107 protein-coding genes (2 of these 107 running past the window's edge) are annotated in these 114543 nt (G+C 72.7%); 62 read left to right on the top strand and 45 right to left on the bottom strand.

Annotation, left to right across the window (positions count from 1 at the left end):
* Window positions 1–354, top strand: partial view of a TIGR03960 family B12-binding radical SAM protein gene (locus tag Asera_RS16070; protein WP_030448786.1) — the final stretch only. The gene continues 1611 nt to the left of window position 1, outside the view; 354 of the gene's 1965 nt are visible here — the last part of the coding sequence; its start codon lies beyond the left edge, outside the window; its stop codon occupies window positions 352–354.
* A gap of 15 nt (window positions 355–369) precedes the next feature.
* Here the strand turns inward: Asera_RS16070 and Asera_RS16075 are convergent, their stop codons facing one another.
* On the bottom strand, window positions 370–1812 hold the full coding sequence (locus tag Asera_RS16075) for a recombinase family protein (RefSeq protein ID WP_212804611.1): 1443 nt from the start codon (window positions 1810–1812) through the stop codon (window positions 370–372).
* A 153-nt stretch (window positions 1813–1965) separates the two neighbouring features.
* On the opposite strand from Asera_RS16075, the gene Asera_RS16080 reads away from it, so the two are divergent.
* From Asera_RS16080 to Asera_RS16110, 7 genes are all read left to right on the top strand, one after another.
* A complete protein-coding gene (locus Asera_RS16080) occupies window positions 1966–2736 on the top strand; it encodes an IS5/IS1182 family transposase (RefSeq protein ID WP_030450047.1) in 771 nt (256 codons plus the stop codon).
* A gap of 161 nt (window positions 2737–2897) precedes the next feature.
* Window positions 2898–3686: a TIGR03936 family radical SAM-associated protein gene (locus tag Asera_RS16085; protein WP_035298232.1), complete on the top strand. Its 789-nt coding sequence runs from the start codon at window positions 2898–2900 to the stop codon at window positions 3684–3686.
* A gap of 124 nt (window positions 3687–3810) precedes the next feature.
* Window positions 3811–6714 (top strand): Rne/Rng family ribonuclease, encoded by a 2904-nt coding sequence (locus tag Asera_RS16090; RefSeq protein WP_051802834.1) that lies wholly within the window; start codon window positions 3811–3813, stop codon window positions 6712–6714.
* Window positions 6715–7057: 343 nt separating this feature from the next.
* Entirely contained in the window at window positions 7058–7384 is a 327-nt protein-coding gene (gene rplU / locus Asera_RS16095) for a 50S ribosomal protein L21 (RefSeq protein ID WP_030448877.1), read from the top strand.
* Between the two features lie 9 nt (window positions 7385–7393).
* Window positions 7394–7651 carry a 50S ribosomal protein L27 gene (gene rpmA / locus Asera_RS16100; protein WP_030448878.1) on the top strand — a complete coding sequence of 86 codons (258 nt, stop codon included), beginning with the start codon at window positions 7394–7396 and terminating at the stop codon, window positions 7649–7651.
* 112 nt (window positions 7652–7763) lie between these two features.
* A complete protein-coding gene (gene obgE / locus Asera_RS16105; RefSeq protein WP_030448879.1) occupies window positions 7764–9200 on the top strand; it encodes a GTPase ObgE in 1437 nt (478 codons plus the stop codon).
* Window positions 9201–9381: 181 nt separating this feature from the next.
* Window positions 9382–10620 carry a DUF1444 domain-containing protein gene (locus Asera_RS16110; protein WP_051802835.1) on the top strand — a complete coding sequence of 413 codons (1239 nt, stop codon included), beginning with the start codon at window positions 9382–9384 and terminating at the stop codon, window positions 10618–10620.
* 96 nt (window positions 10621–10716) lie between these two features.
* On the opposite strand, the gene Asera_RS16115 is transcribed toward Asera_RS16110, so the two are convergent.
* The gene (locus tag Asera_RS16115) at window positions 10717–12342 is read right to left on the bottom strand and encodes a DHA2 family efflux MFS transporter permease subunit (protein ID WP_030448881.1); all 1626 of its coding nucleotides are present in this window, start codon (window positions 12340–12342) and stop codon (window positions 10717–10719) included.
* A gap of 326 nt (window positions 12343–12668) precedes the next feature.
* On the opposite strand from Asera_RS16115, the gene Asera_RS16120 reads away from it, so the two are divergent.
* The 8 genes from Asera_RS16120 to Asera_RS16155 all read left to right on the top strand — a co-directional run bounded on the left by Asera_RS16120 (window position 12669) and on the right by Asera_RS16155 (window position 21090).
* A complete protein-coding gene (locus Asera_RS16120) occupies window positions 12669–13502 on the top strand; it encodes an ABC transporter permease (RefSeq protein WP_244843906.1) in 834 nt (277 codons plus the stop codon).
* On the top strand, window positions 13495–14304 hold the full coding sequence (locus Asera_RS16125) for an ABC transporter permease (RefSeq protein ID WP_030448883.1): 810 nt from the start codon (window positions 13495–13497) through the stop codon (window positions 14302–14304). The genes Asera_RS16120 and Asera_RS16125 overlap by 8 nt, the downstream gene beginning before the upstream one ends.
* A 59-nt stretch (window positions 14305–14363) precedes the next feature.
* Window positions 14364–15329 carry an ABC transporter ATP-binding protein gene (locus Asera_RS16130; RefSeq protein WP_425305980.1) on the top strand — a complete coding sequence of 322 codons (966 nt, stop codon included), beginning with the start codon at window positions 14364–14366 and terminating at the stop codon, window positions 15327–15329.
* A 177-nt stretch (window positions 15330–15506) separates the two neighbouring features.
* A complete protein-coding gene (locus Asera_RS16135) occupies window positions 15507–17159 on the top strand; it encodes an ABC transporter substrate-binding protein (protein WP_030448885.1) in 1653 nt (550 codons plus the stop codon).
* Between the two features lie 7 nt (window positions 17160–17166).
* Window positions 17167–18144, top strand: a complete 978-nt coding sequence (locus Asera_RS16140; RefSeq protein ID WP_030448886.1) for an ABC transporter permease — start codon at window positions 17167–17169, stop codon at window positions 18142–18144.
* Entirely contained in the window at window positions 18144–19016 is an 873-nt protein-coding gene (locus tag Asera_RS16145) for an ABC transporter permease (RefSeq protein WP_051802838.1), read from the top strand. Before Asera_RS16140 ends, Asera_RS16145 begins: the two co-directional genes overlap by 1 nt.
* Window positions 19013–20092, top strand: a complete 1080-nt coding sequence (locus Asera_RS16150) for an ABC transporter ATP-binding protein (RefSeq protein ID WP_051802839.1) — start codon at window positions 19013–19015, stop codon at window positions 20090–20092. The genes Asera_RS16145 and Asera_RS16150 overlap by 4 nt, the downstream gene beginning before the upstream one ends.
* A complete protein-coding gene (locus tag Asera_RS16155) occupies window positions 20089–21090 on the top strand; it encodes an ABC transporter ATP-binding protein (protein WP_030448889.1) in 1002 nt (333 codons plus the stop codon). Before Asera_RS16150 ends, Asera_RS16155 begins: the two co-directional genes overlap by 4 nt.
* A 123-nt stretch (window positions 21091–21213) precedes the next feature.
* Here the strand turns inward: Asera_RS16155 and Asera_RS16160 are convergent, their stop codons facing one another.
* The 3 genes from Asera_RS16160 to murA form a co-directional block, all read right to left on the bottom strand.
* Window positions 21214–22395, bottom strand: a complete 1182-nt coding sequence (locus Asera_RS16160; protein WP_051802840.1) for a GNAT family N-acetyltransferase — start codon at window positions 22393–22395, stop codon at window positions 21214–21216.
* Window positions 22395–23027 (bottom strand): DUF3043 domain-containing protein, encoded by a 633-nt coding sequence (locus Asera_RS16165; protein ID WP_030448891.1) that lies wholly within the window; start codon window positions 23025–23027, stop codon window positions 22395–22397. The genes Asera_RS16160 and Asera_RS16165 overlap by 1 nt, the downstream gene beginning before the upstream one ends.
* Before the next feature lie 265 nt (window positions 23028–23292).
* Window positions 23293–24663 carry a UDP-N-acetylglucosamine 1-carboxyvinyltransferase gene (gene murA, locus Asera_RS16170; protein ID WP_051802841.1) on the bottom strand — a complete coding sequence of 457 codons (1371 nt, stop codon included), beginning with the start codon at window positions 24661–24663 and terminating at the stop codon, window positions 23293–23295.
* A gap of 549 nt (window positions 24664–25212) precedes the next feature.
* Between murA and Asera_RS16175 the strand changes: the two genes are divergently transcribed.
* The 5 genes from Asera_RS16175 (at window position 25213) to Asera_RS16195 (ending at window position 29789) form a co-directional block, all read left to right on the top strand.
* Window positions 25213–26328: a glycerate kinase family protein gene (locus Asera_RS16175; protein WP_030448893.1), complete on the top strand. Its 1116-nt coding sequence runs from the start codon at window positions 25213–25215 to the stop codon at window positions 26326–26328.
* Between the two features lie 186 nt (window positions 26329–26514).
* The gene (locus Asera_RS16180) at window positions 26515–26871 is read left to right on the top strand and encodes a HesB/IscA family protein (protein WP_030448894.1); all 357 of its coding nucleotides are present in this window, start codon (window positions 26515–26517) and stop codon (window positions 26869–26871) included.
* A gap of 268 nt (window positions 26872–27139) precedes the next feature.
* Complete coding sequence (locus tag Asera_RS16185; RefSeq protein WP_030448895.1) at window positions 27140–28117, top strand: carbohydrate kinase family protein; 978 nt, start codon at window positions 27140–27142, stop codon at window positions 28115–28117.
* A 306-nt stretch (window positions 28118–28423) separates the two neighbouring features.
* Window positions 28424–29347 (top strand): aa3-type cytochrome oxidase subunit II, encoded by a 924-nt coding sequence (gene ctaC, locus Asera_RS16190; protein WP_030448896.1) that lies wholly within the window; start codon window positions 28424–28426, stop codon window positions 29345–29347.
* A gap of 13 nt (window positions 29348–29360) precedes the next feature.
* A complete protein-coding gene (locus Asera_RS16195) occupies window positions 29361–29789 on the top strand; it encodes a cytochrome c oxidase subunit 4 (RefSeq protein ID WP_030448897.1) in 429 nt (142 codons plus the stop codon).
* 63 nt (window positions 29790–29852) lie between these two features.
* On the opposite strand, the gene Asera_RS16200 is transcribed toward Asera_RS16195, so the two are convergent.
* The 5 genes from Asera_RS16200 to Asera_RS16220 form a co-directional block, all read right to left on the bottom strand.
* Window positions 29853–30035: a hypothetical protein gene (locus Asera_RS16200; RefSeq protein ID WP_244843907.1), complete on the bottom strand. Its 183-nt coding sequence runs from the start codon at window positions 30033–30035 to the stop codon at window positions 29853–29855.
* A gap of 80 nt (window positions 30036–30115) precedes the next feature.
* Window positions 30116–30466, bottom strand: a complete 351-nt coding sequence (locus tag Asera_RS16205; RefSeq protein WP_030448898.1) for a GNAT family N-acetyltransferase — start codon at window positions 30464–30466, stop codon at window positions 30116–30118.
* A gap of 16 nt (window positions 30467–30482) precedes the next feature.
* A complete protein-coding gene (locus Asera_RS16210; protein WP_030448899.1) occupies window positions 30483–30800 on the bottom strand; it encodes a nucleoside triphosphate pyrophosphohydrolase in 318 nt (105 codons plus the stop codon).
* 255 nt (window positions 30801–31055) lie between these two features.
* Window positions 31056–32102, bottom strand: coding sequence for an anthranilate phosphoribosyltransferase (trpD, locus tag Asera_RS16215; protein WP_030448900.1), 1047 nt, complete (start codon window positions 32100–32102; stop codon window positions 31056–31058).
* A 29-nt stretch (window positions 32103–32131) separates the two neighbouring features.
* Window positions 32132–32554 (bottom strand): response regulator, encoded by a 423-nt coding sequence (locus Asera_RS16220; RefSeq protein ID WP_030448901.1) that lies wholly within the window; start codon window positions 32552–32554, stop codon window positions 32132–32134.
* A 274-nt stretch (window positions 32555–32828) separates the two neighbouring features.
* Here Asera_RS16220 and ctaE point away from each other — a divergent pair, with 274 nt between their 5' ends.
* The 5 genes from ctaE to Asera_RS16245 all read left to right on the top strand — a co-directional run bounded on the left by ctaE (window position 32829) and on the right by Asera_RS16245 (window position 37568).
* The gene (gene ctaE / locus Asera_RS16225) at window positions 32829–33428 is read left to right on the top strand and encodes an aa3-type cytochrome oxidase subunit III (protein ID WP_030448902.1); all 600 of its coding nucleotides are present in this window, start codon (window positions 32829–32831) and stop codon (window positions 33426–33428) included.
* Window positions 33429–33574: 146 nt separating this feature from the next.
* Window positions 33575–34369 carry a cytochrome bc1 complex diheme cytochrome c subunit gene (qcrC, locus tag Asera_RS16230; RefSeq protein WP_030448903.1) on the top strand — a complete coding sequence of 265 codons (795 nt, stop codon included), beginning with the start codon at window positions 33575–33577 and terminating at the stop codon, window positions 34367–34369.
* Window positions 34366–35421 carry a cytochrome bc1 complex Rieske iron-sulfur subunit gene (gene qcrA, locus Asera_RS16235; RefSeq protein ID WP_030448904.1) on the top strand — a complete coding sequence of 352 codons (1056 nt, stop codon included), beginning with the start codon at window positions 34366–34368 and terminating at the stop codon, window positions 35419–35421. Before qcrC ends, qcrA begins: the two co-directional genes overlap by 4 nt.
* Complete coding sequence (gene qcrB / locus Asera_RS16240; RefSeq protein ID WP_212804612.1) at window positions 35418–37025, top strand: cytochrome bc1 complex cytochrome b subunit; 1608 nt, start codon at window positions 35418–35420, stop codon at window positions 37023–37025. Before qcrA ends, qcrB begins: the two co-directional genes overlap by 4 nt.
* A 114-nt stretch (window positions 37026–37139) precedes the next feature.
* Entirely contained in the window at window positions 37140–37568 is a 429-nt protein-coding gene (locus tag Asera_RS16245) for an HIT family protein (protein ID WP_035298238.1), read from the top strand.
* Between the two features lie 59 nt (window positions 37569–37627).
* Here Asera_RS16245 and Asera_RS16250 read toward each other — a convergent pair whose 3' ends face one another.
* The 6 genes from Asera_RS16250 to Asera_RS16275 all read right to left on the bottom strand — a co-directional run bounded on the left by Asera_RS16250 (window position 37628) and on the right by Asera_RS16275 (window position 42112).
* Window positions 37628–38449 (bottom strand): alpha/beta fold hydrolase, encoded by an 822-nt coding sequence (locus tag Asera_RS16250; RefSeq protein WP_035298240.1) that lies wholly within the window; start codon window positions 38447–38449, stop codon window positions 37628–37630.
* 170 nt (window positions 38450–38619) lie between these two features.
* On the bottom strand, window positions 38620–39192 hold the full coding sequence (locus tag Asera_RS16255; protein ID WP_211255762.1) for a class I SAM-dependent methyltransferase: 573 nt from the start codon (window positions 39190–39192) through the stop codon (window positions 38620–38622).
* 73 nt (window positions 39193–39265) lie between these two features.
* Window positions 39266–39553: an Lrp/AsnC family transcriptional regulator gene (locus Asera_RS16260; RefSeq protein ID WP_030448909.1), complete on the bottom strand. Its 288-nt coding sequence runs from the start codon at window positions 39551–39553 to the stop codon at window positions 39266–39268.
* Window positions 39554–39740: 187 nt separating this feature from the next.
* Window positions 39741–40559: an NTP transferase domain-containing protein gene (locus tag Asera_RS16265; protein ID WP_030448910.1), complete on the bottom strand. Its 819-nt coding sequence runs from the start codon at window positions 40557–40559 to the stop codon at window positions 39741–39743.
* Complete coding sequence (locus Asera_RS16270; RefSeq protein ID WP_051802842.1) at window positions 40549–41133, bottom strand: NUDIX hydrolase; 585 nt, start codon at window positions 41131–41133, stop codon at window positions 40549–40551. Before Asera_RS16270 ends, Asera_RS16265 begins: the two co-directional genes overlap by 11 nt.
* A gap of 94 nt (window positions 41134–41227) precedes the next feature.
* The gene (locus Asera_RS16275; RefSeq protein WP_280529733.1) at window positions 41228–42112 is read right to left on the bottom strand and encodes a sigma-70 family RNA polymerase sigma factor; all 885 of its coding nucleotides are present in this window, start codon (window positions 42110–42112) and stop codon (window positions 41228–41230) included.
* Window positions 42113–42180: 68 nt separating this feature from the next.
* On the opposite strand from Asera_RS16275, the gene Asera_RS16280 reads away from it, so the two are divergent.
* Window positions 42181–42888 (top strand): FMN-dependent NADH-azoreductase, encoded by a 708-nt coding sequence (locus Asera_RS16280; protein WP_051802843.1) that lies wholly within the window; start codon window positions 42181–42183, stop codon window positions 42886–42888.
* On the opposite strand, the gene Asera_RS16285 is transcribed toward Asera_RS16280, so the two are convergent.
* Window positions 42869–43531, bottom strand: coding sequence for a TetR/AcrR family transcriptional regulator (locus Asera_RS16285; protein ID WP_030448914.1), 663 nt, complete (start codon window positions 43529–43531; stop codon window positions 42869–42871). The two genes, Asera_RS16280 and Asera_RS16285, sit on opposite strands and share 20 nt — an antisense overlap.
* A gap of 197 nt (window positions 43532–43728) precedes the next feature.
* Between Asera_RS16285 and Asera_RS16290 the strand changes: the two genes are divergently transcribed.
* Window positions 43729–44955, top strand: a complete 1227-nt coding sequence (locus Asera_RS16290) for a cytochrome P450 (RefSeq protein WP_051802844.1) — start codon at window positions 43729–43731, stop codon at window positions 44953–44955.
* An 8-nt stretch (window positions 44956–44963) separates the two neighbouring features.
* The gene (locus tag Asera_RS16295; protein ID WP_030448916.1) at window positions 44964–45158 is read left to right on the top strand and encodes a ferredoxin; all 195 of its coding nucleotides are present in this window, start codon (window positions 44964–44966) and stop codon (window positions 45156–45158) included.
* 14 nt (window positions 45159–45172) lie between these two features.
* Here the strand turns inward: Asera_RS16295 and Asera_RS16300 are convergent, their stop codons facing one another.
* Both Asera_RS16300 and Asera_RS16305 read right to left on the bottom strand, forming a co-directional pair.
* Window positions 45173–46981, bottom strand: coding sequence for a RelA/SpoT family protein (locus Asera_RS16300; protein WP_244843909.1), 1809 nt, complete (start codon window positions 46979–46981; stop codon window positions 45173–45175).
* A 165-nt stretch (window positions 46982–47146) separates the two neighbouring features.
* Complete coding sequence (locus Asera_RS16305) at window positions 47147–48886, bottom strand: DEDD exonuclease domain-containing protein (protein WP_244844183.1); 1740 nt, start codon at window positions 48884–48886, stop codon at window positions 47147–47149.
* Between the two features lie 239 nt (window positions 48887–49125).
* Between Asera_RS16305 and Asera_RS16310 the strand changes: the two genes are divergently transcribed.
* A complete protein-coding gene (locus Asera_RS16310; protein ID WP_084132557.1) occupies window positions 49126–50655 on the top strand; it encodes an NYN domain-containing protein in 1530 nt (509 codons plus the stop codon).
* Between the two features lie 247 nt (window positions 50656–50902).
* Entirely contained in the window at window positions 50903–51112 is a 210-nt protein-coding gene (locus Asera_RS16315; protein ID WP_051802846.1) for a hypothetical protein, read from the top strand.
* 135 nt (window positions 51113–51247) lie between these two features.
* On the opposite strand, the gene Asera_RS16320 is transcribed toward Asera_RS16315, so the two are convergent.
* Entirely contained in the window at window positions 51248–52114 is an 867-nt protein-coding gene (locus Asera_RS16320; RefSeq protein ID WP_030448921.1) for an LLM class flavin-dependent oxidoreductase, read from the bottom strand.
* Window positions 52115–52222: 108 nt separating this feature from the next.
* Between Asera_RS16320 and Asera_RS16325 the strand changes: the two genes are divergently transcribed.
* The 3 genes from Asera_RS16325 to Asera_RS16335 all read left to right on the top strand — a co-directional run bounded on the left by Asera_RS16325 (window position 52223) and on the right by Asera_RS16335 (window position 56041).
* Complete coding sequence (locus Asera_RS16325) at window positions 52223–53476, top strand: M48 family metalloprotease (protein ID WP_030448922.1); 1254 nt, start codon at window positions 52223–52225, stop codon at window positions 53474–53476.
* 62 nt (window positions 53477–53538) lie between these two features.
* Window positions 53539–54771, top strand: coding sequence for an acyltransferase family protein (locus Asera_RS16330; protein ID WP_030448923.1), 1233 nt, complete (start codon window positions 53539–53541; stop codon window positions 54769–54771).
* A 118-nt stretch (window positions 54772–54889) separates the two neighbouring features.
* On the top strand, window positions 54890–56041 hold the full coding sequence (locus Asera_RS16335) for a glycosyltransferase family 4 protein (protein ID WP_030448924.1): 1152 nt from the start codon (window positions 54890–54892) through the stop codon (window positions 56039–56041).
* Window positions 56042–56127: 86 nt separating this feature from the next.
* On the opposite strand, the gene Asera_RS16340 is transcribed toward Asera_RS16335, so the two are convergent.
* The 6 genes from Asera_RS16340 to Asera_RS16365 all read right to left on the bottom strand — a co-directional run bounded on the left by Asera_RS16340 (window position 56128) and on the right by Asera_RS16365 (window position 63192).
* Window positions 56128–56358: a hypothetical protein gene (locus Asera_RS16340; protein ID WP_030448925.1), complete on the bottom strand. Its 231-nt coding sequence runs from the start codon at window positions 56356–56358 to the stop codon at window positions 56128–56130.
* Between the two features lie 165 nt (window positions 56359–56523).
* Window positions 56524–58014: a glycoside hydrolase family 71 protein gene (locus Asera_RS16345; protein WP_051802847.1), complete on the bottom strand. Its 1491-nt coding sequence runs from the start codon at window positions 58012–58014 to the stop codon at window positions 56524–56526.
* A 130-nt stretch (window positions 58015–58144) separates the two neighbouring features.
* Window positions 58145–58771: an HhH-GDP family DNA glycosylase gene (locus Asera_RS16350; protein ID WP_030448927.1), complete on the bottom strand. Its 627-nt coding sequence runs from the start codon at window positions 58769–58771 to the stop codon at window positions 58145–58147.
* Window positions 58772–58859: 88 nt separating this feature from the next.
* Complete coding sequence (locus tag Asera_RS16355; protein WP_030448928.1) at window positions 58860–59522, bottom strand: response regulator transcription factor; 663 nt, start codon at window positions 59520–59522, stop codon at window positions 58860–58862.
* Between the two features lie 58 nt (window positions 59523–59580).
* Complete coding sequence (locus tag Asera_RS16360; protein ID WP_244844185.1) at window positions 59581–61170, bottom strand: sensor histidine kinase; 1590 nt, start codon at window positions 61168–61170, stop codon at window positions 59581–59583.
* A gap of 222 nt (window positions 61171–61392) precedes the next feature.
* Complete coding sequence (locus Asera_RS16365) at window positions 61393–63192, bottom strand: AMP-dependent synthetase/ligase (RefSeq protein WP_030448930.1); 1800 nt, start codon at window positions 63190–63192, stop codon at window positions 61393–61395.
* 233 nt (window positions 63193–63425) lie between these two features.
* Between Asera_RS16365 and Asera_RS16370 the strand changes: the two genes are divergently transcribed.
* The 5 genes from Asera_RS16370 (at window position 63426) to Asera_RS16390 (ending at window position 66583) form a co-directional block, all read left to right on the top strand.
* Window positions 63426–63830 (top strand): hypothetical protein, encoded by a 405-nt coding sequence (locus tag Asera_RS16370; RefSeq protein ID WP_051802848.1) that lies wholly within the window; start codon window positions 63426–63428, stop codon window positions 63828–63830.
* A gap of 11 nt (window positions 63831–63841) precedes the next feature.
* Window positions 63842–64288, top strand: coding sequence for an SRPBCC family protein (locus tag Asera_RS16375; RefSeq protein ID WP_030448932.1), 447 nt, complete (start codon window positions 63842–63844; stop codon window positions 64286–64288).
* A 161-nt stretch (window positions 64289–64449) separates the two neighbouring features.
* Window positions 64450–64869 (top strand): hypothetical protein, encoded by a 420-nt coding sequence (locus Asera_RS16380; protein ID WP_030448933.1) that lies wholly within the window; start codon window positions 64450–64452, stop codon window positions 64867–64869.
* Window positions 64860–65804 carry an ROK family glucokinase gene (locus Asera_RS16385; RefSeq protein ID WP_030448934.1) on the top strand — a complete coding sequence of 315 codons (945 nt, stop codon included), beginning with the start codon at window positions 64860–64862 and terminating at the stop codon, window positions 65802–65804. The genes Asera_RS16380 and Asera_RS16385 overlap by 10 nt, the downstream gene beginning before the upstream one ends.
* Before the next feature lie 98 nt (window positions 65805–65902).
* Window positions 65903–66583 (top strand): endonuclease/exonuclease/phosphatase family protein, encoded by a 681-nt coding sequence (locus tag Asera_RS16390; protein WP_030448935.1) that lies wholly within the window; start codon window positions 65903–65905, stop codon window positions 66581–66583.
* 50 nt (window positions 66584–66633) lie between these two features.
* On the opposite strand, the gene Asera_RS16395 is transcribed toward Asera_RS16390, so the two are convergent.
* The gene (locus Asera_RS16395) at window positions 66634–67320 is read right to left on the bottom strand and encodes an SDR family NAD(P)-dependent oxidoreductase (RefSeq protein WP_030448936.1); all 687 of its coding nucleotides are present in this window, start codon (window positions 67318–67320) and stop codon (window positions 66634–66636) included.
* A 97-nt stretch (window positions 67321–67417) separates the two neighbouring features.
* On the opposite strand from Asera_RS16395, the gene Asera_RS16400 reads away from it, so the two are divergent.
* From Asera_RS16400 to Asera_RS16415, 5 genes are all read left to right on the top strand, one after another.
* Entirely contained in the window at window positions 67418–68224 is an 807-nt protein-coding gene (locus Asera_RS16400) for a LysR family transcriptional regulator (protein ID WP_030448937.1), read from the top strand.
* 68 nt (window positions 68225–68292) lie between these two features.
* Window positions 68293–69246, top strand: a complete 954-nt coding sequence (locus Asera_RS16405) for an NAD(P)-dependent oxidoreductase (protein WP_157035113.1) — start codon at window positions 68293–68295, stop codon at window positions 69244–69246.
* A 3-nt stretch (window positions 69247–69249) separates the two neighbouring features.
* A complete protein-coding gene (locus Asera_RS16410; RefSeq protein WP_030448939.1) occupies window positions 69250–70095 on the top strand; it encodes an aminoglycoside phosphotransferase/kinase family protein in 846 nt (281 codons plus the stop codon).
* A 213-nt stretch (window positions 70096–70308) separates the two neighbouring features.
* On the top strand, window positions 70309–71298 hold the full coding sequence (locus Asera_RS33120; protein ID WP_030448940.1) for a WD40 repeat domain-containing protein: 990 nt from the start codon (window positions 70309–70311) through the stop codon (window positions 71296–71298).
* Between the two features lie 587 nt (window positions 71299–71885).
* The gene (locus Asera_RS16415) at window positions 71886–73421 is read left to right on the top strand and encodes a WD40 repeat domain-containing protein (RefSeq protein ID WP_342344446.1); all 1536 of its coding nucleotides are present in this window, start codon (window positions 71886–71888) and stop codon (window positions 73419–73421) included.
* Window positions 73422–73638: 217 nt separating this feature from the next.
* On the opposite strand, the gene Asera_RS16420 is transcribed toward Asera_RS16415, so the two are convergent.
* Window positions 73639–74538 carry a LysR family transcriptional regulator gene (locus Asera_RS16420; RefSeq protein ID WP_030448942.1) on the bottom strand — a complete coding sequence of 300 codons (900 nt, stop codon included), beginning with the start codon at window positions 74536–74538 and terminating at the stop codon, window positions 73639–73641.
* A 452-nt stretch (window positions 74539–74990) separates the two neighbouring features.
* On the opposite strand from Asera_RS16420, the gene Asera_RS16425 reads away from it, so the two are divergent.
* Entirely contained in the window at window positions 74991–76175 is a 1185-nt protein-coding gene (locus Asera_RS16425; protein WP_051802850.1) for an MFS transporter, read from the top strand.
* 240 nt (window positions 76176–76415) lie between these two features.
* Here Asera_RS16425 and Asera_RS16430 read toward each other — a convergent pair whose 3' ends face one another.
* Together Asera_RS16430 and tdh are read right to left on the bottom strand one after the other, a co-directional pair.
* Entirely contained in the window at window positions 76416–77600 is a 1185-nt protein-coding gene (locus Asera_RS16430) for a glycine C-acetyltransferase (protein WP_030448944.1), read from the bottom strand.
* A gap of 11 nt (window positions 77601–77611) precedes the next feature.
* Complete coding sequence (gene tdh / locus Asera_RS16435) at window positions 77612–78652, bottom strand: L-threonine 3-dehydrogenase (RefSeq protein ID WP_030448945.1); 1041 nt, start codon at window positions 78650–78652, stop codon at window positions 77612–77614.
* Window positions 78653–78800: 148 nt separating this feature from the next.
* On the opposite strand from tdh, the gene Asera_RS16440 reads away from it, so the two are divergent.
* Entirely contained in the window at window positions 78801–80543 is a 1743-nt protein-coding gene (locus Asera_RS16440; protein WP_030448946.1) for a pyruvate dehydrogenase, read from the top strand.
* A gap of 1 nt (window position 80544) precedes the next feature.
* On the opposite strand, the gene Asera_RS16445 is transcribed toward Asera_RS16440, so the two are convergent.
* The 4 genes from Asera_RS16445 to Asera_RS16460 all read right to left on the bottom strand — a co-directional run bounded on the left by Asera_RS16445 (window position 80545) and on the right by Asera_RS16460 (window position 83454).
* Entirely contained in the window at window positions 80545–81159 is a 615-nt protein-coding gene (locus Asera_RS16445) for a class F sortase (protein ID WP_084132564.1), read from the bottom strand.
* A gap of 37 nt (window positions 81160–81196) precedes the next feature.
* A complete protein-coding gene (locus Asera_RS16450) occupies window positions 81197–81541 on the bottom strand; it encodes an excalibur calcium-binding domain-containing protein (RefSeq protein WP_084132566.1) in 345 nt (114 codons plus the stop codon).
* Between the two features lie 444 nt (window positions 81542–81985).
* On the bottom strand, window positions 81986–82795 hold the full coding sequence (locus Asera_RS16455; protein WP_051802852.1) for a ribosomal L7/L12 family protein: 810 nt from the start codon (window positions 82793–82795) through the stop codon (window positions 81986–81988).
* 140 nt (window positions 82796–82935) lie between these two features.
* Window positions 82936–83454, bottom strand: a complete 519-nt coding sequence (locus Asera_RS16460) for a hypothetical protein (RefSeq protein WP_157035115.1) — start codon at window positions 83452–83454, stop codon at window positions 82936–82938.
* Window positions 83455–83600: 146 nt separating this feature from the next.
* On the opposite strand from Asera_RS16460, the gene Asera_RS16465 reads away from it, so the two are divergent.
* Window positions 83601–84722: a serine hydrolase domain-containing protein gene (locus Asera_RS16465; RefSeq protein WP_030448951.1), complete on the top strand. Its 1122-nt coding sequence runs from the start codon at window positions 83601–83603 to the stop codon at window positions 84720–84722.
* 124 nt (window positions 84723–84846) lie between these two features.
* Here the strand turns inward: Asera_RS16465 and Asera_RS16470 are convergent, their stop codons facing one another.
* On the bottom strand, window positions 84847–85152 hold the full coding sequence (locus Asera_RS16470; RefSeq protein WP_157035116.1) for a hypothetical protein: 306 nt from the start codon (window positions 85150–85152) through the stop codon (window positions 84847–84849).
* A gap of 169 nt (window positions 85153–85321) precedes the next feature.
* Entirely contained in the window at window positions 85322–86542 is a 1221-nt protein-coding gene (locus Asera_RS16475; protein ID WP_030448953.1) for an ornithine cyclodeaminase, nickel-pincer nucleotide-dependent, read from the bottom strand.
* Between the two features lie 179 nt (window positions 86543–86721).
* On the opposite strand from Asera_RS16475, the gene Asera_RS16480 reads away from it, so the two are divergent.
* Together Asera_RS16480 and Asera_RS16485 are read left to right on the top strand one after the other, a co-directional pair.
* Window positions 86722–88116, top strand: coding sequence for a flavin-containing monooxygenase (locus Asera_RS16480; protein WP_030448954.1), 1395 nt, complete (start codon window positions 86722–86724; stop codon window positions 88114–88116).
* Complete coding sequence (locus Asera_RS16485; protein WP_051802854.1) at window positions 88113–88826, top strand: hypothetical protein; 714 nt, start codon at window positions 88113–88115, stop codon at window positions 88824–88826. The genes Asera_RS16480 and Asera_RS16485 overlap by 4 nt, the downstream gene beginning before the upstream one ends.
* Window positions 88827–88966: 140 nt before the next feature.
* Here the strand turns inward: Asera_RS16485 and Asera_RS16490 are convergent, their stop codons facing one another.
* Entirely contained in the window at window positions 88967–89767 is an 801-nt protein-coding gene (locus tag Asera_RS16490) for a DUF4097 family beta strand repeat-containing protein (RefSeq protein WP_084132571.1), read from the bottom strand.
* Between the two features lie 127 nt (window positions 89768–89894).
* Complete coding sequence (locus Asera_RS16495) at window positions 89895–90812, bottom strand: hypothetical protein (protein ID WP_030448957.1); 918 nt, start codon at window positions 90810–90812, stop codon at window positions 89895–89897.
* A 226-nt stretch (window positions 90813–91038) separates the two neighbouring features.
* Here Asera_RS16495 and Asera_RS16500 point away from each other — a divergent pair, with 226 nt between their 5' ends.
* On the top strand, window positions 91039–91773 hold the full coding sequence (locus Asera_RS16500) for a lysophospholipid acyltransferase family protein (RefSeq protein WP_035298245.1): 735 nt from the start codon (window positions 91039–91041) through the stop codon (window positions 91771–91773).
* A gap of 112 nt (window positions 91774–91885) precedes the next feature.
* Here Asera_RS16500 and Asera_RS16505 read toward each other — a convergent pair whose 3' ends face one another.
* Window positions 91886–95464: an adenylate/guanylate cyclase domain-containing protein gene (locus Asera_RS16505; protein WP_157035117.1), complete on the bottom strand. Its 3579-nt coding sequence runs from the start codon at window positions 95462–95464 to the stop codon at window positions 91886–91888.
* 203 nt (window positions 95465–95667) lie between these two features.
* Between Asera_RS16505 and Asera_RS16510 the strand changes: the two genes are divergently transcribed.
* Window positions 95668–95931 carry a hypothetical protein gene (locus Asera_RS16510; protein WP_030448960.1) on the top strand — a complete coding sequence of 88 codons (264 nt, stop codon included), beginning with the start codon at window positions 95668–95670 and terminating at the stop codon, window positions 95929–95931.
* A 47-nt stretch (window positions 95932–95978) separates the two neighbouring features.
* On the opposite strand, the gene Asera_RS16515 is transcribed toward Asera_RS16510, so the two are convergent.
* The 3 genes from Asera_RS16515 to Asera_RS16525 form a co-directional block, all read right to left on the bottom strand.
* A complete protein-coding gene (locus Asera_RS16515) occupies window positions 95979–96620 on the bottom strand; it encodes a Crp/Fnr family transcriptional regulator (RefSeq protein WP_051802868.1) in 642 nt (213 codons plus the stop codon).
* A gap of 464 nt (window positions 96621–97084) precedes the next feature.
* Window positions 97085–98590, bottom strand: a complete 1506-nt coding sequence (gene glpK / locus Asera_RS16520) for a glycerol kinase GlpK (RefSeq protein ID WP_030448962.1) — start codon at window positions 98588–98590, stop codon at window positions 97085–97087.
* Between the two features lie 79 nt (window positions 98591–98669).
* Window positions 98670–99557, bottom strand: coding sequence for a DUF1028 domain-containing protein (locus tag Asera_RS16525; protein WP_030448963.1), 888 nt, complete (start codon window positions 99555–99557; stop codon window positions 98670–98672).
* A gap of 140 nt (window positions 99558–99697) precedes the next feature.
* On the opposite strand from Asera_RS16525, the gene Asera_RS16530 reads away from it, so the two are divergent.
* From Asera_RS16530 to Asera_RS16560, 7 genes are all read left to right on the top strand, one after another.
* Window positions 99698–100999, top strand: a complete 1302-nt coding sequence (locus Asera_RS16530) for a low temperature requirement protein A (protein ID WP_051802856.1) — start codon at window positions 99698–99700, stop codon at window positions 100997–100999.
* 10 nt (window positions 101000–101009) lie between these two features.
* Complete coding sequence (locus Asera_RS16535) at window positions 101010–101552, top strand: polyadenylate-specific 3'-exoribonuclease AS (RefSeq protein ID WP_035298247.1); 543 nt, start codon at window positions 101010–101012, stop codon at window positions 101550–101552.
* Window positions 101553–101892: 340 nt separating this feature from the next.
* The gene (locus Asera_RS16540; RefSeq protein ID WP_030448966.1) at window positions 101893–102918 is read left to right on the top strand and encodes a 6-phosphofructokinase; all 1026 of its coding nucleotides are present in this window, start codon (window positions 101893–101895) and stop codon (window positions 102916–102918) included.
* Between the two features lie 119 nt (window positions 102919–103037).
* Window positions 103038–103853: a pyrroline-5-carboxylate reductase gene (proC, locus tag Asera_RS16545; protein ID WP_030448967.1), complete on the top strand. Its 816-nt coding sequence runs from the start codon at window positions 103038–103040 to the stop codon at window positions 103851–103853.
* Between the two features lie 535 nt (window positions 103854–104388).
* Window positions 104389–105660: a quaternary amine ABC transporter ATP-binding protein gene (locus Asera_RS16550; protein ID WP_051802869.1), complete on the top strand. Its 1272-nt coding sequence runs from the start codon at window positions 104389–104391 to the stop codon at window positions 105658–105660.
* The gene (locus tag Asera_RS16555; RefSeq protein ID WP_084132586.1) at window positions 105647–106609 is read left to right on the top strand and encodes an ABC transporter permease; all 963 of its coding nucleotides are present in this window, start codon (window positions 105647–105649) and stop codon (window positions 106607–106609) included. The genes Asera_RS16550 and Asera_RS16555 overlap by 14 nt, the downstream gene beginning before the upstream one ends.
* Before the next feature lie 90 nt (window positions 106610–106699).
* Window positions 106700–107608 (top strand): glycine betaine ABC transporter substrate-binding protein, encoded by a 909-nt coding sequence (locus Asera_RS16560; RefSeq protein ID WP_051802857.1) that lies wholly within the window; start codon window positions 106700–106702, stop codon window positions 107606–107608.
* 82 nt (window positions 107609–107690) lie between these two features.
* Here Asera_RS16560 and Asera_RS16565 read toward each other — a convergent pair whose 3' ends face one another.
* The gene (locus tag Asera_RS16565; RefSeq protein WP_030448971.1) at window positions 107691–108290 is read right to left on the bottom strand and encodes an acyl-CoA-like ligand-binding transcription factor; all 600 of its coding nucleotides are present in this window, start codon (window positions 108288–108290) and stop codon (window positions 107691–107693) included.
* Complete coding sequence (locus Asera_RS16570; protein WP_051802858.1) at window positions 108280–109956, bottom strand: MFS transporter; 1677 nt, start codon at window positions 109954–109956, stop codon at window positions 108280–108282. Before Asera_RS16570 ends, Asera_RS16565 begins: the two co-directional genes overlap by 11 nt.
* A 207-nt stretch (window positions 109957–110163) precedes the next feature.
* Here Asera_RS16570 and Asera_RS16575 point away from each other — a divergent pair, with 207 nt between their 5' ends.
* A complete protein-coding gene (locus Asera_RS16575) occupies window positions 110164–111567 on the top strand; it encodes a class II 3-deoxy-7-phosphoheptulonate synthase (RefSeq protein WP_030448973.1) in 1404 nt (467 codons plus the stop codon).
* A gap of 258 nt (window positions 111568–111825) precedes the next feature.
* Complete coding sequence (locus Asera_RS16580; RefSeq protein ID WP_084132590.1) at window positions 111826–112863, top strand: alkaline phosphatase family protein; 1038 nt, start codon at window positions 111826–111828, stop codon at window positions 112861–112863.
* Here Asera_RS16580 and Asera_RS16585 read toward each other — a convergent pair.
* Window positions 112842–113210 carry a hypothetical protein gene (locus Asera_RS16585; RefSeq protein ID WP_030448975.1) on the bottom strand — a complete coding sequence of 123 codons (369 nt, stop codon included), beginning with the start codon at window positions 113208–113210 and terminating at the stop codon, window positions 112842–112844. The genes Asera_RS16580 and Asera_RS16585 overlap by 22 nt on opposite strands.
* A 101-nt stretch (window positions 113211–113311) precedes the next feature.
* On the opposite strand from Asera_RS16585, the gene Asera_RS16590 reads away from it, so the two are divergent.
* Together Asera_RS16590 and Asera_RS16595 are read left to right on the top strand one after the other, a co-directional pair.
* The gene (locus tag Asera_RS16590) at window positions 113312–114262 is read left to right on the top strand and encodes an alkaline phosphatase family protein (RefSeq protein WP_030448976.1); all 951 of its coding nucleotides are present in this window, start codon (window positions 113312–113314) and stop codon (window positions 114260–114262) included.
* 213 nt (window positions 114263–114475) lie between these two features.
* Window positions 114476–114543, top strand: partial view of a hypothetical protein gene (locus tag Asera_RS16595; protein ID WP_030448977.1) — the beginning only. The gene runs 151 nt beyond the window's last position; the window shows 68 of its 219 coding nt (coding positions 1–68); the start codon lies at window positions 114476–114478; its stop codon lies off the right edge, out of view.

Raw genomic sequence — 114543 nt, forward strand, 5'->3', positions numbered from 1 at the left:
CGCGACGGCGGCCGGTTCGACGGCTGGTCCGAGCACTTCTCGTACGACCGGTGGGTGGCGGCGTGCGACGCCGAGCTGCCGGCGCTCGGCGTGTCGCTCGCCTGGTACACCACCCGCGAGCGGCAGCAGGCCGAGGTGCTGCCCTGGGACCACCTCGACTCCGGCCTCGACCCCGACTGGCTGTGGGCCGACTGGCAGGACGCGCTCAGCGAGGTCGAGCAGGACGACTGCCGCTGGACCCCGTGCTTCGACTGCGGGGTGTGCCCGTCACTAGATACGGAAATACAAATCGGCCCAACTGGCCGCAAGCTGCTCCCGCTCACCGTCTTGTTCTCCTCGACCGGGGAGTCATAACGATAGAGGCAGGCATCAGCTGGCGAAGGCATCCGGTTTGATGGCCAGGCGATCACTAACACCGTCGGGGATCTTCAGCTCCAACTCAATTTTCGGGGCTCTCGTTCCTGGAATCTTGCTCCTCGTGATCTCGCATGTGACGCCGGCTCGGCGGAGATCGGCGGCCAAGGTATCTGCGCCCTCGGCTGCCCAGCGTTCTCCAAACGTCTTGCCATTGTGCACAAATGTCCATCTTCCCGAGCTGTCGGTCGGAGATACGTCATCCATCTCAGGTGTCGAGTCTCCTGGCTCGAAGAACGTGACGCCGTTGCGGAAGGCGGGTTTGTCGGCTCGCTCGGTGTAATAGGCGTACTCGCGCACGAAGACGGGGAGGTCGCCGAGGGCCGACACCGATTCTTCGACCAGCCGCGCATATACTTCTTCGGGGTTCGGGGCCCCGAGGCCACCGCTGCGGCAGTTGCGGCACCTGAGATATCGATAGAGCTTGCCGTTGTGGAAAGTATTCTGGACCGTCATGTTTGTTCCGCAAGCTGCGCAGAGCAGGATGCCGAGAAATTTGGTACAGCCGCCCGATTGGCGTGCTGGTTGATTCCGTGATCGCTTAGCCAGTGCATCCTGAAGGCTATCGAATTCGATCTCGGTGAAGATCGGCTCGGCAATCCTGATCGGCCTTCCCTCCATGTCGAGGACGAGCTTGGAGCGTCGGATGCCGCCTTGCTTGTCCTCCTCGACGCGAAATCCCATCAAACCAGGGTTCCGCAATCGGCGCAGCAGAGTGCTGACGGTCAAGCCCGGACCGCACAGACCAGATCGGACTAGCACCGTCGCAACTCGCCGAGCTGATGCGCCGGCAAGTATCCTCTCTCGGCTCCAGCGCAGAACTCGACCCGCAGTAATGTCCTGAACGAGAACTGTATGCCCATCCAAGTCGGTGGCTGTTGTGTAGCCATAGGTGGGCTTCCCGACGAGCCAATCAGTTTGGTGCTTGGCATAATCCCAAAGGCTTGTGAGGCGCGTCGAAACATTCGCTGCCTCGATTTCTGCAACACCCGCAATAAGTCGCGCCATTTCCTTTCCGGCCGGCGTAGTCAGATCCAACTGTTCGTTTCTGGATAGCAGGTTCTTTCCATTTTTCAGACACCACGTGACCATAGTGGCGAGATCATCGATCCGTCGCACCAGTCTGTCCAGGCTCCAGGTCATGAGAACGTCGAACTCGGGGACTCTGTTGTTAAGCCACTCTCCGAGCTCTTTTCGTCGCCATGGAGGGATCTTTGTCGCGCTCGTGTCCAAGTCACTGGCGACGCCAACGACCCGAAATCCGCGATCGATGGCGAGCCTTCGAAGATCCAACTCTTGTCGCACCGGGGACGTCGAGCGCCCGCTGAGAACTGATAGTCGTAGTGAAAGCAGGGCGCGCGGGGCATCGACGGGAACCTGAGTCTCGCTCTCCTTCAATGAGCCCTTTTCATCGTGGTGGGGATGTGTTGGGCCGCTGGGGATCGAGACGGGTTCGTGACCGAGAGGGGCGTGTCGCGGTCGGGGATGTAGCGAAGCCCTTGCTATGACGGCGATCGACCAAGATCTGCTGTCGTCAGCAAGGGCTTCTTCATGTTGTTTTACCGTGCCGCGCTGCCGTTGTCATCTCAGACCCTGACCTTCGTGTCTGGACTCATCCGCCGCCATCGTCGGCAACTCGGCTCGCGGTGGCGGGCGCTGGATGCGGGGCAACAGGCGCTGCTGGTGCTGGTGTATCTGCGCAAAGGTGAACCGTTCACGCAGGTCGGGGCGGGTTTCGAGGTGTCCACAGCCACCTGCTGGCGCTACGTCAACGAGACGGTGGAGCTGCTGGCCGACCGGGCACCGAAGCTGCAGGCGGCGCTGAAGACCGCGAGGCGGGCCGGCATGGCCTACGTGATCATCGACGGAACCCTGGTCCCGATCGATCGGGTGGCCGCCGACCGGCCGTTCTACTCCGGCAAGCACCGGATGCACGGGATGAACCTGCAGGTGATCTCGGCACCCGACGGGGCCATCCTGTGGGTGTCGGGTGCGTTGCCCGGCAGCGTGCACGACACCGCCGCCGCCCGCATCTGGAACATTCTCGCCGCGCTACGCCAGGCCGGGCTGATCGCCCTGGGCGACAAGGGCTATCACGGGATCGGCGAGCCGGTGATCACTCCGTACAAGGGCAAGGGTAAACCCGAGTCTCAGAAAGCTGCCAACCGGGCGCACGCGAGGCTGCGTGGCCCCGGCGAACGCGCCAACGCCCAGCTCAAAACCTGGCGCATCCTGCGCAAGCTACGCTCCAGCCCCCACCGCGCCGGCCGACTCGCCAAAGCCATCCACGTCCTTCAAGACCACGAACTCGCAGCAGGATGAAAAAGGCTCACTGTGTGGACACATAAACTCCAGTGCTGTGGAGTGTCCCGTCGTTGTCGAGGGGCGCCTCCGTAGACTCATGACGGTTAGCAGGGCTACTCGGTAGGAGCACGACGATCAGCAGGCAACGACCCAGGCCGGACACCCAGCAGGCGCCGACGGTGCAGAAGATCCGCATCCGGTACGCCAAGCGGGGCCGCCTCGCGTTCACCTCGCACCGCGACTTTGCCCGCGCACTGGAGCGGGCCATGCGTCGCGCGGCGGTACCGATCGCCTATTCGTCCGGGTTCAGCCCGCACCCGAAGATCTCGTACGCCTCCGCCGCGCCGACCGGCGTGGCGAGCGAGGCCGAGTACTTCGAGGTCGGCCTGCAGGCGCCGGTCGAGCCGGACTGGCTGCGCACCGCGCTGGACGCGGCGCTGCCGCCCGGCCTGGACATCCTGGAGGCGGTCGAGGCCCGCACGTCCGACTTCGCCGACCGGCTCACCGGTTCGCACTGGCAGATCCGACTGCCCGAGGTGACCGACTCGGCTGCCGAGGCGGCGGTGGCCGCGTTCCTCGCCGCGGACGAGGTCCTGGTCGAGCGGATGACCAAGTCCGGCCGCCGCACGATGGACGCGCGCTCGCCGGTGGTACGCATGGCGGTCACCGAGCGTGGCCCCGACGCGGGTGGTCAGCCTGGTGAGGTGGGCAACACCACGCCGGAGCCGGCCGCCGGGGGCGCGGCCGGTCCGTGTGCCATACTCGATCTAGTCGTACGGCACGTAACCCCGTCCGTACGGCCCGATGACGTCCTGGCCGGCCTGCGCGTGGTGGCCGAGTTGGCGCCGCCGGTCCCACCGAAGGTGATCAGGTTGGCGCAGGGCACGCTCACCGGGCACGGCGAGATCACCGATCCGCTCGTGGTCGTCGGTGCGGACAGGGCAGTCAGCGGAACCCCGTCGACCTGACGGCCGGGCCGCACGGCCCGGGTAGGCAGACTTCGGGTGGCTCGGCAGAGCCGCTCGACCTGTGGACCACCCCCGCGTGGCTGCGCTCTCGCGCCCGGGGGCGGTAGAACTGGAGAACGCCCGGATGCTCGACAACGAGCCGACAGGCAGCACGGACGCAGTGCAGGACGCCGCGTCCGACGCCGACCGGCCCACCGCAGACAGCCCCGCCGCGCCGGCCGCGAGCCGGACCCGCCGGCGGGCCACCCGATCCGCGGGGCCACCCAAGCCGCTGGAACCGGCGACGACCGGCGCGGCGGCCACCGAACCGCCCGCCCACGCCGACCCCGGCATCCCGTCCCGCGGCACCGACACCGCCGCCGGGCCCGCCGAGGCGGCGCCGGCGACGAAGCCGCGCGGTCGCCGCGCCACCCGGCCGGCGGCCGCCCCCGCGACCAGCGCGACCGACGAGGCCGTCGCGATCAGCGCGAGCGCCCGCGGCAGCGGTCCGGACGACGCGGGACGCGGCGACGACGCCGGCGAGCCGGCGCCGCGCCGGACCCGTACCCGGAAGAAGGCGGCGGCACCGGCTGCCGAGCCCGCACCGGCAGAGCCCGCACCGGCCGAGGCCGCAGCCGGCGCCGAGGAGGCGCCGGCGCCGCGCAAGCGGGCCAGCCGCCGCCGGGCGACCGCAGCCAGCGAGGCCGACACGTCGGCCGGGCCCGCGGCGACCGAAAAGCCGGCCGAGCCGGCCGGGGACTCGACGGCCGAACCGGCCGCGGAGCAGCCGGCCGAACCGGAGCGACCCACCACCCGCCGGCGCCGGCGGGTCGCGGCGCCGGTGCTGTTCGTGGCGCCCGACGCGGCGGTCCCGGCGACCACGCCGACGAACGCGCCGGAGGACCAGGCGGAGCCGGCGGCCGAGACCGCCGAACCGGCGCCGGAGCGGTCCCGCGGGCGCCGGAAGCAGCAGGCCGAGCCGGCCGAGCAGGCCGAGCCGGAGCAGGCCGAACCGGCCGCCGAGGCGGACGAGGACGGCCTGGACGACGGCGACGGGAAGCACCGTCGGCGTCGCGGCCGGCGCGGTCGCGGTCGCGGCAAGGGCGCGGCGGAGGAGGCCGAGGCCGCCGAGACCGAGTCCGGCGCGGCCGACGAAGCCGGCGAGTCCGCCGAGGCCGATGCCGGTGAGGAGTCGGCCGAGGGTGGCCGCCGCCGGCGTCGCCGGCGTCGCCGGGGCGCCGCGGGTGACACCGAGCCGTCCCCGGACGACCCGCCGAACACCGTGGTCAAGGTCCGCGAGCCGCGCAGGGCGGTGGACGAGGTACAGGGCGTGTCGGGCTCGACCCGGCTGGAGGCCAAGCGGCAGCGCCGGCGCGACGGCCGCGAGCAGCGCCGTACCCGGCCGCCGATCCTGTCCGAGTCGGAGTTCCTGGCCCGGCGCGAGGCGGTCGACCGCAGCATGGTGGTGCGCCAGCTCGGCGACCGCACCCAGATCGCCGTGCTGGAAGACGGCGTGCTGGTCGAGCACTACGTGTCCCAGTCGACCAGCAACACCATGATCGGCAACGTCTACCTCGGCAAGGTGCAGAACGTCCTGCCCAGCATGGAGGCGGCGTTCATCGACATCGGCCGGGGCCGCAACGCGGTGCTCTACGCCGGCGAGGTCAACTGGGACTCCGCCGGCCTGGAGGGCCGCACCCGCGCGATCGAGCGGGCGCTGAAGCCCGGCGACAGCGTGCTGGTGCAGGTCACCAAGGATCCGATCGGGCACAAGGGTGCCCGGCTGACCAGCCACGTCACCCTGTCCGGCCGCCACCTGGTGTACGTGCCGGGCGGGCACGCGTCCGGGATCAGCCGCAAGCTGCCGGACACCGAGCGCAAGCGGCTGCGGGACGCGCTGAAGCGGCTGGTGCCCGAGCACGCCGGCGTGATCGTCCGCACCGCCGCGGAGGGCGCCAGCGAGGACGAGCTGTCCCGCGACGTGACGCGGCTGCAGGCGCTGTGGGAGACGATCGAGAAGAAGTCGACGTCCGCCTCCGCACCGTCCCTGCTGTACGAGGAGCCGGACCTGGTGATCCGGGTCGTCCGCGACCTGTTCAACGAGGACTTCAAGGAGCTGGTGGTCGCCGGCTCGGACGCCTGGGAGATGGTGCACGAGTACGTCGAGCACGTCTCGCCGGACCTGGTCGAGCGGCTGAGCCAGCACACCGGCAGCAAGGACGTGTTCACCGAGCTGCGCATCGACGAGCAGCTGTTGAAGGCGCTCGACCGCAAGGTGTACCTGCCCAGCGGCGGATCGCTGGTCATCGACCGCACCGAGGCGATGACCGTGATCGATGTCAACACCGGCAAGTTCATCGGCTCCGGCGGCAACCTGGAAGAGACGGTCACCCGCAACAACCTGGAGGCGGCCGAGGAGATCGTTCGCCAGCTGCGGCTGCGGGACGTCGGCGGCATCATCGTCATCGACTTCATCGACATGGTGCTGGAGAGCAACCGGGAGCTGGTGTTGCGCCGGTTGACCGAGTGCCTCGGCCGGGACCGGACCAAGCACCAGGTCACCGAGATCACCTCGCTGGGGCTGGTGCAGATGACCCGCAAGCGGGTCGGCCAGCCGCTGATCGACGCGTTCAGCGAGACCTGCGAGCACTGCAAGGGCCGCGGCGTGATCATCCACCTGGAGCCGGCCAAGCACGCCGGCAAGGGTGGCGGGTCGGACTCGGCGAAGCAGCAGCCCGCCGACGAGGGCAAGCGGACCGGTGAGGGCAAGCGCCGCCGCAAGGACAAGTCCGACAAGGACAAGCTTGAGAGCGCCGACAAGAACAAGTCGGACACGGTGGCCGAGGAGTCCGTCGACCAGCAGGCCGGCGCGGACGCGACGGCGGAGCAGCCGGTCGCAGCCGACAGCGGCAGCGGGTCGGCCGCGGTCGAGGCGGCGGACGGGCCAGCCCCGGACGCCGGGCCGGCCGAGACCCCGAACCGGCGCAAGCGGGCAGGTACCCGGCGGCGCAAGGTGGCCGAGGCCGAACCGGTCACCGCGGACAGCTGAGCGATCGGCGGGATCGGGACCGCGTTCCGTCTCCCGCCGACTCGTACCGGCGCCAGAGGAGACGGTGGGTTCCGGGCGGGGTGGCCGGTGTGGGCGGCGGGCACCCGATGCCGTACCCTTACCGGCGGTGCCTCGTGCGCCAGGGTCTTGGCTGCCCCGAGCTCGCACCGAGGACGCTGGATCTCGCAGGTGGTGGCCGCGGTCGCGGCTCGCTTGTGGGCCGGACAGCGCGGCGCCGCCATGCGGCGCAGCACCACCACGCCACGCAGCAACACCACACTGCGGGAGCACCGAGCTTGCGGTGACACCGTGACACTGAACCACTGAAGGAGACCTGCGTCCGATGTACGCGATCGTCAAGACCGGCGGCAAGCAGTACAAGGTCGCCGAGGGCGACGTGATCGAGGTCGAGAAGCTCCAGGGTGAGCCCGGCGACACGGTGACGCTGCCCACGGTGCTGCTCGTCGACGGCGAGGGTGACGCCACCACGGTCACCACCGACCCGGCCACGCTGGCCGAGGTCGAGGTCACCGGCGAGCTGGTCGCCCACACCAAGGGCCCCAAGATCAAGATCCACAAGTTCAAGAACAAGACCGGCTACCACAAGCGCCAGGGTCACCGCCAGCCGCTGACCCAGGTGAAGGTGACCGGCATCGAGAGCGGGAAGTAGGGCGCCGAGATGGCACACAAGAAGGGTGCGTCGAGTTCGCGCAACGGCCGCGACTCCAACGCTCAGCGGCTCGGCGTGAAGCGCTTCGGTGGTCAGCTGGTGAACGCCGGCGAGATCATCATTCGCCAGCGTGGCACCAAGTTCCACCCGGGTGACCTGGTCGGCCGGGGCAAGGACGACACGCTGTTCGCGCTCAGCGCCGGCAACGTCGAGTTCGGCCGCAAGCGCGGTCGCCGGGTGATCAGCATCGTTCCGGTGCAGCAGTAGCATCGATCGAGACGTTCGCGGGCGGGCCGGACACCGGCCCGCCCGTTCTGTGTTTCGCGCCCTGGGTACGCCGTGACCGGCGCACGCCGGTGCGGGGTGAGGGAGGTCGGCGGTGACCACGTTCGTGGATCGGGCCGTACTGCACGTACAGGCCGGTAACGGTGGCCACGGCTGCATGTCGATCCACCGGGAGAAGTTCAAGCCGCTGGGCGGCCCGGACGGCGGCAACGGAGGCCGCGGCGGCGATGTGATCCTGGAGGTCGACGCGGGCGTACACACCCTGTTGGACTTCCACTACCGACCGCACCTGAAGGCTGCGAACGGCAAGCCCGGCCAGGGCTCGAACCGGGACGGCGCGCAGGGCGAGGACCTGCGGGTCCGGGTACCGGACGGCACCGTGGTGCTGACCGCCGACGGTGAGGTGATCGCCGACCTGGTCGGTACCGGTACCAGCATCGTGATCGCGCACGGCGGTCGCGGCGGGCGGGGCAACGCGGCGCTGGCGAACTCGCGGCGCAAGGCGCCCGGGTTCGCAGAGCTGGGCGAGCCGGGCGACGCCTCCGACGTGGTGGTGGAGCTCAAGAGCGTCGCCGACGTCGGCCTGGTCGGCTTCCCCAGCGCCGGCAAGTCGTCGCTGATCTCGGTGCTGTCCGCGGCCCGGCCGAAGATCGCCGACTACCCGTTCACCACGCTGCAGCCCAACCTCGGGGTGGTGCGCGCGGGCGAGGTCACGTTCACCATCGCCGACGTACCGGGGCTGATCCCGGGCGCCGCCACCGGCAAGGGCCTCGGCCTGGACTTCCTGCGCCACATCGAGCGGTGTGCGGTGCTGGTGCACGTGGTGGACCTGGCGACCGAGGAGCCGGGCCGGGACCCGGCCAGCGACATCGACGCGATCGAGGCCGAACTCGCCGCGTACGGCGGGCTCACCGACCGGCCGCGCATCGTGGTGCTGAACAAGCTGGACGTGCCGCACGGGCGGGAGCTGGCCGAGATCGTCGCCGCCGACCTGGCCGAGCGCGGCTGGCCGATCTTCGAGCTGTCCGCGGTGACCCGGGAGGGGCTGCGGCGGTTCACGTTCGCGCTGGCCGACGCCGTCCGGCGGTACCGCGCGGAGCACCCGCCGACCGAGCCGACCCGCATCGTGCTGCGCCCGGCGGCGGTGGACGAGAGCCACTTCGAGGTGGCCGTCGACCCCGATGGGGTGTACGTGGTGACCGGACCGCGGCCGGAGCGCTGGGTGCGGCAGACCGACTTCTCCAACAACGAGGCGATCGGCTACCTGGCCGACCGGCTGGCGCGGCTGGGGGTGGAGGAGGCGCTGGCGAAGGCCGGCGCGCAGCCCGGCGCACCGGTGCGGATCGGTGCGATCGAGTTCGACTGGCAGCCGACGCTGTTCTCGGACAAGGACTTCGTGCCGGGCCGGCTGGGTACCGACTACCGGCTGGACGCCGACGACCGGGTCGGGGCCGACGATCGGCTGGCGGCGCGCAAGGCCCGCCGGCAGCACGTCGAGGTCGAGGGCGAGTGGTCCGACGCGGACGCCTGAGCGGCACCCGCCCGCCGCATCGGGTGTACGAGCTGGTGGCGGCGTTGTGCGCGGCCGGATCGTCCGGGCGGTGGAGGACGGCGGTGGCGACCGCCGGGTACGGTGCGAGGGTCTGTACGGGTCGACGATCCGTGCCGGGGGCGCGGTGGTGACCCCGGGGGCGACGCACGGGAGGCGGTAGATGGGCGGCGGCCTGGCGCGGCGGGGCGGGTCGATGCAGGACCGGTTCGGTGCCGAGCTGCTGGACAGATTCCGCGCCTGCCGGGGCGTGGCCGACAGCTGGTACTCCGCGGAGCGGTTCGCGATCGGCTACCGGCGCAGTCGCGGCGGTTCGGTCAGCTGGGCGTTTCTCGGCACGCTGTACGGCGAGTGTGCCGGTCTTGCCGGTGACCGGCGAGACGAGCTGCTCGCCCGGTACGTGACCCGGATGACCGAGCCGGTGGCGGTGCCGACCCGCTGGGCGGAGGCGGCCCCGCTGCTGCGCCCGCTGCTCTACGGCACGGCGCAGGGCCGCTGGGTGCCCGGCGCGCCGCGGCGGCCGGAGGCCGAGTTGCTGCGCCGGCCGGCGTTGCCGCTGCTCGACGAGGTCGTGGTGGTCGACCTGCCGACCACGATCGGCTACGTCAGCACCGATCTGGTCGCCTCCTGGGGGGTGTCCAGCAGCGAGGTGTTCGCGACCGCGGCGGCCAACCTGGCGGCGGTGCCGGGCGATCAGGCCGCCGGGCAGCCGTCCGGCGCGCCGACGCTGCTGCGGTTCGTCGACGACGGCAGCACGTACTGGGTGTCCCGGCTGCTGCTGGACGGCTGGCTGGCCGGGTTCGAGGAGCGGCTGGGCGCCCGGCCGGTGGCGTTCGCGCCGGACCGGGACTGCCTGCTGGTGGTGGCCGACGGCCCCCGGCTGGCGGACGCGTTCGACCTGGTCGCGGCCGAGTTCCGGGGTGCGTCGCGGCCGGTGTCGCCGGCCGGGTACACGGTGGACGAGGCCGGCCGGGTGGTGCCGTACCGGCCGCCGCTGGGCCACCCGGCGCATCATGCGGCGATGCGGGCCGACCGGTGGCTGGCCGCCGAGGCGTACGACGTGCAGGCCGATCTGCTGCGGGCGCACTGGCCGGTGGCGCAGCAGGTGTCGGTGGCGAGCTACCTGCTGGCCGAGCCGGTCGACGGCGCCGCGCCGTCGGTGAGCACCTGGCGCCAGGACGTCCCGACGCTGCTGCCGGAGACCGACCAGGTCGCCCTGGTCGGTGCCGACCGGCGGCAGTCCTGGCTGGTCCGCTGGGCCGATCTGGTCCGGGCGGTGGCGCCGCTGCGGGTGCCGGGGTTGGCGCCGCCACGCTACCGGGTGCAGCAGTGGCCGCAGGGCGAGCAGTTGCGCGCGCTGCTGGCCGGCGCCGTGCACCAGACCGATGGCGCGCACGGCTGACCGCGCCCCGGCGCGTGGGCGGCCGCGCGCGTGTCCTCCCTGTCGGGTGACCGCGCGCACGGCTGGCTCATCGCGCCGGTGCGGTGGCGCCGGCCGTCACTCCGCGGGTTCGGCCGCGGCGGGGCTGCCGGCCGGTACGGCCGCATCGCGGGACCGCTTGCGGCGCTTGATGAACAGGCAGCTGAGCGCGGCCAGGACGAGGACCCCGATGGGCAGGATCAGGGTGGGCCGCATCGCGTTGACGTAGCCGACGTGGAACGTGTCGGCGGCGATCTGCTTGAGCTGCTCGACCGCCTGCTGCGGCATCCCGGGAGGCGGCTTCACCTCGGTCTGCGTTCGTCCCACGTCCAGCCCGCCGGAGGAGCGGGAGAACCCGGCCACGAACTGCTCCCGGAACTGCGGCGGGATCTTGTCCGCGTGCGCCTGTGCCGAGGCGGCGAGCTTGCCGGACAGCTGCGCCTGCAGCAGCGCGCCGACCGCGGCGCTGCCGACCACCGCGCCGAGTTGCCGGGTGGTGTTGAACACGCCGGAGGCGGCACCGGACAGCGCGGCCGGGATGTTGCGCATCGCCACCGTGGTCATCGGCGCGAAGATGCAGCCCATCCCGAGCCCGGAGATCAGCAGCCCGGGCAGGAACGTCCACCGCGAACTGTCCACTGTGGACTGGTCCAGGATCAGTGCCATCCCGGCGGCGAACAGCAGCAGCCCGACGAACAGGATGTACTTGCCGCCGATCTTGTCGGCGAGCCGGCCCGCGAACGGTGCGACCACCAGCGACACCAGCGACATCGGCGCGATCGTCAGGCCGGCGTCGAACGCCGAGAGCCCGAGCACCGACTGCAGGTAGATGGTGATCGGCAGGAACAGCCCCATCATCCCGAACGACATGGCCATCGCCACGAAGTTCATCAGCGAGTAGTTCCGGTCGCGCAGGATCGTGAACGGCACCAGTGGCTCGTTCTTCTCGAAGTACTGGGTGATCAGGAAGACGATCACCAGGGCGACGCCGAGCGCGATGATCAGCGGGATGGACACGAAGTGCCACACCTGGCCCCAGTGGTAGTTCTCGCCCTCGATCAGCCCGTACGTGACGAGGAACAGCGCCACGGTGATCAGTGCCGTACCCAGGATGTCGAGGCGGTGCTGCCGGTGCTCGGTGATGTTCGGGACCACGAGCAGCGCCAGCAGGAACCCGACGATGCCGATCGGCACGTTCAGGTAGAAGATCCACTCCCAGCTGGCGTACGTGATGAGCAGCCCGCCGAGCGTCGGCCCGGCGATGGCCGCGACCCCGGCGACCGCGCCCCAGACGCCGAAGGCGGCCCCGCGCCGCTCCGGCGGGAAGATCCGGTTGATGATGGCGAGCGTCTGCGGGGTCAGCAGCGCGCCGCCGACGCCCTGGACCAGCCGGGCCGCGATCAGCTGGTCGGGGTTGCGGGCCACGCCGCAGGCGGCCGAGGCGAGCACGAACACGACCAGGCCGATCAGGTAGATCCGCTTGCCGCCGACCATGTCGCCGAGCCGGCCGGCGGTGATCAGCAGTACCGCGTAGACCAGCACGTACCCGCTCTGGATCCACAGGATGTCGTCCAGCGAGGCGTGCAGGCCGTCGCTGATCGCCGGCACCGCGATCGTCACGATCGTGGTGTCCAGCAGGATCATGAAGAACCCGAGGCACAGCGCGAACAGCACGGCCCACGGGTTGCCGTTGAACCTCGACATGACGCGGTTCCCCCCGGTGGTTCCGACCAGCACCCCACCGTATATCGACGTTCGTCGGTTTCGTGGCCCGAATCGGCGCACCGCCACGCCCTGGCGACGGCCGGGTCCGGAAATATCGGCTGTACCGACGGGCCGGGACCCGGTAGGCTCCTCGGGCTTGCCCGGGGTGTGGCGGACCGAGGGAGCTGCTTCGCAGCGGTCGGCGCCACGAAACCAAGAGCGGGCTCCTCAATCCGCGATGCGATCCGCGACGAGTCCGCCTGGGTGTCCTCCTGCCGTCGGCATGCTCGTGCGTGGGCGCGTCGATTCCGATGACGGAGGGGCGAATGGGCATCGACGTGCCCTGGCCGCGGCCAGGGACGCTACGAACATCACTCGCGCTGGCCGGCGCGGGTTTCCGGCGGTGGGCGACCTACCGGCAGGCGATGCTGGCCGGCGCGTTCACGAACACGATCTTCGGCTTCCTGCGCTGCTCGGTGATGCTCGCGGTGGCCGGCGGGGCGGGCGGCGTCGCGGCCGGCTACCGGGGCCCGCAGCTCGTCACGTACGTGTGGGTCGGGCAGGGGCTGCTCGCCGTGGTGCAGCTGTGGGGCTGGACCGAGCTCGCCGACCGGGTCCGCACCGGCGACGTGCAGTGCGACCTGCTGCGGCCGATCCACCCGGTACTCACCTACCTGACGGCCGATCTGGGCCGGGCCGCGTTCGCGATGTGTACCCGCTTCGCGGCGCCGCTGGTGGTCGGCGCGCTGGCGTTCCAGCTGTACGTACCGCACCGGCTCACCACCTACCCGCTGGCGCTGGTGAGCGTGCTGGCCGCGACCGTGGTGTCGTTCGGGGTGCGCTACCTGGTCAACCTGAGCGCGTTCTGGCTGCTGGACATCCGCGGTGTGCTGGTCGCCTGGCTGCTCTGCGCGAACGTACTGACCGGGCTGTACTTCCCGCTCGCCTTCCTGCCCGGCTGGGTGCAGCCCATCCTGTGGTACGGCACGCCGTTCCCGTCGATCCTGCAGGCGCCGGTGGACGTGCTGGTCGAGCGCGGCTCCGAGGCGCACCAGCTGTCGATCCTGGCGGTACAGCTGGGCTGGGCCGCGGCGGTGCTGGCGCTGGCGGTGCTGGTGCAGCGGCGGGCCGAGCGGCGGCTGGTGGTGCAGGGTGGCTGAGCATCCACGGACGACCGCGTACCGCGCGCTGCTGGTGGCGCAGGTGCGGGCGCAGACCCAGTACCGGTTCTCGTTCTGGCTGGACGCGGTGTCCTCCTCGGTGGTGTCGCTGCTGGACATCGTCGCGGTGCTGGTGCTGTTCCGGGCCACGCCGGCGTTGGGCGGGTTCTCGGTGCGGCAGTGCCTGCTGATCGCGTCGCTGGGCAACGTGGCGTTCTCGTTGGCCGATGCGGTGGTGGGCAACATCGACACGATGCGCCAATACATCCGGACCGGCCGGCTGGACTCGATCCTGCTGCGTCCGATGGGGGTGCTGCCGCAGCTGGTGTTCGGCGACTTCGCGCCGCGGCGGCTGGGCCGGGTGCTGCAGAGCGGCCTCGTGCTTGCCGGCACCCTGATCTGGCTTGATCCACAGTGGACGGCTGGGCGAGTGGTGCTGGTGGTGGCGGCGCCGCTGGCCGGCGCGGTCATCTTCGGCTCGGTGTTCGTCGCCGGCTCGACCGTGGCGTTCTGGTTCGTCGAGTCGGGCGAGTTCGCGAACGCGTTCACCTACGGCGGGCGCGACTTCACGCTGTACCCGATCTCGATCTATCCGGGCTGGTTCCGCAAGATCTTCGCGTACGGGCTGGGTTTCGCGTTCGTCGCCTACTACCCGGCACTGGCGCTGCTCGGGGTGCCCGACCCGCTCGGCGCGCCGCCGGCGCTGGCCTGGTGCTCCCCGCTGATCGCGCTCCCGGCAGTGCTCGCCGCGGCGCTGGTCTGGCGGGTCGGGGTGCGCCACTACCGCTCCACCGGATCGTGACCGATCCGGTGCGGCACAACGAATCGGTACGCACGGGCGAGAGGAGATCGAGGGTGGCACTGATCGAGACGCACGGGCTGCGCAAGGACTTCGTGGTACGGCGCAAGGTGGGTCGGCTGCGACGGGAGCGGCACGTCACCGCCGCGGTGCACGACGTCGACCTGGCCATCGAGGCGGGGGAGATGGTCGGCTACATCGGCCCGAACGGCGCCGGCAAGTCGACCACGCTGAAGATGCTCACCGGAGTGCTGAGCCCGTCCGCCGGCGAGGTACGGGTCTGCGGCCTGCGGCCGGTCGCGCAGCGCACCAGGCTGGCGCTACGGATCGGTGTGGTCTTCGGGCAGCGCTCGCAGCTGTGGTGGGATCTGCCGCTGGCCGAGTCGTTCCAGCTGCTGCGGCACGTGTACCGGGTGCCGGCGGCCGACCACGCGGCCCGGCTGCGGCGCTGCCGGCGGCTGCTGGAGCTGGACGAGTTCCTGGACACCCCGGTCCGGCAGCTCTCGCTCGGGCAGCGGATGCGCGGCGAGATCACCGCGGCACTGCTGCACGCGCCGCGGATCCTGTTCCTGGACGAGCCGACGATCGGGTTGGACGTGGTCAGCAAGCAGTCGGTGCGGGCGTTCCTGGCCGAGCTGGGCGAGGCCGGCGACACGACGCTGATGCTGACCACGCACGACCTGGCCGACATCGAGCGGCTGTGCCGCCGGCTGGTGGTGATCGACCACGGCCGGGTGGTGCACGACGGGACGCTCGGTGAGCTGCACGCTCGTTACGAGTCCCGGCGGCGGGTGGTGGCCGAGCTCGACGTGCCGTGGGACGGTGCCGCGGCACCGTCCGGTACCAGCATCGAGGCGGTGGAGGCGGATGCACACCGGGTGACGTTCGCGCTGCGCGGTGCCACGGCGGGGGAGCTGATCGCGGGCCTCGCGGCGACCGGCGCGCTACGTGACGTGTCGGTACTGGAGCCCGACATCGAGGACGTGGTGGCGCGGCTCTACGCCGCCCCGGCGCCCAGCCACTCGTGACTCGTCTCGCCAGGTGGACCAACACACGCGGTAGGGTTCGTTAATCATTGACTAACTGCGGTTGATGTAAGAAACTTTCCGGCCAAGAGGTCGTGTGGGGTGGTGTGCCCGCACCGTACGGCCGCGGAAGTGTGTTGGTACATCGTTGCGGAGAAGGTTCCGCCGGAAGGAACGACGATGAGTGCAGACGCGACGATCCGCGACGCGGCGACGCAGCTGCGGCTGTCGCGCCGGACGCTGTTCGGTGCCGCGGCCGGGGTCGGACTGGCCGCCACGCTGGCCGGCTGCGGAGGCGACGACGAGGGTGGTACCGGCGCCGGCAAGCCGCTGGTCGTGCACATCAACGACACCGGATCCTGGCAGCGCAACTTCAACCCGTACGCGGTGACCCAGAACGTGGGCACTATCGGACTGTTCTACGAGCCGCTGCTGTTCTTCAACAAGCTCAAGCCGAACGACATCACGCCGTGGCTGGCCACCAAGTACTCGTGGAGCTCCGACGGCAAGACGCTGCGGATGACGATCCGCAAGAACGTCAAGTGGACCGACGGCAAGCCGCTGACCGTCGACGACGTGGTCTTCACCTACCAGGCGATGATCGACACGCCGGCGCTGAACCGCGGCGGCATCGAGCTGTCCGGGGTCAAGGCCGAGGGCGACGAGGTCGTCTTCACGTTCCCGTCCACCTCGTTCACCAAGCTGTGGAACCTGGCCGGCCAGATCGGCATCGTGCCCAAGCACCTGCTGGCCGGCAAGAAGCTCGACACCTTCACCAACCCGAACCCGGTGGGTACTGGGCCGTTCACGCTCAGTTCGTTCTCCTCGCAGGTCTACCAGGTCAAGGCGAACCCGAAGTACTGGAAGGGCAAGCCGGCGGTGCCGCAGGTCAAGTTCCCGGCGTACACCGCGAACGCGGTGCAGACCGGCCTGCAGACCGGCGAGATCGACTGGGCCAGCGCGTTCGTGCCGGACCTGAAGAAGATCTACGAGAAGAACGACCCGGAGCACAACAAGCACTACTTCCCGTCCGAGGGCCTGAACGCGCTGATGGTCAACACCGCCAAAGCGCCCTTCGTCTCGCTGGAGGTCCGCCAGGCGGTCAGCCTCGCGATCGACCGGGACCGGATCGTCAAGTCCGCCGAGCGCGGCTACGTCGAGCCGGCGCACCCGTCCGGGCTGCCGATGCCGGCCGACGCCGATTGGGTACCGGCCAAGTACAAGGACGCGAAGTTCACCGTCGACACCGCCAAGGCCAAGGAGCTGCTGAAGAAGGCCGGGTACGGCAGCAAGAAGCTGAAGTTCGAGCTGCTGGTGCCCTCGCCGTACACCGACTTCGTCAACTCGGCGCAGCTGATGAAGGAGGACCTGGCCAAGGTCGGCATCGACATGACCGTGCGCGGCGTGGCGATCCAGGACTGGGTGGCGAAGGTCGGCAAGGGCGACTTCGACGTGACGCTGCGCGGCGCCGTGTCCGGCCCGACCCCGTTCTACCTCTACCGGGTGATGCTGGCGAGCGTGCTGACCAAGCCGATCGGGCAGGTGGCCACCGGCAACTACGGCCGCTGGAAGGACAAGCACACCGACGAGCTGCTCGCCGCGTACGAGGGAACCAACGACGAGGCGAAGCAGCAGGCGGCGGTGCAGGGCCTGGCCACCGTGGTGATCGAGCAGCTGCCGGTGATCCCGCTGTTCGGCAGCCCGTCCTGGGCGCTGTACCGGACCACCAAGTACACCGGCTGGCCGACCGAGCAGAACCCGTACGCGATGCCGTCGCCGGCCACCTCACCCGACATGGCGCAGGTGCTGCTGCACCTCAAGCCCGTCAAGTGAGGCACGGTTGCGCTACCTGCTGCGGCGGCTCGGGTTCTACCTGATCACGGCCTGGGCCGCCATCACGATCAACTTCCTGATCCCCCGGCTGATGCCGGGGGACCCGGTCGACCTGATGGTTGCCCGGATGAACGGCCAGATCGACCCGGACGCGATCGAGTCGATGAAGAAGTCGTTCGGGCTGACCGGCGGCTCGATCTGGTCCCAGTACTGGGACTACCTGGGCAACCTGCTGCACGGTGAGCTGGGCCGGTCGATCACGTTCTACCCGACCCACGTGTCGTCGGTGATCGGCGGCGCGCTGCCGTGGACGATCGGGCTGGTCGGCATCGCCACCATCATCAGCTACCTGATCGGCACGTCGCTCGGCGTCGTCGCCGCCTGGCGTCGCGGTACCTGGCTCGACTCGATCCTGCCGACGACCACGTTCCTGCAGGCGGTGCCGTACTTCTGGGTGGCGCTGGCGCTGGTCATGGTGTTCGGCGTGTCGCTGTCCTGGCTGCCGGTCTCCGGTGCGTACTCGCTGGACGTCACGACCGGGTTCAACGGCCCGTTCGTCGCCAGCGTGCTGTACCACGCGATCCTGCCGGCGATCACCATCGTGGTGGCGTCGATCGCCGACCGGGTGATGGGCATGCGCAACGTCATGGTGACCACGCTCGGCGAGGACTACGTGACGATGGCCGAGGCCAAGGGTTTGACCAGCCGCCGGGTGATGTGGCGGTACGCGGCGCGCAACGCGGTCCTGCCGAACATCACCAGCTTCAGCCTCTCGCTCGGGTTCGTGGTCGGCGGCTCGGTGCTGACCGAGATCGTCTTCTCCTACCCGGGGATCGGTTCGGTGCTGCTCAAGGCCGTGGAGAACGAGGACTTCCCGTTGATGCAGGGCATCTTCCTGATCATCTCGCTGGCCGTACTGGCGGCGAACCTGCTCGCCGACATCGCCTACGTGGCGCTCGACCCGCGTACCCGGCAGGAGGCGTGATGAGGGGCATCCTGCGATCCCCGAAGATCGTCGCCGGGCTGCTGATCCTCGCGTTCTTCGTCGTGCTCGCGGTGCTCGGGCCGCTGCTGGTCGGCGCCGACCCGACGAAGACCAGTGGCGCCGGCCTGGCCGGCCCGTCCGCCGCGCACTGGCTCGGTACCACCCAGAGCGGCCAGGACGTGCTCGCCCAGGTGGTGTACGGCGCGCGCATCTCGATGGGTGTCGGCGTGCTGTCCGCGCTCATCGCCACCGCGCTGTCCATCGTGGTCGGCCTGGTCGGCGGGTACGTCGGCGGCGTGGTGGACGAGGTGCTGTCGCTGATCACCAACATCTTCCTGGTCCTGCCGGCGCTGCCGCTGGTGATCGTGCTCGCCGGCTACCTGCCCAGCCGCGGTGTCATGTCGGTGGCCGCGGTGATCGCGGTGACCGGCTGGGCCTGGGGCGCCCGGGTGCTGCGGGCGCAGACGCTGACGCTGCGCGGCCGGGACTACGTGCAGGCGGCCAAGGCCGGTGGCGAACGCGCCTGGCGGATCGTGTTCGCCGAGATCCTGCCGGTGGAGTTCCCGGTCATCGCGACGAGCTTCCTCGCCACCGTGCTGGCCGCGATCCTGGCCGAGGCCGGCCTGTCGTTCCTCGGCCTGGCGAACCTGTCCACGGTCAGCTGGGGCACCATGCTCTACTTCGCGCAGAACAACCAGGCGCTGCTGGTCGGTGCGTGGTGGTGGTTCATCCCGCCGGGCCTGTGCATCGCGCTGATCGGCGCCGGGCTGGGTCTGCTCAACTTCGGCATCGACGAGATCGCCAACCCGCGGCTGCGTACCGTCCTGCCCAAGCGCGCCCGGCGCGCCCGCCGCGCGGAGGTGACCTCATGACCGAACCGTCGGCGAGCGGTGCGAAGACCACGCTGGCACCGGCCGAGCCGGTGCTGTCGATGCGCGGGCTGTCGGTCGACTACCTGACCGGCACCACGCCGGTGCACGCGGTCGACGACGTCACACTGGAACTGCACCGGGGCGAGATCCTGGGCCTGGCCGGCGAGTCCGGCTCCGGCAAGTCGACGCTGGCCAACGCGGTGGCGCGGCTGCTCAAGCCGCCGGCGCTGGTGACCGCGGGCGAGGTGCTGTACCACCCGGCCGGCGGTGCCGAGCCGGTGGACGTGCTGCGGATGAACGCCAAGACGCTGCGCAAGTTCCGCTGGCGCGAGTTGTCCGTGGTGTTCCAGTCGGCGATGAACTCGCTGAACCCGGTGTCGACCGTCGGCGCGCAGATCGACGACACGCTGCGGGCGCACGACACGACGCTGACCGCCCCGCAGCGGCAGGAGCGCGCGGTGGAGCTGCTGCGCCGGGTCGGCATCTCCGCCGACCGGGTGAAGAGCTACCCGCACGAGCTGTCCGGCGGGATGCGGCAGCGCGCCGCGATCGCGATCGCGCTGGCGCTCAACCCCGAGATCATCATCATGGACGAGCCGACCACCGCGCTGGACGTGGTGGTGCAGCGCGACATCCTGCGGGAGATCTCGGCGCTGCGCCGCGAGTACGGGTTCGCCGTCGTGTTCATCACCCACGACCTGTCGCTGCTGCTGTCGATGGCCGACCGGATCGCCGTGATGTACGCGGGGCAGCTGGTCGAGGTGGGCGCCGCGCGCGACGTGCACGACGCGCCGAGTCACCCGTACACGCACGGGCTGCTGCACTCGTTCCCGAAGCTGCGCGGGCCGCGCGAGGAACTGCTCGGCATCCCCGGTACGCCACCGGATCTGCGCGACCTGCCGCCGGGCTGCCCGTTCCACCCGCGTTGCCGGTTCGCCGTCGACGCCTGCGCCGAGCTGACGCCGGCGCTGCTGGAAGCCCACAGTGGACAGTACGCGGCCTGCCTGGCGCACGATCCGGCGTCCTACGGCGCGCCGGTACCGACCGAGCTGAGCGGGGAGGGGAGCGGTCGATGAGCCAGAGCGTCCCGGGTGACGAGGTGTTGACCGCCGAGCACGTCACCAAGCACTTCACCGCCTCGCGCGGTGGCCGGCTCGGCCGGCGCCGGCCGCCGGTGCGGGCGGTGGAGGACGTCAGCCTGTCGCTGACCGCCGGCCGGATCACCGCGATGGTCGGCGAGTCCGGCTGCGGCAAGTCCACGGTGGCCCGGCTGCTGGCCCAGATCTACCCGCCCACCGCGGGCCGGATCCTGTTGCACGGCAAGCCGGTCGGCCGCAACCGCGACTACCGGCGCCAGGTGCAGATGGTGTTCCAGGACCCGTTCGCCTCGCTCAACCCGTTCCACAAGGTGCACTACCACCTCGCCCGGCCGCTGAAGCTGCACGGGCACGCGCGTACCGCCGCCGAGGTGGACGAGCAGGTCGCGGCGCTGCTGGAGCGGGTCAGCCTGACCCCGGTCGACCAGTTCATGCACAAGCTGCCGCACGAGCTGTCCGGCGGCCAGCGGCAGCGGGTGGCGATCGCGCGGGCCCTCGCGGTACGGCCGGTCGCGCTGATCGCCGACGAGCCGGTGTCGATGCTGGACGTGTCGATCCGGCTCGGCGTGCTGCGGTTGCTGGAACAGCTCGCCCGGGAGGAGAACCTGGCGCTGCTCTACATCACCCACGACATCGCCAGCGCGCGCTACTTCGCCGACGACATCCTGGTGATGTACGCCGGGCAGCTGATCGAGCAGGGGCCGGCGGAGCAGGTGACCGACGACCCGGCGCACCCCTACACCAGGCTGCTGCTGTCCGCGGCGCCCGACCCGGACCGGCTCGAGGAGCCGACCGACGAGACGACCGACCACGGCGAGCCGCCGAGCCTGATCAGCCCGCCGTCCGGCTGCCGGTTCCACCCGCGCTGCCCGGTGGCGATGCCGGAATGCTCGACGACCGTACCGACCCGGGCACAGGTCGCCGACGCGCACTGGACCAACTGCCACCTCTACGACCAGGCACCCATCGACGCCTGATCGCCACGCCGTCCCCGCAGGCCCGCCGCGTCGTTCGCCGGAAGCTGGCGACGCTCCCCGAGACAGCAGCGCTTTGTCCTGGCTGGTGCTATTACAGGCGCTATGACCTGCTTCGAGCGTATATCAGAAGTGGGCGACCAGGTGGCTGGTGGTGGGCGGGAAGAGCGAGCGCAGGCTGGCGGCGGCCGGCTCGTCGAGCGTGCCGAAGCCGCGCAGCGGCAGCTCGGCGGGATCCAGCGCGCCGTACACCAGCGCCGCCAGGCCGGGCCCGGTCAGCTCGGCACTCGGCGTACCGCCGGGGGTGACCGACAGCGTGCCGCCGCCGGACAGCGAGTAGACGCCGCCGATCAGCGGGTCGTCCACCCGTACCGTGATCTCGCCCGGACCCGCGTCGATGCCAGCGAGCCCGTCGACCGACAGGATCCGGGCCATCGGCGCCGCGTCGGTCATCGGCGCGACCTTCGCCTCGACCATCAGGTCGGCGTCCGCGGTCCAGGTCTCCGGGGTCTCGCCGGGCGGCAGCCGCAGCACCGCGCTGGCCACCTGGTCGGTGTGCCGCGCCACCCAGCCCAGCAGCAGCGACCTGGTGACCGGGTCGCGGTAGAGGAACCGGCGCGCGTCCAGATCCCCGCCGTGCTCGGTGATGGAGTACCGCAGGTAGCCGGTCATCCGGCCATCCACCCGGGCGATCGCCGCCCACGACGGCGTCTGGTTGGCGAGCAGCTCGCCGTCCGGATCGTCGTACACCGCCATGCCCGGCATCTGGGCGGCCAGCTCGGTCTCGAACCGCTGGATGTCGCCGGCCACCTCGACGTGCCGGTGCAGCGTCACCTCGCCCGGCAGGTCCAGGCGCAGCAGCGGCAGCAGGGCGGCCGGCGCGATCCGAACCCGGCGCTCCTGCGCCAGCCCGGCATAGCCGAACCGCTCGTAGAACGACGGCCGGAACGGGTACAGCGTGCTGACCACCTGGCCCTGCGCGCGCATGTCGGCCAGCACCGCGGTCAGCAGCTGCCGGGCCCGGCCGCCCCGCCGGGCCGCCGGATCGGTGGCCACGCCGCCGATCCCGCCCATCGGCAGCAGCCGGCCGCGCACGTGCTGGTGCATCCGCCACACCATTGCGGTGGCCCGCGGCGCATCGTCCTCGTACAGCACGTGGGTGCGGCTGAACCGCGCGTAGAGCTTGCCCTGGGCGAGGTTGCGCCCGGCGTCCAGCTCGGCCGGACTCGGCTGGAACGCGTACCTGGTCAGCCGCGACGAGTCGGTCGACCATTCGACAGGGTCGACCACCCGGACGGTGACCGGCATCAGAGCGGTTCGCCGATCTTGACCTGGGGGGAGGGCAGCCGCAGCTTGCGGAAGGTGATCGAGCGCATCACGACATACATGTACATGCTGCCCCAGCGCACCGCGGCCTTCGGCATCTTCGCCTTCATGGCCTTGCGCACCTTGCGGCACAGCAGCACCGAGTCGAGCACGAACAGGAACGCCAGCGCGAACCACAGCACCTGGGCGACGGTGCGCACCAGCGGCGGCATGCTCTGCGACGTGCCGATCAGGATCACCAGCGCCGCGATCAGGAAGTAGCTGCCGATGTTGCGGCGCGAGTCGACCACCTTGCGGGCCAGCGCCTTCTCCGGCCCGCGGTCCCGGGCCGGCAGGTAGCGATCGTCGCCGGCGGCCATCTTCTGCCGGGCCTCGGCGCGCTCCGCCCGCTGCCGGTCGCGCAGCCGGCGGGCCGCCTCCTTGCGATCGGCGGGCGGTGCCTCCTTCGCCCGCTTCTGCGCTTCGCTGCGCTTCGGGGTCGCCTTGCCCTTCTTCTCCGTGTACGCCCGGGGTCGGGTCGCCGCCTCGTCGGCCTCGGTGGCCTCGGCGGGCTCGGCGGGCTCGGTGTCGACGGTCTCGGCCGCGTCCGCGCGGCGCTTGAACAGGGAGGGCACGCACGAAGGGTAGCCGGAATCACCATGCGGGTTCCACCGGCCCGCCCCGCATCGCCCCTTCCCCCGCCGCTCCTGCCCCCCGCCGCGCCAGTTGATCAAGCCCCCGTTGAGTTGATCAAGGGAATCCGCACCATCGTTCATGCACGATGTGAACGCATCCCTTGATCAACGGCGCCGAGCCTTGATCAACGGCGCCGGTCCTTGATCGACGGCGCCGGGCCTTGATCGACGGCGCCGAGCCTTGATCGGCGGTGTGGGGCCTTGATCAGCGGGCGGCTTCGAGGGGGCCGCCGGCGAGCCGCAGGCCGGCCCGTTCGTACGCCGGGCCGTCCACGGTGGCACCGAGCGCGGCGAGCTTCGCGCCGAAGTCCTCGTACCCGCGGTCGATCAGGTGCACGCCGAACACGCGGGAACTGCCCTCGGCGGCCAGCGCGGCGATGAAGTGGCTGAAGCCGCCGCGCAGGTCCGGGATCACCAGGTCGTTGCCCTGCAGCTTGCTGGGACCGGAGATCACCGCCGAGTGCCGGTACCCACCGTGCCCGAACCGGCACGGCGTGGCGCCCAGGCAGGCCGAGTACACCTGGATCGTCGCGCCCATGGTGACCAGCGCGTCGGTGAACCCGAGCCGGTTCTCGTACACCGTCTCGTGCACGATCGACAGCCCGCGGGCCTGGGTCAGCGCCACCACCAGCGGCTGCTGCCAGTCGGTCATGAAGCCGGGGTGCACGTCGGTCTCCAGCGCCACCGCGCCCAGATCGCCGCCCGGGTGCCAGAACCGGATGCCGCCGTCCACGGGGTCGTCGTCCACCTCGAACTCGCCGCCGACCGCCCGGTACACGTTGAGGAACGTCATCAGGTCGGCCTGCCGGGCGCCGCGGACCAGCACATCGCCCCGGGTGGCCAGGGCCGCGCAGGCCCAGCTCGCCGCCTCCAGCCGGTCCGGCAGGGGCCGGTGCGAGTAGCCGCGCAGCGCCGGTACGCCCTCGATCCGCAGCAGCCGGTCGGTGTGCGCGGTGATCAGCGCACCCATCTTCTGCAGCAGCGCGATCAGGTCGGTGATCTCCGGCTCCACCGCGGCGTTGTGCAGTTCGGTGATGCCGTCGGCCAGTACCGCGGCCAGCAGTACCTGCTCGGTCGCGCCGACGCTGGGGTACGGCAGGGCCAGCGTGGTGCCGTGCAGCCCGTCCGGTGCGGTGAGCACCAGGCCGTCGGCCGTCTTGTCGACCACCGCGCCCATCTCGCGCAGCGCGTCGAGGTGGAAGTCGATCGGCCGGCCGCCGATCCGGCAGCCGCCGAGATCCGGAATGAACGCCCGCCCGAGCCGGTGCAGCAGCGGTCCGCAGAACAGGATCGGGATCCGGCTCGCGCCGGCGTGCACGTTCAGCTCCTCGACGTCCGCGGTCTCCACGTTCGCGGGATCCAGCACCAGCCGGCCGTCGCCGAGCGGCTCCACCCGCACCCCGTGCAGCCGGAGCAGCCCGGTCACCACCTCGACGTCGCGGATCGCCGGTACGTCGTACAACGTGCTCGGCGTGCTGCCGAGCAGGGCCGCCACCATCGCCTTGGACACCAGGTTCTTCGCCCCGCGTACCCGGATCTCGCCGCACAGCGGCGTGCCGCCGCGAACCACGAGCATGTCGCCCGGGTCCGGGTACGAAGAGTCGAAGCTGCGAGCCGACGGTTCTGCGCTCACGGCGTACCTCCCCCTGATTCCGCCGCGGACCACGGTCGCTGCGCGAACCGCCCCCCGACGGCCGACCGCGACACTATCCGCTCGGTTACCGAACGCATCCGGAATGTCGGTGCTGCGTGACCAATCCCCCAGTTCCTCCGAACCCTGGCGGCCTCTCGCCGCCCCTGCGTGCGTCCGCGCGGAAAGCGACGCCCACCAGCCGATGGGCGCCCGAGTCCGCCATGCCCGACACCGCGGTGGACCGGTTCTGGCCGGTCCATGATCAGCGGATAGGAGCAAACATCACTGTTTACTCTCCGCTGAACCACCGACCCCGGGCCGGCGGCTTGCCGCTCCGATCACCCGGCCGTGGTACCCAGCCGGTCCCGGTCCGTCGCCCGGCCGGTCGAGATCCGGCCGTACCGGCCCGTCGCGCCATCGCACCGCCTCGTCCCGGGGCCGAGCCGGGATCCGGCGGTACCGGCGACTCCGGGCATGCGGTTGACTGCCGCCATGCGCGTACTGATCTGCCCGGACAAGTTCGCCGGCACGCTGTCGGCCCCCGAGGCCGCCGCCGCGGTCGCGGCCGGCTGGCGCTCCGTCGGCCCGGACGACACGCTGCTGGTCCGGCCGCTCGCCGATGGCGGCCCCGGCTTCCTCGACGTGCTCGCCGCCGCGCTGCCCGGCCGGCGCGTCCCGGTCCGTACCACCGACCCGCTCGGGCGCCCGGCCGACGGCGAGGTGTTCGTCGTCGGCGACACCGCGTACCTGGAGTCCGCCCAGGCCTGCGGCCTGCACCTGCTCGCCGCCGAGGAGCGCGACCCGAACCGCACCACCTCGTACGGGCTGGGTCTGCTGCTCGCCGCCGCGGCCGAGACCGGTGCCCGCACGATCGTGGTCGGGCTCGGCGGCTCCGCCACCAACGACGGCGGCGCCGGCATGCTCGCCGCGCTCGGCGCCGCGCCGGTCGACGACACCGGCCGAGTCCTGCCGTACGGCGGGGCCGCGCTGCTCGCCGTCGCCGGCCTGTCCGGTACGCCGCGGCTGCGCGGGGCGGCGCTGGTGGCCGCCACCGACGTGGACAACCCGCTGACGGGGTTGTCCGGCGCGTCCGCGGTGTTCGGGCCGCAGAAGGGCGCCGACCGGGCCGACGTGCTGCGCCTCGACGACGCGCTGCAGCGGTATGCCGAGGTGCTGGTACGCGACGTGCCCGGGTGCCCGCCGGAGGTGGCCGCGCTGCCCGGCGCCGGGGCCGCCGGTGGGCTCGGCGCCGCGTTGTATGCGCTCGGCGCCACCCGTACCTCCGGGGCCGGCCTGGTCCGCTCGCTGGTCGACCTGGACGCCGCGCTGGACGACTGCGACCTGGTGATCACGGGGGAGGGGTCGTTCGACTTCCAGTCGCTGCGCGGCAAGCTGCCGGCGATGGTCGCGGCCGCCGCCGCCGAGCGCGGTGTGCCCTGCGTGGTGCTCGCCGGCCGGGTCGACGTCGGCCGGCGGGAGGCCGCGGCGGCCGGCATCGAGGCGGCGTACTCGGTGGCCGAGGAGGTGGGCAGCGTGGGGGCGGCGATGGCCGAACCCGCGGCCGGCCTGACCGCGCTGGCCGCCCGTACCGCCCGCCGGTGGCGCTGACCGACCGTCGCCTTCGTGTGGCAAATCAGGATGAACGGTACGATCCGCCGACGTGCGGGGCAGGTCACGGCCGGTCCGGTGGCGGGCGGCCGATCCTGTGCCAGTATGGGAATGCATGCCTAGGGCGCCGTTGTTCCACGCCATGAGGCAGACCAGAGATCACCAAACCGGCGCAGGGAGCACCACGTGACTGTTCAGCAGACCACCGAGTCGTCCACCGACGGGATCATCCTCACCGACGTCGCGGCGGAGAAGGTCAAGGCGCTGCTCGACCAGGAAGGCCGCGACGACCTGCGGCTGCGGGTCGCGGTTCAGCCCGGTGGCTGCTCCGGCCTGCGGTATCAGCTGTTCTTCGACGAGCGCTCGCTCGACGGCGACGTGGTGAAGGACTTCGGCGGCGTCGAGGTCGTCGTCGACCGGATGAGCGTGCCCTACCTCGGCGGCGCGACGATCGACTTCGCCGACCGCATCGACCGCCAGGGCTTCACCATCGACAACCCGAACGCGTCGGGCTCCTGCGCCTGCGGCGACAGCTTTCACTGACGCTGCGGCGGACTGATCCGCCCGCTGGACTGCGCCGATTCGAGGCTTGTGTGCGTTCGCACACGGCGCCTCGTCTCGGCTTGCCAGCGAACGAATCAGCCTCGCCTCGCTCCCGTCCCCTCGGGGAGACGTCCATAACCGAACAGAACGAGGGGCGCCCCGACGGGGCGCCCCTCGTTTGTTTGTGGGTGGTCGGTGAATTCCCGGTGACGCCGGTACGCTGGCGCGGCGCACTGTTGGCAGACACGTCCGTCCGGAAGGTTCCACCATGAAGATCGCCGTCACTGGATCGATCGCCACCGACCATCTGATGCACTTCCCGGGTCGGTTCGCCGAGCAGCTGCTGCCCGACCAGCTGCACCAGGTGTCGCTCTCCTTCCTGGTCGACGAGCTGGAGGTACGGCGGGGCGGGGTGGCCGCCAACATCGCGTTCGGCATGGCGCAGCTCGGGCTGAGCCCGATGCTCGTCGGTGCGGTCGGCACCGACTTCACCGACTACCGGGGGTGGCTGACCCGGCACGGCGTCGACTGCGACTCGGTGCACGTCTCCGAGACCGCGCACACCGCCCGGTTCGTCTGCACCACCGACGAGGACATGTGCCAGATCGCCTCGTTCTACGCGGGCGCGATGGCCGAGGCGCGCAACATCGAGCTGCAGCCGGTCGCCGACCGGGCCGGCGGCCTCGACCTGGTCCTGATCGGGGCGAACGACCCGGCGGGCATGCTGCGGCACTCCGACGAGTGCCGGCAGCGGGGCATTCCGTTCGCCGCCGACCCGTCACAGCAGTTGGCCCGGATGTCCGGCGACGACGCGCGCCGGCTGATCGAGGGCGCCGACTACCTGCTCACCAACGACTACGAGAAGAACCTGCTGGAGCAGAAGACCGGGCTGTCCGACGACGAGATCCTCGACCTGGTCAAGGTGCGCGTCACCACGCTGGGCAAGGACGGTGCCCGGATCGCCGGCCGCGGCCTCGAGCCGGTGCACGTTCCGGTGGCCAAGGAGATCGCCGCGCACGACCCGACCGGCGTCGGCGACGGCTTCCGGGCCGGCTTCTTCGCCGGCCTGTCCTGGGGGCTGACGCTGGAGCGGGCCGCCCAGATCGGCAGCATGGTCGCCACCCTCGTCCTGGAGACCATCGGCACCCAGGAGTACACCGTGGAGCCGGAGCGGTTCATCGCCCGGCTGACCGAGTCGTACGGCGAGGTCTGCGCCAAGGAGGTCCGGGCCAAGCTGATCGGCTGACCCGCCGCACCCGCCGCCGGGCCCGCACCGAACCGGTGCGGGCCCGTTTCGGCTACCGACGAAGTGCGTCGAACGGCCCACCCGGCGGCCGGAGTGTGAAAGGCTTCGCAACAGGCGGTCACGGCTCGGGTTGCCCTGTTACGACGCCAACCACCGAGGGCGGACCTAGCCACCCCATCGGCGTGCGGCCGGGGCAGGTCGAGTAATCTGCGACCGTCGGTGACAGCCGTCGCCGCACCCTGTTCCGCGGCAGTCGCCCCTCGCAGGCGACCGCGGATCGTCAACCGCACAGGAAGGCAGGAGCCGGTGGTCGCAGGTCCAACAGACACCGCTCGCGCCAGCCACGCGCCCCGTCCCACCGCGTCGCCGCGACGCAGGTCTGCCCGGCGGGTCGCCGCCGTCGCGTTCGGCGGGGCCGCGCTGCTCACGTCGCTCGCCGGCTGCTCGGCCAAGGACGCCTTCGCGTTCGGCTGGCCGCACGGTGGCATCACGCCGCAGGCGCACAAGATGTACAACATGTGGATCGGCTCCACGATCGCCGCGCTGTGCGTCGGCGTGCTGGTGTGGGGGCTGATCTTCTGGTGCGTGGTGCGCTACCGCAAGCGCGGCGAGCGGCTGCCTGTGCAGACCCGGTACAACCTGCCGATCGAGCTGGTCTACTCGATCGTGCCGTTCTTCGTCATCGCGGTGCTGTTCTACTACACGGCGGTCACCGAGTCGTACGTGAACAAGACCTCCAAGCACCCCGACGCCACCGTGCACGTGGTCGCGTTCAAGTGGAACTGGCAGTTCCAGTACCCGGACGCCAAGGGCAGCAACGGCCAGCCGGTGCAGACGACCGGGACCAGCAGCTACATCCCGGTGCTGGTGGTGCCGACGCACAAGAAGGTCCAGTTCATCGAGGACTCCGAGGACGTCATCCACTCGTTCTGGGTGCCGGAGCTGCTGTTCAAGCGGGACGTGTTCCCGGGCGGGACGACGAACAAGTTCGAGGTGACGATCGAGAAGGAAGGCGCCTACGTCGGCCGCTGCGCCGAGCTGTGCGGCACCTACCACTCGCAGATGAACTTCGAGATGCGTGCGGTCAGCTGGACCGACTACCAGAAGTTCCTGCAGGACAAGCAGAAGGGGATGTCGACGCCGGCCGCGCTGCGCGACATCGGCCAGGCGCCGTACGCGACGACCACGCACCCCTTCGACACCGACCGCACCTCTCGTACCGCGAGCTGAGGCGAACCTCCAGATGAAGACCGAATCCCGAATCTTCAACATCGTCGCGCTGTTCCTGGCGCTGGCGGCCGTGGTCTACGGCTTCTGGACCCGCGCGGCCGACGGGCACGTCGAGGTCATCGGCGTCGTCGCGTTGATCCTGTCGACGCTGCTGCTGCTGATGTGCGGGCTCTACTTCGCGTTCATCGCCCGCCGGATGGAGCCCCGCCCGGAGGACCGCGAGGACGCCGAGATCTCCGACGGCGCCGGTGAGGTCGGTTTCTTCAGCCCGGGCAGCTACTGGCCGTTCGGGATGGCGCTGGCCGCCGCGATCGCCGGCCTCGGCGTCGTGTTCTGGCAGGTCTGGCTGCTGGTCGCGGGCCTCATCGCGGTGATCGCCGCGGTGTGCGGCTTCGTCTTCGAGTACTACACCGGCACCCGCAAGGTCCACGGCCACGAGTAGGGACCAGATCGCTGCGGCGGCCTGGGCCGCCGTCGGGGCGGGCTTTGGCGTGTTCGGGTCCGCTCAGGCGGCCAGGTAACGGCGCCGACGCGGTGCGGTGGGGACCAGCGGGGGATCGACCAGGATCGCTTCGCCGCAGCGCACACAGCAGCGCTCCGGGCAGTCGGCGCCGTGCCCGTCGAGGCACTCGGGCCGTTCGAACATCCGCTGCGCGTCGCACGTCGAGCAGTATCGGTACTCGTCCACGCACCCGACCATGCCACGGGGGTACGACGCTGCCGCGGACGCGGCGCCGTCCGGCGTGTCGCAACGGGTCCGGTGGCCGGTCAGGACCGGGGGAGTGGCTTGCGGTACCCGTCGTCGGCGGGGCGGTAGCCGGCCACCTCGATCCCCGGCCGGTACTCCGGCAGCAGCACGGCGCTCGCTCCGAGCCGGGCGGCGAACCGTTCCGCGGCCGTCAGCAGGGCCCGCTCCGCGCCGACCGCACCGGGCAGCACGATCAGCGGGTCGATCCGCACCAGCGGTACGACGCCCGGCGGTGCACCGGTCAGCACGCAGCAACCGACGGGGGTTGCGTCCCGCTCGGCGAGCAGGCACAGCGCCCGCGGCGGCAGGTCCGTCGCACCCAGCGTGGCCAGCGCGGCGTCGTCGGCGGGGACCGGCCGTACCGAGATCACGCCGCCGCCCCGCTGCTCAGCTGTGTACGGCGAGCAGCACGATGCGCTCGGCGTAGCCGCCGCGTTCGGTGACCTTCTTCTTTCGCATCCGTTCGAGCTCGTCCGGCTCGGTCGACAGGTCGACCGCGAGGGCGCGCACGACCTCCAGGATGTCGGCCAGCTCGGCCGGGTTCTCGTCCTCCAGGAACTCGTACACCTCCTCGACCAGCTTGGCGCGCAGCAGGGCACGGAACTCGACGGGGTCGGCGACCCTGGTCTCCGGACGGGCACCGGAAGCCGACACGATCTCGGGGATCCGATCGCGTACCAGCTTGTCGTGGCGTTCGGTAGGCATCGCACCATTCTGCGAGAGCGCAGGTCGTCGCGCCACCGCGGGGCAGGTCCGATAACGCGGAGATTTCGGGTGCGGGGTGATTCGTCCCTCGTCCGGGTGACGGTTCACCACGGTTCGTCGTCACGTCACCACCGTCGCGCCACGAAACCGGCCCTGCGGGCCGCACCGATGTCGCCCGGCCGGGCAGCGAGGGATCGGCCGAACCGGGCCCTGACGACGCAGCCCGGACGGCCCGCGACGGGGCTGCCCGGCCGGTCAACCCCGGGCGACCCGGACCCAGCGGTCCAGCGTCGCGGCGGCCGCGCCGGTGTCGATCGCCGCGGCGGCCTCCTGCAGCCCGTCGCGCAGCGCACCGATCACGTCGTCGGCCAGCCCCCGGTACGCGGCGATCGCCGCCGCGGCGTTGATCAGCACCGCCTCGCGGGCCGGGCCGGCCGCGCCGGCGAGCACGTCGCGCGCCACCCGCGCGTTGTACGTGGCGTCCGCGCCGCGCAGATCCGCCGGCGTCGCCGGGGACAGTCCCAGCTCGCGCGCGTCGACCGTGCCCTCGCGTACCGCGTGGTCGTGCACCACCCACAGCCTCGTGGGGGCGGTGGTGGTGAACTCGTCCAACCCGTCCTCGCCCCGGAGCACCATCGCCGAGCAGCCGCGGTCGGCCAGCACCCGGGCCAGCACCGGCGCCATCCGCAGGTCGGCGCAGCCGATCGCGCCGGCCCGGGGCAGTCCGGGGTTGGTCAGCGGGCCGAGGAAGTTGAAGAACGTCGGCACCCCGATCTCGCGGCGGACCGGCCCGGCGTGCCGCATGCCGGGGTGGAACCGGGCGGAGAAGCAGAAGCCGATGCCCGCCTCGCGCACGCACCGTGCCACCTCGGCCGGGCCGAGATCCAGCGGTACGCCGAGCTCCTCGAGCAGGTCGGCCGCGCCGCACCGGGACGAGGCGGCCCGGTTGCCGTGCTTGACCACCGGGACGCCGGCGCCGGCCGCGACGATCGCTGCCATGGTGGAGATGTTCACGGTGTGCGCGCCGTCCCCGCCGGTACCGACGACGTCGACCGCGTCGGCGAGCTCGCCCGGCGCCGCGAGCGTGACCCGCTCGGCGTGCTCGAGCATGACCTCGACCAGGCCGGTGACCTCGGCGGGTGTCTCGCCCTTGGCCCGCAGTGCGATCGCGAACCCGGCGATCTGCGCGCCGGTGGCGTTGCCGGCCATGATCTCGCCCATGGCCCAGGCGGTGTCGTCGGTGCTCAGCGTGTCGCCGCGCAGCAGCGCGGACAGCAGGACCGGCCAGGTCCGATCGCCCATGATGGGCTCCTTGTCACCGAGTGGCGGGGTCACCGGGTGGTGGCGACGCGCCCTTCGCTCTGCCGGCGCAGCAGGTCGGCGAGCGTGTCGGCGGTGGTCACCGGGTCCAGTGGATGGGCGAGAACGGCGTCCGCGAGGGACCAGGCCGCGAGCCATCGATCGGCGTCCCGGCCGACCACCACGACGGTCACCGGTGGGTCGATGATCTCTTCCTTGATCTGGTGCGCGATGCCCATCCCGCCGGCCGGCCAGGCCTCACCGTCGAGCAGCAGCAGGTCGACGTCGTGCTCGTCGGCGTGCATCAGCACGTCGCGCTGGTCGGCGCACTCGACGAAGGTGACCGACAGGTCGGCCGCCGGCCGGCGGCCGATGGACAGCCGCATCCGCTCGCGGACCTTCTCGTCGTCGCTGTAGAGCAGGACGGTGCGGGCGATCGGCGCGGTGTTGACCATGGTGTCAGTGCTCCCCGGAGTGCTGGCCGGACGCCACGGATCGTACCCGCCGGCCTGGTCGCGGCGGCGAGCGGTGCCGGGGGAGGACCGGTACGTTGCGGCGTTTCGGCCGCGATCGCGTCGCGCACGGTGCACCCTGTTGTGGTATCGGCGACGAACCCACGGGGACGGGCATGGCGGTACGCAGGACGGACAGGCACGGCGAGACCTCGTGCGCGACGTGGGGGCAGACCCGGCGGTCACGCCCGACGGGTAGGGGGCAATAATGACCGGCGTGACTGCGGCACCCGCTATCGAACCGAGCCGGATCCACTCGCTGACCAGGCCCAACATGGTCAGCGTCGGCGTGATCGTCTGGCTGTCCAGCGAGCTGATGTTCTTCGCGGCGCTGTTCGCGATGTACTTCTCGATCCGCGCCGCGGCGCCGGAGTTGTGGGCACACCACACCCCGACCCTCGACGTGCCCTACGCGTTGGGCAACACCATCATCCTGGTGCTGTCCTCGGTGACCTGCCAGTTCGGCGTGTTTGCGGCCGAGCGCGGCAACGTCTTCAAGCTGCGCAAGTGGTTCTCGATCACCTTCATCATGGGCCTGATCTTCGTGCTCGGGCAGCTGAACGAGTACCACAACCTCTACGCCGAGGGCCTGAAGATCAACACCGACGGCTACGGGTCGATGTTCTTCCTGGCCACCGGGTTCCACGCGCTGCACGTGACCGGTGGACTGGTCGCGTTCATCATCTACATGGTGCGCACCACGCTGGCGAAGTTCACACCGGCGCAGGCGACCGCGGCCATCGTCGTCTCGTACTACTGGCACTTCGTCGACGTGGTGTGGATCGCGCTGTTCAGCATGGTCTACATCCTCAAGTGACGGCCGGTGGGCGAGATCCAAGTGAATCGAGTGCATCGGTACCGGTCGGTGACGACCGGGGCCGACCAACCGCAAGGTGAGGCCATGACAGTGCTACGCGGCGGTGGGTTCCGCTTCGTTGCGACGCCGAATCCGGAGGCCACCTCATGACGGCTGCTCCCGTCGATCGTCGACCACGGCGCAGCCTGCGCCAGAAGCTGGGCACCGCTGCCCGGCTGGTCGCGGCGCTGGTTCTGGCCGGTGGTGTCTACACGGCGTTCGCGCCTTCCAGCCACGCGGAGGACACGAAACAGTTGTCCGTCGCGGCCCAGAAGGGCCAGCAGCTGTACAACACGAGTTGCATCAGCTGCCACGGCAAGAACGCGGAAGGCGTGCAGGACCGCGGGCCGAGCCTGGTGGGTGTCGGTTCGGCGGCGGTCGAGTTCCAGGTGACCACCGGCCGGATGCCGATGAGCCGGCAGGAGGCCCAGGCCGAGCGGAAGACGCCGCACTTCGACGACACGCAGGCGAAGCAGCTCGGCGCCTACATCGAGTCGATCGGCGGGGGCCCGCAGATCCCCGACGGCGACCTGCGCAAGGGTGACGTCGCCGCGGGTGGCGAGCTGTACCGGGTGAACTGCTCGTCCTGCCACGGCTTCTCGGCCGGCGGCGGCGCGCTGTCCTCCGGTAAGTACGCACCGAGCCTGCACCCGTCGACGGACCGGCAGATCTACGCCGCGATGCTGACCGGCCCGCAGAACATGCCGGTGTTCGGGGACAACGAGCTGACCCCGCAGGAAAAGATGGACATCATCTCGTACGTCCAGAACATGAAGAGCGACCAGAGTCCGGGCGGTTGGGACATCGGTGCGATCGGGCCGACCACCGAGGGTCTGGCGATCTTCCTGATCGGCATCACCGCGCTCCTGTTCGCCACGCTGTGGATTGCGGGGAAGTCGTGAGCGAGACCGAAACCGACAAGGACGCGCCGGAGTTCGATCCGGACGACCCGAGGCTCACCCGGTTCGACCTGGTACGTGAGGGTGCCCGCCGGGACGGCGTCGAGATCGTGCACTACCAGCCGCGGTTCACCAAGCCGGGCAGCAAGGAAGAGAAGCGGGTCGTCCGGTTCGTGGCGCTGTGCTTCTTCATCGTCGGGCTGGCCGCGCTGGCGTTCATCGTCGCGTACGTCGCCTGGCCGTGGCGCTACGAGCCCGGGTCGAACCTGAACAAGTTCTACACACCGGTACTGGGCACCACGCTGGGTCTGGCGCTGCTGTTCATCGGCATCGGGATCATCACCTGGGCGAAGAAGCTGCTGCCCGAGGAGGTGTCGGTGGAGCGCCGGCACGACGGTGCGTCGCCGGACGTCGAGCGCAAGCTGACCGCCGCGACCGCGGTCAGCATGGTCGACGAGCTGGGCATCCAGCGCCGGCCGCTGCTCAAGGGTGCCGTCGCGCTGGGCCTCGCCCCGGTCGGCGTCGCCGCGATCATGCCGCTGGGCGGCCTGATCAAGGACCACAAGTCCGATCTGCTGACCACAGCCTGGAAAAAGGGTGTGCGGCTGATGCACGACGACGGCACGCTGGTGCGGCCCGAGGACGTGTCGGCCGGCGGGCAGATCACCGTGTTCCCGGCGATCCCGGGCGGCAACACCAACAAGTACGCCGACTCGCCGACGCTGCTGATCCACCTGCGAGACGCGGACGCCGAGCGGGCGCTGTCCAACGCGCTGCCCATCAACAAGGGCGCGCAGTGGAACAACTACCTGGCGTACTCGAAGATCTGCACCCACGCCGGGTGCCCGGCCAGCCTGTACGAGCAGCAGACCAACCGGCTGCTCTGCCCGTGCCACCAGTCGCAGTTCGACATCACCAACAACGCCCGCCCGATCTTCGGTCCGGCCACCCGGCGGCTGCCTCAGCTGCCGATCACGGTGGACAGCGACGGCTATTTCGTCGCAACATCGGACTACAAGGTTCCGATCGGCCCGGGTTTCTGGGAGCGGCCATGAAGCGTCCGAAGTTTGACCCCAAGCAGGCACCGGGTGCGGTCGCCGACTGGGCGGACCAGCGGCTGGCCGGTGCGAGCCCGCTGCGCAAGCTGTTCAACAAGGTCTTCCCGGACCACTGGTCGTTCATGCTGGGCGAGATCGCGCTCTACTCGTTCATCATCCTGCTGCTGACCGGGACGTTCCTGGCGTTCTTCTTCACCCCGTCGTCGGCCGAGGTCGTCTACAACGGGTCGTACGTGCCGCTGCGCGGCATCAGCATGTCGCAGGCGTACGCATCGGCGCTGAACATCTCGTTCGACGTGCGCGGCGGCCTGGTGCTGCGGCAGATCCACCACTGGTCCGCGCTGCTGTTCATGGCCGCGATCGTGGTGCACATGCTGCGCACGTTCTTCACCGGCGCGTTCCGCCGGCCGCGCGAGCTGAACTGGATGGTCGGGTTCCTGCTGTTCTGGCTCGGCTTCCTGGAGGGCTTCGCCGGCTACTCGCTGCCGGACGACGCGCTGTCCGGCACCGGCCTGCGCATCGCGGACGCGATCATGCTGTCCATCCCGGTGATCGGCACCTGGGTGTCGTTCGCGATCTTCGGCGGCGAGTTCCCGGGCGGCGACCGGATATTCAGCCTGCTCTACATCGGGCACGTGTTCCTGATCCCCGGCATCATCCTGGCGCTGATCGCGCTGCACCTGGCGCTGCTGGTCAAGCAGAAGCACACCCAGTGGCCCGGCCCGGGCCGCACCGAGCACAACGTGGTCGGACACCGCATGTTCCCCGGCTTCGCGGCCAAGGGCGGCGGCTTCTTCATGATCGTGTTCGGCGTGCTGGCGCTGTTCGGTGGCCTGATCCAGATCAACCCGATCTGGCTGTTCGGCCCGTACAAGGCGGCCGTCGTGTCGTCCGCCTCGCAGCCCGACTGGTACGTGATGTTCCTCGACGGCTCGACCCGACTGATGCCGCCGTGGGAGATCCGCATCCACCTGTTCAACCACGGGTACACGGTGCCGCCGATCTTCTGGCCGACCGTCGTCCTGCCCGGCATCCTGGTCGGCCTCGGCCTGCTGTATCCGTTCCTGGAACAGCGGTTCATGCGCGACAGAGCGCATCACAACCTGCTGCAGCGGCCGCGGGACGTGCCGACCCGTACCGGCCTCGGCGCGATGGCGGTGACCTTCTTCGTCGTGCTGACGCTGTCCGGCGGCAACGACGTGATCGCCGACAAGTTCGACATCAGCCTGAACGCGATGACCTGGGCCGGCCGGATCGGGATCCTGATCCTGCCGCCGCTGGCCTACTACCTGGCTCATCGCATCGCGCTGGGGTTGCAGCAGCACGACCGCGAGGTGCTGGCACACGGCGTCGAGACCGGCATCATCAAGCGGCTGCCCAACGGTGCCTTCGTCGAGGTGCACCAGCCGCTCGCGGCGCCGGACGAGCACGGCCACACCGAACTGCCGTACCGCGGCTGGGTGGTGCCGAAGAAGATGAACCGCATCGGTGCCATCGGGCCCGCCGTCAAGGGGTTCTTCGTCGCGGTCGAGAAGCCGGAGGAGCCGCGCGAGGTCGAGGCCGAGGAGCAGCGCGAGGAGCTCACCTCCGGGCGTCGCTGAGTCCACTCCAACCACGGCCGGGCCATCCCCATCGGGGGTGTCCCGGCCGTCGTCGTGTCCGGCCACCGGCTACCCGTGCGGGGCTCGGCGGGTGGATGGGGGAGGATGTCAGGCATGGGTATCGCGGTGCCGGAGACGCAGCGGTGCAGCTTCTGCGGGACGTTGGACGGGGAGTTCCCGTACACGATTCTGTGTCGGGACGACGAGACGGCGATCATGGTCACCCGGGAGCAGCGTGGGGTCGGGCACCTGCTGGTGATCCCGATCGCGCACCGGGCCACGGTGCTCGACCTGGCGCCGGACGAGGCGGCCGCGGTGATGTCCGGGGTGCAGCGGGCGGCGCGGGCGCTGTCCGCGGCGTACGACCCGGAGGGCATCTGCGTGTGGCAGAACAACGGCGTGCCGGCCCGGCAGATGGTGCCGCACGTGCACTTCCACGTCGCCGGCACGCTGCCCGGCGGCGGTACCGAGTGGGGTGAGGTGCCGCGCCTGTCGGTGCCGGAGACCGACGCGATCGCCGACCAGCTCCGCCCGTACCTCTAGGGTCTTTTCGCAGTCCCGCGTGGCCCCGAAACGGGCCCCAGGCCGGTGTCGCCGACCGCTCAGAGGGTTCGCTCGAAGTCGAGGATGCGGGTGGCCAGCGGGGTCGCCGCCCGGGTCCAGCGGAAGTGGTTCATCGCGGCGCCGGACTCCGCGGCGGTGTAGTGGTGCCGCTCGACGCCGGTCCCGGTGAACTTCGCGACGAAGTGGTCGAGCGTCACCGCCGGGGTGAGCCGGTCGCCCTCGACGCTGGCCGCGTACACCGGGACCTTGACGTCGGCCAGCCGCGCGTCGACGTCCACCCCGCACAGCGGCGGGAAGTCACCGGTGCGCACCACGTACGCCCAGTCGCGCATCACGCCGGTCGCCTGCCGGCCGCCGAACCCGAGCCGGTGCCCCGGCCAGTACCCGAGACCGGCGGACAGCGTGGTGATCACCGGCGTCACCGCGCGCAGCCCCACCCCGTACCGGCCGGGGTAGAACCGGTTCCACGGGGTGCCGGAGGCGATCAGCGCGAGGCCGGCGCCGCTGCCGCCGAGCGCCAGGTGCAGCGCGGCCGCGTGGCCGCCGAGGCTGTGCCCGATCAGCAGCGGTGCCTCGGCCCGCAGGGCGGCCAGCACGGCGGCGACGTCGTCGACCAGCTCGGCGTACCCGTACCGGCTGGTGCGGGTGGGTTGCGGGGTGCTCGCGCCGGTGCCGCGCAGGTCGGCGACCACGACGTCCAGCCCGCCGTCGGTGAGCCGCGCGGCGAACGCGTCGTAGTACGCCGCGGGCACGCCCATCGCCGGCAACAGCAGCGCGGTGCGCCCGCCGCCGGCGGGGTGCACCCGCAGCGCCAGCCGATCGTCACCGCGCGGCAGGTAGCGGGTCTCGACGGGGCTCATGCCGGTTATGTTACCGACGGGTAGCCGTGCTGGCTACGACCAGCGTCACGCCGGGCTGTCGGGGCGAGCGCGGATGGCCGGCGCCCGACGACCGCCGTGCCCGGCCGGCCGGCCGGGGTGAGCGTGACAGCCTGCGGCCCACGACCGCCGTGCGCGAACCACGGCGAGCGTCAGGCCAGCCTGGTGGCGACGAGCGCCACCACACCCGGCCCCGTACCCACCTCGGTGGCCGCGAACCGCTCGTCGGACAGCCAGGCCAGCCGCAGCTCGTCCACCTCGCCGGCGAACCGGGGCGGCCACTCGTCCGACGCGGTGAAGTCGTCCAGCACCACCACGCCGCCCGGCGCGATCAGCTCCGCCACCGCGTCCGGCCCACCCTGCTTGCCGCCGCCGTCGCAGAACAGCAGCCGGTACGGCCCGTGCCCGGACGCCGCCCGCCAGTCGTCGGCGAGCACCGTGACCGCCGCGTCGTCGGCGAACAGCGCCCCGGTCGCCGCCGCGGCGGCCGGGTCCAGGTCCACCGTCACCAGCCGCCCGCCCGGGGCGAGGCCGGCACGCAGCCAGGCGGTACCCACGCCGTACCCGCTGCCCAGCTCGCCGACCGGTCCAGCGCCGGCGGCCGCGGCGAGGGTGGCGAGCAGCCGGCCCACCTCGTCCCGGCAGGAGCGGCCGAACCCGGCCGCCGCGGCACCCTGCTTCGCTCGTACCACCAGCGGTGGCAACGGCCGCGTCGGCGCGGTCACCGCGGCCACCCGGCCACGCGTCCGCGTGACAGCGGAACAGGTCGTCGCCCGGGCACCTCGCCCGGTGCCTCGGTCAATCCGCGTCCTCGAAGCCGATGGCGAAGGTCTCCTCGAGGTCGTGCTGCGAGTACGCCCGGAAGGCGATGTGCGTCTCGGTGTCGACCACGCCGGCGGTCTTGCTGATCCGGTCGGCGATCACGTCGGCGATCTGGTTGAACTCGCGGACCCGGACCACGGCGATCAGGTCGACGTTGCCGGCCGTCGAGTAGACCTCGCTGACCCCGGACAGCGCGGCCAGCGCGCCTGCCACCTCGGGGATCGAGTCGGTCTCGCACTGGATGAGGACGATCGCGGTGATCACCGTCTGCTCCTGCCTGTCGACCTGCGCCGCGGCGTCGACCGGCGCCGCCGGCCCATGCTATCGGCCCGTCGACGGGAGTCCGCCGGCAACCGTCCGGCCACCCGGTTCGGACCGGGCCCGGTCGCGGGGCGCGGAACACCGGTCGAGCGCCGGCTGCCGTGACCGGTTCCGTTGCCTCGCGACAGGTTCAGGCGTGGACGGTGAGTGGTTCGCCGTCCGGCGTGGTGGCGCGGATGGTGTCGGTGAGCGTCTCTTCCGCGGTGACCACGGCACCCGGCCAGACGACGCTGCGCACCAGCCGGCCGGACACCATCGCGCCCGCGCCGACCACGCTGGTACCGCCGCTGGCATGCAGGTTGGCCGCGAGGTAGTCGCGGGGCGTACCGCAGTCGACGAACGCGCCGGAGAAACCGACCAGGTCGAGCTCGCCGGCCGCCTCGGCGCGGCGCCACGGCACCTGCAGCTCGCTGGTACCGATTGGCAGCGCGCACACCTGCGCCCAGCTCATCAGGCTCATCCCGGCGAACCGCTCGGTGCGTACCGGTGCGCCGAAGTCGCCGCGCGCCTCGTCGTGCACGGTGAGCAGCCGGAACCGGCGGCGGTCCCAGCCGGACAGCAGCGACCGGGCGGCCATCTCGCCGTCGGCGAGGTAGCCGTCCGCGTTGCACACCAGCACGTCCCGGCCGTCGATCCAGTCGCGCAGCCGCGCCACCCCGCCGCCGGTGCCCAGCGCCGGCGGTGCCTCGACCGAGACCCGTACCGGCCGGTCGGCGAGGTGTGCGGCGATGTCGCCGGCGCGGTAGCAGGCGTTGACGGCGACCTCGGTGATGCCCACGGCGGAAAGCCGGGCCAGCACCCGGTCCAGCAGGGCGACGTTGTCCACCGGGCACAGCGGTTTCGGCGCCAGGTCGGTCAGCGGACGCAGCCGGGTACCCGCGCCGGCGGCCAGCACGACCGCGCACAGGTCGCGGGGCGGTGCCGCAAAGCCGGTGGGGTCAGCGGTCAAGGCTGAACACCGCGGTGTCCGGGTCGTCGGCGCCGGCGAGCGGCCCGAGCCCGTAGCGGGCGACCAGCCGCGCGGTGGGCAGCGTGAGCCGGGGCAGGTCGGTGACCGGATGCCAGGCCAGCTCGTCCACCTCGATGCCGTCCGCCTCGGCCGGGTGGTCGGCCGGGTCGACGTGCGCGACGAACACCGTGTCCACCCACTGGCCGCGCGGGTGCACCACCGCGTTCGGCACCGCCGGAACGAACGCCTCCAACGGCAGCTCGACCCCGGTCTCCTCGCGCAGCTCCCGCGCGGCGCACTGCAGCGGCGACTCCCCGCGGTCGATCAGGCCGCCGGGCAGGGTCCAGCCGAACCCGGGCGGCTGGCGCAGCAGCAGAATCCGCGCGGTGTCGGGGATCCGCGGCGCCGGCGTGTCGCCGACGCTGTGCACGTCCAGCAGCAGCGTCACGCCGCCCAGCGTGTAGGTCGGAGCGACGGTACGCACGATCCGCCGGCGCACCCTCACCGGCAGCCGGTGGAAGACCCGGAATCCGACGTAGTACGCCTGCTCCCGCAGCCCGCGCTGAGACGTCATGCCCTCAGGCTATCGGCACCGCCGCGTCCGACCGGCGCGCGCCTGCAACCGCACCGTCCGTACCGGCCCGGCCACGCTCGGGACAGCACCCCGATCAGGGCAGTACGGCGAGGTCCAGGCGGGCGAGCCGGTTCGGGTCGGCGATCACCTCGTACTCGGTGATCACGTCGCCGTCGACCCGGAACGCCAGCGCGAACCGCAGCCGCCCGCCCGGCGCGACGACCGCGCCGATCCGGCCGTTCACCAGTACCAGCTCGGCCAGCTGGGACCGGCCGGCCAGCGCCACGGTGCCGCGGGCGACCTGCTGCGCACCCCGGACGACCGCGGCTGCGCCGGGCGGCAGGGCGGCCGGGTCGGAGCGGCGCACCACGTCCGGTGCCAGTACGGCGAGGATGCCGCCGAGGTCGCCGCTGCGCGCCGCGGCGAGGAACGCGGCCACCACCCGGCGCTGCCGGGCCAGCTCGTCCGCCGGTACCGCCGTGGTGCCCCGGACCTTGTGCCGGGCCCGGCTGGCGAGCTTCTTGGTGGCCACCGGGCTGCGCGACACGATCGGCGCGATCTGGTCGAACGGCACCGCGAACATGTCGTGCAGCACGAACGCGACCCGTTCGGCGGGCTCCAGCGTGTCCAGCACGATCAGCAGCGCCCGGCTCACCGAGTCGGCCAGCACCGCGGTCTCGGCCGGCTCGGCGGCCGCGCCGGGCACCTCGTCGAGCTGGCCGGCCTCGGTCGGGTCCTCCGGGCGGGCCCGGCGGGCGCGCAGCACGTCCAGGCAGATCCGGGTGATCACGGTGCGCAGCCAGCCGCCCAGGTTGTCCACCTCGTCCGCGTCGACCCGGCTCAGCCGCAGCCAGGCCTCCTGCACGGCGTCCTCGGCCGCCGTCGGCTCGCCCAGCATCCGGTACGCCACGGCCCGCAGCCGGCCGCGTTCCGCCTCGAACCGGGCCGTCAGCCCGTCGTCCGCCACCTGCACGGTCACCTCCTCCCGTCGTAGCCCGTCAACCGGAATGACGTACCCGACGCCTCAACGGTGACAGGAGAACCACGATGTCGTTGCTGCACCTCGATTCCAGCGCCAACCGGTCCGGCGAGTCGATCAGCCGGGAGCTGACCGCCCGGTACGCCGACCGCTGGCGCACCGCGCACCCCACGGCGACGTACCGGTACCGGGATCTCGCCGCTGACCCGGTCCCGCCGGTCGGCACCGGCTACTGCACGCTCGGCCGGCGGGTGGAGCGCCGCGGCGGGGTACCGCTGGGTGCGGTCGGCGTGCTCGCCGCCAACGCCGACGAGCGGCGCGAGTGGGCGCTGTCGCGGCCACTGATCGACGAGCTGCGCGGCGCCGACACCGTGCTGATCGGCGCACCGATGTACAACCTGTCGGTACCGGTGGGGCTGAAGGCGTGGATCGACCGGGTCACCTTCCCCGGCGCGTACCTCGATCCGGAGACCGGTGCGCCGCTGCTGCGCGACACCAGGGTGGTGGTGCTCGGCGCCCGCGGCGGTGCGTACGGGCCGGGCACGCCGCAGGAGGGCAACGACTTCCACACCCCGTACCTGCGGGCCTACTTCGTCCGGCAGGGGGTCGCGCCGGCGAACCTGCGGTTCGTCAACGCGGAGCTGGCGCTCGCCGATCTCGCTCCGCAGCTGGCGAGTCTTCGCCCGCAGGCCGCGCGCTCGCTCGCCGCCGCCCGCGCCGCCACCGAGCGGGCCGCCGCCGAGATCGGTACGAGCCTCACCCCGGGGAGCCGGTGACCTCGTCGGCGGCGAACGGGAACACGTCGGCGAGGCCGAGCGGGCGGCCGGGCAGCGGCTCGCCGCCGCCCGTGGCGAGCGCATCCAGGACCAGGCCGAGGCAGCGTTCGGTGAGCAGGTCGCGGTGGGCCTCGTCGAAGCCCGGCAGCGGGCGGATCGTCATGATCGCCATCGCCAGCACGTCTCCGGCGCCGATGTCGCGCCGCAGGCTGCCCTGTCGCTGCGCGGCGACGACGAGCTGGTCCAGCAGGTCGAGGATCTCCCGGCGGGCCGCGCTGGCGGCCGGGTCGCGGTGGAAGCTGTCCGGCGCCTCCTCGGCGGAGACCGACAGCCGTTGCGACAGCCGCAGGTCCAGTGAGAGCCGGACCACCCGGCGCAGCGCCTGCCAGGGGTCGGACTCCTCGGCCACGGCGGCGCGGGCGGCCGCACGGATGCGTTCCAGGTTGTCCAGGCCGACGGCGTGGATCAGCGACGCCCGGTCCGGGAACCGGCGGTACAGGGTGCCGATGCCGCAGCCGGCGCGGCGGGCGATCTCCTCCATCGGCACGTCCGGGCCGACCTCGGCGAACAGGGTGCGGGCGGCGGCGATGATCTGCTCCCTGTTGCGCCGCGCGTCGGCCCGCATCCGGATGCCGTCGGTCATCGTCGTCCTCCCACGGTCCGTGTCGCAGCCGGCGCATGGCTCTCGACGCCGGCCCTCGTCGACACGTGCCCGGATTCTCGCACGGCGGCGCGCCGGAGCGGTGACCTGCCATATTTCGCCCAGTTCATGGCGACTATCTGGACGAACTTCCTCCGGTTGTCTACGGTCAAGTGGAAGAAAACCATCCAGATCGGCAGATGGGAGAGACCGTGGCCACCACACCGGAGACACCCGTTCCTGCTTCGACGTACCCGATCGAGCGAGGCTGCCCGTTCGAACCGTCCGAACAGCTGGCCCGGTTACGCGGCACCGGGCCGGTCTCCGCCCGGCTGCCCAGCGGCCAGTACGCCTGGCTCGTGGCCCGGCACGCCGACGTCCGGGCAGTGCTCGGCGACGGCAACCGGTTCAGCGCCGACCGCGGGCACCCCGCGTTCCCGCGACCGTTCGCCGAGGCGCCGACGCAACCGATCCGGCCGCTGTCGCTGATCAGCATGGACGGCGCCGCGCACACCGCGGCCCGCCGCCTGGTCGTCGGCGAGTTCACGGTGCGGCGGGCCGAGGCGATGCGGCCGCGCATCCAGCAGATCGTGGACGACCGGATCGACGCGATGCTCGCCGCCGACCACCCGGTCGACCTGGTCTCGATGCTGTCGCTGCCGGTGCCCTCGCTGGTGATCTGCGAGCTGCTCGGCGTCCCGTACGCCGACCACCACTTCTTCCAGCAGCGCAGCGGCATGCTGCTGCGCCGCGACATCGGCGGTGCCGAGCGCAGCACCGCGATGGACGAGCTGATGTCCTACCTGGACACCCTGGTCACCGGCAAGGAACGCGATCCCGGCGACGACCTGATCGGCCGCCAGATCGTGCGCCGCCGCGCCACCGGCCGGTACGCGCGGGACGAGCTGGTGTCGCTCGCGGCGCTGCTGCTGATCGCCGGGCACGAGACCACCGCCAACATGATCTCGCTCGGTACGTTGGCGCTGATCGAGCACCCGGCCGAGGCGACCGCGCTGCGCGCCGACCCGGCCCGGATCCCGCTCGCCGTCGAGGAGATGCTGCGGTACTTCACCATCGTCGACTCGGTGACCGCGCGGGTGACGACCGAGGAGGTCGAGATCGGCGGCCAGCGGATCGGCCCGGGGGAGGGGGTCGTCGCCGTCGGTTTGTTGGCCGACCACGACCCGGCCGCGTTCGACCGGCCGGATGAGCTGGACCTCGATCGCGGTGCCCGGCACCACGTCGCGTTCGGGTTCGGCCCGCACCAGTGCCTCGGCCAGAACCTGGCCCGCGCCGAGCTGGCCGCCGTGTTCGACACCGTACTGCGGCGGCTGCCCGGGCTGCGGCTGGCCGGCGCCGTCGACGAACTGCCGTACAAGGACGACGCCAGCATCTACGGCATCTACCAGATGCCGGTCGAGTGGTAGGGGGCGGCATGCGGATCACCGTGGACCGTGACGTCTGCATCGGCGCCGGCCAGTGCGTCCTGACCGAGCCGGCGGTGTTCGACCAGGACGACGACGGCGTCGTCCTGGCGCGCCTCGACCGGCCCACCGGCGAGACCGCCGACCGGGTCCGCGAGGCGGTCGGCCTGTGCCCGTCCGGCGCCCTACGGCTCGACGAGGGCTGAACCCGCGGCCGTCCTCACGGGGTGGTGCTCGGCCGGTCGACCGAGTCGATCAGCTGGTGCACCACCTCGTCGGCGGACAGCTTGCCGGACGAGACGGCGACGAACAGCGCGTCGAGATCCGGATAGCCGAGGTCGTGCGCGGTGGACAGGAGCGGATCCTCCACCGCGAGCGACCGCTGCTGGCGGCGCAGCGCGCGAGCCACCGCCACCCGGCCGGCGTCGATCCGGTCGTTGAGTGTGTCCGCCGTCTGCTCGACATCGCCCCGGTGGAACCACTTGCCGATCGCCAGCCGGGCGTTGGCGCTGCGGGCGAAGCCCAGCCACTCCTTCGACGGGCCCGGATAGTCGTCCGCCCGGGCGGTGATGATCTCCACCGCGTCGCCGTCCTCCAGCACGGTGGACAGCCGGGCCAGCCGCCCGTTCACGTACGCGCCGATGAGCCGGTCGCCGGTCTGCGGATCCATCGAGTACGCGAGGTCGACCGGAGTCGCGCCGGCCGGCAACAGGACCCTGTCGCCGGCCGTGGTGAACACCTGTACCTGATCCTCGGAGAGGTCACAGCGCAGGGCGTCGAGGAACTCGGTGGAGGCGAGCGCATCGCGCTCCCAGCCGAGCAGCGACTGCAGCCAGTCGAGCCGTTCCGGCCCGTCGGTCGGCGCGGTACCGTTGCGCAGCCGCACCACGATGCCGTACTCGGCGGTGTCGTTCATCTGTTCGGTGCGGATCATGATCTCGATCGGCTGCCGCTCCGGCCCCATCACCGTGGTGTGCAGGGACTGGTAGTAGTTGAACTTCGGCGAGGCGATGAAGTCCTTGAACCGGCCCGGCACCGGTCGCCACAACGCGTGCACGGTGCCCAGCGCCGCGTAACAGTCGGTGTCCGGCCCGTCGACGATGATCACGATGCGCGGTGGGTCGTTCGGCTCGCGCAGTGGACCCTGCGTCATCTCGTGGTAGATCGAGGAGTGGTGCCGGGGCCGGCGAATCACCTCGGCGTCGATCCGGTCGGCCCGCAGCGCGCCGGAGACGGTGCGGATCACGTCGACCAGATAGCCGCCGTCGTCGCTGCGCTCGGACAGGTACTTGTCGATCTCCAGGAACATGTCCGGGTCGACGGTGCGCAGCACGATGTCTTCCAGCTCGGCCTTGAGCACGTGGATGCCGAGCCGGTCGGCCATCGGTACCAGCACGTCCTGGGTGGCGTTCGCGATGCGGATCTGCGAGCTGCGCGACTTGTGCTGGATGGTGCGCATGTTGTGCACCCGGTCGGCGAGCTTGATGATCAGCACCCGCACGTCCCGCCCGGCGGTGATCATCATCTTGCGGATCGTCTCCGCCTCGGCGATCTCGCCGAAGAACACCTTGTCCAGCTTGGTCACGCCGTCGACCAGCAGCGTCACCTCGTCACCGAAGTCCGACCGCAGCCGCTCCAGGGTGTAGTCGGTGTCCTCGACGGTGTCGTGCAGCAGCGCCGCCGCGAGCGTCACCGGGTCCATGCCCAGCTCGGCGAGGATCTGGGTGACCGCGAGCGGATGGCTGATGTACGCCTCGCCGCTGCGCCGGACCTGGCCGGCGTGCAGCTTGTCGGCGACCGCGAACGCGCGGGTGACCAGCGGCACGTCCGGGCGCGGATAGGTGCCCCGGTGGGTGCGCACCACCGCCTCGATCGGGGTCTCGGAGCCCTGCGACCCGCCCCATGGCAGCATCGCCCGCAGCCAGCGGTACAGCGGGGCGCTGGCACGGCGTTCCCGGCTGCCGGGCGCGGCGTGATTCGGCGCGAAAGCGGGTAGCTCCGCGCGCGACGGATTGGCTCCCAGACTCAACGGCAACCTCCTGCCCGGCCAGCCGGCCTGACGGGTCCTCTCACCGATCGTAATCGGCGAACCGGGACGACCGATGAGCCAATTAGACCCGATCGATCGGTGGATACCAACGAACGGTCGCATCCCCGATGACGGCATTTCTCACACTGGACCCCAAGTCGCAGGTCAGGCCGTCGCACGGGTTGGTCGATGAATCGTACGCGGTCCTCCGCGGTCGGACAGCGGGTCCGTCGAAGAACGCGCAGCGTCGGCCTTCTGTAACAGAACGTGAAACCGCTCGGCGCCGCTGGCGGGGCAGCACCAGCCCGCCCCGGACGACTCCACCAGCCGGGTCTCCGGTCGGTTGAGGAACGCGAGGATCAGCTCGGTCTCCTCGCCCGTCGCGCACGGCGTCGGGCCGACCCCGCCGCGCACCGTCTCGGCCGTCGCCAGCAGCGCCGCCAGCACCGGCCGCGGCGCCGTCCCCCGCGGGGCCGTCCCGGCCGCGGCGAGCCGGCCGTACCGGACCACCGCGAGCTCCCAGCCGCCGTCGTCCGCCCGGCGCGCCGCGACCAGCTCCGGGATCGAGGTCAGCGACCGCAGCCGCTGCAGCCGCACCGCCGCCCGCAGCAGCGCCACCAGCCGCCCGCGGACCGTGGCGGCCTCCTCGTACCGCTGGTCGGTGGCGAGCTCGCCGATGCGCGCGAGCAGCCGGTCGACCAGCACCGCCGGGTCGCCGTGCACCAGATCGCGGAACGCGTCGGCGTGCCGGGCGTAGTCGGCCGGCGCGATCTGCAGCTCGCACGGCGCCGCGCACCGGCCGATCTCGGCCAGCGCGCACGCCGGGCTCGCGGTCCGCACCGACAGCCGGCGGGTGCACTGCCGCAGCGGCACCGCGTCGTACACCCCCGCGGCGGCGGTCTCGGCGGTCCGCCGGGACGAGAACGGCCCCAGGTAGCAGCCGGCGTCGTCGGCCAGCTTGCGCACGATCGACAGCCGCGGGAACGGCTCGTCGGTCAGCTTCAGCCAGTGCACCCGCTCCGGGAACTTCGACCGCCGGTTGTACGGCGGTTTGTGCGTGGCGATCAGCCGCAGCTCGCGCACCCCCGCCTCCAGCGCGTGCGCACACTCCACCGCCTCCACCCGCTCCGCGGCGGTGAGCATCTCGGTCATCCGGGACCGGGTCTCCGCCGCGGTGAAGTAGCTGCGCACCCGGGTCGCGATGTCGCGCGAGGTGCCCACGTAGAGCGGGCGGCCGGAGCCGTCGCGGAACACGTACACCCCCGGCGCGTGCGGCAGGCCGTCGGCGAGGCCGCGCTTGCGCCGCTGCACCGGGTGCACCGCGCGGCAGAACTCGACCAGCTCGTCCAGGGTGTGCACCTGGTGGCTGCCCACCCGCTCCAGCAGCCGGTGCAGCACGTCGACGGTGGCCCGGGCGTCGTCCAGCGCCCGGTGGCTGGGCTGGGTCGCGGTGTGGAAGTGGGCGGCCAGGGTGGCGAGCTTGCAGTTCGGCACCTCGTCGCGGGTCAGCGCCCGACGGGCCAGGGTGACCGTGTCGACCACCGGGAACCCCGGCCACGGGTAGCCGAACTTCGCGCACGCCGCCTTCAGGAAACCCACGTCGAACGGCGCGTTGTGCGCCACCAGCACCGCACCCCGGGCGAACTCCAGGAAACTCGGTAGCGCCTCGGTCAGCGCCGGCGCCGGCGCCACCATCGCCTCGGTGATGCCGGTCAGCGCGGCCACGAACGGCGGGATCGGCAACCCCGGGTTGACCAGCGTGCCGAACTCGCCCAGCACCTCGCCGCCGCACACCTTCACCGCGCCGATCTCGGTGATGCCCGCGTCGGCCGGCGACCCACCCGTGGTCTCCAGGTCGACCACCACGAACGTGGTGGTGGCCAGCGGCTGGCCGATCTCGTCGATGCTCTGTTGCCGGAAGGCGGGTTCACCGCTGCGACGGACGGGGGGTACGGGCACGTACGGCACGGTAGGCGCCGGGTACGACGAAAGCGACGCCGCACCCGGCACGGCCCGCGGCACGCCCGCGTACCCCCGGTCGCATCGGTACGGGCCGATGTGTCGCCTTTGGTCGGCGGGACGCTCCGCCGGCACGCCCGGCCGGCCGCAGCACGTCCGCGCTGACGTGCCGAGGCGACCCGGCGATGTCAAACTGTCCTTATGAGCACCCCGGCACCCGCGGTCCGACCGTGGCCCTCGACGTACCGGCAGCGGCACGTCGCGGACCGTCGTGCCCGCGACCGGACGCCGGGCGGCGGCACCGCACGAAGCGGACGCCGGTGGGCGGCCCGGGGGTGCCGCCGCGCGGGCGGCCCGAGCAGGGGAGCCCGCCCGTGAGTGCCGAACCGAACCCGATCGACTCGGCCGACGACCCGGCGCTGGTCCCGGTGCTGCCCGAGGCGGTCCGGCAGCGGGTGGTGGTGCTGGCCGCCACGGTGCTGGGCGGGCTGCCGCTCGACCAGGTGCCCGCCTCCCTGCGCCGGGTGGCGCGGTTCACCCCGGCCAAGCGGGCCAAGCTCGGCGGGACCGGCATCGCCGCGGCGCTGGCCGGCGACCCGGCGTTCCGGCAGCGGGTCGCGGACAAGGTCGCCGACGCCGGCGGCGAGCTGACGATCGCGGTCACCGCCGGGACCAGGCCGGCCGCCGCCGACCCGGTCGAGGTCGGCGCGCTGGCCTACCTGCTGCGCCCGGACAACTGGGTCGACCTGGTCGTCGGCGCCGCCGACGAGGTGCGCACCGAGACCGACCGGGTCGCCACCGAGCACCGGATCAAGGAGGCCGAGCAGCGCGCCGACCGGGCCGAGCAGGCCCGCGCGGCGGCGGTCGCCGAGCACGGCCGGCTGCGCGGCGAGGCGGAGCAGGCCCGGGCCGAGCTGGCCGAGCTGCGCGCCGAGCTGCGCGCGGTGCAGAAGGAGCTGCGCGAGAGCCAGCACCGGGAGCGCCGGGCCAGCGAACAGGCCGCCACCGAGAAGGGGCGGTTGGCCCGCGCCGAGCGCGACCACCAGGCGGAGCTGCGCCGGCTCAACGCCCGGCTGGCCGATGCCGAGGCGGCCGCCGCCGCGACGCGCGCGGCCGGGGCGCAGGAACACGCCTTCGACGACTCCCGGGTCTGGCTGCTGCTGGAGACGGTCCGCAACGCCGCCCGCGGCCTGGTCCGGGAGCTCGCGCTGGACCCGGTCGAGGTGGTGCCGGCCGACTTCGTCGCCGAGACCGCGGACACGCCCGACCGGCCGCGCGCCGGCGCCCGCGCGCTCGCCGCCGACGACCCGGCCCGGCTCGACCAGCTGCTCGCGATGCCGCGGGCGCACCTGGTGGTGGACGGCTACAACGTCACCAAGACCGGCTACGGTGAGTTGTCGCTGGAACAGCAGCGCAACCGGCTGGCGGCCAGCCTCGGCGTGCTCGCCGCGCAGACCGGCGCCGAGGTGACCTGCGTCTGGGACGGCGCCGACCCGGTACACGGCATCGCGCCGCCCCCTCGCGGCGTGCGGGTGCTGTTCAGCCGCAAGGGCGAGATCGCCGACGAGCTGATCCGCCGGCTGGTCCGGGCCGAGCCGGACGGCCGGGTGGTGGTCGTGGTGTCCTCCGACAAGGAGGTCGCCGACGGTGTCCGCCGGCACGGGGCGTACCCGCTGTCCGCGCACACCCTGCTGCGCCGCCTCGCCCGCGGCTGACCGCGCTGGCGCGGCGTTCGCCGTGGTACGCGGCGCGCTGCCCGCGGGCCGCCAGCACACGCCCGCGGGCCGCCAGCACACGCGCCGGCTGCGGGCCGCCAGCACAGACGTCCGCGGATCGCCGCCGCGCTCGCCCGCGGGCCGTCAGCCCAGATGGCGTCGGTTCGCCCGGACGGAAACGTCGTACCCCCTGCGTAGCGTGCGAATCGTGGTGGGGGAGAGCCCGCCACGCAGGTTGGGAGGTTCGATGATCATCGACTGCGATCAGTGCACGGTGCGGGGGCGCGCGTGTGCGGACTGCGTGGTGAGCGTCCTGCTGGGACCGCCGCCCGAGCTGGAGCTCGACGCCGAGGAGCAGCACGCGCTGGACGTGTTCGCCGATGCGGGCATGCTGCCGCGGCTGCGCCTGGTGCCCGCCGAGCCGGCCCCCGAGGCCGGCTCCCGGCGCACCGCCTGACCAGGGTCTCGGTCCGGGCGCGCCGCCTGACCAGCTGTCCGGCGCCAGGGTCGCGACTCCGCCGCCGGCACGGGACTCCGACCCCGCCACCCGGGCGGCCTGGCCGGCCCCGGCGTTGGACGGTCCGGCCGAACCCTAGATGGTCGGCGGGCCCTGTTCGATGCGGCGCAGCACCGGGGCGAGCCGGTCGAAGCCGACCAGCGTCTGCACCTGACGTTCGTCCCACCAGGTCGCGCCGGCGTCGGCCAGCGGTGAGATCAGGTCCCGGGCCGCCGCCGGGTCGCCCGGGCTGGCACCACCCAGCACGATCTCGAACGGGCCGTCCCGGTCCGCGCGCTGGGCCCGGACGTAGTCGACCAGCTCGCGCACCGCGCCGATGGACGGCACCTCGCCGTGCCGGGCGTCGGTGAACAGCGGGACGACGCCGTCCCAGCGGGCGGCGCGGCGGATCGGCCGGCGGCGCGGCCAGTAGCCACCGACCCAGACCGGCGTTCGGGGCCGCTGCACGGTCGCCGGCAGCAGCTGCACGTCGCGCACCTGGTAGTGCTTCCCGTCATGGTTCACCGGCTCGCCGGACCAGTAGCGGTTCAGCAGGTCGAGACCCTCGTCGAGCCGTTCGGCGAGGAGCACCGGATCGGTCGGCTCGCCGAAGCTGCCGAACTCGTCCTCGATCGGGCCGCCGAGCCCGGCACCGAACACGACCCGCCCGCCGCTGAGCGCATCGAGCGTGGCGACCTGCCGGGCGAGCTGCTCCGGCCGGCGCCGGGCCACCGGGGTGACGAGCGTGCCGAGCCGGATCCGGGAGGTGGCCAGGGCCGCGGCGGTCAGCAGCAGCCACGGGTCGCCGAACGGCTGCCCGCGGCGCCGCGTCTTGTCGTGCACCACGTGGTCCCACACGAACAGGCCGTCCCAGCCGGCCTGCTCGGCCGCGGTCGCGACCAGCGCGACGGTACGGGGGTCGGCGAAGTCCCCGAAGTTCGGGACGTTGATCGAGAAGCGCATCCCCGCAGCCTGCGGTACGCATCGCCGGCGGGCAAGCACATTGCGCCGGCGCATACCGCACGAGTGGCCGGGGCACCGGCGAACGGCCGGGTCTGGAAGGCTGCGGGTATGGCGAGTCTGGTCGGTGCCGCGGTCGTCGCGGCGGTACTGCTGGTCGCGGCCGGCGTCGTCGTCGGGGTGGCGGTGCCGTGGCGCATCCCGGTACCGCCGCGGACCGCGCAGCTCGCCGCGCTGGCTCGACTGCCCGCCGAGCAGGTGGCACGCGGCCGGGCGCTGGCCGCCGAGCTGCTCCCGCTGCGGTACGCGGGCCTGCTGGTGGAGCTGGTCGCGGTGCTGGTGCTGGGGCTGACCCCGTTGGCCGCGAGGCTGGTGACCGCGATCGGCGATGCGGTGGGTGCCGGCCGGCTGGTGACCGCGGTCCTGGGTGGGCTCGCGGTGGTGGCGATCGTCGAGCTGGTCGGGCTGCCGTTCGCGGCCCGGCGTCGGGCGGTGCTTCGCCGGTACGGGCTGATCACGCAGGGCTGGGCCGGCTGGGCGGTGGATCTCGGCCGCGGTGCGGTGCTCGGGATCGTGTTCGTCGGTGCCGCGCTGGCCGGGTTCTTCGCCGCGACCGGCGCCTGGCCGCACGCCTGGTGGGCGCCGGTCGCCGGCGCCGCCGCGATACTCACGCTGCTGCTGTCGATGGTGTTCCCGGTGCTGGTGGAGCCGCTGTTCAACCGGTTCACCCCGATGCCCGACTCCCCGCTGCGCGACGACCTGCTGGCGCTGGCCGCCGCCGACCGGGTACGCGTCCGGGCGGTGCTGGTGGCCGACGCGTCGCGGCGCGGCAGCGCGGTCAACGCGTACGTGTCGGGGCTGGGGCCGACCCGCCGCATCGTCGTGTTCGACACGCTGCTGTCCGCGGCGCCGGACGCGGAGACCCGGCTGGTGGTGGCGCACGAGCTGGGCCACGCCCGCCACCACGACGTACCGCTCGCGGCCGGGCTCGGCGCGCTCGGCGCCGCGTGCGGCTGCTGCCTGCTGTACCTGTTCGGTGCCTGGCACGCGCCGTTCGCCCTGGCGGGTGCCACCGGCCTGGCCGATCCGAGGGCGGTGGGGCTGCTGGTCGCGCTGCTCACGGTCGCGCAGCTGGTGCTCGGACCGGTCGGCAACCTGGTGTCGCGCCGGGTGGAGGCGCGCGCCGACCGGCACGCGCTGCGTACGACCGGCGATCCGGCGACGTTCGCGGCGATGCAGGGGCGGCTGGCGCTGCGCAACCTGGCCGACGTGGATCCGGGCCGCGTCTCGCAGACCCTGTTCGGTAGCCATCCGAGCACGGTGCAGCGGCTCGCCGCCGCGGACGAGTTCACCGCGGACCGGTAACGTTCCGGTCATTTCCGGCGAACTACAAAGACCACCGCTCGACCGTCGAGACGCAGCCAGGAGTGACCGACCGGATGGCCCACCCGCTCGCACGGGTACCGGCGCCGCGGGCGTCGCTGGGCTACCGGCCGGCGCTGGACGGGATCCGGGCGGTGTCGATCATCGCGGTCATCGTGTTCCACACGCCCGGCTGGGGTTCGCTGCCCGCGGTGCTGCCCGGCGGCCACATGGGCGTCACGGTCTTCTTCGTGCTCTCCGGGTACCTGATCACCACGCTGTTGCTGGGCGAGCTGCACCGCACCGGCGACCTCGACCTGCGGGCGTTCTACCTGCGCCGGGCGGCTCGGCTGCTGCCCGGCCTGCTGCTCGTCGCGGTGGTGCACTCGCTGTTCTGGAGCAGCCAGGACGGCGTGCTCTCCACGGTGGTGCCGGTCATCGCGGCACTGCTGTACCTCAGCAGCGTGTTCGCCGGGTTCTGGCGGCTGATGGGGAAGATCACCTGGAGCTGGTCGCTGTCGGTCGAGGAGCACTTCTACTTCGGCTGGCCGCCGCTGCTGCGCTGGCTGTTTCGTACCGAGGCGCGGCACGCCGACCGGTCGTTGCCGCGCCGGCATCCGATGCTCGCGGCGACCGCCGCGGCGCTGGTGATCGTGGCGATCGCGGTCGGGCTGCGGGTCACGTTCGTGCACTCGGTGCGCTGGCACGACATGCTCTACTACTCGACGTTCACCCGGATGGACGCGCTCGCGGTGGGCTGTCTCGCCGCGCTCGCCGCGTGGCGGTACCGGCTGCCGTGGGCGCGCTGCGCCGGTTGGCTCGGCGCGGCGGTCCTGGCGGTGAGCTGCCTGAGCCCGCTGTGGTCGATCGGGCGCTCCTCGCTCAACCTGTGGGGCCTGCCGCTGGGTACCGTCGCGGCCGCCGTCCTGGTGGTCAGCGTCGTCCAGCGGCCGGAGGCGCTGCTCGCCCGGCTGCTCGCGACCCGCCCGCTGGTGCACATCGGCACCATCTCGTACGGGCTGTACCTGTGGAACCTGTTGCCCGGCCGGGCGCTGATGGAGCTGCGCGGTCACCATCCGGGCCACCTCGCCACCGTGGCGTCCTGGCTGGTCATGCTCGTTGCGGTGGAGCTGTCGTACCACCTGGTCGAGCGGCCGGTACAGGCGTGGGCGCGGGCGCGGCTGACCGGTGCGGCGCGGCCGCGCCCGGCGGTGGTCCGCGGCGTGCCGGCCAGCGAGTGCACCCGCCAGGTCCTCGCCCGGGCCGCCTCCTGGCGCGTCCCCACCGTCGTCCGCTAGCGGCAGGGGCCGCGTCGGTCGAGCCGATCGCGAGGTTCCGCGCAGCGGCCTGGTCGCCCGGCACCCGGGTTCGTCAGGTCCGCGACGGGGGGCGCCGGCCGGCGCCTACCATCGCCGGATGGGCCGCACCCTGCTGATCACCAACGACTTCCCGCCGCGTACCGGGGGGATCCAGAACTTCGTGCACGCGCTCGCGGTGCGGCAGCCGGCCGACTCGCTGGTGGTGTACGCGTCGTCCTGGCGCGGCGCCGCGCAGTTCGACGCCGAGCAGCCCTTCCCGGTGGTACGGGCGGACACCACGGTGCTGTTGCCCACCCCGCGGGCCCGGCGGGCGGCGGTGGCGCTGGCCCGCGAGTACGACTGCGACACCGCCTGGTACGGGGCGATGGCGCCGCTGGGGCTGCTCGCGCCGGCGCTGCGGGCGGCCGGGGTGCGTCACCAGGTGGCGCAGACGCACGGGCACGAGGCCGGCTGGGCTGCGCTGCCCGGACCGCGCGGGCTGTTGCGCCGGATCGGGCACCACGTCGACGTGGTCACCTACCTTGCCGAGTACTTCCGGGTCCGGCTGGACCGGGCGATCAACGCGCGGCGGCGGGGTGCCCGGCTGGAGCATCTCGCGCCGGGCGTGGACACCGAGAAGTTCCGGCCCGACCTGGTGCACACCGAGGGGGCGGCGATCCGGCGCGAGCTGGGCCTCGCCGACCGGCCGGTGATCGTCTGCGTGTCCCGGCTGGTACCGCGCAAGGGGCAGGACACGCTGATCCGGGCGCTGCCGGCGGTGCGCCGGCGGGTACCGGACGCGGCGCTGCTGATCGTCTCCGGCGGCCCGGACCGGCAGCGGCTGCAGCGGCTGGCGAGCGACACCGGCGTGGCCGACGACGTGGTGTTCACCGGGTCGGTGCCGTGGGCGGCGCTGCCGCACTACTACGCGGCCGGTGACGTGTTCGCGATGCCGTGCCGGACCCGTCGCGGCGGGCTGGAGGCCGAGGGGCTGGGCATCGTGTACCTGGAGGCGTCGGCGACCGGCCTGCCGGTGGTGGCGGGCGACTCCGGCGGCGCGCCGGACGCGGTGCGCGACGGCGAGACCGGCTTCGTGGTCTCCGGTACCGACGTGCCGGCGCTCGCCGACCGGTTGGTCACGTTGCTGGCCGACCGGTCGCTCGCGGCCCGGATGGGCAAGGCCGGCCGCGCCTGGGTCGAGTCGGACTGGCAGTGGGACACCATCGCCGCCCGGATGACCGCCCTGCTGCACCCGGACAGTCCGCAGTAGACGGGCGCGGCCGGGACCGGTTGCCGGTCCGGGGGAACGCGCCGGCACGAGGAGGCGTTCGCCCGGTACGAGAAGCGGATGCGCGACTACGTCGAGCGCAACCAGGCGCTGGGGTGGGCCGCGGCCCGGTGGTTCTTCACGAGCCAGCCGACGAGGCGCTCACCGGGCTCGCCGTCGAACCGGACGGCGAGGCGCTCACCGGGCTCGCCGTCGAACCGGACGACGAGGCGCTCACCGGGCTCGCCGTCGAACCGGACGACGAGGCGCTCACCGGGCTCGCCGTCGAACCGGACGACACGGTCGAGCTGCCCGACCACCCGCTGCCGGCCCGAGCCGCCCGACCCGGCCGGAGTTCCGTGGGTCCACTGTGGACCGTTCGGGTCCCCGGACCGGGGCCGGCGCTGTGGACCGTGGACACCGATCCGCGGCGTCCGGCGACCCCGGCCGTCCACGATGGACGTTCTGGACGGCCGGACCCGCGGTCACGGGCGCGCGCAGTCGACGCCGCCGCCGGCGTGGTACATCATGTCCTGGAAGTCGACGCTGGCCCGGATCGGCGTCGTACTGGTCACCGACCGCACCGTGGCGCCGCCGCGGGTCAGGGTGAACACCGGCGTGTTGCCGGCCACCAGCGGCACCGAGTACGACGTCAACCCGGCGCCGGCCGTCTCGCTGTGCGAGTCGCTGCCCTGGGTGATCGTCAACGTGCCGGGTGTGGTCAGGAACGCGACGAGTTCGACCTTGTCGCTGGCCGGATCGCCGTTCGGGACGTGCATCGTCACCGGTGAGCCGTCCCGGCCGACCGGCTGCCGCGCGAACGGGGCGTCCGTCGGCTGGGACCGGTGGAAGTAGTAGAGCGCGTCCTGGGTGACGGCCGGAGTGGCGCCGGTCTTGAACGCGTCGACGTAGTACGACGCCACGTCGGTCACCGCGTACCCGCGCTCCGCCGACGGCGAGACCCACGACTCGGTGTAGTCGTTCCAGGTGATCAGCGAGACCCAGTCGGCGTCCGAGTCGATCGCGGTCTGCAGCGAGGACCGCAGCAGGCCGCTGTTGGACGACTCCCAGTACCGGCCGTCGTAGCTGCGGGTGTCCTCGAACGCCGCCGGCTGCATCCAGATCCGGCCGCGCGCGTGCGCCGTCGCGCTGTCCTTCGCGTACGTGCCGGTGCCGCCGACGAACCTGGTGCCCCACTGGGAGTACCCGTACACGATGTCGTTCCAGTCCGACCGTTCGGTGGTGCCACCGCCCCAGGACAGGAAGATCGGCACCAGCGCGGTGGGCACGCCCTCGGCCGCGAGCTTGTCCTCGACCGACTTCCACCACGCGACGCTCTGCCGCTCCGGGTAGAACGGCGCGAGCACCACCCGGCCGTCGTCGAGCTTGTACACGCTCGGGTCGTCGGCGTAGCGCGCCACGATGTCGACGACCGGATCGTTCGCGGCGCCGGCCGCGGTCGGGAAGTCCGGCCCGAGCATGATCCGGAAGCCGGGATCGACCGCCTTCGCCGCCGCGAGCATCGCCGGCAGCTGGTTCCACCGCGCGTCGCCGGAGTCGTGGTACTCGAAGATGAAGCCGTCGATGCCGACCTGGATGGCGCGCCGGATCTCGGTCTCGAAGTCGGCCTGCTTCCAGTCGCCGCTGCGCGGATCCCGGCCGATCGGCCGGTCCCGCAGGTCGTACGCGCCGCCCTCGGAGTCCAGCGAGTACTGCCAGCGCGAGTAGCTGTCGGACTCCGGCGCCTTGTTGTCGATCGACACCGGGAACGGCGGGAAGTAGTACGCGAAGACCTTCTTCGGGCTCGCCCGCAGCTGCGCCGGTGCCGGCAGCGTGACCGGGAGCGGGTTGCACTCGGAGGTCGCCGCGCTCGCGCGCGCCTGGTGCCGGTCCGGCGCGGCCGTCGCCGCGGTGGCCGACGCGCCGGCCACCAACACGGCGGCCAGCGCGGCGACGAGTCTGGTACGGGTACGCAAGGTGGGCCCCTTCGGGTGAACGGTCCGAACGAGCCTCAAAGATATCGATAATTCTCGATGGGCGCGAAACCTCGGCGCCGGGACGACCGCCGCGCCGTACCGACCGCTCGGCGCCGCGCGAGCGGTGACGTCACGCGGCGCGCAGCTCGTCCTCGTGGCCGTGTGCCCGGATCAGGGCGGCGGCCAGCCGGGGCAGCTCGCCGGCCGGTACCAGCGTCGCCAGCCCCGCGGCGCTGTGCGGCAGCCGCAGGGTGCGTGCGGTCGAGCGGACCCGCTCGTCCGCGTACGGCGCAACCGACGGCCAGGTCGCCTGCACCTCGCGCAGGAAGATGTCCGCGCCGGTCGGGCCGATCCCGGGGAACTCGGTGAGCAGCCGGGAGATGCCCGCCGCGGCACCGTCCGCCTCGTCCCGCAGCCGGCGCAGGTCACCGTGCCAGCGCTCCAGCAGCAGCCGCGCGCCATCGCCCAGCTGGGTGGCGGTGCGCTCGTCGTACCGGCGGTAGTGGCCACGGCCGAGCGCGTCCACCCGTTGCTGCCAGGTCGCGTCGAGCATCCGGCGCGGCGTCCGGTACCCGGCGGACAGCTCCCGGGCGGCCGCCACCGCGACGTCGGCGGAGATCCGCGCGGACAGCAGGTGCGCGAGCACCAGCAGCCGGTACAGCGGGGATGGTGTGTCGGCCAGCCGGATCCCGGCCTGGTCGGCGAAGCTGCGCCCGTACCGGTCGAGCAGGGTCCGCACGGTGCGCTCGCGGGTCATGACGACCACCTCCGCCGTGCCGGCTACCCGCCCCGGCGCCGCGCACACGTGGCCGCGGTTCCCGGCGCCACGGGCAGCACCGAGCGGGTCAGAAGCGGGGGGTGTCCGGCGCTTCGAGCAGGCCGAGGCGCAGTGCGGTCATCAGCGCCTGGGCGCGGTTGCCGGCGCCGAGCTTCTCGTACAGCTTGGAGATGTGCGTCTTCGCGGTCGACTCGGAGACGTACAGCTGCTTGGCGATGCCGGCCACCGACATCCCGTCGGCGAGCAGCTTGAGCACCTGGCCCTCGCGCGGCGACAGCTGCGGGCCGGACGGCTCCAGCCGGCGCTTCATCGCCTCGGCCAGGTCGGCCGCGGTGAACGCGTTCGGCGTGGCCGCGGCGTGCCGGGCGGCGGCGACCACGTCGTCGGCGGGCGCGCTCTTCGGCACGAACGCGCTCGCGCCGGCCTCCAGCGCGCCGAACAGCTGGTCGTCCCCGGCGTACATGGTCAGCACCACGATGCCCATCGTCGGGTGCGCCTTGCGCAGCTCGCGGGTGGCGGTCAGGCCGCTGCCGTCGGGCAGCCGCAGGTCCATGATCACCACGTCCGGGCGCAGCGCGGCGGCCTGCCGGACCCCGTCGCCGGCGGCGCCGGCCTCGCCGACCACCTCGAAGTTCGGATCGCGTTCGAACGCGTGCCGCAGACCCTTGCGAATCAGGTCGTGGTCGTCGACGAGCAGGATCCTGGTTCGGCCGATCGGCTCATCGGGCATGGCGCTCACTCCGCGGTCCGGGGATCATTCGGCAACCGGAGGGGCCAGCGTCGCCGGGTCAGGCACTGTCCGTGGCGGTGCTGTCATCGGCACCCTCCGCTGCCGACACGCTACCGCGCCGGGGCCGCGCCGCGAGTACCGCAGTGATCATCGTGCCCGACGGCTTGCGGGGGTTTATCCCCAATTGGGCACGTATGCGGCGGGCTCGTTCGGCCATGATGGTCAGTCCGTAACTGCCCTCGTTCGGCCCTTCCGGCATGCCCTGACCGTCGTCGGCCACCTCGATCCGCGCGTACGGCGGGTCGATCTCGCAGGTCACCCACAGATTCTCGGCACGCGCGTGCTTGCGGGCGTTGGTGATGGCCTCCTGGCCGATCCGCAACAGCTCGGTCTCCACCGTCGCCGGCAGCCGGGCGGTCGAGGTGTCCAGCGACAGGTGCACCCGCATCCCGCTGGACGCCGCCACGGTACGGGCGTAGTCGGCCAGCGCGGTGGCCAGCCCGCCGGACGGGTCCACGTCGGTCCGCAGCTCGAACAGCGACAGCCGCAGCTCGGTGATCACCCGGGTCACCTCGGCGCGCAGCGTGTTCAGCTCGCCGACCGCCTGCTCGGCGCCGGCCACACCGGTCAGCCCGGCCACCGCGTTGTCGATCCCGTACCCGACCATGACGAGTTCCTGCGCGACCCCGTCGTGGATCTCGCGGGCCAGCCGCTGCCGCTCCTCGGTGGTGGCGAGCGCGCGGACCTCGTCGAACAGCAGCGCCGCCTCCAGCCGCAACGCCGCGGTCGACACCAGCCCGCGGACCCGGGCGACGGTCTCCGGCGGGTACGCCCCGGTGCGGTCCGCCTCGACCACCAGCAGGCCGATGCTGCGCACCCCGGCGACCAGCGGTACCACCAGCGCGGAGACCGGGTGGCCGGTGATCGACCGGGCCAGCGAGGTCGAGGTCAGGTGCGGCTGCTGGCTCAGCCACGCCTCCGCGATCGGGGTGTCCGCCGACAGCGACGTCTCCCAGTCGGTACGGTCCGGTCCGCGCTGGGTGAGCACCACCAACCGGCCGCCGCCGGAGCGGCCCAGCACCGCCGCCCGGTCGCTCGGCGCCGCCGCGATCACCTCGTCGAGCAGGCCGGCGGCGATGCCGCCGAGGTCGAGGGTGCCGCCGGGCAGCTGCCGGGCCACCGTCCGCAGCTGGGTCAGCAGCCGGGTGGCCGCCGCGTACGGCTGCGGCTCGGTGCGGCCGACGTCGGCGTACATCCGCCGGCCGGCGACCGCCGCGGCCGCGGCCACCAGCAGCCACAGCACCGTCGCCAGGACGAAGTCGCGGCTGGTCAGCCGGCCGGTCGCCGCACTCGCGCCGAACGTGGTCAGCGCGCCGAGCCCGACCAGCGCCAGCGCCTCGCCGATCCCGGCGAACGAGGCGGAGCGCACCGGCAACAGCAGGTACGGCAGGGTGCCACCGTAGCCGGCGTGCAAGGCGGCGGTGGACAGCCCGACGACGACCACCTCGGCGATCCGGCCGAGCCGGCCCAGCAGCGCGAGCCGGCCGCCGGCCGCCGCTGGCAGCACCAGGCCAGGCAGCGCAGCGACCGCGAGCAGCGCGCACCAGCCGAGAGTGCTCCACCGTGGTGTCGACAGAAGGGCCAACATCGTCACCAGAACCAGCAGGACAACCCGCAACGGGCGCAGCAGCCGAAGGCCGGCCTGGCTCGGCCGGTCCGGCGAGTGCGATGCGCTGGTCATCGGCCCACCTTGCCACGCCGGCCCCGCCCCACCCCACCGATCCTCACCCGGTACGGGTCGATCACGGTGCGGTACGAGCGGTGAGCGGCTGCGCGGTGTGACGGCACCATGATCAACGAGGGGGATCGGTCAGCGGGTGTAGATCGCGTCGATCTCCGCGGCGTACTGCTTGAGCACGACGCCGCGCTTGACCTTCAGCGACGGGGTCATCTCGCCGGTCTCCTCGCTGAAGTCGCGGGGCAGGACGCGGAACACCTTGATCGACTCGGCGCGGGAGACCGCCTTGTTCGCCTCGTCCACCGCCGACTGGATCTCGGCCCGGATCTCCTCGTCGTCGATCAACGCGGCCGCGTCCGTGTTCGGCTTGCGGCCGTGGTTGCGCAGCCAGTCCGGCAGCGCCTCCGGATCCAGCGTCACCAGCGCGGCGATGAACGGCTGCCGGTCGCCGACCACCATGCACTGGCTGACCAGCGGGTGCGACCGGACCCGGTCCTCCAGGGTGGCCGGCGCGACGTTCTTGCCGCCGGCGGTCACGATGATCTCCTTCTTGCGGCCGGTGATGGTGAGGAAGCCGTCGTCGTCCAGCTCGGCCAGGTCACCGGTGTGGAAGTAGCCCTCGTCGTCGAACGCCTCGGCGGTCGCCTTCTCGTTGTTCCAGTAGCCGGTGAACACGTAGTCGGCCTTGACGCACAGCTCGCCGTCGTCGGCGATGCGCACCGACGAGCCGGGGATCGGCCGGCCGACCGTACCGATCTTGCCGTGGTCCTGGTCGTTGACCGAGATGACCGGCGAGGTCTCGGTCAGCCCGTACCCCTCGAAGACGGTGATGCCCACGCCGCGGAAGAAGTGCGCCAGCCGCTCGCCGAGCGGCGCCCCGCCGGAGATCGCGTACCGGCACTGGCCGCCCATCGCCGCCCGCAACTTCGCGTAGACCAGCTTGTCGAAGATCGCGTGCTGCAGCCGCACCCCGGCGCCGATCCTGCCGGCGTCCAACCCCTTGCTGTACGCGATGGCGACCCGCTCGGCGCGCTCGAAGATCCGGCCCTTCGCGTCGCCCTCGGCGTACGCCTTCTGCTTGGCCCCGTTGTAGACCTTCTCGAACACCCGCGGCACCGACAGCAGGAACGTCGGGCGGAACGAGGCGAGGTCGGGCAGCAGGTTCTTCACGTCGCCGGTGTGGCCCATCCGGGCCCGCGCCTGCACGGCACCGAGCTGCACGATCCGGGCGAACGCGTGCGCCAGCGGCAGGAACAGCAGCGTGCTCGACCGCTCGTTGAACAGCGGCAGCAGGCCGGGCACCGCGTTCGCGATGTCCGAGTAGAGGTTGCGGTGGGTCAGCTGGCAACCCTTCGGCCGCCCGGTGGTACCGGAGGTGTAGATCAGCGTGGCCATGTCGTCGGCGCCGCGGGAGCTGCGGCGCTCCTCGACGGTCTCCGGCGACACCGAACCGCCGCCGGCGACCAGGGTGCCGACCGCGTCCTCGTCGATCGTCCAGACGTGCTTGAGCGCGGGCGACTCGTCTCGCGCGGTGGACACCAGCGCGGCGTGCTCGGCGGTCTCCACCACCACGCCGACGGCGCCGGAGTCGGCCAGGATCCAGGCCACCTGATCGGCCGAGGACGTCTCGTAGATCGGCACGGTGATCGCGCCGGCCGCCCAGATCGCGTAGTCGAACAGGGTCCACTCGTACCGGGTCTTCGACATCAGGCCGACCCGGTCTCCGGCGCCGACACCGGCCGCGACCAGACCGCGCGCCACCGCGACCACCTCGTCCCGGAACTGCCGGATCGTCACCGACTCCCACTCGGTGTCTCGCCGACGGGAGAACTGCACGGTGTCCGGGTACTCCTCGGCGTGCCGCCACACCACGTCGGTGAGGTTCTCCTCGTCCGCGACGGTGACGAGGGGGGGAACGGTCAACTCGCGCACGCTCTACTCCTTGCGCCCGGCCGGCGGCGGGCCGGATGCTCTCGCCGTCGGTGATCTCTCTGCTGCGAAACCTACCGCCCAGTACCCCGTTTCCGGGACCCCGGTCGCCCCATGGCCGGCCGGGTCCGGTGCACGGCGTACCGCGTCGCCGGTGGCCGCACCGCGGAATCCACGCAGCACGGCCCGGCCGGCGCCTGTCCGTGCGGACCTCCCAGTGTGGCAGGCTGGCCGGCATGCCGCTGGTCGACGTGCTGCAGGAGACGTTCGTGGCCGCCGCGCCCGGACTGGTCGCCGACGCGCTGGCCGAGCCGGCGGTCGCCGCGGACCTGTGGCCCGAGCTGGCCGTCACGGTCACCCAGCGGCGCGGCCTGGAAGGTCAACGGTACGTGGTGCGCGGCGCGTGGATCGGCACCGCCGAGCTGTGGCTGGAGCCCTGCGCCGACGGCGTGCTGGTCCACTCGTACCTGCGGCTCGACCCCGCTGCCGGCCCGGTGTCGGCGCGGGCGGCGCGGCGCGAGGCGGCCCGCCGGCGACGGACCATGCGGTGGGGCCTGTGGCGGCACAAGGACCGGATCGAGGCTGGCCGGGCGCCGGGTACCGCGGCGGTGGGGACGATGGTCGACCGGACGGCACGGTAGCCTCACGATCCATGACGGACTCCTCGACGCAGTCGATCGTCGTGCGCGCCACCCCGCAGCGGGTCGTGGAGATCATCAGCGACTTCCCCGCCTACCCGGGCTGGGCCAGCGCGGTGCAGACCGTCGAGGTGCTGGAGGAGTACGAGGACGGGTACGCCAGCCGGGTCCGGTTCGTCCTGGACGCCGGCGTTCTCAAGGACACCTACACGCTGGAATACGAGTACGCCGAGGACCTGAGCCGGATCCAGTGGCGGCTGGTCGAGCCCACCCGGGTACAGAAGAACCAGGACGGCTCGTACGACATCGACGACAACGGTGACGGCACCGCCACGGTGACCTACTCGCTGTCGGTACAGCTGGCGGCGCCGATGCTCGGCATGCTCCGCCGGCGCGCCGAGAAGATGATCATGGACGTGGCGCTGCGCGAGCTGAAGAAGCGCGCCGAGACCACCGACTGACAGCGGTCGACCGGGCCGTCGCGGACGGCCCCGAGTCCGGCGGCCGACCGCCACGACGGTGAGCCTGCCGCGGCTGCACGCTGCGCCCGCCAAGTAGAGTTCGTGCCGGTCGAGGTGGCTGGACGGTCGGCGCGTGGCGCGGCCGGGACGGGAGTGCACCGGTGGCACACGCTGCGGTACGCGACGAGGCGCGGTTGCTCGTGACCGGGGTCCTCGCCGCGGCGTCCCGGGCGGCGAGCGGCTGGCCCGGCCAGTCCGGCTGCCGGTGCCCGCTGTGCCGGGCCGCCGCGGCGGTGCGCGAGCCGGATCCGCAGCTGTCGGAGCGGCTGGCCGACGCGGTCGGCACCGTCGCCGACGGCGTCGCCGGGTTGCTGCGCGCCTGGTCCGACGGTGCCACCGGCCCGGACGGGACCGCGCCCGCGGGCGGCTCATCCGAGGACGAGTCGTCCCGCGGCGGGTCGTCCGGTGGTGCGGCGTCCGGCGGTGCGGCGGCGGCCGGGCCGACCGGTGGTGCGGCGGCCGCGGCCGGTGAGCCCGCCGACGGCGGGATGCAGACGAAGGGAGACGTCGGGTGTCAGTGACGATCGGGGTCGATGTCGGCGGGACGAAGGTGGCCGCCGCGGTCGTCGCCGAGGACGGCACGGTCGTCTCGGAGACCCGCCGCGACACGCCGGCCGACGACGTCTCCCGCACCCTGCAGATGATCATGGACGCGGTGGAGGAGCTGGCCGGCGCGCACCAGGTCGAGGCGATCGGGGTCGGCGCCGCCGGCTGGATCGACGCGGCCCGCTCGACCGTGCTGTTCGCACCCAACATCGCCTGGCGCAACGAGCCGCTGCGGGCCGAGCTGGCGGACAAGTTCGGGCTGCCGGTGGTGGTGGAGAACGACGCGAACGTCGCCGCCTGGGCCGAGTACCGGTTCGGCGCCGGCCGCGACGTCGAGTCGATGATCATGTACACCGTCGGTACCGGCATCGGCGGCGCGGTGATCATGGAAGGCCAGCTCATTCGCGGCGCGCACGGCATCGCCGCCGAGCTGGGGCACCTGACCGCGGTTCCGGACGGCCAGGTCTGCGGTTGCGGGCGGCGCGGCTGCCTGGAGCAGTACGCGAGCGGCCAGGCGCTGGTGCGGCTCGGCCAGGTGGCGGTGGCGCACGTGCCGGCCACCGCGCCGATCCTGACCCAGCTGACCGGCGGCGACCCGGAGAAGGTCACCGGCCCGATGATCACCGACGCGGCGCGGCAGGGCGAGCCGGCATCGGTGGCGGCGCTCGCCGACATCGGCAAGTGGCTCGGACTGGCCTGCGTCGACCTGGTCCAGGCGCTCGACCCCGCGGTGATCGTGGTCGGCGGCGGCGTGGTCGAGGCGGGTGACCTGCTGCTCGGCCCGGCCCGCCGGGCCTACGTGGACGGCATGGCCCAGCGCGGTCAGCTGCCCGTCGCCGAGCTGCGTCCGGCCGAGATGGGCAACACCGCCGGTGTCATCGGCGCAGCCGACCTCGCCCGGTCTCGTTAGGGTCGCCGCGCCGGTCTGGTGAGGGTCGCTGCGCTCGGCTCGCTTCCGTTTTCTCGGGTGCTGTTCAATCAGGATCAAGAGCGAGTGTGGAGGTGTTGGTGACCGGTCGAGTGCGGGTGTTGAGCTACAACGTGCACGGGCTCTCCGACGATCGGGAGGCGCTGTACCGGGTGGTGCGCGCGGCGCGGCCGGACATCGTGTTCGTGCAGGAGGCGCCGCGCCGGTTTCGCTGGCGTACCCGCTGCGCCGAGCTGGCCCGGCACTGCGGGATGTTCTTCGGTGCCGGCGGCGGCCCCGCCATCGGCAACCTGATCATGGTCGGCCAGCGGGTACGGGTGGTGCGCGACTGGTCGCTGCGGTTCCCGCTCGCGCCCGGCCGGCACCTGCGCGGGGTCGCCTTCGCCGACTGCGAGCTCGCCGACGGCGGCCGCTTCACCGCGGTCGGCACCCACCTGGGTACCGATCCGGCCGAGCGCACCGACCAGGCCGAGCGGCTGGCCGCGGTGATCTGCGCGCAGCAGCCGCCGGTGCTGTTCGCCGCCGACCTGAACGAGGCGCCTGGCGGCCAGGTCTGGTCGCACCTGACGAGTACCACGCTCACCGACCCGTCCCCGGGCAAGGGCGACCCGACCTACCCGGCGGCCGCGCCCCGGCTGCGCCTCGACGCCGTACTGGCGCCCGCACAGACCACGGTGCACGACCACCGGGTCCTCGACACCGACGACGCCCGGCTCGCCTCCGACCACCTTCCGGTGCTCGCCGATCTCACCCTGCCCTAGGGTCTGCCCGCGGCCCGGCGTCGGGCCACCGTCCGATGTGGAGGGTTGGGTCAGGCGGTGATCAGCCGCTCGGGTTCGGTGCGGGCCGCGGCCAGCTCCCAGTACGTCTCGGCCAGTACGTCCGGGTGCGTGGTCGGGGTGTCCGGGGTGGGCGTGCGGGTGCCGGCCAGCCACACGCCGATCGAGACGTGGCAGGCGTACACGCCGTCGTCGGCGAGCAGCGTGTTGAGGTTCAGCGCCCAGTTGCGCAGCCCCGCGGCGGCGATCCCGGGCCCGGCGAACATCGGCGTCGGGTGCACCGACGAGGCGCCGGTGGTGTACAGCAGGGCGCCGGAGCCCGCCGCGCGCATCGCCGGCAGTACCGCCCGGGTGGCGGCGATCGCGCCGTAGCAGGTGCTCTCCAGTTGCGGTCGCAGCAGATCGACGGTCAGGTCGAGCGCGCCGGTGTAGGCCTCGCCGGACGCCGCTCCGGCGACGGTGGGGGAGTACTCGAGGACGTCGATGCCGCCGAAGTGGTCGGCGGCGCGGCCGAGGGCGGCGGTAAGGCCGGGCCGGTCCAGTACGTCGGCGGCGAACCCGGCGGCGTCGACGTGCTCGGCGGCGAGCTGCCGGACGAGTGCGTCCAGGCGCTCGGGGTTACGGGCGAGCAGCGCGACCTGGTATCCGTGCCGTCCGAACACCCGCCCGAGGGACAGGCCGAGGCGGGCGCCGGCGCCGACGATGGCGATGGTGGGCATGTGCGATCTCCTGAGGGTCCGATGGGATGCCTTCATCGCAGCACCGGCGAGGCGGCGCGTCCAAGACCGGCTCGGCGCCGATCGATACCCTGGAGGCATGGATCGGTGGGAAACCCGGGAACTGGCGTACTTCCTGGCGGTCGCCGAGGAACTGCACTTCGGCCGGGCCGCGGAACGACTCGGCATCGCCCAGCCCGCGCTGTCCCGGTCGGTGGCCCGGCTGGAGCGCCGGCTCGGCGTCGGGCTGTTCGAGCGTACGAGCCGGTCGGTCGCGCTCACCGCGGCCGGCCGGGTGCTCGCCGAGGACGCGCGGAACGCACTGGACGCGGTGTCCGCCGCCGCCCGCCGGGCGCAGCGGGCCGGCGCGGCGTGCCCCCAGCTGGAACTCGCCATCAAGGTGGGCGGCGACGCCGGCCGGCTGCCCGACCTGCTCGCCGCCTACCAGCAGGAACCGGGCGTGCTGCCGGTACACGTGATCTTCGCCGCGGACCGGGCCGCGTTGCTGCGCGACGGCCGCGCCGACGTCGCACTGCTGTACGACCCGATCGACGACCTGCGCGGGTTCGACACCCAGCCGCTGCTTGTCGACCCGCCCATCGCGGTGTTGCCCGCCGCCCACCCGCTCGCCGGCCGGACCGGGCTTCGGCTGGAGGAGTTGCGCGGCGAGACCGTGCACCGGCGCGACGACCACGCGGTGGGCAGCGTCGACGAGCTGATGCACCGGATCGCGCTGGGCCAGCTCGTCGCGGTCCTGCCGCGGTCGCTGACCGTACCGCTGCGGGCCGACCTGGCCGCGGTTCCGGTCACCGACGCCGCGTCGCTGACCCTGGTCCTCGCCTGGCCGGCGCACAGCACCTCGCCCTCGGTGGCCGCGCTCGTTCGCGCCGCCGAGTCGCTGACCTGACCGGGCCCGCGGCGCGGCGGCGCGCCCGCCGCGGCCGGTGCGCGCCGACGGTGCCAGAATCCGACGGTGTGAGGGGATTCTGGGTGCACGGAGTGGCGTCGGTGGGCGAGCGGGCGGTGGCCCGGCTGCGCCGGGAGCGCCCGCACTGGCGGTTCACCGACGGCGCGCCGCCCGCGGGCGCCCGCTACTCGGTGCTCGTCGCCGGCCGGCCGGACGAGGCGCTGCTGTCCGCGAGCCCGGCGCTGCGCACCCTGGTCGTCCCGTTCGCCGGGATCCCCGCGCAGACCGCCGAACGCCTCGCCGACCGGCCCGGCATCGCGGTACGCACCCTGCACCACACCGCGGGGCCGACCGCCGAGCTCGCGCTGGGGCTGGTACTCGCCGCGGCTCGGGCGCTGGTACCCGCCGACCGCGCGATGCGCGACGGCGACTGGACCCCGCGGTTCGTACCACCGGAGCCGACGATGGTGCTCGCCGGGCACACCGCGACGGTCGTCGGGTACGGCGAGGTCGGTCGCCGGGTGGCCCGCGGGCTGGCCGCGCTGGACCTCCGGGTCAACGCGATCCGCGCCGGCGCCCGCGGTACCAGCGGTGACGGGGTCGCGCTGATCCACCCGCCGCGCCGGCTGCCCGAACTGCTGCGCCGCTCCCGGGTGGTGGTGCTGGCGGTGCCGCTGTCGGCCCGTACGACCGGCCTGATCGGTGCGAACGAGCTGGCGCTGCTGCCCGACCCCGCCGTGCTGGTGAACGTGGCCCGCGCCGCCGTGGTCGACGAATCCGCGCTGTACCAACGGTTGCTCACCGGCAAGCTCGCCGCCGGGCTGGATGTGTGGTGGTCCGAGGCGTCCGGGGACGGTCCGCGCACCGGCATCGCCGCGTCCCGCTTTCCGTTCCACGAGCTGCCGAACGTGGTACTCAGCCCGCACCGCGGCGGCGCGTTCAGCCTCCCGGAGGTGCAGCGGGCCCGGCTCACCGAGCTGACCCGGGTGCTCGACGACCTGTCCGTCCACTCTGGAGAGTGACCGATGCGGGACGTGCTGCAGCGGCGCATCGGCGACTGCACCGTCGAGGCGGACCGGTCCTGGTCGCACGGCGGCGCGACCGTGCTGCTGGTACGCGACGCGCGTGGCGCGCGGTGGGTGGGCAAGCAACACCGGGACCGGGACCGCTACCGGGCCGAACGCGACGCCTACCGACGGTGGGTGCCGGCGTTGGGTGACCGGGCGCCGCGACTGCGGTTCGCCGACGACGCCACCGGGACGTTGGTGCTGTCCGCCGTCCCCGGCGCGCCCGACTGGTCGCGCGGGCTGACCCCGGCGGTACAGCGGCGGGCCGGTGCGGCGCTGCGCCGGCTGCACGAGGCGGCCGAACCGGAGCCGTGGCCGGAGTTCGCCGCGGTACGGCTGGCCGAGTTCGACCGGTGGGCGCCGGCGGCCGGAGAGCTGCTGCCCGGGCCCGAGTTGGCCGCGGTCCGAAAGGCGGTGCTCGGCCTCGCGGACCTGCCGGTGCCACACCGGGTGCCCTGCCACGGCGACCACACGCCGCGAAACTGGCTGCTGGCACCGGCCGACGGCACCGGGGACGAACGGTTCGCGGTGCTCGACTTCGAGTGGTCCGGCCGCGACGTGTGGGTCGCCGACCTGACCCGGCTCGCGGTCGGGCCGTGGCGCGACGATCCGGAGCTCGCGGCGGCCTTCCTCGCCGGGTACGGGCGGGCGATCGGTGCGCTCGACCGCGCGATGCTGCTGCGCTGCGCCGCGGCACGGGCCGTGTTCCTCGCGGTGTGGGGCCACCGGCACGGCGAGGTCGCCCTGGAGCGCTCGGCCCGCGACCAGTTCGCCCGGCTGGCCGGGGAGTTGCCCGCCGACTGACAGGCGGGCTCGCCGCTCAGCTGCGACCAGCGTGAGCGGGCGGCTCGCCGTGGTACTCGGAGCCGGCTGCTGCCGGTGGCTCGCCGCCGAAGTCCCGGGGCCGCCGCGGCGGAGCTCCGTATCACACCCGTCGTCCATAGTGGACAGTCCGGAGTTCGACGGCGGAGCCGTCGGGCGCCCGGCCGTGTCGTAGCCGTCTGTTACAAAGGCCGCGTGGCGGAGACGATGGTCGATGCGGTGACGGCGGCGGTACGGACCGGTGACTGGCGGCACGTGGTGGCGCGCGCCGACGCCGAGCCGGACCAGGTCGTCGCGGCAGTGCTGTCCAGTGGCGTGCGGTGGAACGCGCTGCCCGGCGAGGTGGCCGCGGTGCTGAGCGTGGCCCACCAGCTGCGCTCGGCCGACCCGCACGAGCGCGACCTGCTGCTGGAGCTGGCCCGGGCCCGGCACGGCGTGCCGCCGCACGGCGAGGCGTGCGCCGGGTTCCGGCTGCGGTGGGCCGACGTGCCGCCCCGGCCGACGCACGTCACCGTGGCGACGGGCTGTGACGACTGGCTGACCGCGACCGTGCCGCTGCCGGGTGGTGGCGCGCTGCTGGCCTACCAGGCACAGCGACGGGCGCTGCACCTGTGGGACCCGGCGACCGGCACGGTGACCGCGACGATCCGCGGCCGCGGCACGGTGTCCGCCGTCGCCGCCGGGATCGGCCCGGACGGCGTCCCGCGGCTGGCCGTCGCCAGCGGCCGGTCGGTGCGGGTGTGCGACCCGCGCACCGGTGCGGTGCTCGACACCTGGATGGCCGGGGTCGACAAGGCGGTCACGGCGGCGTGCTGGGCGACGCTGCCGGACGGTCGGCTGGCGCTCGCGACCGGCGACAAGGACGGTGCGGTCCTGGTGTGGACCCCGACCGGCACCCAGCTGGCCGAGGTGACGCGGGGGGGCCGTGGAACTCCGGCAAGGTCTCCGCGATCGTGCCGTGGCCGCAGCCCGACGGTGGCCTGCTGCTCGCGATCACCTGGGAGCGCACGTCGAGGCTGTCGGTGGTCGAGCTGTCCGGTGCCGGGTTCGGCGACGTCGACGGCGTGCAGGCGGCCAGCACGGTCCCGTTCGGCGATCGGGTGCTGCTGGCCACCGCGTGGCAGCAGGAGATCTCGCTGTGGGCGCCGGGCGAGCGGGAGCGGTTCGGCGAGCCGCTCCGGCTGACCGACGGGTACGTGACGGCGATGGCGCCACTGTCCCGACCGGACGGGTCGACCGCGCTGGCGGTGGCCGACTCCGGTGGCCTGTGGCTGTTTGACCCGGGCGCGCCGGAGTCGACCGGCAGCCGGCTACCCACCGTCGATCCCCGGGTCTGGTCGATGGCCGCACTGCCGCTGCCCGACGGCCGGACGGTGCTCGCGACGATCGACGAGGGTGACGCGCTCCGGCTGTGGGACACCGATCCGGCCGACCCGGACGCGACCACCGCCGGCCCGTCGCTGCCGCAGGTCGCGCTGGTTGAGCTGCCGGACGGTCGGGTGCTCGCCGCCACCGACGACGACGGACTGCGGCTGCGCGACGCCGACACCGGGTCGCCGGTGGGCGCGCCGCTGCTGGCCGCCGGTGAGCAGGCCGGCGCGCTCGCCGCGGTGCGGTTGGCCGACGGCCGGGAGCTGGTGGCGACCGGTGACCGGCACGGCGCGGTACTGCTGTTCGATCCGGTCACCGGCGACCGGGTCGCGGCGACTCCACCGGCGCATGCCGGCCCGGTCGGTGCCCTTGCGGCCGGGGTGTCGCCGACCGGCGCCCCGATGCTGGTCAGCGGCGACAGCCGGGTGCTCGGCTGGGGCCCGGACGGTGCGCCGCTCGGGCCGACGTCCGCCACCGGTTACCGTGAGCGGCTGTCGGCGTCGGCCTGGCTCCCGCTCGGCGACGGTCGGGTCGCGCTCGTGCTCGGCACCTCGTCCTGGCGCGGTGACGGCGAGCTGCACCTGGTCGATCCGGTGTCCGGGAAGCGGCTGATCGAACCGGTCGAGACCGGCAACGTCGCGGCGCTGGCCGTGGTGCCGCGCGCCGGCGGCGGCGCGACGCTGGCGGTCGCGAGCCGCCCCGACCACGTCTGGTGCTGGGACCCGGACGGCTCCGGCGCGCCGACCCTGCCCGTCGAGGGGGTCCGTGCGCTGACCGGGTTCCGGCACGACGGGCGATCGCTGATCGCCGCTGGCGGGAAGGACCGCACGGTGCGGGTCTTCGACTCGGCCACGGGGTCCACAGTGGACTGTGGTCCGATCGCCGCGCGGGGCAGGGTGACCGCGCTCGCCACGCTGCCGCTTCCCGACGGGCGCACGGTGCTCGCCGTGGCCGGCGGCCGCACGATCGTGCAGTGGGACCCGATCGCCGGCAGGCCGGTCGGCAGGCCGCTGGCCGGCCACACCGACGTGGTGCAGGCGCTCGCCGTGCTGCCCGGCCCCGGCGGCGCCACCTGCCTGGCGAGTGCCGGCGCCGACGGCACCGTACGGCTGTGGGACGCGGCGACGGGCGCTCCGGTCGGCGCACCGGCCACCGGTCACACCGGGCCGGTCCTCGCACTCGCCACGGTCGCGCGCGGGGACGGCCGATCGGTGCTCGCCAGCGGCGGGGACGACCGGTCGGTGTGGCTGTGGGAGCCGTCCGCCGGTGGGTTGTCCGGCCGCCGCATCACCGGCCACCAGGGCGCCTCGGACCACCTGACCGCGGTGCCGCTGGCCGACGGCCGGGTCGTCGTCGGCGCCGCCGCCGGCCACTACAGCCCGGCCGGCACGTGGCTGTGGGATCCGGCGGACCGGTCCGACCGGCCGCTGGCCGACGGGCTCTGCGGCCCGCTCGCGGTGGTGCGGCTGCCCGACGGCCGGTCCCTCGTCGCGGCCCGCCACCGGGACCGCCTCCTGCAGCTGTACGACCCGAACACCGGCCGGGCCGTCGGGCGCCCGCTGCCGGTGCCGTTCGCCGACGCGGCCCAGCTGGTCGCGATACCGACGCCGGCCGGGCCGCGGCTCGCGGCGGGCGGCAGCAGCGGCGAGATCCGGCTGTACGACCCGGTCGACGGCCGTGCGGTCGGCCGGCTGCCGGGTGGCGACGACGACTCGCGTGCCGACCTTGCCGTGCTGCGTACCGAAGACGGCCGCCGCCTGGTCGCCGCCGGCGACCGGCACGGGGTGCTGCGCATCTGGGACCCGGTCGACGACCGGTGCCTGTCCACGCTGTCGCTGGACACCCGGATCTGGTCGCTCGCCGCCCGCGGCTCTCGCCTGCTGGTCGGCTGCGCCGGCGGCTACCTCGCCCTGGACGTCGACCCCGGGCCGCGCTGACCCGAGCCGCGTCGACCCCGAGCCGTGCCGACTCGAGCAGTGTCGATCCGCGAGCCGCGCTGACCCGAGCCGTGTCGACCCCGAGCCGCGTCGACCCCGAGCGGCGGCGATCCGCGAGCCGCGGTGATCGCCGAACCGCACCGCGGTACCGCGTGGTGCTGGGCCCGGCCGGCGCCCACGGCCGGAGCGGGCCCGCAGCTCCGCCCACCGATACAGGTCAGCGGGTGGCGGTGGCCCGGCGGATCGTGTCCAGCGTGATGGTGAGCAGCGGGTGCGACTCGGCGCCGCGCCGGTGTGCGGCGAACACCCGCCGGGTCGGCGGCGTACCGGCCACCGGACGTACCACCGCTCCGTCGACCGGATCCAGCGCCGACCGCGGTACCAGCGCCACGCCGGCACCGGCCGCGGCGAGCGCGACGACCGCCCGGAAGTCGTCCGAGCGGTGCCGGACCCGGGCCGTGAAACCGGCGTACTCGCAGGCCAGCGCGACGACGTCGTGGCAGGGGTTGCCCGGCGACGGGCTGATCCAGTCGTCCGCGGCGAGATCGTGCAGCGCCACCTCGGTGTGCTTGGCGAGCCAGTGCCCGCTGGGCAGTACCGCGTCGAACGGCTCGGCGTACAGCGGGATCCGGCGCAGCCGCGGGTCGTCGGCCGGTGGCGCGCCGCGGTACTCGACCGCCACGGCGAGGTCGATCCCGCCGTCGAGCAGCAGGCCCAGGCTCGCGTCGCCCTCGGCGTCGCGTACCCGCACGTCGATCTCCGGGTGGGTCTCGGCGAGCTCGGCGATCGCCGGGGCCAGCACGCCCGCGATCGCGGTGGCGAACGCGCCGACGGTGATCGTGCCGGCGGCGCCGGCCGCGTGCGCGGCGAGCGCCGACTCGGCCTGCTCCAGCCGGGCCAGTACCTCGGTGGCGTGCTCGGCGAGGATCACCCCGGCGGCGGTGAGCCGGACCCGCCGGCCGCGCCGCTCCAGCAGCGGCTGGCCGGCCTCGCTCTCCAGGGCGGCCAGCTGCTGGCTGACCGCGCTGGGGGTCAGGTAGAGCGCCTGCGCCGCCGCGGTCACCGTGCCGTGGTCGGCCAGCGCGCGCAGTACCCGCAGCCGCCGAGGATCGATCACGCGCCCATGGTGCCTCGCCGCCCGGCGCGACCGGCCGCCGCCCCCGCACCGTGCTGCGACGAGCGGTGTGCGGCGGGGTGCCGTGGATCTCGTTGGCGCGGGATGGCGGGGGTGCCTATGATCCCGGGCATGATCGCGGTCGACGGTTGGGCGACACCCCCGTTGCCGCTGTAAGGCGAGGACCACAGCCGGTCCGACTTCGCGCCCTGATTCGGGACATCGGGAACTCATCTGGCGAACGGTGCCGTTGGTGCGCCGCGTTGCGCCTGAAATGCCCTGATCATCGCGTTGGCCGTACCTGGAGGATCGATGTCCTGTTTTTCGATGCCCTGCCCGAATCCCGCCGCACTCGTCCGTACCCCGTCGGCATCGGCGCTGGTCCGGCCATCGAGCGCGCCGCAGCGTGCAAGCCGCGAAAGCCGCCTCGGTCGCGCGGCGAGGCAGGAGGGCCGGTGAACGGTCCGCTGGCGCCGACCATCGCGGTGCTGTCCCGTCGCCCCGCCGTACGGCTGCTCGGTGCGTCGCTGCTCGGCCGGCTGCCGACCGGCATGGCCGCGCTCGCCGTGCTGCTGCTGGTTCGCGGCCGGGGCGGCGACTACGCCCTGGCCGGGCTGCTGTCCGGCCTCTACGCCGCCGGCAGCGCGCTCGGCGGCCCGCTGCTCGGCCGGGTCATCGACCGCTCTCGGCAGCCACCGGTACTGCTGGGCGCCGCGCTCGTCGCCGGGGTCGGGTTCGCCGCGCTCGCCGTCGTACCGGTCGACGGTGCGCTCGCGATCGTCGCGATCCTGCTGGCCGGGGCCGCCACCCCGCCGCTGGAGTCGTGCCTGCGGGTGCTGTGGCCGCGGGTGGTGCCGGCCGACCGGCTACACGCCGCGTACTCGCTGGACGCGGCGGCGCAGGAGATCCTGTTCGTGCTCGGCCCGCTGCTGGTGCTCGGCGCGGTCCGGCTGATCGGGCCGGCCGGTGGGGTACTGGTCGCCGCCGGGCTCGGTGTGCTCGGGGTGGCCGCGTTCGCCTCGGCGCCGCAGCCCCGGACCTGGCGCGGGGAGCGCACCGGGGCTCGGCATCCGGCCGGCCCGCTGCGCTCCGGCCGGCTGGTGCGGCTGCTGGTCTCGCTGCTGCTGACCGGGTTCACCATCGGCACGTTCTCGGTCGGCGCCACCGCCTACGCCGAGCACGTCGGCGGCCGATCACTGGCCGGCTGGTTCATCGCCGCGAACGGGCTCGGCGCGCTGCTCGGCGGCGTCGGCTACACCCTGGTACCGGCGGCGCGCGACCTGTCCGCCCGGCTGCGGGTGGTCGCGCTGCTGCTCGCGGTCGGCTACCTGCCGCTCGCCGCGCAGCCCGGACTGGCCGGCACCATCGGCCTGTCGGTACTCGCCGGGCTGTCCCTGCCGGCCGTGTTGACCTGCGGGTTCGCGCTGGTCGAGCGGCTGGCGCCGGCCGGCACCGTGACCGAGGCGTTCACCTGGCTGGTCACCGCTTTCGGCATCGGCAACGCGGTGGGGGCGGCGCTGTCCGGCACCCTGGTCGACCGGTACGGGCCGGTCGCCGCGTTCCTGGCCGGTGCCGGCACCGCGATCCTCGCCGCGCTCACCGTCCTGCGCCGGCTGGTGCCCGCATCGCCCCGCGGGTGACGGTGCAACGGCCCGGGTGTTCCACCGATCGGCCGGCTCAACGGCTCAGCCCAACGGTCCGGCTCAACGGCTCAGCCCAACGGTCCAGCCCACCGCTCCCAGGGGGATCCCCCGCAGGCCAGTCTAGTCGGGAAAGCCGGCGTGTCGCGGTCGACCGCGTCCGCTGTGGACAACCGGGAGGGCTGTGGACAACGGGGAGCGGAGCGCCGTCCGTCGACGGCCGGGGAGTGCCGCCGTCGGTCAGGCGTCGAGCTCGGCGCGGGCGTCGACGAAGGCCGCGACGGCGCGCTTGACCTCCTCGGTGGAGTGCGCGGCGGACAGCTGGACGCGGATGCGCGCCTTGCCCTTCGGTACCACCGGGAAGGAGAAGCCGATCACGTAGATGCCGCGGGCCAGCAGCAGGTCGGCGAGCTTCGCTGCGCGGGCGGCGTCACCGATCATCACCGGGACGATCGGGTGCTCGCCGGGCAGCAGGTCGAAGCCGGCCGCGGTCATCTCGGCGCGGAACAGCTCGGTGTTCGCGGTCAGCTTCTCGCGCAGGTCGCCGGACGACTCCAGCAGGTCCAGGGTGGCCAGGGCTGCGGCCACGATCGACGGCGCCACCGAGTTGGAGAACAGGTACGGCCGGGAGCGCTGCCGCAGCAGTTCGACGATCTCGGCGCGGGCCGCCACGTACCCGCCGGACGCGCCGCCGAGCGCCTTGCCCAGCGTGCCGGTGACGATGTCGACCTTGTCCTGCACGCCGGCCCGCTCCGGGGTGCCCCGGCCGTTCGGGCCGACGAACCCGACCGCGTGCGAGTCGTCCACCATCACCAGCGCGTCGTACCGCTCCGCCAGCGCGCAGATCTCGGCGAGCGGCGCGTAGTAGCCGTCCATCGAGAACACGCCGTCGGTGACGATCAGCCGGTACCGGGCGTCCGCTGAGTCCTTCAGCTGCTGCTCCAGGTCGGCCATGTCGCGGTTGGAGTACCGCAACCGGCGCGCCTTGCACAGCCGGATCCCGTCGATGATGCTCGCGTGGTTCAGCTCGTCGGAGATGACCGCGTCGGCGTCGGACAGCAGCGTCTCGAACACGCCGCCGTTCGCGTCGAAGCAGGAGCTGTAGAGGATCGTGTCGTCGGTGCCGAGGAACTCCGACAGCTTGCGCTCCAGCTGCTTGTGGATGTCCTGGGTGCCGCAGATGAACCGGACGGACGCCATGCCGAACCCGCGCTCGTCCAGCGCGGTCTTCGCCGCGGCGATCAGGGCCGGATGGTCGGCGAGGCCGAGGTAGTTGTTCGCGCAGAAGTTGATCACCGAGCTGCCGTCGGCGACGGTGATGCCGGAGTCCTGCGGGCTGGTGATCACCCGCTCGTCCTTGTACAGCCCGTCGGCGCGGATCTGTTGCAGCGTCGCGGCCAGGTCCTCGCGCATCCGGTCGAACATCAGCACTCTCCTCAGATCGTCTCGCGGGTCCAGTCCAGCACGATCTTGCCGCAGTTGCCGGAGCGCGCCTCGGCGAAGGCGTCCGCGTACTGGGTGTACCCGTACCGGCCGGTGATCACCGGGGACAGGTCCAGGCCGCGCTCCAGCAGCACCGACATCCGGTACCAGGTCTCGAACATCTCCCGGCCGTAGATGCCCTTGATGGTGAGCATGTGCGTGACGACCTTGTTCCAGTCGACGGCGATCTCGGTGGACGGCAGGCCGAGCATCGCGATCCGGCCGCCGTGCGTCATGTTCGCGATCATCTCGCGCAGCGCGGACGGCTGGCCGGACATCTCCAGCCCGACGTCGAACCCCTCCCGCATGCCGAGCATCGCCTGGGCCCGCTCGATGGGCGTGGTCGAGACGTCCAGCGCCAGGCTCACACCGACCTTCTCGGCCAGCCGCAGCCGGTACTCGGAGACGTCGGTGATGACCACGTGCCGGGCGCCGGCGTGCCGGACCACCGCGGCGGCCATGATGCCGATCGGGCCGGCGCCGGTGATCAGGACGTCCTCGCCGAACACCTCGAACGCCATCGCGGTGTGCACCGCGTTTCCGAACGGGTCGAAGATCGCCGCCACGTCCAGGTCGATGTCGCCGCGGCCGTGCACCCAGACGTTGCTCTCCGGCAGCGTCAGGAACTGGGCGAAGGCGCCGTCGCGCTGCACGCCCAACCCGACGGTACGGATGCACAGGTGGCGGCGGCCGGCCCGGCAGTTGCGGCACCGGCCGCACACCAGGTGTCCCTCGCCGGAGACGAGGTCGCCGACCGACACGGTGGTCACCGACGGCCCGACCTCGACGACCTCGCCGGCGAACTCGTGCCCGACCACCAGCGGCGGATCGATGGACGCCTTCGCCCAGTCGTCCCACGCCTCGATGTGCAGGTCGGTACCGCACAGACCGGTACGCAGCACGCGGATCTTGACATCGGTCGGCCCGACCGTCGGCTCGGGCACCTCAAGCAGCTGCAGCCCCGCCCCCGGAGCCGCCTTGACCAGCGCTTTCACTCCAACAGAGTGCGTCGCCAACCGGTCCCGCGTCCATCGAACGTTACTGAACGCCCTTGTTAGCGGATCTTCACGATCCACCCGGTTCGTCGTCGGCCGGGGCAGCGGTTTCGCTGCAGCGGGCGGGCGGCGCGGTTAGCGTCGGTTCATGGCGAAACGGACGGTGGCCGACCAGTTCGTCGGGGTGCTCGCGGCGGCCGGCGTGCGCCGGCTGTACGGGGTGGTCGGCGACAGCCTCAACCCGATCGTGGACGCGGTGCGGCGTACCGACGGCATCGAGTGGATCCAGGTACGGCACGAGGAGGCCGGCGCGTTCGCCGCCGGCGCCGAGGCGCAGCTGTCCGGCCACCTCGCCGCCTGTGCCGGCTCGTGCGGGCCGGGCAACCTGCACCTGATCAACGGGCTGTACGACGCGCACCGCAGCTACGCGCCGGTGCTCGCGCTCGCCTCGCACATCCCGTCCAGTCAGATCGGTACCGGCTACTTCCAGGAGACGCACCCGGACCGGCTGTTCACCGAGTGCAGTCACTACTGCGAGCTGATCTCCGATCCCGGGCAGATGCCGCGCACGCTGCAGATCGCGATCCAGCACGCGGTCGGCCGGCGGGGTGTCGCGGTCGTCTCGCTGCCCGGCGACATCGCCGCCGCCGAGGCCCCGTCCGGCTCGTACGAGCACGCGATCGTCGCCGACCGCCCGCACGTACGGCCCACCGACGCCGACCTGGCCGCGTTCGCGACGCTGGTGAACCAGGCCCGCCGGGTCACCCTGTTCTGCGGCAGCGGCTGCGCCGACGCGCACCAGCAGGTGATGGCGCTGGCCGAGAAGCTGTCCGCGCCGGTCGGGCACGCGCTGCGCGGCAAGGAGTTCATCCAGTACGACAACCCGTACGACGTGGGCATGTCCGGGCTGCTCGGCTACGGCGCCTGCTACGACGCGATGCACGGCTGCGACCTGCTGATCCTGCTCGGCACCGACTTCCCGTACGACGCGTTCATGCCGAAGAACACCCGGATCGTGCAGGTGGACGTCGCGGCCGAGCACCTGGGCCGGCGGTCCACGATGGACCTCGGTGTCTGGGGGGACGTGGCCCAGACCATCGACTGCCTGCTGCCACTGGTCGACGCCAAGCCCGATCGCGCGTTCCTGGACCGGATGCTGCGCCGGCACGCCGATCTGCTGTCCGGCGTGGTCGGCTCGTACACCCGCAACGTCACGACGCACAAGCCGATCCACCCCGAGTACGTGGCCGATCAGCTCGACGACGTGGCCGCCGCGGATTCGGTGTTCACCGTGGACACCGGGATGTGCAACGTGTGGGCGGCCCGCTACCTGACCCCGAACGGCCGGCGCCGCATCATCGGCTCGTTCAGCCACGGGTCGATGGCGAACGCGCTGCCGCAGGCGATCGGCGCGCAGCTGCTGGACCGGCGCCGGCAGGTCGTCGCGCTGTGCGGCGACGGCGGCTTCTCCATGCTGATGGGCGACTTCCTCACCCTGCTGCAGTACGACCTGCCGGTGAAGGTGGTGCTGTTCGACAACTCGTCGCTGGGCATGGTCGAGCTGGAGATGCTGGTCGCCGGCCTGCCGGCGCACGGCACGTCCTACCGCAACCCGGACTTCGCGGCGATCGCCCGCGCCGCCGGCGCCACCGGCATCCGGGTCACCGAGCCCTCGGACGTACGGGATGCGTTGCGCGAGGCGCTGAACGCGCCCGGGCCGGCACTGATCGACGTGGTCACCGACCCGAACGCGCTGTCGCTGCCGCCGAAGATCACCGGTGAGCAGGTCAGCGGCTTCGCCCTGTCGATGTCGCGGACGGTGCTGACCGGCGGCGTCGGCAAGGCGCTTGCGATGGCCCGCAGCAACCTGCGCAACATTCCCCGCCCGTGAGTCACCGGATCCGGCGGGCGAAGACGATGACGTCGTCGAGGTAGCGGCGCTGCACCTGGTCGAACCGGCCACCGCAGGTGATGAGCCGCAGCTGCGCATCGGCGGTCCGGCCGTACACGGAATCGGTCGGGAACGCGTCCTTCGGGCGCCGCTCGATACGTTGCTCGGCGAACACCACGGTGGAACCGTCCGCCCGGTCCACGAGGATCTTCGCCGCGGTTCGCATGGTCGGCAGCCGGAAGAAGACCGCCGGCCCCCGGTACGAGTCGACGTGCCCGACGATCACCGCCGCCCCGCGTTCGCCGGGCTCCGGCCCGGCTCGCCACCAGCCGGCGCGGTGAAAGCTGGTCGGTGCAGGCAGGACTCCCTTGGCGTCGACGGTGAGCGGGTCGACCGGCGCGTCGATCCCGATGCTCGGTACGCGGATCCGGATCGGATCCGCCGCCTGGGTGTCGATCAGCCCGGCCGTGGGATGGGCGGACCGGTGCGGGGCGGCAGGTGTCGTGCCGCCACCGGCGGTTGCCGCGCACGCCGCGGTCAGCAGCACCGCGAGCAGCGACGCCGCGGCCGCGGGAACGCCACGGCCACGGCGTCGGCGTTGCGTCGCCGCGGTCATCGCCGCAGCCGGGCCCGGGCCGTCCGGTGTCGGACGATCACGACATCCGCCACACGACTCGCGCCATCCCACCGGCGCCGGTCTCGACGCCACCCTGCGGCGCCGTGCCGTTGTCCCCGCCGCCCTGCGACGACGTGCCGTTGTCCCCGCCACCCTGGCTCCCGCTCCCGCCGGGCCGGTGCGGGTTGTCCTCGCAGGCGATCCCGTCGTGGTCGGCGTCGAGCCGGTTCGGGTCACTCGGATCCTGGTTGTAGACCTGCTGCGCGTCTTCCTGGTACCGGAAGTCCTTGCAGTCGAGGTCGGCGGCGTGCGCCACCCCGGACAGCGGAACGATCGCCATCACGGCCAGCGTTCCGACCGCAAGCGCTGCTCTAGCCAGCATGATTCCCTCCTGCGTGTCACTCGTTCGGAACACGGCAAGGTTACTACTCGTAACGGATTGATTACGCAAACAGCAGCTTGGGTCATTCATGAGCGTGAATTTCAGGACTTGTCCTGCCGGCCGGGTGTCGGGTGATGGCTGTGCGGCGGAACGGGCCGGCGTGCGCGGCGGGGTGCTCGACCGCCTGCCGCGCGGCATCCAGCGGGAACGTCGTGACCTCGTTCTGGTCCAGATCGAGCAGGTGAGCGACGCGGCTGTCGCCGCGCCGGCTGCCGGCCACTTTGCCGGGCGGGAGGGGGTGCACCTGCCCGGTACACGCGGCCCCACGGTCGCCGCGATCCCCGCTGCTACGCGCCCTGGGTGTGATGTTTCGCGTCGGCCTACGGGTTCCGGATGCCGACGCGGAGGCGCTGGTCGCCACTCGGGAGTGGTGGGCGGGTCGCGCTACCAACTGCCGCGCTCGACGGCGGCCTTGGCCTCGCGCAGGCCGACGCCGGTCAGTTGCCGGTACACCTTGATCGCTTCGATCTTGCGCCCGGCGTGGAGCAACTGCCGTACCTCGGACAGGTCCGGTCCCTGCGCCGGGTCCGGTCCCAGGCCCTGGTCCGGGTGTTGCGCCGGGAGCGGCCCGGTGGCGCCGAGGCGTTCGACAGTCTCCTTGGCCTCGCGCAGGCTGGCGCCGGTCCGCTGCCGGTACAGCATGATCGCCTGGATCTTCCGGCCGGATCGCACCAGCCGCCGCAGCTCGGCGGGGTCGGCCGGGTCGCCGGCCGGCCCGGCGCCCGCCAGGTCGGTGCCGGCCGCGATCTGCTCGACCGCCCGCTTGGCGTCGGCCAGCCCGACGCCGGTCTGCTGCCGGTAGAGCTTGATCGCCCGTATGGTCTGCCCCTGCGCGAGCAGGCGTCGCACCGCGTCGGCGTCGGCCGTACCGCGATGGGCCACGATCCACCGACGCACGGCCTGGCTCGACTCCCGCAGGCCGGCGCCGGTCTGGTCGCGGTACGCCTTGACCGCGCCGATCTGATCGTTGCGGCCCAGCAGCTCGGCGACCCCCGGCACCGCGCCGGCGTCCGGCAGCGCCGCCGGCCCGGCCTGGTCGACACCAGCGGCCGGGGCGCCCGGCCACCGCGTCGTAGCCAGCCGCGAGACGTCCCCGAGCACCGGCGCCCGTCGCCGTCGCACCGCCACGACCAGCAGCAATCCGAGGATCACCACGCCGACGGCCACCAACGCACCCACCACGGCACCAGTCATGCCCGCAGCGTAGAAGGTGTTCGCACGAGGGCGGCCGGAGCCCGGTTGCCGCGGTACGACCGTCCGCCCCGCCGCTCGCTCCTGCCCCTCCGCTGCGCTCCTGCCCCTCCGCTGCGCTCCGGCCGGCGGGTACGCGAGCGTCAGCGGTCCAGGACGGTGTGGCTGACGTTCGCGGTGTGGCGGCCCAGGGTGTACGTGACGCCGACGGTCAGCGCGACGGCGACCGCGACCAGGAGTACGGCAGCCGCGACCAGTTGCCGTGGCGGCCGCGCCCACCGCGACCCCGGGTGGTCCCGTACCGCGGAGTCCGCCGAGACCGTCGACGGCTGGCACCCGCCCGCCGGTGCGGGTTGCTGGCCGGTGGGGTGGGGCACGGCAGGGGCGCCCTGGGCGAGGGTGGCGCGGGCAGCGGCCCACGGGCGTGCGTCGTCGATGCCGCAGGCGCGGACGAACGCGACGAGCAGCTCCTCCCGTGGCAGCCGGTCCCGGCCGAGCATGCTCGCCGTGGTCGAGTACGGCAACGTGTCGCCGGCGGCGCGGGCGCACCGTTCCAGCTGCCGGTAGCTGCGCCCGGACCAGGCCTTGAGCCGCCGCAGTTCGGTCATGAACGCTGCCGCGTCCACCGGCGTGGGCGGCCGGGGCGGTGCGGTCTCCGGCATGTGCACTCCCTTCGCGGCGGCCGGTTCAGGGCCCCGTCCGATCGACGCTCCAGAACGTGTTGTCCCGCTGTCCGGCCAGTGTCTCGCACGGACTCGAACGGCTCGACTCTTGTTCGCCGCGGCCGGCCGCCGGCAGCGTGGGGCCCATGAGGCGATGGGTACGCCGGCTGGGTCCGGTGGCGGTGTTGGTGGTGGCGGCGGTGACGCTGACCGGCTGCGGCGACGGGATGGCGGACGTGCGCTGTCCGTGGCGGGCGGAACCGGTGGCGCCGTTCGTCGCGCGGACGTTCCCGGCCGGCGCGAGCGGCACGGTGCTGGTGGCCGCCGGCGGCCACGTCCGGTACTGCCGGGGGGTTGGCTGGGCGGACCGGCGCGCTCACCGCCGCGCCGGCTGCGACACCGTCTACGACGTCATGTCGATCACCAAGCAGTTCACCGCGGTGGCGGTCCTGAAGCTCGCGATGCAGGGCAGGCTGCGGCTCGGCGACCGGATCGGCCGCTTCCTCGGTCCGGTACCGGCCGACAAGCGGCGGATCACGGTGCGCCAGTTGCTGACGCACACCGCCGGGCTGGCCGAGTCGCTCGGCGACGACTACGACCCGGTGTCGCGCGAAACGATGGTACGGGCGGCCCTCGCGTCCCGGCTGCGCTCGGCGCCGGGGCGCGAGTTCCGCTACTCCAACGTCGGGTACGGGTTGCTCGCGGCGATCGTCGAGCACGCCGCCGGGACGAGCTACGAGCGGTACCTGAACCGGTACCTGTTCGCCCCGGCCGGCATGACGCGGACCGGGTACGTGTTGCCGCGCTGGCGGCGCGGCCAGGTGGCGGTGGAGTACGACGACCGGGACCGGTCGCACGGCCGGCCGTTCGATCACCCGTGGGCGGCGGACGGCCCGTACTGGAACCTGCGCGGCAACGGCGGCATGCTGTCCAGCGCGCGCGACCTGTTCCGCTGGCAGCGGGCGCTGACCGGGGAGTCGGTGCTGTCGGCGTGGGCGAAGCGGCAGCTGTTCGGCCGGCACGTCCGGATGGCGGACTCGGACGACCACTACGGCGACGGCTGGGTACTGTCCGACACCGACGTCGGCGAGGTGGCCTGGCACGACGGCGGCGACACCTGGTCGCTCGCGGTGTTCGCGCGCTCGCTGCGGGACGACCGGATGGTGTTCTGGGTCAGCAACCACGCCTACCAGCGGCACGGGTGGAACCTGGAGGACGCCCAGTCCGAGCTGACCATCGGCGCCCTCTGCCGGGCCCGCACCGACTGATCGGTGATCAGGCGTAGATGGGGCGTTTCTCGGGCTGGTGACCGCGGAGCACCACGAACCGCACTGACCACCGTGGCGCGCCCCACCGGCTCGCCACGCATCGGCCGCGCCCGGTGTCGGGCGCTCAGGCGTGGGGGCGGACGATGCGGACGGTGGCGAGCCAGCGTTCCACCGGCAGCGACGAGCCGCGGCGGGCGGGGCCGGCCGCATCCCGCAGCACCTCGGCTGGCACCCGGGACAGCGCCCGCACCTCGGGCCGGCCGAGGAACGCGGCGACCTCGTCGACCGGCACCTGGTGCGGCGACCGGCCGGTCAGCTCGCACCACAGCCGGAACAGCTCGTAACCCCGGTCCGCATTGGTCCGATCGCCGCCGTCAGAACCCTGGTGGGTGCTCGGCGCGTGTCCTGGCGAGGCCGGTACGACCGGCATCGCGACCACCTCCGTCGACGTGGCGTCCGGTGACTCGACGGTGCCCCCACCGCCCCACGGATCGCCGTCGGTGAGGTTACCCGCCGCCGAAGCGCAACCGAACGCTTTCCCGGCGCGTCGCCCGAGTGCGCTACGCCACGCGGTGCCACGGGCGGCCCATCGGCATCGCTCAGGCGCCGAGTTCCTCGGCGAGCTGCTCGGTGAACAGGCCGATGTCGGTGACGATGCCGGCGGCCTGCGCGCTGCCCCGGTCGGCCAGCTTGGTGACCGTGGCCGGGTTGATGTCCACGCACACCAGCGGGATCGACGCCGGCAGGATGTTTCCGGTGGCGATCGAGTGCAGCATCGTCGCGACCATGATGCAGAAGCCGACGCCGGGCAGCTCGGCCCGCATCGCCCGCTGGCCCTCGATCACGTCGCTGTACACGTCCGGCAGCGGGCCGTCGTCGCGGACCGAGCCGACCAGCACGAACCGCTTGTCGTTGGCCACCAGCGCGTGCATGATGCCGCTGGTCAGCACGCCGGACGAGACCGCCTTCGCGATCGAACCGGCGGCCCGGATCTTGTTGATCGCGCGGATGTGATGCTCGTGCCCGTGCGGTACGCCGCGGCCCTTGGCCAGGTCGACGCCGAGCGAGGTACCGAAGATCGCGGACTCGATGTCGTGCGCGGCCAGCGCGTTCCCGGCGAACAGCACGTCCACGTACCCGGCCTGCACCAGCGAGACCATCGCCGGTGCCGCGCCGGTGTGCACCATCGCCGGGCCGCACACCCACAGCACCTTCTCGCCGCGCTGCTTGACCGCCCGCATCTGCTCGGCGATCTGGCGTACCAGCAGTGCCTGCGGCTTCTCGCTGGACACCGCCGAGGACATGAAACCGAAGCTGTCGCCGTCCCGGGACTCCGCCGGCGGCCGCAGCACCCGTACCCCGTCGGCGCCGCAGACGACGCGCTCGCCGGCGCGGACGTCGGACACCGGCAGGGTGTGCGCGGTGGAGCCGTCCGCGGCGACCACGATGCCGCAGTCCATCTCCGGGTTCGCCACCGTCAGCCAGTGGTTGCCGGTATGTATCTGGGTGACCAGGTTGGTGGTCGAATAGAAGTCGTCCGGGAACACGCCGTCGGCCGGCGCCGGCCGCAGCACCGCCTCGCCCGGCGCGACGGCGTTCACCCCGTGCGTCTGCAACCGCATCAGGATCCGGGACAGCTGCTCGGCGTCGTCGGCGCCGATCTCCAGCCGCGCGGTCGACTCGTCCGAATGCTGCCGGCCCACGTCCAGCTGCTCGATCCGGTAGTCCCCGCCGTACTCCAGGACGTCGTCGAGGATGCGCGCCAGTACGCCCGAATCCAGGATGTGTCCGCGGACCTCGACGGTCTCGGTCTCATGCATGCCCAACCCCCACGACTGCCGCCAGCCCCGTTGCTGGTGCGCCCCCTTGCAACCTAGGCCACCGCCCGCGCTCGCCGCCGGGGGAGGGGTGGACAACTCGCCCAATGCTCGCGAGTATTCATCACGCTGCGCTGTCAGCGTGCGGGGGACAACCGGAAACCGGCAAGGAGGATGCAAGCGTGACCGACGGTGGCGGCATCGACGAGGACCGATCCACCGAGCCAGCCGGACCGGCCGGGCGCAGCGTGTACGACCGGGGCGACGCGGTGTGCGTGATCGGCGCCGGATCGTCCGGGCTCGCCGCGGTGAAGAACCTGCGCGAGCACGGCTTCGAGGTCGACTGCTACGAGCGGGAGACCGGTGTCGGCGGCGGCTGGGACGTCGGCGCCGACCGCAGCCCGATGTACCTCGGCCTGCACATGGTCTCCAGCCGCCCGTTCACCCAGTTCCCGGACTTCCCGATGCCGGACTCCTATCCGGACTATCCGGACCACCGGCGGGTGCTCGCCTACCTGGAGCGCTACGCTGACCACTTCGGCCTGCGCGAGCACGTCTGGTTCGGTACCGAGGTGGTCGAGGTCACCGCGACCGACGGGCACCGCTGGGAGATCACCGTGCGCGGCACCGGCGGCGGGCCGAGCCGCACCCTGTCCTACGCCGCGGTGGTGGTGGCGAACGGTCACCTGTGGCACCCGTACCGGCCGGAGTACCCGGGGCAGGAGGCGTTCACCGGCGAGATCATCCACTCCGCCGGCTACTCCGATCCGGCCCAGCTGCGGGGCAAGCGGGTACTGGTGATCGGTGGCGGCAACTCCGGCTGCGACATCGCCGTCGCCGCCGCGCAGCAGGCCGCTACCGCCTGGCACTCCACCCGGCACGGCGAGTGGCTGACCCCCAAGTACCTGCTGGGCCGGCCCGCCGACCAGCTCGACGACCTGACCCGGGCGCTGCGGCTGCCGCTGTGGGCACGGCGCCTCGGGTACCGGGCGCTGCTGCGGCTCACCGCGGGCCGGCCGGCCCGGTTCGGGCTGGCCAGGCCGACGCACCGGCCGTTCAGCGCGCACCCGGTGGTCACCAGCCAGCTGATGTACCACCTCGGGCACGGCGACGTGACCCCCAAGCCGGGCATCGCCGAGTTCACCTCCAACCGGGTGCTGTTCACCGACGGTACCGACGCCGACCCGCAGCTGGTCGTGTTCGCGACCGGGTACCGGCCGAGGTTCGACTTCCTGGCGCCGGAGCATCTCGGCGGCGACGAGCAGAAGCCGCGGCTGTACCTGCAGTTGCTCAACCCGAAGCGGCCGACGCTGTCGGTGGCCGGGTTGATCGACCCGGACTCCGGCCAGTTCGGCCTGGTGCACTGGCAGACCGTGCTGATCGCGCGGCTGCTGCGGTCCCGGATCGAGTCGCCGGCCCGGGCCGACGCGCTGCTGCGCCGGGCCGAGCGCGACCTGGACCGCCGCTACCTGCAGACCCGGATGGCCGCGACCGCGCGGCACCGGTTCGACGTCGGGCACCACCGGTACCTTGCCGCGCTCGGACAGGCGCTGGCCAGCTTGGAGGGGACGAAGTGAGCGGCGAGGTGACGGCGCGGACCGCGCCGACCCGGGTGTGGCAGCGGTGGGAGTGGGCCCGCCCGGTACGGCCGACGACCCGGCAGGTGCTGCGGGCGGCGCCGTCGACCGAGACGGACGCGCCACCGATCCTGTTCGTCGCGGACATCCACGACCCCGGTGGCGCCGCGGCACTGCAGCCGTGGCTCGGTGCCGCCGCCGAGGCCGGCCACCTCGCCGCCGCGGTCAGCCCGCGCGGCCTGGGCGCCACGGTACGGCCGGGGCCGCGCTTCGCGGTGACCCGGCGCGAGTGGGTACACGACGTGGTGCAGGAGGCGGCGGCGCTGCCGCGCCGGGCGGTACTGGTCGGTCGCGGTACCGGCGCCTGGGTGGTGGCGCACGCGCTGCACCGGTACCCGGCCGCCGCCGCCGTGTTGATCGACCCGGTCGGGCTGCCGGGGCGCCGGATGCCCGGGTTGAGCGTGCTGCTGAACCGTCCCCGGCTCGGGGCCACCCTGCTGCTCGGCCGCGACCCGCGGCTGCCGGCGGTCTCGCCGCCGCTGCTGTTCGCGTCCGCGGACGGCGGCGAGCACAAGGCGCTCAGCGCCCTCGCGGTGCGCTACAGCGCGCAGTCGGAGTGGCTGTCGGCGGCCGGCGGCGCGCTGCCCGACCCGGCACCGATCCTGGCCTGGCTCGGCACCGCCCTGCCCGCCCTACCGGCCGGCGCCTGATCTCGACCAGCGCGCCGGCACCCACCCCGGCCCGGCCCGACTCTCGACCAGAGCATCGAGCCCCGCGGCACCCGCGGGGGCTCGATGCTCGACCAGCGCGCAGCGGTACGGCCGGGGGCCGGCGCCCGGCCGGGCGCCGGTCAGGCGGCGCCGTAGCGGATCGTGACGTCCCCGGAGTCGGCCGCCGCCTGAACCTTGTGGGACGCGCCCTTCCGCACGCCCTCCGGCGGCAGGTGCACGTCGCCGGAGTCGGCGTGCACCGCGAGGTCGTAGCCACCCGGGGCGGTGGGCAGCTCGATCGTCACGTTGCCCGAGTCCGCCACCCCGACCACCGAGGAGGGCGCGACCACGAAACGCAGCTTCGCGTCTCCGGAGTCGGCGTTGAACCGCACCTTCTTCGAGGCGAGCTCGTCCCCCTCGATGTTGCCCGAGTCGGACTTCACGGTCAGCGGGCCGGACAGCCCGGTGACCCGGACGTCGCCGCTGTCGGCCTGCGCGTCGACCGGGCCGGACAGGTCGCTGACCGTCAGGTCGCCCGAATCGGCGCGCAGCATCGCCGGCATGCTGGCGGGCACCGTCACGGTGATCCGGATCCGGCAGATCTGGATGCCGAACTGGGTACCGCGGCAGGGCGAGGTCCCGACCGACAGGGTGCCCGCGTGCACCGCGGAGGTCACCTTCGGCGTGTCCGAGCTCCACTCCAGGTGACTCGCGACGGTCACCGCCGAGCCGGTGCCGCGCCGTACCCGCACGTCCGCCGAATCGGTGTCGACCGACAGCCGGGTCACCTTCTGGTACGTGCTCGTGTGGTCGGTGCGGTGCGCCGGATGCATCGCCTGCCGTAGCCCGAACGTGACGGCGGCGCCGATCGCCAGCAGCAGGACGACGAAGGCCACGGCAGGGATGAACAGGCGGCGCTGGCGGTCAGGATGAGCGGGCATCGGGCTGTCCTCTGCGCTGGGGGCTGGTCGGTGGAAACGCTATGCGACGCACCCCCGCCGGCCCATCCGGCACTCTGCCCTGTCGGTGGTGGGGCTGCCCCCACGGCGAACCGTCGGGTCCGCCGGGTCAGACCACCGCGCCGTCGTCGTCGTCGGAGTCCTCGTCGTTACCCGAGCGCAGCCGCACCACCAGGGTCACGAACCCGGCCAGCAGCACGCAGAACCCCAGCGCCATCCCGGTGCGGTCGTTGAGCCCGATGCCGGCGAGCAGTTCCGGCCGGATGCACAGCACCAGACCACCCGCGATCGCCAGCACGGCGATCGCGGTGTACAGCGAGGGGCGGGGGATCGGCGGCGGTGGGGGCGGCTCGTACCCCTCGTCCTCCTCGGCGTCCAGCTCGTCGAGCAGGTCCGGGCGCTGGGCGTCGGAGCGCCAGGTGGTGGCCGGCCGCAGCCCGGACGCCGGCGTGCCGGCCGGTGGCTCGGCCGGCTCGTCGGAGCGCTCGGCGTCGTCGGGTTCGCCCGCGACGTCCTCGGACACCGGCCACGGCGGCACCGGCGCGGCGCTCGGCGAGTCGAACTCGGCCACGATCGCCGCCCACGCGTCCCGCACGTCCTCGTCGCTGAGCTCGGATCGGGTCGGTTCGGCGCCGGGCGGCCGGGGCGGGTCCGGCGCGGTCGGGTCGCTGCCGCTCCCGCCGGGCCGGGTCGGGTCGCCGGAGCCGGCCGGGGCGGCCCCGGCGGCCGGATCCATCGCCGCCGACGGTGCCGCCGAGGGGCCCAGTTTGTCCAGGAACTCGCGGGCCTCGTCGAGATGCTCGCGATCGACGTAGAGCCGGTCGATCGGGCGGCTCGGCAGGGTCGTGGTCCTCGTCACCGGGTGCAGGTCGGCGGTGGGCTGCAGGTAGGCCGCGATGCCGGCGAGGCCGAGCACGTCGAGCAGGTGCTCGCCCACCCGCGGGTCGACGTCACCGGCCACCGCGTACTCGGCGGCGTGCAGGCCGTTGTCCCGCCGACCGTGCCGACGCCCACCGGCGCTCGACATGCCCCACCACCACCTTCCCGCCAGTCGGTGACCGCGCACGAGGCCTCGTTCGCTCCGTCTGCTGGGAGCAACGCCACACGAGCGGTCGGCATCGCAGCCCCGACAGACCGACGGTACCTGGCCCAATCGCGACATGGACAGGGCGGAGAACTTCTCCGGCCACGTTGCCGGCTCGCCGCCCTGCTCCGTACGCTGCTTGCGTAGGTCGACGAACGGAGTAACCCACGTGCTGTACTGGGTGCTGAAATGGATCCTGATCGGTCCGTGGTTGCGCGTGCTGTGGCGGCCGAAGGTCGAAGGCCTCGAGCACGTCCCCGCGACCGGTCCGGCGATCCTCGCCAGCAACCACGTGGCGTTCATCGACTCGGTGTTCCTGCCGCTGATGGTGCACCGGCCGATCCGGTTCATGGCCAAGAGCGAATATTTCACCGGTAAGGGCCTCAAGGGCTGGTTGAGCCGGCTGTTCTTCACCACGATCGGGTGCGTACCGGTCGACCGCGCCGGCGGTCGCGCGGCCCGCGCCGCGCTCGACGCCGGCAAGCAGGTTCTCGAAGAGGGCAAGCTGTGGGGCATGTACCCGGAGGGCACCCGCTCGCCGGACGGCCAGCTCTACCGCGGCAAGACCGGCGTGGCCCGCCTCGCGCTGGAGTCCGGGGTGCCGGTCATCCCGTGCGCGATGGTCAACTTCCACGAGATCCAGCCGGCCGGCGCGAAACTGCCCCGGCTCAACAAGCGGGTGCACATGCGCATCGGCGCCCCGCTCGACTTCTCCCGGTACGCCGGGATGGCCGGTGACCGGTTCGTGGAGCGCTCGGTGACCGACGAGATCATGTACAACCTGATGGAGCTGTCCGGTCAGGAGTACGTGGACGTCTACGCCGCCAAGGTCAAGAAGTCGGACAAGCCGGCACACGGCGAGGCGACGGCCGACAAGCCGACCCCCGCCCACACGGCCGCCTGACGAGCGCCGCCTGGTCCGTCGCCGCCCGTCGCTTGGCACCGCGTCGCGCCGCCCGTCGCTTGGCACCGCCGCCGCGCCCCCTGGCACCCCGCCGCCGCGGCGGGACGGCCGTCTAGCCGGGCTGGTCGCCGAGCCGCAGCAGCCGGTGCGCCTGGTTGGCGGCGGCGAACATCCGCACCTCCCGCCGGTACTGCTCGGCCCGGTCGCCGGCGCCGGCGGCGGTGTAGTGCCCGAGCGCGACCGCGAGGGACAGGATCTCGTCGCTGCGGGTCCCGATCCGGCGGTACAGCTCCGCGGCCTCGACGTGCCGGGCCGCCGCGGCGGCATGATCGCTTCCGGCCGCCAGCGCCCCTGCGGCCGACGCCGCGGCCGCCCGGGTCCACGGCGTGCCGCGGGGCACCTCGGTGAGCATGTCGCGCAGCGTGCCCGCCGCGGTCGGGCCGGCCAGCGCGGCCGCATGCCCGGCCGCCGCCACCCACTCGCCGCTGGGCACCGTCTGGTACCGCCGCCAGCTGGCGGCCAGGTCGGCGAGCAGTTCGGCCGCCTCGTCCGGCCGGTCGTGCAGCGCCAGGCAGAGCGCGCCGTGCCCGAACGCCGTCCAGGCCAGCCGCGGGAAGCCGCTGTCGCGGCCGATCCGCAGCGCCTCGGCGAGCTCGTCCTCGTCGCCGTCGGAGCGCTCGCCCCGCAGCGCCCGCAGCCAGACGCTCTGCAGCCGGGACTGCAGGTCCCAGGCGCCGGACGGGCTGTCCCGCAGCGCCTCGTTGGCCACCAGGGTGCTGTCCCAGTCGCCGGCCAGGAACGCCCGGCTGCCCTCCGCCGCGTAGTTGGTGGTCAGGCTGTGCCCGTCGGTGACCTCCACCAGCGCACCCTCGTCGAGCAGCTGCCGGGACCGGTCCAGCTCGCCCTCCTCGAGCAGGGCGGAGCCGAGGTTCTGGGTGGCCCGGCGCAGGCTCGGCAGCTTGAGCCGGCGGCAGGTCTCCAGCGCCTGCTCCATGATCGTCATCCCGTCCGGCTCGCCGCCGAGGTAGCGGCTCGCACCGATCGAGATCATCGCGCTGGCCTGCACCTCGATCAGGCCGAGCCGCGCCGCGATGTCGGCGGCCCGGCCGGCCGACTCGATCGCCGCCGGCAGCTCGGCGCTGCTGAGATGGATCCGGGCCAGGTCGGCGTACGCGCTCGCCTTCGGTTCGGAGTCGGGCAGCCCGGCGAACCGGCGGATCGCCTCGGCCAGCCCGCCGGCGGCGGCGGTGCGGTCGGCGGTCATCAACGCGACCCGGCTGCGTACCGTCAGCGCCTGCGCGGCGGCCTGCTCGTTGCCGCTGCGGTCCAGCCGCGCCACCAGCCGGGCCAGCCGGTCCATGCCGCCACCGGCGACGAACTCGTCGGCCCCGCGCAGGAACGACAGCTCGGCCGCGAACAGTTCCAGTTCGAGCCGCTCGTCGCTGTCCGGGTCGTCGGCCCCGAACAGCCGCAGCGCCTTCTCCACGTGGCCGGCGGCGATGTCCGGCGCGTGCAGCGCGTACGCCCGGCGGGCCGCGTGCTGCAGCGCGCGGCGGGCGCCCGGCGCGTACGGCGCGGTCGGGATGCCGAGGGTGCGGGCGATCTCGTGTGCCGCGAACCGGTGGTTCGCGACGACCTCGGCGAGGTCGGAGGAGCGGCTGCCGGTCGCGTCGGCCGCCGCCTCCAACCAGTCGGCGGCCCGGGCGTGCTGCACCACCCGCTCGGTGCGGGGCAGCCGCTGGTAGCAGACGTCGCGGATGAGCACGTGCGAGAACCGGTACTCGGTCTGCTGCTCCCGGCTGCTCTCGGTCTGCTGCAACACCAGGTCGCGCAGCTCCAGCCGGCGCAGCGCGCGCTCCACCGCTGCGGGCGGCTGGCGCAGCGCGCTCGCCACCGCGTCCGGCCAGAACACCATCCCGAGCACCGACGCGGACTGCAGCACCGCCCGGTCCGCCGCACCGAGCAGGTCGAGCCGGTTGGCGATGACCGCGTGCACGTTGTCGGGGATCGACGCGGTCGCGTCACCGTCCCGGCTGCCGATCGCCGGCGCCAGCGTCCCCTGCTCCAGCAGCATCCGGAAGTACTCGTGCGCGTACAGCGGGTTGCCGCCGGCGAGCTCGACCAGCTGGCCGAGCATGTCGGTGGGAAACGTCGCCTTGCCGAACAGCGCCGCGTACATGTCGGCGATGTGCTTGTCGTTCATCGACGACAGGCTGATCGTCTGCGAGCCGGCGATGGCCACCGCCCAGGCGGGTTCGTGTTCCAGCAGCTCCGGCCGGGAGGTGCAGAGCACCAGCAGCGGCACGTCGCGCATCGCCGAGCCCAGCCGTTCCACGAAGCTGACCATGGTCTGGTCGGCCCAGTGCAGGTCTTCGATGACCAGTACGGTCGGGCGCTCGGAGGCGAGTGCCACCACGAACCGCCGCCAGGCCGACTCGGTGTCCTCGGCGAGCAGCTGCTCACCGGGCAGCCCGACGAGCGGCCCGAGCGCGTTGGTGAGCCGGTCCGCCTCGACCGCCGGTACCAGCCGGGACACCGCCGCGCGCAACCGGTCCCGGGCGCGGGCCGCGTCGTCGGAATCGAGGATGCCGGCCTCGGCCTTGACGATGTCGGCGAACGCGGAGTAGGTGACGTTCTCCCCGAACGGCGGGCAGAACCCGGTGTGCCAGCGGATCTGCACGTCGTCGCGCGCGGTGGCGTACCGGTGCAGCTCGGTGACCAGCCGGCTCTTGCCGATGCCGGCCCGGCCGAACAGGGTGACCAGCTGCGGCTGCCGGTCGGTCACCATCCGCTCCAGCGCGCCGGTGAGCAACCGCAGCTCGTGGACCCGGTTGACCAGTGGCGTGCTTTCCTGGTCGCGCACCGTGGTGCGGCGGCGCAGCGAGGTGACCGGTACCCACACCTCGGTCGGCTCGGTGTGGCCGCGCAGCACCACCGGATCGCGCCGCTCGTACCGGAAGTCGTCGGCGGTGGCGGCATGGGTCGGGCCGTCGACCAAGACCCCGCCGACCGGCGCCGCGGACTGCAACCGGGATGCGGTGTTGAGCACGTCGCCGGCGGCGATCGCCTGGCCGCCGTCGCGTGCGGCGGCGGTGTCCACCAGCGCCTCGCCGGTCGCGATGCCGATCCGGAAGTGGAACGCCGGCTCGGTACCGGCGTCCGCCGTACCGAGGGTGCGCTGCAGGTCCAGCGCGGCCGACACGCAGCCGAGCACCGCGGTCTCGGTGGCGATCGGCGCCCCGAACAGCGCCATCACCGCGTCCCCGATGTACTTCTCCACCAGCCCGCCGTAGCGGCCGACGATCTGCCGGACGGTGTTGAAGAACCCGCTCTGCATCTGCCGGACCTGCTCCGGGTCGGCGCGTTCGACGAACCGGGTGAAGCTGACCACGTCGATGAACAGCACGCTGACCCGGCGCCGGTCCTCCCGGCCGCTCGAGCCGACCCCGCCGGCTGCCGGCGAACCGGTCTCGGTGAGCCGGCGCCCGCAGCCGGTGCAGAACGCCAGGTCGGGGTCGACCGCTCGACCGCAGCCGGGGCACTGCCGGCTCAGCGCCGTCCCGCACGTTCCGCAGAACCGGTCGTCCGGTCCGGCGACGCGACCGCAGTGGGCACATGAGACGGGGATGGCGGCCTCCCAGCTTCCGGCGTTCGGCGGGCCGACCGGCACCCGGTGACCCGGCAACGACAAGTCATGCTGTCACGCTTCGACAACCGAACGAAGCGACGAGGTCCGGGCACTGTCGGCGTACCGCCACTGCACGATACTTCAGGCGCTCTTTCTCGGTCGGAATGGCGACAGAGCGCAGGCGATGTCGACGCTGGTCAGTAGGGTCAGCGGCGATCAGAGCAACTGTGAATGCCTGGCACGCATGCCGGTCGATGGAGGTTGACGTGTTGGTACGGCTGGCGGCCGACTGGGCCGGGCCGGGCCGGGCCCGGCATCGTGCCGGTGATCTGGTCGAGGTGGACAACGTCACGCTGGCCGAACTCGAAGCAGGAGGATTCGTGGCAACAGAGGAGACACCGAAGCGCGAGGAGCCACGCTCGGACGACGAGGAGTCGACCGAGACCACCAGCACCACCGAGCCGCAGCCGGAGCCGGAGCCGGACACGTCCGGCGGGATGCACCCGAACGGCTGGCCCGGCATCAGCTGACCGACCGCGGTCCGGGGCGACGGGGTCGATGCGACCGCGCGCCGCGGTCAGCCGGTCATCCCGGCTCGGCGTCGCAGCGCGCCGATGTCGGTGATGACGATCCGGCGGCCCTCGGTGCGCAACCAGCCGCGACCGGCGAACGTGCCGATCGCCTGGTTGACGCTCTGCCGGGAGCCGCCGGCCATCTCGGCGAGCTGGCTCTGGTTCAGCTCGACGGTGACCATCGGCGCCGCGGTGTCGCCGGCCAGCCGGACCAGCGTCTTCGCCACCCGGCCGGCCAGGTCGAGGAAGACGTGGTCGGTGTTCTGCTCGGTCAGCCGCCGGATCAGGCTGCCGAGGGAGTTCAGCACGCTGTCCAGGATGCGCGGGTTGGCGTGCACCAGCTCCAGGAACGCGGTGCGTGACAGTGCCAGTGCGCTGCACCGCTCGATGGCCTCCACCGACGCCGACCGGGGCGCGCCGTCGAGCAGCGCCACCTCGCCGAGCACCCCCGGCGGCCGTACCACGTGCAGCAGCGCGCGCTCGCCGGAGGACGAGGTGCGAAACACCGCGACCGCCCCGGAGCGCACCACGATCAGCGACTCACCGGGATCGTCCTCGACGAACAGCAACTGCCCCTTCCGGTAGGTGCGGGGCACGGCCGCGGCCGCGATCCGGCGCCGGACCTCCGGGTCGAGGTCCGTGAACATCTCCACGTTCGCGATCGCGTCGTCGAAATCGGTGCCGCCTTGCCTGTCCACCCGCGCTGCCTCTCTCGGCCCGAATTCGGACCGTCACTGCTCGTGTGTGCGTTCTCCAAGCATCCGGCCGAACTGTCGTGCTGTCTACACCTGAGGTATCGGTCATGCGACAGTTCACGCCGGCACCGGCTGGCAGGCTGAGCCACGGCCGCGAGAAACCGCGCCGGTCACGGGGGTTGGCGCGGCAACGCTGTCGTGCGGCGAGCGACGTCCGCGGGATCTTGGGGGAGCATCCCGGCGGACGGTGCCTACGGCATCGCCGCGTCGGCCGCGTGGAGACCGGCGCGGTCGCGGTCACGGCCCCGGCCATCGTTTCGACGATTGCCGGGGCCGTCCGTTCCGGTCGAGCCCCGCCGTGCCGGTCGCGGCCTCGCCGCACCGATGACCGCCAGGCTCGACGATCGCGTGACCGCTCAGGCGGGCCAGTTGCGGGACCGGTCGACGGCGACCCGCCACAGCCGGTACCCGTCCTCGTCGGTGCGGCCGGACGGGGTGAAGCGGGCGTCGAGTTGCCAGGTCGCGGCGAGTTCGTCGGTCGACGACCAGACCCCGGTGGCCAGGCCGGCGAGGAACGCGGCGCCCAGCCCGGTGGTCTCGGTGACCCGGGGCCGGCGTACCGGCAGGGCGAGCTGGTCGGCCTGCAGCTGGCACAGCAGCGAGTTGGCCGAGGCGCCGCCGTCGACGGACAGTTCCGGGATCACCTCGGCGGCCGGCCGGTCGTCGCCGGCCAGCTCGGCGGCCATCACCGTCAGCACGTCGCGCACCTCGTACGCGATGGCGGCGAGGGTGGCGCGGGCCAGGTGTGCGCGGGTGGTACCGCGGGTCAGACCGAGGATGGTGCCGCGCGCGGACGGGTCCCAGTAGGGGGCGCCGAGCCCGGTGAGCGCCGGCACGAACACCACACCGTGGGTGTCCGGCACGGTCGCGGCGAGCCCCTCGATCTCGGCCGCGGCGCCGATGATGCCCAGCCCGTCGCGCAGCCACTGCACCGCCGCACCGGTGACGAAGATGGAGCCCTCCAGCGCGTACACCGGGCCGTCGCCCAAATCCCAGGCGATCGTGGTGAGCAGTCCGTGCTCGGACCGTACCGGGGTGTTGCCGGTGTTGGTCAGCACGAACGACCCGGTGCCGTAGGTGCACTTCGTCGCGCCGGTCTGGTAGCATGCCTGGCCGAACAGCGCCGCCTGCTGGTCGCCGGCGATCCCGGCCACCGGCAGCGTCAGGCCGAGGAACTCGCCCGGGTCGGTGTGCCCGAGCACCCCGGACGAGCCGACCACCTCCGGCAGCGCGATCTCCGGCACCCCGAACAGCTCGCACAGCTCGCCGGACCAGCCGCCGCCGAACGTGTCGTACAGCAGGGTGCGGCTGGCGTTGGACACCTCGGTGGCGAGCACCTGCCCGCCGGTCAGCCGGGCCACCAGGTACGCGTCGACGGTGCCGACCACGAGCCGCCCCTCGGTGACCCCGCGCCAGGTGTCCGGCTCGTGCCGGGCCAGCCAGGTCAGCTTCGTCGCCGAGAAGTACGGGTCGAGCCGCAGCCCGGTCAGCTCGGCGACCCGCTCGCCGTGCCCGGCCGCCTCGAACTCGGCGCAGATGTCGGCGGTACGCCGGTCCTGCCAGACGATCGCGCGGCGCGGCGCGCGCAACGTGCGCCGGTCCCACAGCACCACGGTCTCGCGCTGGTTGGTGATGCCGATCGCGGTCGGCGCCGGTACGTCCGCGGCGCGCGCGCCGTCGACCGCCTCCTTGCACGCCGACAGCGTGGCGAGCCAGATCTCCTCCGGCTCGTGCTCCACCCAGCCGGGTCGCGGGAAGTGCTGCGGGAACTCCTGGTAACCGCGTGCGGCGATGCCGCCGTCGCGGCCCACCACCAGTGCGGTCACCCCGGTGGTACCCGCGTCGATCGCCAGCACACTCACGACTTCCTCCTCGGCCGATCCCTGTCGATCATGGGGTTGTGTTGTCGGGCAAGCGTTTCCCGGGACCATAGCCCCGTGATCAACGGGGTGGGGCGCTCGCGCGGAGCTGGTCCAGGACCAGCGGGTCGATGCGGCCGGGTGCCAGCCGCAGCTCGTAGTTCTCGATGCCGGCCCACTCGGCGAGCGCGTCGTCCAGCCCACGCTCCGGTTCGCCGGCCGCGGCGTGGCCGAGGCCGGCGAGCAGCGCGCGTACCTCGTCGGCCAGCGGGCCGGTCAGCGGCAGCAGGCTGGCCGGATCGGCCCGGTCGAAGTAGAGGTGGTGGGCGGCGAGCAGCCGGTCGAGCTCGGCGACCGGCGCGGGGTGGTCGTCCACCCGCAGGTCGACGGCGAGATGGCTGCCGGTGTCGCCCACGTACGGCACGGTCGGATCGGCGCCGTAACCCGCGTTGGCCACGGCGACCAGCAGCGCGGCGCTCTGCCGGCCGCGCCGGTCGCCGCCGGCCTCGTCCCCGGCGCGCAGCGCCGCGAGCAGCCGCTCGGCCAGCGGCCCGGACGAGTCCAGGTACGCCGAGCGCATCGCGTCGACCACGCCCGGCCCGGCGAGGATGTTGCCCTGGATGGCGAACCCGTCCCCGGCGGTACCGCCGGCCCAGTCCAGGCAGTGCGCGCCGGTGTAGGTCGCGCCGTCGCCGGTCGGGCCGACCACGCCCAGTTGCCGCTCGTCCCGCAGCGGGTCGGCGGCGGTGAGCCCGGCGACCACGTCGGCCGCGGCGGTACCCGACCGCAGCAGTGCGAGGCCCTGCGGCCGGTAGGCCAGGTTCGCCATCGACTGGGTGGCGAGCGCGCCCGCCACCGGATCGGCCGCCGGCACCGCCGCGCCGACCGCGAGGAACTTGCTGGCCACGGCCACGCCGTAGGCCGGTCGGCCGGAGCCGTCGGTACCGCGGGCCACGATCGAGAACGTCATCGGCCACCTCCGTCGCCGGGTGCCGGGCCGGCACCACTGGTCCTGGTCCGGTGACCTTAGCGAACGGGTGGCGGCGCCCCCGGTACCCTCCCCAGACCGGTACCGGGCGGCCCGGTGCGGGCGCGACGGGGGAGGGGAAGATGGTGCGACTGCGGCGGGCGGGGACGCAGCCGGCGGGGGTTTCGACCCTGGAACTGTTCTTCGACCTGGTGTTCGTGTTCACCCTCATGCAGCTGACCGGGCTGCTCGAACACGACCTGAGCCCGGTCGGCGTGCTGCGGGTGCTGCTGCTGTTCGGCGTGCTGTGGTGGATGTACGGCGCTTTCGCCTGGGTCACCAATGCCGCGGCGCCCACCGACCCGGGCCGCCGGGTGCTGCTGGTCGTCGCGATGGCCGGCTTCCTCGTCATGGCGCTGGCGTTGCCGCAGATCACCGGGCCGGGCGGGCTCGCGTTCGGGCTCGGCTACCTGGTCGTGGTGCTGGTGCACCTGGCGCTGTTCGGGCTGACCGAGGCGTGGCGGGCGATCCTGCGGGTCGCGCCGTTCAACCTGCTGGCCGCGGTGCTGGTGCTGGCAGCCGGGTTCCTGCCCGGGTCGGTACGGCCGTGGTTGTGGGCGGTGGCGCTGGCGGTGCAGATCGTCACGCCGCACCTGGGCCGGGTGGTCGGCGGTGACTCGCAGTTCCGGATCGCGCCCGACCACTTCGTCGAGCGGCACGGGCTGCTGCTGATCGTGGCGTTCGGCGAGTCCGTCGTGTCGCTCGGCAAGGGCGTCGCCGGCCACCCGGTCGATCTGCGGCTGACCGCGACCGCGGTACTGGTGCTGGCGCTGCTCGCGATGCTGTGGTGGGTGTACTTCGGCGCCGGCGCGGTCGATGCGGCCGTGGCGCGGATGCGGCGCGCCGAGCCCGCGCAGCGTCCCCGGCTCGCCGTCTACGGCTTCTTCTACTCCTACACCCCGATGATGCTGGGCATCGTGCTGCTGTCGGCCGGGGTGGCGATCGGTCTCGGGCACGGCCGGCCGAGCTGGCCGGTCGCCGCGGTCACGGCGCTGGGCATCGCCGGGTACCTGGCCGGCGACGTCTGCTTCCGCCGGGTGCTGTCCGCCGGCCCGGTCGCGGTACGTACCTGCCTCGCCGTGCTGGCGCTCGGTACCGCGCCGGTCGGCCGGTACGCCGGGGTCGTGGCGCAGCTCGCCGCGCTTGCCGTTCTGGTCGCGGCCGGGCTGGCGGTGGAGGCGGCTCGCGGCCCGGCAGATCCGTCCCCGGTGGTCGATGGTCGTGGCCCGGTCGACCAGCCCCTGGTGGTCGGTGGTCGTGGCCCGGTCGACCAGCCTCTGGTGGTCGATGGTCGCGGCCCGGTCGACCAGCCTCTGGTGGTCGAGGGTCGCGGCCCGGAGGGCCCGCCCGCGGCGCCGGACGGGACGGTACCGACGGGCGCGTAGGGTGCCGGGCATGGGGACGGAGCGGGTGCACCGGTACTTCGTCGACTGCGAGTTCATCGAGGACGGTCGGACCATCGACCTGGTCTCGGTCGGCGTGGTCGACGAGGACGACCGGGAGTTCTATGCGGTGTCGACCGAGTTCGACCCGGGCCGGGCCATCGAGTGGGTGCGCCGGCACGTGCTGGACAAGCTGCCGTCGCCGGCGGACAAGGCGTGGCGTTCGCGCGAGCGGATCCGCGACGACCTGTACGACTACCTGACCGAGCCGCTGCGCGCCGGCCGTGCCGATCGGATCGAGCTGTGGGCCTGGCTCGCCGCGTACGACCATGTCGCGGTGGCGCAGCTGTGGGGCGCGATGCCGGCGCTGCCGCGCGAGATCCCCCGGTTCACGCACGAGCTCCGGCAGCGCTGGGAGGCGCTGGGCTGTCCGGAGCTGCCCGGCCACGGCAGCGACCGGCACGACGCGCTGGCCGACGCCCGTCTCGGCCTGGCCCGCTGGCGCGCGATGAACACCCACGCCAGCCCCAGCCCGAACCTGGTCCCGCGAAGTTGATCAAGGGATCGGTGCGAGTTCTCCGCGGCCGACGTGTCCCGTTCCCTTGATCAACTGCGTGGTCCCTTGATCGGCGGTCTCGTTGCAGGTCGGCGGGTCTGTCGCTGGCGGGCTTCATCGGCAAGGATGGAACCCGCGACCCGGCGTCGGCGGTGCTCGTTGCCGTTGCTGTCGGGATGTGTGGCCTCACCTCGACCCTGTGGGTGTCGGCCGATCGGCACTGGATTGCCCCGGTTGTGCCCACATCGGCCGGGGTAGACCCTAGGCTGGCCGGCATGGGGCGGCAACGACGCCGATGCCCCGCGCCACGGCCACGTTGGTGACGAAGGAGTGAGCGATCATGCGCATCGGCGTACTCACCGGCGGCGGCGACTGTCCCGGCCTGAACGCCGTGATCCGGGCGGTCGTCCGCAAGGGCACGAAGGTGTACGGGAACGAGTTCCTCGGCTTCCGCGACGGCTGGCGCGGGCCGCTCGAGAACGCCACCATGCCGCTCGGCGTCGAGCAGGTGCGCGGCATCCTGCCCCGCGGCGGCACCATTCTCGGCTCGTCCCGGACCAACCCGTACGCGACCGACGACGGTGGCCAACGGATCCGCGACAACCTGGCCGAACTGGGCGTGGACGCGCTGATCGCGATCGGCGGCGAGGACACCCTCGGCGCCGCCGCGAAGCTGCACTCCGAGGGCCTGCCGGTGGTCGGGGTACCGAAGACCATCGACAACGACCTGGGCGCCACCGACTACACGTTCGGCTTCGACACCGCGGTCAACATCGCCACCGAGGCGATCGACCGGCTGCACACCACCGCGGAGAGCCACCACCGCACGGTGGTCGTCGAGGTGATGGGCCGGCACGCCGGCTGGATCGCGCTGCACTCGGGCCTCGCCGGCGGCGCGAACGTCATCCTCACCCCGGAACGCCCGTTCGACCTCGACCAGGTCTGCGAGTACATCGAGGAACGGTTCCGCTCGCAGTACTCGCCGATCGTCGTGGTCGCCGAGGGTGCGGTGCCGGCGCAGGCGCACGAGGTGACCCAGACCGACCGGCTCGACTCGTTCGGGCACGTCCGGCTGGGCGGTATCGGCCAGTGGCTGGCCGACTCGATCGAGCAGCGCACCGGTAAGGAGGCGCGTGCCGTCGTGCTCGGCCACATCCAGCGGGGTGGCACCCCGACCGCGTACGACCGGGTGTTGGCGACGCGGTTCGGGCTGCACGCGGTGGATGCGGTGCACGACAAGGACTGGGGCCAGATGGTGGCGCTGCGCGGTACCGACATCGTGCGGGTGCCGCTGGCGGAGGCGACGGCGAAGATCAAGACCGTACCGGCGGCGCGGTACGCCGAGGCCGAGGTCTTCTTCGGCTGAGTACGCCCGTGAGGTGGGCGTTCCCCGGGCCGGGTGAGGGGTCTGTGCTCGTTGCGGCGCAGCCCCTTGCCCATCCCCCGTCGGGGAGACGGCGAGGCGGCCGGACGTAGGGTCGGAGGATGGCAGGGGAGCATACGGTCGCCGTGGTCGGGGCCGGCAAGATGGGTGAGACGCTGCTGTCCGGGCTGCTGCGGGCCGGGTGGCCGGCGAGCCGGCTGCTCGCGACGGCGCGCCGGCCGGAGCGGGCCGAGGAACTCGCGGTGCGCTACGGCGTGCGGGTGGTCGACAACGACGAGGCTGCGGCGTCGGCGGACGTGCTGACGATCGCGGTGAAGCCGCAGGACGCGCCGGCGTTGCTGGCCGCGCTCGGCCCGAAGGTGGCCCGCGACGTGGTGGTGGTGTCGATCTGTGCCGGCCTGCCGACGTCGTTCTTCGAGAAGCACCTTCCCGCCGGTACGCCGGTCATCCGGGTCATGTCGAACACGCCGGCGATGGTCGATCAGGCGATGACCGCGATTTCCGGCGGTACCCACGCCACCGCCGAGCAGCTCGCGCTGGCCGAGGAGATGTTCCGGCCGCTGGGGCGCACCATCCGGTTGCCGGAGTCGCAGCAGGACGCGGTGACCGCGTTGTCGGGCTCCGGCCCGGCGTACATCTACTACCTGGTGGAGGCGATGACCGACGCCGGGATCCTGCTCGGCCTGCCCCGGCAGGTGGCGTACGAGCTGATCCTGCAGACGGTGATCGGTTCGGCGGCGATGCTGCGCGACTCGGGCGAGCACCCGGTCAAACTGCGTGAGGCGGTCACCTCGCCGGCGGGTACCACCATCAACGCGATCCGGGAACTCGAGGACCACAAGGTGCGGGCGGCGCTGATCGCGGCGTTGGAGGCGGCCCGGGACCGGGCCAGGGAAATCGCCGCTGACTACACGTGATCGTGCAACTACCCGCAATCGTCGCAATGCGTGACTATCGCGTCGGGGAGTTCGCGCCGCGATTCGGGGCCGCCGGTTGCAATGAGTGAGCGCTTCAGATGGTGAGCCGGGTCCGCCGGTCGGCGGGGCCTGGACGCCGGCGCGAGTGCCGGCCGAGCCTCGGCGGCGTGCGAACCGCCCGAGAGTATCTGCTGCGAAGATCACATAGATGTAACGGATAGCGGTGGAGTAGCCGGGGGCGGAACCGGGACAATTGACAACCAATGCCGGGCTACCGACCACCCGATTTACCGTCGCGTGACATCCTCAGGATGCGAGCCGGCGAGCCTTCGATAGGGTTGGCGCCGTTGGACACGCGCGCCACGGCCGTGCACGCGGGTCGATGGTCCGACCGTGGCGCCTGCCGTGCGGCCGTGACCATGCCGGTTCGGAACCCGTTCCGGCCCGCCCCGCGCCTGACATCGGTTACGCCGTGTAGCCGCCGGCTCCGGCTCGGAGGGTGACGCGGTGCGACCCGACGAGCGAAGAGGAGATCGTGCCAGCAGTACGCGCAGACTCGGTGTACAAGGTGTTCGGTCGCCGACCGGAGCAGGCCGCGAAGGCGCTGGCTTCGGGGGCGAGCCGAGAGCAGGTCCGCGCGCAGGGCGCCACCGCCGCGGTCATCGATGCATCGTTCGAGGTGGCGCCGGGTGAGATCTTTGTCGTGATGGGGCTGTCCGGTTCGGGCAAATCGACCCTGATCCGGATGCTCAACGGACTGTGGCGGCCGACCGCCGGCACCGTCGAGATCGACGGCATCGACATCAGCAAGATGCGGCCCAAGCAGCTCCGCGAGCTGCGCCAACGCAAGGTCAGCATGGTCTTCCAGCACTTCGCGCTGCTGCCGCACCGCACCGTGCTGGACAACGCCGCGTACCCGCTGGAGGTCAAGGGCGAGCCGACCGCGGTGCGCCGGCAGAAGGCGCGCGAGGCGCTCGCCATGGTTGGCCTGGAAGGCTGGGAGGAGAGCCTCCCGTCGCAGCTGTCCGGCGGTATGCAGCAGCGGGTCGGGCTGGCCCGCGCGTTCGCCGCCGGTACCGACGTGCTGCTGATGGACGAGGCGTTCAGCGCGCTCGACCCGCTGATCCGGCGGGACATGCAGACCCAGCTGCTGGAGCTGCAGAGCCGGCTCGGCAAGACGATCGTGTTCATCACCCACGACCTGAACGAGGCGATGCGGGTCGGCGACCACATCGCGGTGATGCGGGACGGCCGGATCGTGCAGATCGGTACCGCCGAGGAGATCCTGACCGACCCGGCGAACGACTACGTGGCGCAGTTCGTCGCCGACGTGGACCGCACCCGGGTGCTGACCGCAAGCTCGATCATGGAGCCGCCGGTCGCCACCATCGGCGTCGGCGGCGGCCCCCGCGCCGCGGCCAAGACGATGCGGGAGAACCAGATCAGCGCGCTGTTCGTACTCGGCCGGGACCGCACGCTCGCCGGCGTGGTCCGGGAGGGGCCGACCTCGGAGGCGCTGCGGCACGGCGAGTCGAGCCTCAGCTCGCTGCTGGACCACGACATCGTGAAGATCGGCCCGGACACGCCGGTCGCCGACCTGTTCGCGCCGGCCGCGGAGACGCCCGTACCGCTGGCGGTGGTGGACGACGACGACAAGCTGCTCGGCGTGATCCCGCGGGTGACGCTGCTTGCCGCGCTGGGCAACGGCAGCGAGGAGCCCGTACCGCTGGACGATCCGCCTCCGGGGTTCGACCCGACCGCCAGCGTGTCCGTCGACCGGGAAGGGGATGCCGATGTCTCTGCCTGATCTGGCCACCTCCGGCCCGGCGATCCCGCAGATCCCGATCGGCAGCTGGGCCGACCATCTGGTCACCTGGCTCAAGTTCAACATCGGCGTGCTGTTCGACGGCATCAAGTCGGTCGTCGAGACGGTCGTCTCCGGGCTGTCCGACGCGCTGATCGCGGTGCCGTGGCCGGTGATGATCCTCATCTTCATCCTGCTCGGCCTGTGGCTGCGCACCTGGAAGTTCGCCATCTTCGCGTTGCTCGGCCCGCTGCTGATCGTGTCGATGCAGCTGTGGGACGACGCGATGATGACGTTGGCGTTGGTGATCGTGGCGGCGGCGGTGTCGCTGGTCCTCGCGATACCCATCGGCATCGCCGCGGCGCAGAGCGCCTGGGTGTCGCGGATCGTCAAACCGATCCTCGACCTGATGCAGACGATGCCGCAGTTCGTGTACCTGATCCCGGCCGTGATCCTGCTCGGTCTCGGCCCGGCGCCCGGCCTGGTGGCGACCGTCGTGTTCGCGATGCCACCCGGGGTGCGGTTCACCGAGCTGGGCATCCGGCAGGTCAACCACGAGGTGGTCGAGGCCGGCGAGGCGTTCGGCGCGTCCCCGTGGAAGGTGCTGCTGCGCATCAAGCTGCCGCTGTCGCTCGGCACGATGATGGCCGGCGTCAACCAGGTGATCATGTTGACCCTGTCGATGGTCGTGATCGCCGGCATGCTCTCCGCGCCCGGCCTCGGCCAGGACGTGGTCGGCGCGGTGTCGCAGACCGACGTCGCCGGCGGGTTCCAGAGCGGCCTGGCCGTGGTGATCCTCGCCATCGTCCTGGACCGGCTCACCGCCGGACTGGGCGAACGCGCCGCGCCGGAGGCGCGGCTCGCCCGCCGGGCGCGTGCGTTGAAACGGCGGCAGGCCAAGGCCCGCGGCGCGAGCACGGACGCCGCCCCGGCGGCCAAGGTGAATGCCTGACAGATCCCGATGGCGGCAGCCGGCGACCGCCGGTACCGTCGCCCGATCCGGCCGTGCGCGGTCGATCCAGAGGAGAAAGGAACGTCCAAGGTGCGACGGAAACTGGTCGCCCGAGTGGTCGCGGGTGTCGCGGTCGCGTTGACGCTGTCGGCAACGCTGGCAGCGTGCGGGAAGAGCAAGGAGGTCAGCGGCGGCTCGGGTTCGGGTGAGGACGCCAAGACCGTCACCATCGGCGTGCTGCAGGGCTGGGCCGAGGACCAGGTGGTCAGCGAGCTGTGGAAGCAGGTGCTGGAGAAGAAGGGCTACAAGGTCACGCTGAAGAACATCAGCGACGCCGGCCCGACCTTCACCGGCCTCGCCGGCGGTGACCTGGATCTGTTCATGGACACCTGGCTGCCCAAGACCCACAAGACCTACGTGGACAAGTACGGCAGCCAGATGGAAGACCTCGGCGTCTGGTACGACCAGGCCACGCTGGACATCACCGTCCCGGCCTACATGACCGACGTCAACAGCATCGCCGACCTCAAGGGCAAGGCGAGCAAGGTCGACGGCAAGATCGTCGGCATCGAGCCGGGCGCCGGCCTGACCGCGGCCGCGAAGGACACGATCAAGGGCTACGGGCTGAGCGACTACACGCTGCAGACCTCGTCGACCACGGCGATGCTGAGCGCGTTGAAGAGCGCGTACGCCTCGAAGAAGCCGATCGTGGTCACCCTGTGGCGGCCGCACTGGGCCTACTCCGCGTACAAGCTGAAGGACCTGAAGGACCCGAAGGGCCTGATGGGTGCCAAGGAGAAGATCCACACGTACGCGCACAAGGGCTTCAGCGCCGACCACAAGGAGCTGGCCGGGTGGCTGAAGAACTTCACGATGCCCGACGCGCAGCTCGCGTCGCTGGAGAACGAGGCGCTGAACAAGCAGTCCAGCAACGTCAGTGCCGGCGTGACCAAGTGGATGAACGAGAACCAGGACTTCGTCAAGCAGATGACTGCCTGACGTAGCCCGCGGGTCTTTTTTCGGCCGGTCGATTGTCGACATTGCACAATCGGCCGGCCGACATCGTGTCCACCGTGGTGGGTCAGGAGCCGGCGCGCAGCGCGGCGATGCCCTCTTCCAGCAGGGCCGCCGGGTCGAGGGTCTCCGGCGACTCGGCCCAGCGCAGCACGGCGACCGACGCCACGCCGATGTAGGCGGCCGCGACCGCCTCGTCGGTGTACCGCGGGGTGTCCCGGCCGGCGCGCTCGGCCAGCGCGGTGGCGATCGCCCGGGTCGACTCGGCCACCCCCTGGATGATCTTGCCGCGCAGCGCCGGGACGGACAGCACCAGCCGCAGCCGCTGCCGGGTGTCCTCGCCGGCCTCCGCCGCGAACTGCGGCATCAACGCCATCATCGCGCTGTGCAGGGCGACCAGCGGTTTCTCGTCCGCCGGCCGGTCCAGGACCGCCCGGTAGAACAGCGGGTCGTAGTCGTCGGCGAGGACCACGTCCTCCTTCGTCGGGTAGTACCGGAAGAAGGTGCTGGGGGAGACCTCGGCGGCGGCGGCGATCTGCTCCACCGTCGTCTGGTCGTACCCCTGCTCGGCGATCAGCCGCAGCGCGTGATGCTGGATGGCGCGCCGGGTCTTGAGCTTCTTGCGCTCCCGCAGACCCGGCGCCCCCGCCGGTACGTCAGCCTTCATGCCGTCCATTGTGCGGCCCGCCCGTGGCCAGCGCCGCCGGCTCGGCCCCGGCCGGTCGCGTCGCCGCAGGTTCGGGTACCGGCCGGTCCCGGTTCGGCAGCAGCAGCGCGGCGGCCACCGCACTGACCGCGGCCGCGACCGCGCAGACCAGCAGCATCACCGACATGCCGTGCACGAACGCGCCGTCGGCCGCGGCCCGCAGCGGCGCGCCGGCCGGACCCATCCGGTGCGCCACCTCGGCGGCGCCGCCGACCGATCCGCGGGCGGCGTGCGCCGCCGCCGGCGGCAGTCCGGTCAGCGCCGGGTCGAGCCGGTCCCGGTACGCGGCGTTCAACACGCTGCCCAGGATCGCGATGCTCAGCGCGGCGCCGACCTGCCGGATCGCCTGCACCAGCGACGAGCCGGTGGCGGCGTCATCGGTACCGAAGGTGGCGAGCGCCGAGTCCATCGCCGGCGACAGGGCCAGGGAGATGCCGAACCCCTCGATCAGCATCGCCACCGTGGTCAGCCGGTAGCCGCTCGACACGTCGACCCGGGACTGCACCATCAGCCCGGCGGTGACCACCAGCAGGCCGCCGGCAACCGGCAGCCGGCGGCCGAACCGCCGGCACAGCCGGTCGCCGACCGGCGCCGCCACCAGCATCCCGGCGATCAGCGGCAGCAGCCGTACCCCGGCGCCGAACGCGTCGGTGCCGAGCACCACCTGCACGTACTGCGGCAGCACGAACACGACGCCGAACAGCGCGAAACCGGCGAGCGTCATCGCCAGCACGCCGACGGAGAAGCGGCGATCGGCGAACAGACCGAGCCGTACCAGCGGTTGCCGCGCCCGCGCCTGCCAGGCCACGAACCCGGCCAGCAGCGGGACCGCCGCACCGAGCCCGACCAGTACCGGCAGGCTGGTCCAGCCGCGCTCCGGGCCCTCGATGACGCCGTAGACCAGCGCGACCAGCCCGAGCGTGGACAGCGCCACGCCGAGCAGGTCGGGCCGGCGGGTCACCGCCCGCGACTGCGGGATGGTCAGCGCCACCACGATCATCGCGACCAGCACGATCGGCACGTTGATCAGGAACACCGAGCCCCACCAGAAGTGGCCGAGCAGCCAGCCGCCGAGCAGCGGCCCGAGCGGCAGCCCGAGCATCATCCCGGACACCAGGATCGCCAGCGCCGTCGACGTCGGCAGCGTCCGCCCCCCGCCGCCGACCGCCGTGCCATCGCTACCGCTCGTGCCGGCGGTGCCGGGCGCCGTGGCGGCGGTGCCGGTCGGCTTGTCGGCGGCGCGGAAGACGGTCGGCACGATCGACAGCGGTACCGACAGCAGCACCGCGGCACCGATCCCGAGCACCGCGCGTGCGGCGATCAGCTGCGCCGGCGAGTCGACCTCGGCGCAGGCCGCGGACGCCAGCCCGAACACGGCGAGGCCGGCGAGCAGCACGGTGCGCCGCCCGTACCGGTCGGAGAGCAGGCCCACCGGCAGCAGCAACGCGGCGAGCGCCAGCGTGTACGCGTCGGTGACCCACTGCAGCTGGGCGTTGCTCGCGCCCAGGTCCTTGCTCAGGGTGGCCAGCGCGACGCTGAGCACCATCGTGTCCAGCCCGACCACCAGTACCGCGAGCCACAGCGCGACGAGGATCGCGCCCTGCCGCCCCCGTCCGTACCGGACCATGTCCGCCTCCCAAAATGACATCAACTCTCAAAATCAAGTAGATGCCAAAAGACTTAAACTGTCAACAGGCCTCGATGCGTGTCGCGGGGAGGTCGGGGAGTGCCGCTCGGCACCGGCCGCGGCAGGGTGCCCGGAGCGCGCGGGCGGATGGTGGGACGGCCGCCACCTGGGGGGTTGGTGGGGCGGGGCACACCGTAGGCTGTCGGCGTGCAGCGAGAATGGCATGATCTGCGCTTCCCCGGCCTGGACACGACCAGCATGCTGACCACCCGCGATGCCGACGAGCACGAGGTGGCCAAGCTCGGACTGGACGCCTGGCGCGAGCTACCGCGCGACCAGGGCGTCAACTGGCCGGACCAGGCCGAGGTCGACCAGGTCGGCCAGGTGCTGTCGGCGGTGCCGCCCGTCGTCGCGCCGTACGAGGTGGACCAGCTGCGGGCGCGCCTGGCCGAGGTGTGCGAGGGGCGCGCGTTCCTGCTGCAGGGCGGCGACTGTGCGGAGACGTTCGTCTCCAACACCGAGCAGCACCTGCTGGCCAACGCCCGCACGCTGCTGCAGATGGCGATCGTGCTGACCTACGGCGCGAGCATGCCGGTGGTGAAGGTCGGCCGGGTGGCCGGGCAGTACGCGAAGCCGCGGTCCAAGCAGACCGACGCGCTGGGCCTGTCCGCCTACCGCGGCGACATGATCAACTCGTTGGACGCCACCCCCGAGGCGCGGGTGGCCGACCCGCAGCGGATGATCCGCGCGTACGCCAACGCGGCGGCGGCGATGAACATGCTCCGGGCGTACCTGTCCGGTGGCCTCGCCGACCTGCACCAGGTGCACACCTGGAACAAGGACTTCGTGCGCTCGTCGGCCGCGGGCGAGCGGTACGAGGCGATCGGCCGGGAGATCGACCGCGCGCTGCGGTTCATGAACGCCTGCGGCATGTCCGACGCCGACGAGCTGCGCCAGGTCACCCTGTACGGCAGCCACGAGGCGCTGGTGCTGGAGTACGAGCGGGCCCTGACCCGGGTCGCCGGCGACGCCGCGTACGACCTGTCCGGGCACTTCGTCTGGGTCGGCGAGCGCACCCGCCGGATGGACGGCGCGCACATCGACTTCGTCTCCCGCATCGCCAACCCGATCGGCGTCAAGATCGGCCCGAGTACCACCCCGGAGACCGCGATCGAGCTGGCCGAGCGGCTCAACCCGGACAACATCCCGGGCCGGCTCACCATGATCAGCCGGATGGGCAACGGCCGGGTGCGCGACGCGCTGCCACCCATCGTGGAGAAGGTCACCGCCGCCGGCGCCAAGGTCGTCTGGCAGTGCGATCCCATGCACGGCAACACGTTCGAGTCGTCCAACGGGTACAAGACCCGGCAGTTCGACCGGATCGTGGACGAGGTCCTCGGCTACTTCGAGGTGCATCGCGGCCAGGGCACCCACCCCGGCGGCATCCACGTCGAACTCACCGGCGAGGACGTCACCGAATGCCTCGGTGGCGCGCAGGCCCTGGAGGAACTGCACCTGCCCACCCGGTACGAGACGGCCTGCGACCCGCGCCTGAACACCCAGCAGTCGCTCGAACTGGCCTTCCTCGTCGCCGAAATGCTCCGCGGCTGACTCCGAAACAGACCCTAGGCCCGACCGGCTTCCACCCGATCGCGCGGTAGCCGCCCGTCCGATGGTCGCGCGAGTAACGGCCATCGCTGCCGCTGCGGCGGGGAAGGTGAGGGGGCGGTACGGCGGGGTTAACCATGCTTCGGGGCGGGCAAAGAGTCGCGCCGCGGCCTGGTTGGGCCGATCCGGCCGGTGCTAGATCTCGGAGGGATGGACCTGTGGCGCGCCGGCGGGGCGCGCCCCATCCCGTACGGAGGCAGCATGGGCGCCGTTGGCCGGACCGGGCGGGCGGGGCGGGCCCGGTGGCGGCTGCTGGCGCTCGCCGCCGCGGTGCTCGCGCTGGCCGGGTGTACCGGGCCGACGCCCGGCCACCCGCTCGCCGCGAGGGGCTGGCACGCGCTGACCGGCGCGCACGGTTCCCCGCACCTGCCGAGAGCCCGGGACGAGGATCCGGCCGACGACCGTGGCGCCACCACCGTGGAGGGCAGCGGCGGTACTCCGGTGGTGGCCGGCGGGCGCACCCCGCGGCCGAAACACGTGGTGGTCGTGGTGTTCGAGAACAAGAAGGCGAACTCGGTGATCGGCAGCCGGCACGCGCCGTACCTGACCGGGCTCGCGCACCGCGGCGCCTACCTGACCGAGTCGTACGGGGTGGCGCACCCCAGCCAGCCGAACTACCTGGCGCTGTTCTCCGGCAGTACCCACGGGGTGACCGGGGACCGGTGCCCCGAGCGGTTGCACGCGGACAACCTCGCCGCGCAGCTGCGGGCGGCGGGGGACAGCTACGCCTCGTACGCCGAGGGCCTGCCGTCGACCGGCTTCACCGGCTGCACGGCGCCGCACTACGACCGGGCGATCGCGCCGTGGACCGACTTCACCTCGGTACCGGCCGGCACCCAGCGGAGGTTCAGCGCCTTCCCGCGCGACTACGCGACGCTGCCGACGGTCAGCTTCGTGCTGCCGAACATGTGCCACAACATGCACTACTGCTCGGTGGCCACCGGCGACCGGTGGGCCCGGCGCGCGCTCGACCCGTACGCGCGGTGGGCGCAGACGCACGACAGCCTGCTGCTGGTGACGTTCGACGAGGACGACGACACCAGAGTGAACCGGATCCCCACCATCCTGGTCGGTCAACCGGTGCGGCCCGGCCGCTACGCCGAGCACGTCGACCACTACACGATGTTGCGCACCCTGGAGGCGATGTACGGGCTGCGCCCGCTCGGCACCGCCGCCGACCGGCGGCCGCTGACCGACGTGTTCCGGCGGCCCGCCGCTCACCCGGCGGTCGTGGGGTGATGAAACACGGCTGCGAGGAACGCGACGATCCCGTACAGCAGGACGGTGACGACGGCGAGCGCGAGCAGCGCGCCGATCGCGGCGTGGCACACGATGAGCAGCAGCCGCCGGCCCCGGGCGATCCGGGCACCGAGCACTGCGCCGGCGATCGGCGGCAGCAGCGGCAACCCCTCGGCGATCAGCGCGCCGAGCGGCTCGCCGGACCGGGTCTGCGCCGCGACGAGCGCCACGTAGCCGGCGACGAACCCGGCGTACCAGGCGAGCGCGAGCAGCGCCGCGGCCGGCGCGACGAACCACTGCCAGCGCCGTACCTCGACGCTCGCGTCGCCACCCGCCGATTCGTCCACGTTCCGGTTGTACCAGTGCTCGGCGACAGCAGCCAGCGACGGCGGGTGACCGACCGGGGGTGGTGGTGGCGGGAACGGCGGGTCGACGGCAGGCTGGGGGAGTGACGACGGGCCGGACGGTACGGGTGCTGCTGGCGGCGGCGCTCGGCCTGGCGCTGCTCGCCGGCTGCGGCTCGTCCGGCGGCCCGGGCGGCCCGCCCGGCGCCGCGACCCCGGACGGCGCCGGTTCGCCCCGCACCGCGACCCCAGGCTCCAGTGGGTCGACGGCGGCCGGCACGCCGTCGACGGCTCGTTCCGGTGGCCTCCCGCGGCCGGCGCACGTGCTCGTCGTGGTGTTCGAGAACAAGGGGTACGACAACGTCGTCGGCAACGCGCAGGCGCCCTACCTCAACCTGCTCGCGAAGCGCGGCGCGCTGCTGACCGACTCGCACGGCGTCGCCCACCCCAGCCAGCCGAACTACCTGGCGCTGTTCTCCGGCAGTACCCAGGGGGTCACCGACGACTCCTGCCCGCACACGTTCCACGCCGACAACCTCGGCGCGCAGCTGCTGGCCGCCGGACACGGTTACGCCTCGTACGCCGAGGGGTTGCCGTCGACCGGGTTCACCGGGTGTGGCAACGGCAACTACGCCCGCAAGCACGCGCCGTGGACCGACTTCACGAACGTACCGGCGCGCACCCAGCAGCCGTTGCGGGCGCTGCCGACCGACTACACGAAGCTGCCGCAGGTCGGCTTCGTCATCCCGGATCTGTGCAGCGACATGCACAACTGCTCGGTGGCCACCGGCGACCGGTGGCTGTCGGCCAACCTCGGCGGCTACGTCAGCTGGGCGCAGCACCACGACAGCCTGCTGATCGTCACGTTCGACGAGGACGAGGGGACCGGCGCGAACCGCATCCCCACCATCCTGGCCGGCGCGCCGGTGCGGCCGGGACGCTACGGCGGCCACGTCGACCAGTACACGATGCTGCGCACGATCGAGGCGATGTACGGCCTGCCCGCGCTCGGCGCCGCCGCCCACCGAGCCCCGCTCACCGGCGTCTGGCGCTGACCGGTCGGTCAGCCGGTGGCCGGATCGACCCAGACCGGGTCCGGCCGTGGTCGCCGCAGCCGCGCCAGCGTCGCCGAACGGCACCCGCGGGGCAGCCGCAGGTGGTGTCCTCCCCGTCGGCCCCGCCTGGCGGGCGTTCACCGCCACGCTCAGGGCCGGCGCTCTCGACGGCCGAGGTCGCCGCCAGGGCGACGGTGGGTGCACGCTGGAGCCATGGCGTGGGCGATCGGCGGAGGCCGGGCGGCGGGAGCGATCGCGGAGCTGGTGCGGTTGATCGTGCG

Origin of the sequence: Actinocatenispora sera, assembly GCF_018324685.1 — a bacterium.
GTDB classification, from domain to species: domain Bacteria; phylum Actinomycetota; class Actinomycetes; order Mycobacteriales; family Micromonosporaceae; genus Actinocatenispora; species Actinocatenispora sera.

Excerpts from the sequence above, each read along its gene's own strand:
- Asera_RS16080 (WP_030450047.1), top strand. The coding sequence starts at position 1,966 with ATGTTGTTTTACCGTGCCGCGCTGCCGTTGTCATCTCAGACCCTGACC.
- Asera_RS16090 (WP_051802834.1), top strand. The coding sequence starts at position 3,811 with ATGCTCGACAACGAGCCGACAGGCAGCACGGACGCAGTGCAGGACGCC.
- rplU (WP_030448877.1), top strand. The coding sequence starts at position 7,058 with ATGTACGCGATCGTCAAGACCGGCGGCAAGCAGTACAAGGTCGCCGAG.
- rpmA (WP_030448878.1), top strand. The coding sequence starts at position 7,394 with ATGGCACACAAGAAGGGTGCGTCGAGTTCGCGCAACGGCCGCGACTCC.
- Asera_RS16110 (WP_051802835.1), top strand. The coding sequence starts at position 9,382 with ATGGGCGGCGGCCTGGCGCGGCGGGGCGGGTCGATGCAGGACCGGTTC.
- Asera_RS16115 (WP_030448881.1), bottom strand. The coding sequence starts at position 12,342 with ATGTCGAGGTTCAACGGCAACCCGTGGGCCGTGCTGTTCGCGCTGTGC.
- Asera_RS16120 (WP_244843906.1), top strand. The coding sequence starts at position 12,669 with ATGGGCATCGACGTGCCCTGGCCGCGGCCAGGGACGCTACGAACATCA.
- Asera_RS16135 (WP_030448885.1), top strand. The coding sequence starts at position 15,507 with ATGAGTGCAGACGCGACGATCCGCGACGCGGCGACGCAGCTGCGGCTG.
- Asera_RS16145 (WP_051802838.1), top strand. The coding sequence starts at position 18,144 with ATGAGGGGCATCCTGCGATCCCCGAAGATCGTCGCCGGGCTGCTGATC.
- Asera_RS16150 (WP_051802839.1), top strand. The coding sequence starts at position 19,013 with ATGACCGAACCGTCGGCGAGCGGTGCGAAGACCACGCTGGCACCGGCC.
- Asera_RS16155 (WP_030448889.1), top strand. The coding sequence starts at position 20,089 with ATGAGCCAGAGCGTCCCGGGTGACGAGGTGTTGACCGCCGAGCACGTC.
- Asera_RS16160 (WP_051802840.1), bottom strand. The coding sequence starts at position 22,395 with ATGCCGGTCACCGTCCGGGTGGTCGACCCTGTCGAATGGTCGACCGAC.
- murA (WP_051802841.1), bottom strand. The coding sequence starts at position 24,663 with ATGCTCGTGGTTCGCGGCGGCACGCCGCTGTGCGGCGAGATCCGGGTA.
- Asera_RS16175 (WP_030448893.1), top strand. The coding sequence starts at position 25,213 with ATGCGCGTACTGATCTGCCCGGACAAGTTCGCCGGCACGCTGTCGGCC.
- Asera_RS16185 (WP_030448895.1), top strand. The coding sequence starts at position 27,140 with ATGAAGATCGCCGTCACTGGATCGATCGCCACCGACCATCTGATGCAC.
- Asera_RS16195 (WP_030448897.1), top strand. The coding sequence starts at position 29,361 with ATGAAGACCGAATCCCGAATCTTCAACATCGTCGCGCTGTTCCTGGCG.
- Asera_RS16210 (WP_030448899.1), bottom strand. The coding sequence starts at position 30,800 with ATGCCTACCGAACGCCACGACAAGCTGGTACGCGATCGGATCCCCGAG.
- trpD (WP_030448900.1), bottom strand. The coding sequence starts at position 32,102 with ATGGGCGATCGGACCTGGCCGGTCCTGCTGTCCGCGCTGCTGCGCGGC.
- Asera_RS16220 (WP_030448901.1), bottom strand. The coding sequence starts at position 32,554 with ATGGTCAACACCGCGCCGATCGCCCGCACCGTCCTGCTCTACAGCGAC.
- qcrC (WP_030448903.1), top strand. The coding sequence starts at position 33,575 with ATGACGGCTGCTCCCGTCGATCGTCGACCACGGCGCAGCCTGCGCCAG.
- qcrB (WP_212804612.1), top strand. The coding sequence starts at position 35,418 with ATGAAGCGTCCGAAGTTTGACCCCAAGCAGGCACCGGGTGCGGTCGCC.
- Asera_RS16245 (WP_035298238.1), top strand. The coding sequence starts at position 37,140 with ATGGGTATCGCGGTGCCGGAGACGCAGCGGTGCAGCTTCTGCGGGACG.
- Asera_RS16250 (WP_035298240.1), bottom strand. The coding sequence starts at position 38,449 with ATGAGCCCCGTCGAGACCCGCTACCTGCCGCGCGGTGACGATCGGCTG.
- Asera_RS16270 (WP_051802842.1), bottom strand. The coding sequence starts at position 41,133 with ATGACGTCTCAGCGCGGGCTGCGGGAGCAGGCGTACTACGTCGGATTC.
- Asera_RS16280 (WP_051802843.1), top strand. The coding sequence starts at position 42,181 with ATGTCGTTGCTGCACCTCGATTCCAGCGCCAACCGGTCCGGCGAGTCG.
- Asera_RS16285 (WP_030448914.1), bottom strand. The coding sequence starts at position 43,531 with ATGACCGACGGCATCCGGATGCGGGCCGACGCGCGGCGCAACAGGGAG.
- Asera_RS16290 (WP_051802844.1), top strand. The coding sequence starts at position 43,729 with ATGGGAGAGACCGTGGCCACCACACCGGAGACACCCGTTCCTGCTTCG.
- Asera_RS16295 (WP_030448916.1), top strand. The coding sequence starts at position 44,964 with ATGCGGATCACCGTGGACCGTGACGTCTGCATCGGCGCCGGCCAGTGC.
- Asera_RS16310 (WP_084132557.1), top strand. The coding sequence starts at position 49,126 with ATGTCAAACTGTCCTTATGAGCACCCCGGCACCCGCGGTCCGACCGTG.
- Asera_RS16315 (WP_051802846.1), top strand. The coding sequence starts at position 50,903 with ATGATCATCGACTGCGATCAGTGCACGGTGCGGGGGCGCGCGTGTGCG.
- Asera_RS16320 (WP_030448921.1), bottom strand. The coding sequence starts at position 52,114 with ATGCGCTTCTCGATCAACGTCCCGAACTTCGGGGACTTCGCCGACCCC.
- Asera_RS16325 (WP_030448922.1), top strand. The coding sequence starts at position 52,223 with ATGGCGAGTCTGGTCGGTGCCGCGGTCGTCGCGGCGGTACTGCTGGTC.
- Asera_RS16335 (WP_030448924.1), top strand. The coding sequence starts at position 54,890 with ATGGGCCGCACCCTGCTGATCACCAACGACTTCCCGCCGCGTACCGGG.
- Asera_RS16350 (WP_030448927.1), bottom strand. The coding sequence starts at position 58,771 with ATGACCCGCGAGCGCACCGTGCGGACCCTGCTCGACCGGTACGGGCGC.
- Asera_RS16355 (WP_030448928.1), bottom strand. The coding sequence starts at position 59,522 with ATGCCCGATGAGCCGATCGGCCGAACCAGGATCCTGCTCGTCGACGAC.
- Asera_RS16360 (WP_244844185.1), bottom strand. The coding sequence starts at position 61,170 with ATGTTGGCCCTTCTGTCGACACCACGGTGGAGCACTCTCGGCTGGTGC.
- Asera_RS16370 (WP_051802848.1), top strand. The coding sequence starts at position 63,426 with ATGCCGCTGGTCGACGTGCTGCAGGAGACGTTCGTGGCCGCCGCGCCC.
- Asera_RS16375 (WP_030448932.1), top strand. The coding sequence starts at position 63,842 with ATGACGGACTCCTCGACGCAGTCGATCGTCGTGCGCGCCACCCCGCAG.
- Asera_RS16395 (WP_030448936.1), bottom strand. The coding sequence starts at position 67,320 with ATGCCCACCATCGCCATCGTCGGCGCCGGCGCCCGCCTCGGCCTGTCC.
- Asera_RS16400 (WP_030448937.1), top strand. The coding sequence starts at position 67,418 with ATGGATCGGTGGGAAACCCGGGAACTGGCGTACTTCCTGGCGGTCGCC.
- Asera_RS16410 (WP_030448939.1), top strand. The coding sequence starts at position 69,250 with ATGCGGGACGTGCTGCAGCGGCGCATCGGCGACTGCACCGTCGAGGCG.
- Asera_RS16415 (WP_342344446.1), top strand. The coding sequence starts at position 71,886 with ATGCTGGTCAGCGGCGACAGCCGGGTGCTCGGCTGGGGCCCGGACGGT.
- Asera_RS16430 (WP_030448944.1), bottom strand. The coding sequence starts at position 77,600 with ATGTTCGACCGGATGCGCGAGGACCTGGCCGCGACGCTGCAACAGATC.
- Asera_RS16440 (WP_030448946.1), top strand. The coding sequence starts at position 78,801 with ATGGCGAAACGGACGGTGGCCGACCAGTTCGTCGGGGTGCTCGCGGCG.
- Asera_RS16445 (WP_084132564.1), bottom strand. The coding sequence starts at position 81,159 with ATGACCGCGGCGACGCAACGCCGACGCCGTGGCCGTGGCGTTCCCGCG.
- Asera_RS16450 (WP_084132566.1), bottom strand. The coding sequence starts at position 81,541 with ATGCTGGCTAGAGCAGCGCTTGCGGTCGGAACGCTGGCCGTGATGGCG.
- Asera_RS16455 (WP_051802852.1), bottom strand. The coding sequence starts at position 82,795 with ATGACTGGTGCCGTGGTGGGTGCGTTGGTGGCCGTCGGCGTGGTGATC.
- Asera_RS16460 (WP_157035115.1), bottom strand. The coding sequence starts at position 83,454 with ATGCCGGAGACCGCACCGCCCCGGCCGCCCACGCCGGTGGACGCGGCA.
- Asera_RS16465 (WP_030448951.1), top strand. The coding sequence starts at position 83,601 with ATGAGGCGATGGGTACGCCGGCTGGGTCCGGTGGCGGTGTTGGTGGTG.
- Asera_RS16470 (WP_157035116.1), bottom strand. The coding sequence starts at position 85,152 with ATGCCGGTCGTACCGGCCTCGCCAGGACACGCGCCGAGCACCCACCAG.
- Asera_RS16475 (WP_030448953.1), bottom strand. The coding sequence starts at position 86,542 with ATGCATGAGACCGAGACCGTCGAGGTCCGCGGACACATCCTGGATTCG.
- Asera_RS16490 (WP_084132571.1), bottom strand. The coding sequence starts at position 89,767 with ATGCCCGCTCATCCTGACCGCCAGCGCCGCCTGTTCATCCCTGCCGTG.
- Asera_RS16495 (WP_030448957.1), bottom strand. The coding sequence starts at position 90,812 with ATGTCGAGCGCCGGTGGGCGTCGGCACGGTCGGCGGGACAACGGCCTG.
- Asera_RS16515 (WP_051802868.1), bottom strand. The coding sequence starts at position 96,620 with ATGTTCACGGACCTCGACCCGGAGGTCCGGCGCCGGATCGCGGCCGCG.
- Asera_RS16525 (WP_030448963.1), bottom strand. The coding sequence starts at position 99,557 with ATGACGTTCTCGATCGTGGCCCGCGGTACCGACGGCTCCGGCCGACCG.
- Asera_RS16530 (WP_051802856.1), top strand. The coding sequence starts at position 99,698 with ATGGTGCGACTGCGGCGGGCGGGGACGCAGCCGGCGGGGGTTTCGACC.
- Asera_RS16535 (WP_035298247.1), top strand. The coding sequence starts at position 101,010 with ATGGGGACGGAGCGGGTGCACCGGTACTTCGTCGACTGCGAGTTCATC.
- Asera_RS16540 (WP_030448966.1), top strand. The coding sequence starts at position 101,893 with ATGCGCATCGGCGTACTCACCGGCGGCGGCGACTGTCCCGGCCTGAAC.
- proC (WP_030448967.1), top strand. The coding sequence starts at position 103,038 with ATGGCAGGGGAGCATACGGTCGCCGTGGTCGGGGCCGGCAAGATGGGT.
- Asera_RS16555 (WP_084132586.1), top strand. The coding sequence starts at position 105,647 with ATGTCTCTGCCTGATCTGGCCACCTCCGGCCCGGCGATCCCGCAGATC.
- Asera_RS16565 (WP_030448971.1), bottom strand. The coding sequence starts at position 108,290 with ATGAAGGCTGACGTACCGGCGGGGGCGCCGGGTCTGCGGGAGCGCAAG.
- Asera_RS16570 (WP_051802858.1), bottom strand. The coding sequence starts at position 109,956 with ATGGTCCGGTACGGACGGGGGCGGCAGGGCGCGATCCTCGTCGCGCTG.
- Asera_RS16580 (WP_084132590.1), top strand. The coding sequence starts at position 111,826 with ATGGGCGCCGTTGGCCGGACCGGGCGGGCGGGGCGGGCCCGGTGGCGG.